This is a genomic window from Cellulosimicrobium cellulans (genome assembly GCF_016921195.1).
Taxonomy (GTDB): domain Bacteria; phylum Actinomycetota; class Actinomycetes; order Actinomycetales; family Cellulomonadaceae; genus Cellulosimicrobium; species Cellulosimicrobium cellulans_F.
The window spans coordinates 113,857-228,623 of record NZ_JAFGYF010000006.1; the positions used below are offsets into that span (position 1 = coordinate 113,857).

Here is a 114,767-nt window from a genome sequence, read left to right on the forward strand (position 1 = left end):
GCTCCACCAGCTCCGCGGGCGCGTCGGGCGCGGGTCCGCGGCGGGGCTGTGCCTGCTCGTCTCGACGGCGCAGCCGGGCACGCCCGCCGCGACGCGTGTCGAGACGCTGGCCCGCACGACCGACGGGTTCGAGCTCGCGACCGTCGACCTCGAGCTGCGCAGCGAGGGGGACGTCCTCGGTGCCGCACAGTCCGGGCGCGCGAGCTCCCTGCGGCTCCTGCGCGTCGTCAAGGACACCGACGTCATCGCGACCGCCCGGAGCGACGCGGCCGCCGTCGTTGCGGAGGACCCCGAGCTGACCGACCACCCCGCGCTCGCCGACGCGATCCGCGACCAGCTCGACCCCCGGCGCGAGGAGTTCCTCGAGCGCGCGTGACGGGGGACGTCGACCGGCTGCGTAGGGTGGGCGCGTGACGAGGATCGTGGCGGGAACAGTCGGCGGGCGCACTCTGCAGGTTCCGCCCCGCGGCACGCGACCGACGAGCGAGCGCGTGCGCGAGGCGATCTTCTCCCGGCTCGAGCACCTCGGCGTCGTCGACGGCGCGCGCGTCCTCGACCTCTACGCGGGCTCGGGCGCGCTCGGCCTGGAGGCGGCGAGCCGTGGCGCCGCCGACGTGACGCTGGTCGACTCCGCCCGGGTCGCCGCCGACGTCGCCCGACGCAACGTCGCCGCCCTGGGCCTCAGCGGCGTGCGCGTCGTCGCCCAGCCCGCCGAGACGTTCGTCGCCGGCGTGGCCGCCGCCGTCGCGACGCAGCGGACGGCGGTCGGTGGGGCGTCCGGGGCGTCGTCCACCGGGGACGCAGGCCACGGCCCGTACCACCTCGTGCTCGTCGACCCGCCGTACGACGTCACCGCCGAGGCGCTCGAGCGCGTCCTCGCCCACCTCGCGGTGCCCGGGGTCCTCGACCCGGCCGCCGTCGTCGTCGTCGAGCGCTCGACCCGGACCCCGGAACCGACCTGGCCGGCCGGCTGGGAGGTCCTCGCGCGCAAGGACTACGGCGAGACGACCGTGTACTTCGTCGGCCCCGAGCTCCCCGACGAGACGTAGCCCCACGCGCCACCTGCTCGGCCGGTCGGGACGGCATGGTCGACGACGCCGACCCGCCCCGAGGGCTCAGGCCGCCGGGGCGTGGGACTCGGATGGGGCGAGCGTGCCGACCGGGACGGTCGCGAGGGCGGCCGGGTCGCCCGGGTCGACGAGCGCCACCCGGTCGCCGTTCGCGGCGTCGAGCAGGCGGCGGGTCGCGGGGTCGTCCGCCAGCGTGCCCTCGCTCGCGCGGAGGTTCTCCGTGAGGAAGGCGCGCAGCGGCGCTGCCGGGACGGCGTCGGCGGTGCCCGGTCCGAGGGGGAACGACACGAGCAGGAGCGCGGGCACGCGCTCGCCCCCGGGACCGTCGCCGGGCTGGAAGTAGGGGAGCGCGAGGACGCGGGCGCCGAGCCGGGCGTAGAACCGCAGCCGCGCGACGGGGTCGCCGTGCGCCGCGCTGCCGGGATGGTGCGCGGGGTGCTCGACCTCTCCGACGACGAGGAGCGGGTCCACGGCGCGCCAGGCGGCGAGGGCCGCGGCCACGAGCCGCCCGCCCACTCCGCCGCCGCGCCGGCCGGGCGCGATGGCGAGGTAGAGCACGAGGAGGACGCGCGCGTCGGGGAACCACTCGCCGACGACACCGGCGACCACGCGGCCGTCCTCCACCACCCCGAGGCTGCGCAGACGTCCGGTCGCGTGGTCGCCGAGGAACGCGTCCTCGTCCATGAGCTCCGCGGGCGGGAACGACGGCGCGAGCACGTCACGGTGGAGCGAGCGCAGGAGCTCGGGCGTCGTGAGCGGGACGACGGCAGGTTCCTCCGGGGTGGTCACGCGGACCATCGTCGCGCGCGACGTCGATCCGCGCCCGCCCGGCCGTGCCGCCCGGGTCCGCGCGGCCTGGTGTACTACCGTGACGAGGTGACCACAGCCGTCTGTCCCGGGTCGTTCGACCCGATCACCCTGGGCCACCTCGACATCGTCCGACGCGCCCGCGCGCTCTTCGACGAGGTCGTCGTCGGCGTCGCGCGGAACGCGTCGAAGTCGGCGCTCCTGAGCGTCGACGAGCGCGTCGCGCTGGCCCGCGCGGCGGTCGCCGACGCCGGGCTCGACGGGGTCCGCGTGGAGGTCGTGCCGGGGCTGCTGGTGGACTTCTGCCGGGAGATCGGCGCGGGCGCCGTGGTCAAGGGGCTGCGCGGTGGCGCGGACTTCGACGCCGAGCTGCCGATGGCGCTCATGAACCGGCACCTGGCCGGCGTCGAGACCGTGTTCGTCGCGGGCGACGCCGCGCTCCTGCACGTCGCGTCGTCGCTCGTGAAGGACATCGCGCGTCACGGGGGGCCGGTGGACGACCTCGTCCCGCCGGGGGTCGGGGACGCCGTCCGTACGGCGCTGGCAGGGCAGGGGAGCAGCAGGTGAGCACGACGGGAAGGACCGGGCACGTGAGCGAGCAGCAGGACCGACGGGTGACGCACGAGGACCGCGCGACACAGGAGGCGCAGGTCGGGCTCAACGCGATCCTCGACGACCTCGCGCATCTCGTGGAGTCGGCGCGCGCGATGCCCATGTCGGCGTCGGTGCTGGTGCACAAGGGTGACGCGCTCGCGCTCGTGGACGAGCTGCGCAGCGCGCTGCCGGAGCAGCTCGCGCACGCCGACGAGGTGCTCGCCCAGGCGGACGCCGTGCTCGAGGACGCGCACCGGCAGGCGGAGGAGATCCTCACGACGGCCCGGGCGCGTGCCATCGAGCTCGTGCAGGCGGAACAGGTCGTCGTCCAGGCGGAGTCGCGGGCCCGGGAGATCGTGGACGAGGCCGACGAGAAGGCCGCGGCGCTCCGGCGGGACGCCGACGACTACTGCGACTGCCGGCTCGCGGACTTCGAGGTCGACCTCGGCAAGCTCCTCGCCCAGGTCCAGGGCGGGCGAGCGAAGCTCGCGGACCGGCTCGGGGACCGGGTCGGCGAACCCGAGGAGTCGCCCTTCCCGGCGACGATGCGGGAGCGCGCGGCGCGCTGAGGTCGTGCCGTGACCGAGCGCCGGGCCGAGATCGCCTCCGCGCCAGGTCCAGCACGACGGCGGGCCGGGGCAGGTGGCGGTCGAGCCGTCGCGTGACGTAAGATCGATGTTTGGCTCGGCGCGTCACGCGTCGGCCTGTGCCTGGCAGTCGCCGTCGAGCGGCCGTCGGCCCCCGACCACCGTTGACCATCCGTCCGTGGGCACCCACGCCCGCGGCCTGGCGATCCTGGAGCCCGCGATCACCGCCGAGAAGACGTCGCCGCTCGTGCTCGACACGCACGAGCTCGGTCGGCGACCCGGGAGCATGCTGACGGTCCGCCGGACCGTCCCTGCGCCGGCCGACCTCGGGACCGCCGTGATCGGCATCCCCGAGGGCAGCGAGCTCGAGCTCGACCTGCGCCTCGAGGCGGTCATGGAGGGCGTGCTGGTCTCGGGGACGGTGACGGGCCGCGCGGTCGGGGAGTGCGTGCGCTGCCTCGACACGGTCCACGAGGACGTCACGGTCGAGCTCGGCGAGCTCTACGCCTACCCGGAGCGCGCGAAGGCGGCCGAGGAGTCGGGCGACGACCTCGAGGACGCGGAGGACGTCTACGAGCTCGACGGCGACCTCGCCGACGTCGAGCCCGCGCTACGGGATTCGGTCGTCACTGCACTACCATTCAGTCCGGTGTGCCGAGCGGACTGCCCGGGGCTGTGCTCCGAGTGCGGGGCGCGTCTGGCGGACGACCCGGGGCACGCACACGAACTTGTCGACCCTCGCTGGTCGGCGCTGGAGAGCATGTTCGACACCTCGAACGTGTCCGACGAGACGAAAGAGAGCTAGCCGTGGCTGTTCCGAAGCGCAAGATGTCGCGCAGCAACACCCGTGCGCGTCGTTCGCAGTGGAAGACGACCGCCGCGAACCTCACCACCTGCCCGCAGTGCAAGGGCGACAAGCTGTCGCACGCGGCGTGCCCGACGTGCGGTACCTACAAGGGCCGCCAGTACGCCGAGGCGCTGCGCACCGAGCACGCAGGCTGAGGCGCGTGGCACCGGCTGCACCGGCATCCGGTCTTCTCGAGAAGCTCGGGGTCCATCTGGATCCCGAGCTTCTCGTGCTTGCGCTCACGCACCGGTCGTTCGCGCACGAGAACGGCGGCATCCCCACGAACGAGCGTCTCGAGTTCCTCGGTGACACCGTCCTGGGCCTCGTCGTCACGGAGACCCTCTACCGCCGCCACCCCGACCTGTCGGAGGGCGAGCTCGCCAAGATGCGCGCCGCGACCGTGTCGCAGAAGTCGCTCGCCGCGATCGCGCGCCGGCTCGGCCTCGGGCAGTACGTGCTCCTCGGCAAGGGCGAGATCCGCACGCGCGGCAACGACAAGGACTCGATCCTGTCCGACACCGTCGAGGCGATCATCGGCGCGGTCTACCTGAGCCACGGGCTCGAGCCCGCGCGCGGCCTCGTGCTCGAGCTCGTCGAGCCGACGCTGTCCGCGGCGGCCGGCCTGGGCGCCGGGCTCGACTGGAAGACGTCGCTCCAGGAGGCCGCCGCCGCTGCAGGACTGAGTGCGCCCTCCTACTCGAGCGACGCCGTCGGGCCGGACCACGCGCGCGTCTTCACGTCGTACGTGCACCTCGACGGCCGGCTCTACGGAACCGGCAGCGGCACCGCGAAGAAGTACGCCGAGCAGGAGGCCGCCGAACGCGCCTACCGCGCCCTCGCGGCCGAGCGCGCGCAGACGCCGTCGTCCGACGAGCGCCCGAGGGCCACGGCGGAGGCCGTCGAGGACGCGGGTGCCTGAGCTGCCCGAGGTCGAGACCGTCCGCGACGGCCTCGCCCGCCACGTGCTGGGTGCCCGGGTCGTCGACGTCGAGGTGCTGCGCGACTACAGCGTGCGGCGCCACGACGGCGGCCCGGGCGACTTCCGCGACCAGCTCCTCGGCCAACGGCTCGACGCCGCGGTGCGCCGCGGCAAGTTCCTCTGGCTCCCGCTGACGCCGGCCGGGCCGACGGACGGGTCCGACGTCGGCCCCGCGGCCGCGCTGCTCGCGCACCTCGGGATGTCCGGCCAGCTCCTCGTGCGCTCGGGGCCGGGGCTGGGCGAGAGGTCGCCCCACCTGCGCGTGCGGCTCGTGCTCGAGCCCGACGGCGTGGGCCCCGCGGGTGCGCTCGCGCTCGACTTCGTCGACCAGCGCACCTTCGGGCACCTGTCCGTCCAGGACCTGTTGCCCACGCCCGACGGCGCGCCCGGCGGTCTCGGGTCCGACCTCGCCGCCGTCCCCGGCCCGGTCGCGCACATCGGCCGTGATCTGCTCGACCCGTCGCTGCGGCGCGACGACGTGGTCGACGCGATCCGCCGTCGTCGGACGGGGGTGAAGCGCGCGCTGCTCGACCAGACCGTCGTGTCCGGGGTCGGCAACATCTACGCCGACGAGGCGCTCTGGCGCGCCCGGCTGCACTTCGCCCGCGCCACCGACACGCTGCGCCGGCCGGAGGCGCACCGCCTGCTCGACGCCGCCGCCGAGGTCATGACGGAGGCGCTCGCCCAGGGCGGCACGAGCTTCGACGCGCTCTACGTCAACGTCAACGGGCAGTCCGGGTACTTCTCGCGCTCGCTCGCCGTGTACGGACAGGAGGGCGAGCCGTGCCCGCGGTGCGGCACGCCGGTGCGCCGCGACGAGTTCATGAACCGCTCGTCCTACACGTGCCCCCGCTGCCAGCCGCGCCCGCGCAACGGCCGCTGGTGACCCTCCTGCACTCAGCGGGTCAGCGGGGGACGACGTTGCGGAGCTCGCGGCCCGCGCGGAGGGCGTCGAGGTTGGCGTTCACGAGGTCCGACGCGCGCTGCGGGCGGTTGCCCGCGACGTGCGGCGTGAGGATCAGCCGAGGGGCGTCCCACAGGGGTGACGACGCGGGCAGGGGCTCGGTCTCGGTGACGTCCAGCGCGGCGCCGCCCAGGCGGCCCTCGCGCAGTGCCGCGACGAGCGCGTCCTCGTCGACCGTGGCGCCGCGCCCGACGTTGACGAACACCGCGTGGTCGGGGAGCTGGTCGATCCGGGCGGCGTCGAACGCGTGGCGGGTCGCGTCGAGCGCCGGGAGCAGGGAGACGAGCACGTCGGTCGTCGCGAGGACGTCCGGGAGGTCGTCGTCGGTCACGACGCGGAAGCCGTGGCGCTCGCCGCGGCTGCTCGCGACGCCCGTCACCTCGGCGCCCAGGGCCGCGAGCAGCGGCGCGAGGCGCGCCGCGATCGAGCCGAACCCCCAGATCGTGACCCGCGCGCCGTCGATCGTGTACCGCGGCGCGGTGGCCGGGTCGGCCTGCGCGCGGTTCACGACGGTGTCCCACCGGTGCTCGCGCTGCGCCGCCCCGAGCACGTCGAGCCGCCGCACCGCCGCGAGGACGAGCGCGAGCGCGTGCTCGGCGACCGGTCCGTCGTGCAGGGACCGACCCGACGTGATCGTCACCTCGGGACCGAACCCGGCGGCCAGCACCGCGTCCGGGCCCGCCGCGAGCGTCTGGACCCAGCGCAGGCGCGTGAGCCGCGCGGCGGCGTCCGCGAGGTTCGCGGGGTTGTTCGCCCACGCCACGAGCACCTCCGCGTCGGCGTCCTCGGGGCGGAGCGGCGTCGCGGCGTCGTAGCCGACGACCTCGTCGCCCGGGCCTCCGCGCACGTCGAGGGCGATGGTGCTGGGCACGAGGATCTTCAACGCTGCTCCCGGGGGTCGTCCGTCGCGGTCGCGACCTGCCCGGCGCGGGACGGGCCGCCTCGCGAACGTACCACCGTGCGGCTCAGGTGCCGCTCGGGCCCCGTCACCTGCGGTTCCGCAGACGCGAGAGGCCCGGGGGACAGGGGCGATGTTCCGGCGAGCCGCCTCCGCGCGCCGTCGGTCGGCCCGCGGGGTCACGTCGTCGATCTGCCTCTACCGCGGCGCGGGCGTCTCCTGGTCGAGCGCCCACCGGTAGGCCGGGAGCGCGAGCAGCTCGGCGTGCGTCCCGCGCGCGACGACCCGCGCCGGAGCATCGTCGGTGCTCTCGGGGACACCGAGGAGCAGCACCTCGTCGACGCACTCGAGCGCGCTGAGCCGGTGCGTCGCGAGGACGACGCCACGCCGGCCCGCCCCGGCCGGCCCGCGCGTCGTCGCGACGAGGTGCCGCACGAGCGCGTCGGCGCCGGCCGCGTCGAGGTGCTCGGACGGCTCGTCGAGCAGGAGCAGCGGCGCGGAGGACAGGAGCGCCCGCGCGACGAGCAGACGACGGCGCTCGCCGCCGGAGACCGTGGTGGCGTCCGGGCCGAGCAACGTCTCGACACCGTCCGGCAGCGCGGCGAGCCAGGCGTCCAGGCCGACGTCGTGCAGCGTCGCCACGGCCTCCTCCGCCGTGACGTCGCCCCGCGCGACGCGCAGGTTCTCCAGCACCGTCGTGTCGAAGACGTGCCCGTCCTCGGCGACGAGGACGACGCCGCGCGCCGCGCCCTCCCGCGACAGGTCGCCGATCCGCGACCCGTCGAGCGACACCCGGCCCGCGAGCGCCGGGACGAGGCCCGCGGCGGTCGCGAGCAGCGTCGTCTTGCCGACGCCCGACGGTCCGACGACGGCGACCGCGCGCCCGGGCCGGAGGTCGAGGTCCGCGCCCGCCACGACGGCGCGCCGAGCCCCCGGCCAGCCGGCCGTGACGTCGTCGAGCACGAGCGTCGCCCCGGCGCCCGCCGGGGTGCGCCCCGACGAGGCCGTGGCGTCGTCGTCGGCCGAGCCGGCGAGCAGACCGACCACCCGTGCCGCGGCCTGGCGCGAGCGGTGGAGCTGCACGGCGGCGGCGGGCAGCGTGCTCGCGGCCTCGAACACCGCGAGCGGCGTGAGCACGATCACCAACAGCTCCACCGGCGCGAGCGTCCCGGCCGTGACCGCCGGGATGCCGAGCAGGAGCGACGCGAGCACCGCGAGGCCGACGGCGAGCGCGGCGATCCCGGCGGCCGCCCCGGCGGGGCGGGCGCCGTCGTCGGTGACGCGGGCGAGGGCCCGGTCGGTCGCGCGCAGGTCGTCGAGGCGCGCGCCGAGCCGACCCGAGACGGCGAGCGGGCCGGACTGCTCGAGGATCTCGAGCGTCGTCGCGGTCATCGCCGCGCGTGTTGTCGCGCCGCGCGCCTCGACCTCGCGGGCCGACCGTGCGGAGAGCCACGGCGCGACGACCGCGGCGAGGAGCAGGCACAGCGCGAGGGCGACGCCCGCGGCGGGCAGGAACGCCCCGACGAGGACCACGGACCCCACGGAGATCACGAGCGCGACGCCTGCCGGGACGAGCGCGCGCACGACGACGTCGCCCACCGCGTCGACGTCCGCGCCGACCCGGGCGAGCAGGTCGCCGCGCCGCAGCCCGACGAGCGCGCCCGGCGACCCCTCCGCCAGGGCGGTGTAGAGGTTGGCGCGCAGGGACGCCATGCCGCGCAGCGCGACGTCGTGCGAGGCGAGGCGCTCGAGGTAGCGGAACACCCCGCGCGAGATGCCGAACGCGCGGACGCCGACGACCGCGACGGAGAGCGTGAGGACGGGCGGCATCTGCGAGGCCCGGGCGATGAGCCACGCGGCGACGGCCGCGAGACCGACGGCGCTCCCGAGCGAGAGCGTGCCCAGCACGACGGCCCACACCACGCGGCCCCAGCGCACGTCGAGCAGCCCGACCGCGCGCCACAGCGGGTCGGCCGCGAGGCGCGCACGAGGTCCGGTCACGGGTGCCTCCCTTCGGCGGGCCCGCTCGCCGCTGCGAGCCGGACCGATGCCTCCGCGTCCCCGGCGGCGCGTGGGGGCGTGACCGTCAGGGGCGCGGAGCGGACCTCGACGACGTCGTCGGCCGCGCGCACGAGCGAGGCGCGGTGGGCCACGACGACGACGGTGCGGCCCTGGTCGCGGAACGTCCGCACGGCGTCGAGCACCACCTGCTCGCCGCGGGCGTCGAGGTGGGCGGTCGGCTCGTCGAGCACGACGAGCGGGACGCGCGCGGGGTCGCCGAGCAGGGCCGCGGCGAGCGCGACGCGCTGGCGCTGACCGACGCTCAGCCCGACGCCGCCGCGCCCGACCTCGGTGTCCCAGCCCGAGGGCAGCGTGGCGAGCACGGCGTCGAGGCCGGCGGTGCGGGCCGCACGGTCGAGGTCGGCGTCCGTGACGTCCAGGCCGTCGGCGACGACGTCGCGCAGCCGGCCGGGTGCGAGCACGGGCCGCTGGGGGAGCCAGGCGACCTGGGCCCAGAACGACGCCGGGTCGACGTCGGCGAGGTCGAGCGGCCCGGCGCCCGGAGCGGTCAGGGAGACCGTGCCCCGGTCGGGGCGGACGAGGCCGAGGAGGACGAGCGCCGTCGTCGTCTTGCCCGCTCCGCTGGGACCGGTGAGGGCCACGACGCGCCCGGACGTGCCGAGCCGGAGCTCGAGATCGAGGTCGGCGGGCGCGAGCACGTCACGATCCCCGGCGCGGACGCTCACGCCGCGCAGGGCGAGCGTGCTGCCGGCGAGCGCGGGCGCCGGGGTGGTACCGGGCTCGGGAGCCTCCTCGTCGAGCACCGCGAACGCCTGCTCCGCCGCGGCCATGCCGTCGGTCGAGGCGTGGAAGTGGAGGCCGACCTGGCGCAGCGGCAGGTAGACCTCGGGCGCGAGCACGAGCACCGCGAGCGCGGGCTCGAGCTCCATGCCGCCGTGCACGAGGCGCAGCCCGACGCCGACGGCGACGACCGCCACGGACAGGGTCGTGAGGAGCTCGAGCACCATGCCGGAGAGGAACGCGACGCGCAGCGTGCCCATCGTGGCGCGGCGGTTGGCCTCGCCGAGCGCGCGCACGCGCCGCTCGGGGCCGCGCGCGCGACCGAACGCGAGGAGCGTCGGCAGACCGGCGAGCAGGTCGAGCACCTGCGCGCCGAGCCGCTGCATGACGACGAGGCGCCGCTCCGACGTCCCGGCGGTGAGCCGTCCGACGAGCACCATGAAGAGCGGCACGAGCGGAATCGTCACGGCGATGACCACGGCGGAGACCCAGTCGAGGCCGAGCACGACGGCGAGCGTGGCCGGCGTGACCGTCGCGGCGAGCAGGAGCTGCGGCAGGTACCGCACCATGTACGGCTCGAGGGCGTCGAGCCCGCGCGTCGCGAGGGTCGCGACCTCGGGGCCGCGGCCCGACGCCAGCCACCGAGGGCCGAGGGCCACGGCGTGCGTGACGACCTGCTCGCGGAGCTCGGCGACGGTGCGCGTCGCGGCGCGCAGCGCGAACCGCTCCTGCGCCCAGGAGGTCGCGGCGCGGGCCGCGACGACGGCGCCGAGCAGCCCGACCCGCGGCCCGAGGTCGGCCAGGTCGGCCGTCCCCTGGATCGCCGGCGCGAGGACCGACGCGAGCACGACCGCCTGGGCGACGACGAGGGCCGCGGTGGCGAACCCCAGCACCGCCGTCAGGACGACGTATCCTCGCGCGGCCCGCGCGTGGCGCAGGAGCCGCGGGTCGAGCGGCTTCACGAGCCGGTTCCCCCGCCGTCGGTCAGGCCGCGGCCGGTCGAGCCGCCCGAGGACGCCCCGCCGAACGCAGCCTCGCGGACCTTCTTGAGCGACAGGCCGGCGGGCGCGGGGATGTCCTTGGTCGACAGGCGGCGGCGGAACACCCAGTACGTCCACGACTGGTAGGCGATGACGAGCGGCGTGAGGATCACCGCGACCCACGTCATCACGGTGAGCGTGTAGTCGGTCGACGACGCGTTGTGCACGGTCAGCGAGTTGGCCGGGTCGACGGCGGGCATGACGTCGGGGTACATCGAGCCGAAGATGAGCACGACCGCCGCGACGATCGTCGCGGCCGACGCGGTGAAGGCCCAGCCCTCGGCGCCGCGCCGGTTGGCGACGAGCGCCGCGACGAGACCGCCGGCGGCGAGCACGACGGCGGCCCACGTCCAGGGCACCGAGTACGCGACCTGGGCCCAGACGGCCCAGCCACCGGCGAGCACGAGCGCGGCGACGCCGAAGACCGAGGCGTGCCGGCGCGCGCGGGCGCGGATCTCGCCGTCGGTCTTGAGCGCGACGAACACCGAGCCGTGCAGCAGGAACAGGCTCAGCGTGACGAGGCCGCCCAGGAGCGCGAAGGGTGACAGGAGCGAGAAGAAGCCGCCGACGAACTGGTGGTCGGCGTCGAGCTGCACGCCGCGCACGAGGTTGGCGAACGCGACGCCCCACAGCACGGCGGGGACCCACGACCCGACCTGGATCGCGACGTCGCAGCGCCGTGCCCAGCCCTCGTCGCGGATCTTGCCGCGGTACTCGAACGCCACACCGCGCACGATGAGCGCGACGAGGATGAGCAGGAGCGGCAGGTAGAAGCCGGAGAAGAGGGTCGCGTACCACTCGGGGAAGGCGGCGAACGTCGCGCCGCCCGCGGTGAGCAGCCACACCTCGTTCCCGTCCCAGACGGGCCCGATGGAGTTGATGAGGACGCGGCGCTCCTTCTCCCGGTGCTCCTTGTCCCCGCGCGGCAGGATCGACAGCAGCATGCCGACCCCGAAGTCGAAGCCCTCGAGCACGAGGTAGCCGGTCCACAGGACCGCGATGAGCACGAACCAGACGACGGCGAGATCCACGGCGGTGTCCTCCTGAGATTCTGGACGGGTCCGGGCGCGTCAGTACGCGAAGGACAGCGGACGGTCGGCGGCCTCGGAGCCCTCGTCCGGCGGCTCCTGGGCCTCCGGGGACTCGTCGCGGACCGTGAGCGGGACGCCCTCGATCGCGTAGCGCCGCATGAGCGTGAACCAGACCGCGGCCAGCGCCCCGTAGACGAGCGTGAAGACGATCATCGACGTGAGCACGACGCCGGGGCTCACCACGGTGGACACGCCCCGCTCGGTGAGCAGCCGGATCTGGTCGATGCCCGTCGGGTTCGGGGCGACGACCCACGGCTGGCGGCCCATCTCGGTGAAGATCCAGCCGAAGGAGTTCGCGAGGAACGGCATGGGGATGGCGACGAGGCCGACGCGCGCGAACCACACGTTGTCGGTGACGCGGCCCTTGCGCGTGAGCCACAGCGCCATGAGGGCGAGGAGCACCGAGCCCGCGGCCATGCCGATCATGAGCCGGAAGGACCAGTAGGTCATGGCGAGGTTCGGCGTGTACGTGACCGGGTCACCGGCCGCGGTGACGTCGCCGTAGCGCTCGGTCATCTGCTCCTGGACGTCCTCGACGCCGGGCAGGTAGCTCTCCGGCCCGGAGAAGTGGCCCGTGCCGAGGTACGACGCGAGGCCGGGGATCTCGATGAGGTGCGTGACGTTCTCGCACGAGTTCGACAGGTCGCCGATCGTGAGGATGGAGAACGCGGCGCCCTCCTGCCCCTGGCACAGCGCCTCGGCGGAGGACATCTTGCCGGGCTGCTGCTCGTACATGATCTTGCCCTGGATGTCGCCGGAGACGGCGACCCCGAGCCCGCCGACGAGCATGGCGACGACGCCGAGCGTGACGGCCGGGCGGTAGACGTCGCGCGCGAGCTCGACGGGCTCCGCCTTGCGGGTGCGCACGAGCCGGACCATCCACCAGGCGGCGATGCCCGTGACGAACGTCCCCGCCGTGAGGAAGGTCGCCGTGATCTGGTGCGGGAACGCGGCCCAGAGGGTGTTGTTCGTGAGGACGGCGCCGATGTCGTTCATCTCGGCGCGCCCGGTCTCGGGGTTGTAGACCGCGCCGACCGGGTGCTGCATCCACGAGTTCGCGGCGAGGATGAAGAACGCGGAGAGGTTGGTCGCGATGGCCACGGCCCAGATGCACGCGAGGTGCACCTTCTTGTTGAGGCGGTCCCACCCGAAGATCCACAGGCCGAGGAACGTCGACTCGATGAAGAACGCGGCGAGCGCCTCCATGGCGAGCGGGGCGCCGAACACGTCGCCGACGAAGCGCGAGTACTCGCTCCAGTTCATGCCGAACTGGAACTCCTGCACGATGCCGGTCACGACGCCGAGCGCGAAGTTGATGAGCAGGAGCTTGCCGAAGAACTTGGTCAGGCGCAGCCACCGCTCGTTGCCGGTGCGCACCCAGGCCGTCTGCATGATCGCGACCAGGGGTGACAGCCCGATCGTCAGCGGGACGAAGATGAAGTGGTAGACGGTCGTGATGGCGAACTGCCACCGGGCGAGATCCAGGGCTTCCACGTGCGCTCCTCGGGGGGCCGACGGGGTCGGCGGGCTTCTGGGGGAGGTGCTGGGCTGACGTCGGTCGCGGTGGTCCGGGGAGGGCCGTCGCACTTCGGCGCCAGAGCCCAATCTGCCCCATCGGAGGGGCCGGAGATGACGCGAAGTGCTGAAAACAGGCCGCTTGTGACTATGTTCACAAGCCGTCGGGACCATGGTCCCGGCCGGCCGGGACCCGCGGCCCGGTCGGGGATGCGTGTCGCCGAGGTTCGTTCGCGCCCCTGTGCGATACTGGGCGGAGCCGGGTGGGCTCCGCATCGCCCTCCCGACGAGCACGAGATCGCGGCACCAGCGGACCGCGGCAGTCGGAGCGCCGACCGGGGCGAAGGGCCCGGTGGCAGGCGCCCGTGCCGCGCACGCGGACCGCGGCCGTGGCCGACGACTTCCGTCGCCGGACGACGCGCTCCGGTGCGCTCGTCCCGAGCGACGACCGACCGCCCCGAGGGGCCGCACGGTGCGGGGCGGTCCCTGTGGCAGCAGGAGCACGACGCGTGACGCTCGACAGCACCTCCGACAGCACCCCCTCAGAGTCGACGGCGGACACCGCCTCAGCTCAGGACCGGGCCGAGAGCCCGACCGCCTCCGGGCGCAAGCCCGCCCGTCGCCGCGCGACGCGCAGCGCGGCACCGCCCCAGGCGCCGTCCGCCCCGGCCGGGGGCGGGGCAGTCCCCGCCGACGAGCCTGCGGGGCCCGCCGACCCGGCTCCGGCCGCCGACGCGATCACCGGCCCCGACACGGCCGAGAAGAAGCCCGCGCGCCGCTCGCGCCGCGCGACCCGGACCGCGTCCGGACCTGTCGAGCCTGCCGGTGCCGAGGTCCCCGCCGCGACGGTCGCCGATGCCGCGGCGCCGCCGGCCGACGCTCCCGTAGTCGCCGATGCCGCCGATGCCGCGACGGGTCCCGGCGTCGGGACGGCGCCGGAGGCGACCGCGCCCAAGAGTCGCGCGCGTACCGCGCGCCGCGTCCAGGGCGGCGCCAAGAAGGCCGCCGCCGCTCCTGCCGACGCCCCGCTCGACGTGCTCTCCGAGTTCGGGCTGAGCGCGCCGCCCGTCGCGGAGCAGGCGGCACCCGCCGCGGCGCCGGACGCCGACGCCCTGCTGGGGACCGCCGACGCGCCGCGGAAGACCAAGCGCACCCGGTCGACCCGCAAGGAGACGCCGGCCGTCGAGGTCCCCGCTGCCGAGGCTCCGGCGGCGGAGGTCCCCGTCGAGCCCGCGACCGAGGCCCCGGCGGAGAAGAAGCCTGCGCGCCGCTCGCGCCGCGCGACGGCCGCTTCGGGCGCCCCCGCTGCTGAGGCTCCGGCCGCGACGCCCGACGTCGCGGCGCCCGACGAGGCGACCGCGACCGCCGAGGCGGAGCCGTCGGCACCGGCCGAGGCCGCCACGAAGCCCGCGCGCCGCTCGCGCCGCGCGACCTCGAAGGCCGCGCCCGCCGAGGTCGCACCCGCAGGGGCCGCTCCCGAGGCGCAGCAGCCGGCCGAGGCGCCGTCGAACGAGGCGGCCGCGACGTCCGTCGCGCCGGAGGCTCCGGTCTCGCCCGCCGCGACCGGCGCGGGTACGAGCACGCCGCGCCTCGCGACGACCGCACTGCTCTTCCAGGCGCCCGACCCCGCAGCCGCGCCGCGCCGGCCGCGCCGGGCGCAGAGCCCGGCCGGACCGCCGCGCCACGTCGAGCCCGCGCCCGTCGCTGCCGAGCAGGCTGCGCCCGAGCCGCGCGAGCGCACCGCGAGGAAGAAGGCGCCGAGCGCCCCGACCGAGCCCGAGCGCACGCAGGACGCGACGGTCGAGGTCGCGCTGACGGGCGAGGACGCCGCCGCCGTCGAGGAGATCGAGGCCATCGAGTCGGAGCTCGTCGCCGAGGGGATCGAGCTGCCCGACGACGCGTTCGGTCCGGAGGACTTCGCCGACCCGGACGAGGACGAGGCCGAGTCCGGCGAGGAGCACGCCGCGCCCGAGGACGCCGAGTCGGGTCCCCGCCGTCGCCGTCGCCGTGGTGGCCGTGGCCGCCGCGGACGTCCGGACCCCGTCCGTGACCAGGACGAGAACGACGAGACGAAGCCCGAGATCGACGAGTCGTCCGACGCGGACGTGACCGCCGAGGGCGACGAGGCGGAGCACGAGCCCGCGGACACCGAGCCCGGCGAGGACGAGGCGGGCGGCAGTCGCCGCCGTCGTCGCCGCCGTCGCGGTGGGCGGGGCGAGAGCGGCGAGACCTCGTCGACGCGCTCGCGTCCGCGCGAGCGCAGCCTGGCCGACGAGGTCACGGCGCTCAAGGGGTCGACGCGCCTCGAGGCGAAGCGTCAGCGTCGCCGCGAGGGCCGTGACGCGGGTCGTCGTCGCCAGATCATCACCGAGGCGGAGTTCCTCGCGCGCCGCGAGTCGGTCGAGCGGTCGATGGTCGTGCGCGAGCGCGCGGGCCGCACGCAGATCGCCGTGCTCGAGGACGGCGTGCTCGTCGAGCACTACGTCTCCCAGCAGTCGCAGGCGTCCATGGCGGGCAACGTCTACCTGGGCCGGGTCCAGAACGTGCTGCCGAGCATGGAGGCCGCCTTCATCGATGTCGGCAAGGGCCGCAACGCCGTGCTGTACGCGGGCGAGGTCAACTGGGACGCGGCCGGGCTCGAGGGCCAGCCGCGTCGCATCGAGCAGGCGCTCAAGTCGGGCGACTCCGTGCTCGTGCAGGTGACCAAGGACCCGATCGGGCACAAGGGCGCGCGCCTCACGTCGCAGATCACGCTCGCGGGCCGTTACCTCGTGTTCGTGCCGGGCGGCGGCATGACGGGCATCAGCCGCAAGCTGCCGGACACGGAGCGCAACCGCCTGAAGAAGATCCTCAAGGAGGTCGTGCCCGACGGCGCGGGCGTCATCGTGCGCACCGCCGCCGAGGGCGCGAGCGAGGAGGAGCTGCGCGCCGACGTCGAGCGGCTGCGTGGCCAGTGGGAGGCCATCGAGAAGAAGTCGAAGAGCGCGTCGGCGCCGGCGCTGCTCCAGGGTGAGCCCGACCTCGCGATCCGCGTGGTCCGCGACATCTTCAACGACGACTTCAGCTCGCTCGTCGTCGAGGGCGACGGGGCGTGGAGCGAGATCTCCTCGTACGTCGAGGAGCTCGCCCCCGACCTGCGCGAGCGCGTCTCGAAGTGGACGGGCGCGCAGGACGTCTTCACCGTGCACCGCGTCGACGAGCAGCTCGCGAAGGGCATGGACCGCAAGGTCTGGCTGCCCTCGGGCGGGTCGCTCGTCATCGACCGCACCGAGGCGATGACCGTCGTCGACGTCAACACGGGCAAGTTCACCGGCTCGGGCGGCACGCTCGAGGAGACGGTGACGCGCAACAACCTCGAGGCGGCCGAGGAGATCGTCCGTCAGCTCCGGCTGCGCGACATCGGCGGCATCATCGTCATCGACTTCATCGACATGGTGCTCGAGTCCAACCGCGACCTCGTGCTGCGTCGCCTCGTCGAGTGCCTGGGCCGCGACCGGACCAAGCACCAGGTCGCCGAGGTCACGTCGCTCGGGCTCGTGCAGATGACGCGCAAGCGCGTCGGCCAGGGCCTGGTCGAGGCGTTCAGCGAGACGTGCGAGCACTGCCACGGGCGCGGCTTCATCGTGCACACCGACCCGATCGAGAAGTCGGGCGGCAACGGGCGCGGGGGCCACGACCACGGCGGCAACGGTGGCAGCGGCACGCCCGCCGCCGAGGAGCCGGCCGAGACCGGCCGCGCGCGGTCGCGCCGCAAGCGCGGCTCGGGCGCCGCCGCGACCAAGGAGACCGCGATCACGCTCCCGCAGCCGGCCGTCCCGGTCCTGCCGGAGGTCACGTCCGAGGCGCGCGCGGCCGTGAAGGCCACGCTCGCGACGATCGCCGCGGCCGCGGCGCACGCCCACGAGCACGAGCACGAGCACGAGCACGAGCACGGGCACGGGCACGAGCACGACGGCGCGGGCTCCGCGCCGGTCTCCGGCGACGACGCTCCCGCGGAGCCCGGCGAGGAATGACCGAGACCGCATCCGGCGGCGTGCCCGTGTACGCCGCCGGGCTGCGTGCGCACCTGCGCGGGTGGCGCGCGGACGACCTCGCGGCGTACCGGGAATGGCTGCGCCCGGAGCACGAGTGGCACCGGTGGGACGGCCCGTACTACCCCGTGCCCGACGACGCCGCGTCCGACGCGGCGGTGGCGCGCCTCGCGCGGGCGGCGGCCGCGCAGGCCGCCCGCCCGGACGGCCTGGACGACGACGGCCTCCCGCCGCGCCGCGTCGTCGTCGCGGACGAGGAGGACCGGCTCGTCGGGACGTGCTCCTGGTACTGGGAGTCCGCCGAGACGCAGTGGGCGCGGGTCGGGATCGGGCTGTACGACCCCGCGGTGCGTGGACGCGGGCTGGGCCGCGACGCGCTCGGCGCGTGGATCGGCTACCTGTTCTCGGTGACCGACTGGGTCCGTCTCGACCTCGCGACCTGGTCCGGGAACGCCGCGATGCTCGGTGCCGGGCGAGCCCTCGGGCTCGTCGAGGAGGGGCGGTTCCGCGACGCCCGCGTGGTGGACGGCGTGCGGTACGACGCCGTCGTCCTGGGTGTGCTGCGCCGCGAGTGGGCGGCTCGGGCCTGACCGGTCCTCCGGCGTCTTCGTCCACGTCATCCGCACCTGGCATCATGCCGCCATGGGTTACGACCTCTCGGGCCGCCTCGTCGTCGGCGTCGCCTCGTCCGCACTGTTCGACCTCACCGAGTCCGACCGCGTGTTCCGCACGCAGGGGGAGGCGGCGTACCGCGACTTCCAGGAGCGCCATCGTGACGACGCGCTGGCCCCGGGGGTCGCGTTCGGGTTCGTGCGCCGGCTGCTCGCGCTGAACGACCTCGCGCCGTCGGCGGACGACCCGCTCGTCGAGGTCATCGTCATGTCGCGCAACTCGCCCGAGACGGGCCTGCGGGTCATGCGCTCGATCCGGCACCACGACCTCGACATCACGCGTGCCGTCTTCCGCCAGGGCCGCAGCCCGCACGAGTTCATCCGCCCGCTGCACGTGGACCTGTTCCTCTCCGCCGACGAGCGGTCCGTGCGCGACGCGGTGGAGCTGGGCCTCCCCGCCGGGTACGTGCTCGACCCGACGTTCGCGGACGAGGCCGGCGACGAGCTGCGCATCGCGTTCGACTTCGACGGCGTGCTCGCGGACGACTCGTCCGAGCGCCGCTTCCAGGACGGCGGGCTCGCGTCGTTCCGGGAGCACGAGGCGCTCAACGCCGACGTGCCGCTCGGGCGCGGCCCGCTGCGCGAGCTGCTCGTCGGCATCCACCGGGTGCAGGTCGTCGAGCGGGAGCGGCACGCGGCCGACCCGTCGTACCGGCCGCGCGTGCACGTCTCGCTGGTCACCGCGCGCTCGGCCCCGGCGCACGAGCGCGCCGTCGCGACGCTGTCGTCGTGGGGCGTCACCGTCGACGACGCGTTCTTCCTCGGCGGCGTGGACAAGGACGGCGTCCTCGAGGTGCTGCGACCGCACATCTTCTTCGACGACCAGCGCGCCGTCGTGGAGGCGACCCGCCGCGTCGCCCCGTCGGTCCACGTGCCCTACGGCGAGCTCAACCGGGGCGTCCTGCCTGCGGACCCCGCGCTCGACGCCCGGCGCCCGCGTCCGGCCGACGCCGTGCCGCCCGCACCCGCACGACGCGAGGCGGCCACCCCGCCGGCACCGGCCGCGCCGGCCGCCGGGCGCGACGTCGAGGAGGAACCGGCGCCGGCGCGCGTCGACGAGGCCAGCCCTCGGGGGACCGGAACGCGCGAGCTCCCGCTCGTGCGCTCCGTGCCGGGCATCGGCGGTGCGGGCCTCGCCGGCCTCGCCGGGGCGTCGACGGTCGCGCCGACCGCGGAGCCGGCGGGTGAGGTCGAGCGCCCGGAGCAGACCGCCCCGGCCCCCGACGCTCCGCGGGACGGCTCGGCGGAGCCGGAGCCGGCGACGAGCGTGGAGCCGCCGGCACGTGCGGCGGACGAGGCGTCCGCGCCCGCCGGGACCACGCTCCTCAGCCGCAGGGACGCCGCACGTCCGGGCGCACCCGACCGCGTCTCGGTGCTCGGCCCGGCGGGGGAGCCGAAGCCGCTGCCCGTCCGCCCCTCGAACGGCTCGGCCCGGCACCACTGACGGGCGCACCGGTCCCGCGTCGCGCACCGCAGGGGTCCGGTGGTTCACTGCTCGCATGACCGGCGCCGCACGCCACCCGGACCCGTCGCTCCGTGCGCGCGGGCGCGTCGAGGTGGTGTGCGGCCCGATGTTCGCGGGCAAGACCGAGGAGCTGCTGCGTCGTGTGCGGCGGGCCGAGGTCGCGAGGCGGCGCGTCGAGGTGGTCGGGCACGTCCTCGACACGCGGCGCGGCGCGGGCACGGTGAGCTCGCACTCCGGTCTGGCGATCCCGTCGCGGACGGCACGCGACGCGGCGGACCTCGCGCGGCTGGTCCACGACGGCAGCCCGCTCGACCTGGTCGCGGTCGACGAGGCGCACTTCTTCGGGCCGGACCTCGTCGACGTCGTGCAGCGCCTCGCGGACGACGGGCTGGTGGTGGTGGTCGCTGGTCTCGACGTGACGTTCGACGCGCGGCCGTTCGAGCCCCTGCCGACGCTCGCGGCGCTCGCGGAGCGGGTCGACAAGCTCACCGCCGTGTGCGCGGTGTGCGGGCAGGATGCGGCGTTCCACGTGCGGGTGGTCGCGGAGGCGACGGCCGACGACGGGCGGCGGGACCCGCTGCTCCCGGTCGCCGCGCACGTCGGCGGCGCCGAGAGCTACGAGGCGCGGTGTCGCACCCACCTGCCCGTGGCGCCGTGGCGGGCTCAGCCGGGCGGCGTCCCCGGGGGGGCCGGCGGGTCCTCGACAAGCGGGACGAACGAGTAGGAGCCGTGCTCGCTCACCCGGGTGCCGCCCGGCGCGCCCGGGTCGGCCTCGACGAGCAGCATCGTGTGCCGGACGGGGACCACCATCCGGCCGCCCGGCGCGAGCTGGTCCACGAGGGCCTGGGGGAGCGCGTCGGCCGCCGCGGAGACGAGGACCCGGTCGTAGCGCTCGCCCGGGGTGCCCAGGACGCCGCGCCGCGCGGGCTCCAGGCGCGCCCAGGGCGCGCGCGCCGTCGCCAGGTTCGCGGCGCCCCACGCGGCGAGCTCGGGGTCGCGCTCGAGCCCGAGCACGCTGCCCGACGGCCCGACGAGCACGGCGAGCAGCGCCGTCGTCCACCCGGAACCGGCGCCGACGTCGAGGACCCGGTGGCCGGGGGCGACGTCGAGCAGCCGCAGCATCGCGGCGACGGTCGACGGCTGCGAGTTCGTCTGGCCGTGCCCGATGGCGAGCGGGCGGTCCTGACCGGCCCACCGGCGCTGCGCCCGGGGGAGGAACGCGCGACGGTCGACGGCGAGCATCGCGGCGGCGACGGCGTCGTCGTGCCCGCGACGGCGGCTGCCGTCGGGACGGCGTGCCGGGCGCATGCGACCACCTCCACCGCCAGCGTAGGCACGGCCGCGCGCCACCCGCCCTCCGTCGTCGCCGGTCGTCGGCGGTGCGACGCCCGGGCGACGGCGGGCACGACCGGACCCGTCCCGGTGGCGAGGGCGTGCGGGCGGCGGGATGCTCGACGGGTGCGCGGGCGCGTCGGTGCGCCCGCCCCGGACGGGGGAGCCCGGCATGAGCGGCACGGTGGCACGGATCACGCACATCAGCGCGCGGTCGGACACGAGCTTCGAGGACGCGGTGAGGATCGGCGTCGAGCGCGCGGCGAGCACGCTGCGCAACGTCTCGGGCGCGTGGGTCAAGGAGCAGAAGGTCGACATCGTCGACGGGCGCATCACGACCTGGCAGGTCGTGCTCGAGGTGACGTTCGTGCTCGAGTAGGTCCGTCCGACGGCGGGTCGCGGGGGTGGCTCGCTGCGCGCGGAGCACCCGCGCGCGGCGGCCCCCGCGCCATTTGACCTGCCCGCCCGAGTTCCGTAGTCTTGAACGTCGGCGCGCCCAGGCGCGCCGGTCCCGTGTGCCCACGGACGACTCGCACTCGCACGCCGCGGCGTGGTCGGAGTCTCCAAGACGAATTCGCCGTGACGAGCACGCCAAGACTAGGAGAGATGAGCAGCAACGTGGTGTACGCGATCGTCAAGGCCGGTGGCCGTCAGGAGAAGGTTTCCGTCGGCGACATCGTCGTGGTGGACCGGGTGTCCGCCAAGGTCGGTGAGTCCCTCGAGCTGCCCGCTCTCCTGCTGGTGGACGGGGAGAAGGTGACCACCGACGCGGCGAAGCTCGCGAAGGTCAAGGTCACCGCCGAGGTCGTGCGGGACGAGAAGGGTCCGAAGATCACGATCCTGCGGTACAAGAACAAGACCGGTTACCGCCGTCGTCAGGGTCACCGCCAGCAGCTGACCCGCCTCAAGGTCACCGGCATCAAGTGACCTCGCCCGGCGTGAGGTAGCGGCCACGGGCCGCCCCGCGCCGACCGGCACCTTCCCTCAGCAACCAGCACGAAAGCAGGTTCGTCATGGCACACAAGAAGGGCGCGAGCTCCTCGCGCAACGGTCGCGACTCGAACGCCCAGCGCCTCGGCGTCAAGCGCTTCGGCGGTCAGGTCGTCAAGTCGGGCGAGATCATCGTCCGCCAGCGCGGCACGCACTTCCACCCCGGTGAGAACGTCGGCCGCGGCAAGGACGACACGCTGTTCGCCCTGGCCGCCGGTGCGGTCCAGTTCGGCACGCGTCGTGGCCGCAAGGTCATCGACATCGTCGCCGTCGAGGGCTGAGCGACAGCCACAGGCTTCGAGCAGGAGGGGCGCACCGACGCGGTGCGCCCCTCCTGCTGTTTCTCGCACACCCACCTCTGAGAGGATCGTCCCATGGCCAGCTTCGTCGACCGTGTCGTCCTGCACGTCTCCGGCGGCAACGGCGGGAACGGGTGCGCCTCGGTCCGTCGCGAGAAGTTCAAGCCCCTCGCCGGCCCCGACGGCGGCAACGGCGGTGACGGCGGCACCGTGAGGCTCGTGGTCGACGCGCAGACCACGACGCTGCTGGAGTACCACCACTCGCCGCACCGGCACGCGACGTCGGGCACCCAGGGCATGGGCGACGACCGCGACGGCGCGAACGGCGAGGACCTGGTCCTGCGCGTGCCCGACGGCACGGTCGTCAAGACGACGGACGGCACGGTCCTCGCGGACCTCGTGGGTGAGGGCGCGGAGTACGTCGTCGCCGAGGGCGGCCGCGGCGGCCTCGGCAACGCCGCGCTCTCGTCGCCGCGGCGCAAGGCCCCGGGCTTCGCGCTGCTGGGCGAGCCGGGCGAGGAGCGGGACGTCGTCCTCGAGCTGAAGACCATCGCCGACGTCGCGCTCGTCGGGTACCCGAGCGCGGGCAAGTCCTCGCTCGTCGCGGCGATCTCGGCCGCGCGGCCCAAGATCGCCGACTACCCGTTCACGACGCTCGTGCCGAACCTCGGCGTCGTGCAGGCGGGCTCGGCGCGGTACACCGTCGCGGACGTGCCCGGCCTCATCCCGGGTGCGAGCGAGGGCAAGGGCCTCGGGCTCGAGTTCCTCCGCCACATCGAGCGCACCGCCGTCATCGTGCACGTCCTCGACTGCGCGACGCTCGAGCCCGGCCGGGACCCGATCAGCGACCTCGACGTCATCGAGGCGGAGCTCGCCGCCTACGCCCAGGACCTCGACATCGAGGGCGGACGCGTGCCGCTCACCGAGCGCCCGCGCCTCGTCGTCCTCAACAAGATCGACGTGCCGGAGGCGCGCGAGCTCGCCGACCTCGTCAAGCCCGACCTCGAGGCGCGCGGTCTGCGCGTGTTCGAGATCTCGACGGCCAGCCACGAGGGCCTGCGCCCGCTGACCTACGCGCTCGCGGAGCTCGTCGAGAAGGCGCGCGCCGAGGCTCCCGCGCCCGAGCCGACGCGCGTCGTGCTGCGGCCCCGTGCCGTCGACGAGGCGGGGTTCACCGTCACGCGCAAGGGCGGGGCCACGGACCACTGGTTCGAGGTGCGCGGGGCCAAGCCCGAGCGCTGGGTGCGCCAGACCGACTTCGCGAACGACGAGGCCGTCGGGTACCTCGCGGACCGTCTCGCCCGCCTGGGCGTCGAGGAGAAGCTGTTCGAGGCGGGGGCCGTCGCCGGCGACGAGGTGCGCATCGGCAGCGACGTGAACGCCGTCGTCTTCGACTGGGAGCCGACGCTCATGACCGGCTCCGAGCTGCTCGGCGGCCCGCGCGGCTCCGACAACCGCCTCGAGGAGCGCCTGCGCCCCACGCGCTCGGAGAAGCGGCGGGAGCACCACGAGCGCATGGACGCCAAGGCCGAGGCGCGCCGCGAGCTGTGGACCGAGCGCGAGGCCGGCACGTGGACGGACCCCGACGCGGACTGACTGCGCGGATCGTCGGTGGGGCCCGGTTCCTGTCAGGGACCAGGCCCCGCCGTGCCCGCCGACGGGCAGGGGCGTCCTGGTCCGTGAAATCCTGCGCGCCCGGGACGGGCGGGCGGCGATGATGGACGCGTGAACGCGCTGTCCTCCCGCTCCGAGATCGCCTCTGCCCGCCGCGTGGTGGTGAAGATCGGCTCGTCCTCGCTCACGGGCCCGGACGGGCACCTCGACCTCGCCGCCCTGCGCGCGCTCGTGGACGTCCTCGCGGCGCGACGCGCGGCGGGCGGACAGGTCGTGCTCGTCACGTCCGGTGCGATCGCCGCGGGGATCGGGCCCCTGGGGCTCGCGAGCCGGCCGCGCGACCTCGCGACGGCGCAGGCGACCGCCTCGGTCGGGCAGGGCATGCTCGTCGCCCGCTACACGGAGGCGTTCGCGGGGCACGGGCTGCGCGTCGGGCAGGTGCTGCTCACCGCGGAGGACACCGTGCGCCGCGGGCACTACCGCAACGCCCAGCGCTCGCTCGAGCGCCTGCTCGACCTCGGCGTCGTGCCGATCGTCAACGAGAACGACGCCGTCGCGACCGACGAGATCCGGTTCGGCGACAACGACCGCCTCGCCGCGCTCGTCTCCCACCTCGTGCGCGCCGACGCGATGGTGCTGCTCACCGACGTCGACGGCCTGTACGACGGCCCGCCGTCGCGCCCGGGCACGCGCCGGATCGCCGAGGTGCGCTCGGCGGCCGACATCGAGGGGGTCGAGGTCACGGGCCGGGGGAGCGCGGTCGGGACGGGCGGCATGCTCACCAAGCTCGAGTCCGTCTCCATCGCGACCGGGACGGGCATCCCGGTCGTGCTGACCCAGGCGCAGAACGCCGCGGCCGCGCTCGCGGGCGAGGCCGTCGGGACCTGGTTCGCGGCGACCGGCAAGCGGACGACGCGCCGGCGGCTCTGGCTCGCGCACGCCGCGCGCACGCGCGGCCGGCTCGTCCTCGACGAGGGCGCGGTGAAGGCCGTGCAGGGCGGGCGCGCCTCGCTGCTGCCCGCCGGGGTCACGGCGGTCGAGGGGGAGTTCGACGCCGGGGACCCGGTCGAGCTCGTGACGTCGGACGGGCGCGTGGTCGCCCGCGGGCTGGTCGCGTTCGAGTCCCGCGACATCCCCGACCTCCTCGGCCGGTCCACCACCGAGCTGCGGGCGGAGCTGGGCGAGGGCTACGACCGCGAGGTCGTGCACCGCGACGACCTCGTCCTGGTCCGCAAGCGGGTCCGCTGACCGGCCGCCGGACGGCGCCCCCGGCGCGGGGTCGTCCGACGTAGGCTCGCTCCATGACCACCACCGAGGACGCGCCCGTCGTCGCGGGCGCCACCGAGCCCCAGCCCGCCGGTCCGGCCGCAGCCGGCACGGGTACCGACGTCGCGACCGCCGTCGAGGACGTCGCGCGCCGTGCCAAGGTCGCCTCGCGCACGCTGGCGACCGCCACGCGTGCGACCAAGGACGCCGCCCTCCGCGCGCTCGCCGACGCGCTCGTCGCGGCGACGGACGAGATCGTGGCCGCGAACGCCGTCGACCTCGAGCGCGAGCGCGCGAACGGCATGAGCGAGGGGCTGCTCGACCGGCTCGCGCTCGACGGCCCGCGCATCTCCGCGATCGCCGCCGCGCTGCGCGACCTCGCGGGGCTGCCGGACCCGGTGGGGGAGGTCGTGCGCGGCTCGACGCTGCCGAACGGGCTGCGCCTGCGCCAGCTGCGCGTGCCCATGGGCGTCGTCGGCATGATCTACGAGGCGCGGCCCAACGTCACGGTCGACGCCGCGGGGCTCGCGCTGAAGAGCGGCAACGCCGTGATCCTGCGCGGCGGGTCCGCGGCGGCGAGCTCGAACGAGGTGATCGTGGGCGTGCTCGCGCGCGCGCTCGAGGCGCAGGGCCTGCCCGGCGACCTCGTGCAGTCGATCGACCGGTACGGGCGGCCGGGCGCCGTCGCGCTCATGCACGCGCGCGGGCTCGTGGACGTGCTGGTGCCGCGCGGAGGGGCCGACCTCATCCGCACCGTGGTCCGCGAGTCGACCGTCCCCGTCATCGAGACGGGGGTCGGCAACGTCCACGTGTACGTCGACGCGAGCGCGGACCGGGCCATGGCGCTCGAGATCCTGCTCAACGCCAAGACGCAGCGCGTGGGCGTGTGCAACGCCGCGGAGACGCTCCTGGTCCACGCGGACGCCGCACCGGACTTCCTGCCCGCCGCCCTCGCCGCGCTCACCGCGGCCGGCGTCGTGGTGCACGGCGACGACCGCACGGCCGACCTCGCGCCCGAGGGCACGGAGGTGCTCGCGGCCACCGACGAGGACTGGGCGACCGAGTACCTCGCGCCCGAGATCGCGGTGCGCGTCGTCGACGACCTCGACGCCGCGATCGAGCACGTGCGCACATGGACGTCCGGGCACACCGAGGCGATCGTCACGCGCGACCTCGCCTCCTCGGAGCGGTTCGTCGCGGAGCTCGACTCGGCCGCGATCATGGTCAACGCCTCGACGCGGTTCACGGACGGCGGCCAGTTCGGCCTCGGCGCGGAGATCGGCATCTCGACGCAGAAGCTCCACGCGCGCGGCCCCATGGGTCTCGCGGAGCTCACGACGACGAAGTGGGTCGTGCACGGCGACGGTCACGTCCGTCCGTGACCCGCGGTTCGTCGGCACGTACCTGGTACGTGCCGGACCAGGCCGCCGGGTGGTCGTGAGAGACTGGTCGGCGACCGGAGCCCGTCCGGTCCGCCGTCGGGCCGGTCCCGGCGGGCGTTCCGATCCACCGCACCACCCCGGACCGCGGCACGACGCCGACGATCCCGGGGACGACCTTCGAGGAGGACGTCGTGATCTCAGCCGTCGTGCTGGCCGCCGAGGAAGGCGCCGAGGCCGCGTCGCACCTGCCCATCCCGCCGCTCGCCTACGGGCTGCTGGGGTTCGGCGGGCTCGTGGCCCTGCTGCTCGTGACCTACGCGTTCCGCAGCGTCGGCACGCGGCACTGACCGGTAGCGAACGACGGAAGCGCCCGCGACCGATGACGCGCCGATGAGCCCGCGCCGTCCCCGCCTGGGGGTGATGGGTGGCACGTTCGACCCCATCCACCACGGCCACCTCGTCGCGGCGAGCGAGGCCGCGGCGCGGTTCGACCTCGACGAGGTCGTGTTCGTCCCCACGGGCAAGCCGTCGTTCAAGCAGCACCAGAACGTCAGCCCGGCCGAGCACCGGTACCTCATGACGGTCATCGCGACCGCCTCGAACCCGCGGTTCACGGTGAGCCGGGTCGACGTCGACCGGCCGGGACTGACCTTCACCGTCGACACGCTGCGCGACCTGCGGGCCGCACGTCCGGACGCGGAGCTGTTCTTCATCACGGGTGCGGACGCGATCGAGCAGATCCTGACCTGGAAGGATGCCGACGAGCTGTGGAAGATGGCACACTTCGTGGCTGTCTCCCGCCCGGGTCACCGCCTGAGCGTCGAGGGTCTGCCTCCGGGCGTGGTCACCACGCTCGAGGTCCCGGCCCTCGCCATCTCGTCGACGGACTGCCGTCGGCGTGCGGAGGCGGGCCAGCCGGTGTGGTACCTGGTTCCGGACGGCGTGGTCCAGTACATCGCCAAGCACGGTTTGTATCGAGGTCAGCACGATGAGTGACAACGGCAACATGCAGCCCGTCCGCCCTCTCACGCGGCGCGAGATACGCGAGCGCGAGCAGGCGGCCGCGGCCGAGCGGTCCGCGCAGCCCGGCACGCCTCCGGCCGCCCCGGCGCCGGGCGCCGGCGGGTGGCAGCAACCCGCCCCGTCGCGCCCGGCCGCGCCGGCGACCCCGCCCCCGTCGCGTCGCGCCCTGCGAGAGACGACGGGCCCGACCGACTACCCGTCGCAGCCCTCCGTCGTCCGCCCGCCGGCCGCCTCCGGCGGCATGCGCGGCCTCGACGAGACCGGCCGCCTCACCCCGGTGCAGGAGACCGCGGAGCGCGTCGCGATCCGCCCGCCGACCCCGACCCCCGTCGTGCCGACGCGCACGAGCGCTCGCCCCCCGGCGGGCGCTCCGCGGCCTGTCGCGCCGGGCGCCACCGGTCCCGTCCGGCCCCCGACGCCGTCCGCCCCCGTGGGCGGGTTCGGCTCCGCGCCGGTGGGCCGGGTCGGAGCGCCCGAGGCACCGCCCGCCCAGCCGCAACGGCTGTCGGCCTTCTCGGCTCCGGCGGCAGCACCTGCCGCGCCTCCCGCCACGCCGGCTCCCGCACCGGCCTCCTCGCCGTGGGGCGCGACCTCGGCGTCGGCGCCCGAGCGTACGCCGGCTGCCCCACGACCCGCGGCTCCGGCCGCGCCCGCCGAGGCTCCGGGGGCCGCGCTCCCGTGGTCGGCGATCACGTCCGGGTCGGCGCCCGAGCCGGCCAGCGCGGGCCGCGAGCCCGCCTCTCCCTTCGGCGGGGTGCGCGAGGCGTCGGCCGCGGCCCCCGCCGCCGCGAGCGGCCCGTCCGACGACCTCTTCCCGCGCGTGCGCGCCCGCGCCGACGAGCTCGACGACGAGGCGGACGACGACCTCGACGACGAGCCGCGCGGCCCGTCGTACATGTGGCTGCACTACCTCATCCTCGTCGCCGTCGCGTTCGTCCTCGGCCTGCTCGTGTGGACGCTCGTGTCCCGCGACGACCCCGGTGTCGCCACCGAGGACACGAGCGCGTCGGCGACCGCCGTGTCGACGTGGGACGACCCCGGCACCCTCGACACCGGCCGCTGAGCGGCCGCACCACGAACGGAGACACGTGACTGCCACCGAACGAGCCGTAGAGCTCGCCGTCATCGCGGCGCGGGCGGCGTCCGACCGCAAGGCCGAGGAGATCATCGCGCTCGACGTGAGCGAGCAGCTCGTCCTCACGGACGTGTTCCTCATCGCGTCCGGGTCGAGCGAACGCCAGGTCTCGGCGATCGTCGACGCGGTCGAGGAGGCGATGTACAAGGCGGGGTCCAAGCCGATCCGCCGCGAGGGCAAGCAGGAGGCGCGCTGGGTCCTGCTCGACTTCGGCGATGTCGTCGTGCACGTGCAGCACGCCGAGGATCGCGTCTACTACGCGCTCGAGCGGCTCTGGAAGGACTGCCCCGTCGTCGAGCTCCCCGAGGACGCCCGGGGCGGCGACGGCACCGCCGACGACACGGCCCGCGGCGACGGTGCCATCCGGCTCTCGGGGGAGCCCCTGGCGTGAGCGCCGGAACGCTCGTCCTCCTGCGCCACGGCCGGACGGCGTACAACGCCGCGATGCGCCTGCAGGGCCAGGTCGACATCCCGCTCGACGGCGTCGGGCAGTGGCAGGCCGAGCACGGCGCCAAGGCGCTCGCGAGCGCGCACCGCGCGACGCGCGTCGTCGCGTCCGACCTCGTGCGCGCCGCGGACACCGCGCGCGCGTACGCGGGCGCGATCGGCGCGGACGTCCTGCTCGACCCGCGGCTGCGCGAGCGCGGGTTCGGGGAGTGGGAGGGCCTGACGGGCACGGAGATCGCCGAGCGCTGGCCCGAGGAGTACGCGGCGTGGCGTCGGGGCGAGGAGCCCACGCGCGCAGGCGCCGAGACCAAGGCCGCCGTGGCCGCACGCCTCGTCGAGGCCGTCACCGAGCACGTCGAGTCCCTCGAGAAGGACGACACCCTCGTCGTCGTCTCTCACGGCGCCGCGATCACGCTCGCCGTCACCGCGCTGCTCGGGCTGGACCCGGAGGGCTGGCGCGGGATCTCCGGGCTGCACAACGTCCACTGGTCCCACCTGCACCGCTCCGCGCCCGCCGCGACGCCCGCGTGGCGCCTCGTGGCGCACAACGTGGGTGCCGGGTTCCCGCTCGACGAGTGGAACGCGGGACCGGATTGGAATCTGGAGCCGGTTTCTGCGTAGACTAGCGACGCTCCGCAGGACGGGAAACCGGCCGGGGGAGTGTTCATCCACTGTTTGACCAGGGTCTTCGCAGATCCACGGGGCTGTGGCGCAGCTGGTAGCGCACCTGCATGGCATGCAGGGGGTCAGGGGTTCGAGTCCCCTCAGCTCCACCGGATTGAAGCGGGGCGTCGTTCATCGGCGCCCCGCTTTCGTCGTCTTCACGCTCGCCTCGGAGGCGAGGGGCCCGGCTCGGTAGGGTCAGCCGTCCGGCTCGCGGCCGACACCGCGGAGCGGGGCGCTCCGAGCACCACGACGATCCGACGAGGACGGCCTTGTCCGGCTCTGCCGCACCCCGGGCTCGTCGACGTCGTGCTGCGGCTGGTCGCGGACGGCGTCCAGGTGGTCGTGCTCCGCCACGAACGCTCCTGGGTGTCGCGACCGACGGCCGCGGTACCGTCCGACGTCTTCGTCGTCGAGCGCAGCGGCTACGTGGGCCTGACCCGGGACGGGTCGGACGTGGAAAGGCTGGGCAGGAGGCTGTTCTCCGACCTCGTGCCGTGACGGGCGATGGCGACCTACGACGTGCTGACGTGCACGTGGTCGAAGTGGTTGGCGGTCGCACCGCCGCGGTCCTCCATGCCGGACCACGCGCTCGCGGGGTCTCCGGCCATCCAGATCTTCTGCTGGTAGATGAGGTAGGTGATCCCCAGCGCCCCGGCGTTGGCCTGGAGGTAGCGGGCGATCTCCCAGCCCGTCTCGCCCGTGATCATGATGTCCACGGCGCGGCCGGTGCCGTGGTCGCCGCTGTCGCCCGGCCGGATCCCGCCGTAGGACGTCACCTGCGGGAAGATCGCGCACACCGCGCGGTACACCGCGCGGGCGTTGGGCTGGAGCGACGACTCGATCCCGGAGCTCACCGCGCACGCGGCGTCGGAGATCCCGCTCGCGCTCGACCCGCCGCCGCTCGCGGCCGTCGCCGTCGGTGCCTCGGGCTGGGAGTCCGCGAGAAAGCTCGACTTGATCCAGGCCGCCGCGCCGTCCCAGACGACCTGGCTCCACTCGCCCTCGGTGGCGCCCGTGACGTCGACGGCCGTGGCGAACCCGGCGGTCGCGACGCGGGCGGCGTCGGCCGACGGCCCGGTGCGGACGTTGACGGCGTCGGTGGTCCAGAGCTGGCCGGTGACGACAGGGAGGACGGGGGCCGGCGGGGCGACCTCGGCGGCGGGGACCACGGTGATCTTCGCCGCGGTCTCCACGAGCGGGGACTCCTGGGTCGCCGCCGGGGGAGCGGCGCGCTCGGCGGAGCGGCTGGCGGCGCCCGTGCCGCGCTCCAGGGCCGACCCGGACTCGGGCTCGACGCTCAGCGGTGCGAGGTCGGGGTTCCCCTCGGCGGGCTGGGGACCCGCGCCGACCACGCCTGCGCCGAGCAGCCCGACGAGTGCGAGCGCCGGGAGCTTGAGGGCGCGCGCCGGGAGCGTCGGGAACGACGGCAGGGCGGGGAGCCGGAGGGAGCGCACGGGCGCTGCGGGGGCTGCGCTGTGGCGGCCTCGGGACATGGTGCGCTCCGGTTCGTCGAGGGCAGGACCGCGCCAGTGTAACCAAACTGTTATCTGGGAAGTCCAGTCGGACATTCCAGGCGGCGGTCGGGACTACTCATGAGCGCGAGCGCTGAGTCGCATGCCCCGCAGTCGTTGGACGCATGGACGGCCGCTTCCTAGGCTGGAGGACATGACCGTTCCCTCTGTCCCGACCGTGACGCTCAACTCCGGTCACACCATCCCGCAGCTCGGCTTCGGCGTCTTCCTCGTCCCACCGGACGAGGCGGAGAAGGCCGTGAGCGAGGCCCTCGAGGTCGGCTACCGCCACATCGACACGGCCGCGATCTACCGCAACGAGGAGGGCGTCGGCGCCGCGATCGCGAAGAGCGGCGTCCCGCGCGACGAGCTCTTCGTCACCACCAAGCTCTGGAACGACCGTCAGTCCGGCGAGCAGCCGCACGACGCGATCCGCGAGAGCCTGGACAAGCTCGGCCTCGAGTTCGTCGACCTGTACCTCACGCACTGGCCGGCGCCCGCCCAGGACCAGTACACGAACGCGTGGGCCAAGCTCATCGAGATCCGCGACGCCGGCCTGGCACGCTCGATCGGCGTCTCCAACCACCTGCCCGAGCACCTCGACCGGATCGTCGCGGACACGGGCGTCGTCCCCGCCGTCGACCAGATCGAGCTGCACCCGGCCTACCAGCAGCGCGACGTGCTCGCCTGGGCGGACGCGAACGGCATGAAGATCGAGGCGTGGGGCCCGCTCGGCCAGGGCAAGTACCCGCTGTTCGAGCGGCAGGCCGTCGTCGACGCCGCGACCGCGCACGGCGTGACGCCGGCCCAGGCGGTCCTGCGCTGGCACCTGCAGCGTGGGTTCATCGTCTTCCCCAAGTCGTCGCGCAAGGAGCGCATGGCGGAGAACTTCGACCTCTTCGGGTTCGAGCTCACGGCCGACGAGGTCGCGGCGATCGACGCGCTCGACACCGGCGACGGCTCGGGCCGCGTGAGCGCGCACCCGTCCGAGGTCAACTGACCCGGTCGCCCACGGCCTCCCGCGAGGCACGCACGACGAGGGGCGCCGTCCGTCCGGACGGCGCCCCTCGTCGTGCGCGCGGAGCCCCGATCAGCCGCAGTCGTCGCAGACGCCCGTCGCGGGCAGCACCGTGAAGCACGTGGGGCACACAGCCGGCGGCTTCTCGGGCTCCGAGGCGCGCGGCGTCGTCGTGCGCCGGGGGGTGCGGGGCGCGGTCGCGGCCTTCGCCGCGGTCCGGCGCGCGGGTGCCGGCGCTGCGGGCGCCGCGCCCGGCACGTCGAAGCCGCGCTTGCGCAGCAGGTCCGCGACGCCCACGGGGCTGTTGCGGAACTCCTCGGCCGTCGCGACGCGGCCGGTCGCGTACCGGTGTGCGACGCCGAGGATCGCCTGGGCGTCGTACGCGCGGTCCTCGTGGAGCAAGGGAGCTCCGGGGCTCGCGGTGAACCCGTAGACCCCGAGGAAGGCGTCCCGGCCGCGGTCGTCCCAGTCCGCGATCGCCTGGAGGATGTGCTGCCGGGTCACTGCCGAGAAGGTCGCCACGGGACGAGCCTAGACCGCCCCGTGGGGCGGCCCGGACGACCGGTGCGTGACCTCCGACACCAGCGTCCGGGCGCGGCCGTCACGGGACGGTGTGGCCCGCGGCGCGGAACAGCTCGTACCACTCGGCGCGCGTGAGCGGCACGTCCGAGCCGAGGGCCGCGCCCGACACGCGCTCCGGGCTCGTCGTGCCGAGCACGACCTGCATCCGCGCCGGGTGGCGCGTGATCCACGCGGTCGCGATCGCGATCGGGGGCACGCCGTAGCGCGCGGCGAGCCGGTCGATCACGGCGTTGAGTTCGGGGTACTTCTCCGAGCCCAGGAAGACGCCGGTGAAGAACCCCGCCTGGAACGGCGACCACGCCTGGACCGTGATGTCGTGCAGGCGGCAGTAGTCGACGATCCCGCTGTCGCGGCTGATCGACTGGTCCAGGCCCTGCATGTTCGCCGCGACCCCCTGCGCGACGATCGGCGCGTGCGTGATGGAGAGCTGGAGCTGGTTCGCCACGATCGGCTGGTCGACGTACCGGCGCAACAGCTCGATCTGCCCCGGCGTGTGGTTCGAGACCCCGAACGCGCGCACCTTGCCCGCGGCGTGCAGGTCGGCGAACGCGCGCGCGACCTCCTCGGGCTCGACGAGGGCGTCGGGCCGGTGCAGCAGGAGGATGTCGAGGTAGTCCGTGCGCAGCGCGTCGAGCGAGCCCTCGACCGACGCGACGAGGTGGTCGTAGGAGAAGTCGAAGTACGGCCCCTCGGGCACGATCCCGGCCTTGGACTGGATGACCCACTCCCCACGCTCGGCGGGGGAGAGGTCGAGGGCCTCGGCGAACCGGCGCTCGCAGCCGTGCAGGTCGGTGCCGTAGACGTCGGCGTGGTCGAGGAACGTGATGCCGGCGTCGCGCGCCGTGCGTACGAGCGCGCGGACCTCGTCGTCGGTCTTGTCCTGGATGCGCATGAGGCCGAGCACGACGTTCGGGACGACGAGGTCGGTGCCGGGCAGGGTGAAGGTCTTCACGGGTGGAGCTCCTTCGCGGGGTGGGTCGTCGACGGGGGCGTCACGCGGCGGAGAGCCGCGCGACCTCCTCCGGGGACAGGGTCAGGTCGGCCGCGGCCGCCGAGTCGAGGATCGACGCGGGTCGCGAGGCGCCGGGGATGGGGATCACGACGGGCGCGAGCGCGAGCTCCCACGCGAGCGTGACCTGGTAGGCGCTCACGCCGTGGGCGTCGGCGACGTCCTGGAAGACGGCGTGGCGTGCGCCGAGCTCCGCGGCGTTGGCGATCCCGCCGAGCGGGCTCCACGGCAGGAACGCGACGCCCAGCGCCGCGCAGTGCTCGAGCTCGCCCTGGCTCGAGCGGAAGCGCGGCGAGAACTGGTTCTGGACGGACGCGAGGCGGCCGCCGAGGAGCTCGTGCGCGAGGTCGATCTGGTCGACGTCCGCGTTCGAGATCCCGGCCTGCTGGATCACGCCCTCGTCGAGCAGCTCGACGAGCGCGCCGACCGAGTCGGCGTAGGGGACCTCGGGGTCGGGGCGGTGGAACTGGTACAGCCCGATGGCGTCGACGCCGAGCCGACGTGCGGACTCCTTCGCGGCCTGCTTGAGGTAGGCCGGGTCGCCGTTGCGGGTCCAGGTACCGTCGCCCGGGCGCAGGTGGCCGCCCTTGGTCGCGACGAGGACGTCGGACGCGTCGCCGCCGTAGGAGCGCAGCGCGCGGGCGATGAGCTCCTCGTTGTGGCCGACCTCGTCGGCGTGCAGGTGGTAGGCGTCGGCCGTGTCGATCAGCGTGACGCCGGCGTCGAGCGCGGCGTGGATCGTCGCGACGGACCGGGCCTCGTCCGGACGGCCCTCGATCGACATCGGCATGCCGCCGAGGCCGATCGCGGAGACCGTCCGGGATCCGAGAGTGCGCTGCTGCATGAGGTCTCCCTCGCGGGTCGGAGGACAGAAAGGGTCGTCGCCGGCCAGGACTACGGCGTGCGGGCCGTCACGGCCGGACGTCCCGAGCGTAGGAACCGTTAACCTAGAAGTCCAACGACTAGCAGTTGTCACATACAGAAGAGTGAGTCATCAATGGATCTGCGGCAGATGGAGTACCTCGTCGCGCTCGCGGACGAGCGCCAGTTCACCCGCGCGGCACAGCTCGTCGGCGTCTCCCAGTCGGGCCTGTCCGCCGCGGTCCGCAGCCTCGAGGAGGAGCTCGGCGCGAGCCTGTTCACGCGCACGACGCGCCGCGTCGAGCCCACCGAGGCGGGCCTGGCGCTGCTGCCGCACGCACGCTCCATGCTCGCGCAGGCGGCCGCCGGTCGCGACGCGGTGGTCCGCGCGACCCGCGCGCTGTCCGGCTCTTTGCGCGTCGGCTCGGAGCAGTGCCTCGGCGTCCTCGACGTCACCACGCTGCTCGAGCGCTTCCACCGCCGCTACCCGCAGGTCGAGATCCAGTTCGCGCAGGCCGGCTCGCACGATCTCCTCGCGCGTGTGCGCGAGGGCGAGCTGGACGTCGCGTTCGTCGCGACCACCGAGCACCTGGGGTCGCTGTCGCAGACGGTGCTGGGCAGCGAGCCGCTCGTGCTCGTGTGCGCCCCGGAGCACCCGCTCGCCGCGCGCGGGCGGGTGGACTGGTCGGACCTGTCCGGCCAGGAGTTCGTCGACTTCGACCCGTCGTGGGGCGCGCGTCCCGTCAACGACGCGACGTGCGCGGCGCACGGCGTCCACCGGCGCGTGCGGTGCTCGGTCAACGACGTGCACACGCTCCTCGAGCTCGTCGACCGGGGCCTCGGGATCGCGCTCGTCCCGCGTCACGTCGCGGCGAAGCCTCAGGCGGAGCGCCTCGTCACGCTCGCGCTGCCCGAGGCCGGCGCGCCCAGCTGGGTCGTCTCCGTCGTGACCGGACGCTGGGACAGCGGGGCCTCCGCGGCGCCCCAGCTCCTCGAGCTTCTCGCCGACGCGCCCGCGTGCCGGGGCGTCGAGGTCGCGCGACCCGACGGCGAGCGGTCGGGCGTCGAGGTCGTGGCGGAGGTGCGGTGACCGCCCCCGCGGGCACCGACGCGCCGCTCTTCCCGCTCCGCAGCGTCGTCCTCGGCGCGTTCGTCCCGACGCTCTTCCTGGAGATCGGCGTCGGGGCGATGCTCCCGGTCGTCGCCGTGACCGCGACCGGGCGCGGCGCGAGCCTCACCGTCGCGGGGCTCGTCGCCGCGCTCGTCCCGATCGGCAAGATCCTGTTCGACCTCCCGGCCGGGGCGCTCGCGCAACGGATCGGCGACCGGGCGGCCATGCTGCTCGCGGGTGGCGTCGCCGTCGCCGCGTTCGCGACGATCGCGCTGAGCCCGAGCCTCGGCGGACTGGCGGCGGGCGTCCTCGCCCTGGGGGCGTCGACCGCCGTCTTCAACCTCGCCCGGCAGGCCTACCTCACCGAGATCACCCCGCCGCTGCGGCGGGCCCGAGTCCTCTCCACGCTCGCGGGCGTGCACCGCATCGGGCTGTTCCTCGGCCCGTTCGCGGGGGCCGCCGTCATCGCCGCGACGGACGTCCGGGGCGCCTACTGGCTCGGCGCCGCGGCCGCGCTGGTCGCGGTGGCGGTGCTCGCCGTCGTGCGCCCGGAGCCGACGGCGCTGGACGAGCCCGGCCGCGTGCGGTCGCGTCGCGGCGGTCCCGCGGGGGGACCGCGGGCGACCATCGCCGGGGTGGCCCGCGACCACCGGCGCCTCTTCGCGACGCTCGGCGTCGCGATCCTGCTCGTGAGCGCCGTGCGCGGCGCGCGCCAGACCGTCATCCCGCTCTGGGGCGAGCACCTCGGGCTGGACGCGGAGGTGACGTCGCTCGTGTTCGGCGTCTCCGGCGCGCTCGACATGCTGCTGTTCTACCCGGCGGGCAAGGTCATGGACCGGTTCGGGCGGCTGTGGGTCGCGGTACCGTCGATGCTCACCATGGCCGCCGGGCTCGCGCTCCTGCCCTTCGCCCACACGGTGGGAGCGGTGACCGTCGTCGCGGCGCTGCTCGGGGTCGGCAACGGGATGGGGTCGGGCATCGTCATGACGCTGGGAGCCGACGTCGCACCCCCGGCCGTGCGCCCGACCTTCCTCAGCGTGTGGCGGCTGTTCCAGGACACAGGCGACGCGCTGGGCCCCCTCGTGCTCTCGGCGGGCGCCGCGCTGGGGTCGCTCGCGGCGGGCGTCTGGGCGACGTCGCTCCTCGGTGCGGGGTCCGCCGCAGCGCTCGCACGGTGGGTGCCGCGCTACTCGCCGCTCGCGAACCTCGTGCGGCCGCGTGCCGGGCACAAGGCCGTGCGCGTTCCGCCCGACGCGTCCGAGCGTGGCGACGGGAAGCGGCCCCGTCGTTCGTGACGCACGTCACGCGCGCCGATGTCACGCGCGCGTGCCGGCCCGCGTCTGGATGGTCGACCGATCGCTCGACCGGCGCGTGCCGCGCCGGCTGACGGAAGGGGGCCCTCGTGGCCCGCATCTCGCTCGACCCGCCCCGGACCCTGCTCAACCGCACGCTCGCCACGCTCTCGCGGCGGCGCTACGGCGCCGTGCTCCAGCCGCTCGCGGCGGCCGGGCACAACCCGCGCGTCGCGACCGCCTACTGCCTCCTCGAGGCGGGCGTCGCGCGCTGGCGGACTCTCGACCCGACGCTCGCGGCGCTCGCCGTCATGGCGACGGCGGTACGGATCGGCTGCTCCTGGTGCGTCGACTTCGGCTACTGGGAGTCCGAGCACGGCGCCGTCGACCCCCGCAAGCTGCACGACGTGCCCGGGTGGCGCGACAGCGACGCCTACACCGCAGGTGAGCGGCGCGTGCTCGAGTACGCCGAGGCTGCCACGGCCACACCGCCCACCGTGAGCGACGAGCTCGCCGCGGCGCTGGTCGACGACCTGGGAGAGGCCGCGTTCGTGGAGCTCACCGCCCTCGTCGCGCTCGAGAACCTGCGCAGCCGGGTCAACGCGGCCCTCGGCCTGTCCAGCCAGGGCTTCAGCGACCGGTGCGAGGTCCCGCTCGCCGGCGGGCTGCGCGCGGCGGGGACGGCGGGCAGGCTGGCGGAGTGAGCGACGACACCACCCCGCCGTCCGAGGCGACCCTCGAGCCGTTCGCGACGCACCGTCGCCTGCTCTTCACGGTCGCGTACGAGATGACGGGCTCCGCCGCGGACGCCGAGGACGTGGTCCAGGAGGCCTGGCTGCGCTGGTCGTCGGCGGACCGGTCCGGCGTCCTGGACCCGCGCGCCTACCTCGTGCGCGTCACGACCCGGCTCGCGCTCGACCGGTTGCGCGCGCTGCGCGGGCGCCGCGAGACGTACGTGGGGCAGTGGCTCCCGGACCCGCTCCTCACGACGCCGGACGCCGCGCTGCAGGTCGAGCGCGCGGAGGACGTGTCGATGGCGCTGCTCGTCGTGCTGGAGACGCTGAGCCCGCTCGAGCGCGCCGTGTTCGTGCTGCGCGAGGTGTTCGACGCCCCCTACGAGGAGATCGCCGAAGCGCTCGACCGCGCTCCCGACGCGGTGCGCCAGACGGCGCACCGCGCGCGCGAGCACGTGCGCGCGCGGCGACCGCGGTTCACCCCGCCCGACGACGCGCAGCGCGCCGCGGTCGAGCGATTCATGGCCGCTTGCGCCACGGGCGACACCGCCGCGCTCGTCGAGATCCTCGCGCCGGACGTCGTCGTGGTGAGCGACGGCGGCGGCAAGGCGCGTGCGGCCCTGCGGCCCGTCGCGGGCGCGGACAAGGTGGCGCGCATGCTCGTGGGGCTCTCGGCGAAGCCCGAGACGACGGCGATGGCCTTCGAGCCCGCGCTCGTGAACGGCGCGCTGGGCGGCGTGTGGACCGTCGGCGGGGCGCCCGCCATGGCCGCGACCGTCGAGTACGACGGCGAGCGCGTCGCGCGCGTCCTGCTCTTCCGGAACCCGGAGCGGCTGGCCGGGCTCAGACGAGCGTGAGGATGCCGAGCACCCCGACCGCCACGGCCAGGAGCAGGGAGACGGCGATGAGCGCGACGTGCACCGTGAGGAAGCGCGTGGCGCGCCCGTCGGCGTCGCGCGCGCGAGGGTCCTTGGCGACGCGCTGGAGGAAGCGCGGCCAGATGAGCAGGTTCCACGTGGCCGTGACGAGCAGGACGACGGACCAGGCGACGGGGAGTTCCACGCCCCGAGCATGACACCGGCTCGCGACGCCCTCGGACGGGGGAGGGGCGCACCGGATGTGGGATCGACCACATCGACGTCGGTAGGAAGGTGAGGCTAGCCTTGCCTGGGTTCCGCGCTCGCGGGGCCGTCGTCCGCCCGGCTCGCCGGGCCGCACCCCGAGGAGCACCGGTGGCCACCTTCAAGACGGTCAAGCCCGCCGACGCCCACGTCGTCACGCTGAGCGTCGTCGGGAGCAAGCGGGTGAGCCCCAACGTCGTGCGGGTGACGCTCGGCGGGGACGACATGGAGCTCTTCACGCCGATGGGCTTCGACCAGTGGTTCCGGCTCTTCCTGGCCCGCGACGACCAGGACTCCCTCCGCCTGCCGACGCGCACGTCGGGCATGTGGTACGTCCAGTACCTCGCCACGCCCAAGGCGCGCCGGCCCTGGGTGCGCAACTACACGGTGCGTGCGGCCCGGCCCGACCTGCGCGAGCTCGACGTCGACTTCGTCGTCCACGGCGACGCCGGGCCCGCGTCGTCGTTCGCACTGTCCGCGCAGCCGGGTGACCGGGTCGGCGTGCTCGACCAGGGCGTCGGCTACAACCCGCGGGTCCCGCACGACTGGACGCTCGTCGTCGCCGACGAGACCGGGCTACCGGCCGTCGCGGGCATCTGCGAGTCCCTGCCCGACGACGCGCGCGGCCTCGCGATCGTCGAGATCCCCGAGGCGGCGGACGCGCAGGAGTTCCGCGTGCCGGCGGGTGTCGAGCTCCGCTGGGTCGTGCGCGAGGGCGCAGCGCCCGCGGGCACCGACCCGCACGAGCTCCTGCCCGGCACGCTGGCGCTCGAGGCCGTGCGGTCGGCCGACCTGCCGTCCGCGCCGGTCTACGCGTACGCGGTGGGGGAGTCGGCGCTCGCGACGGGCGTGCGTCGCCACCTCGTCAACGACCGCGGCGTGCCCAAGGCGCACGTCGACTTCGTCGGGTACTGGCGGCACGGGCACGCGGCGTCCGCCTGATCCGTCAGACCTTGCGGAGCTGGCGGAACATCGGGCAGTCGAACGGGTCGCGTGCGGAGAGCCCGACGCGGTTGAGGTACCGCACGACGATGCCGTAGGACTGCACGAGGCTCGTCTCCGTGTAGGGCAGGCCGAGGTTCGCGCAGTGCTCGCGCACGATCTCGCGCGCCCGCGCGAGATGAGGGCGCGGCATGCTCGGGAACAGGTGGTGCTCGATCTGGAAGTTGAGCCCGCCCATGAGGGTGTTCATCCACCAGCCGCCGCGGATGTTGCGCGACGTCAGGACCTGCTTCGAGAGGAAGTCGATCCTCGTGTTCTCGGGGATGATCGCCATGCCCTTGTGGTTCGGCGCGAACGACGCCCCCATGTAGACGCCGAAGACGGCGAGCTGGACGCCGAGGAAGGCGGCCGCCATGCCGAGCGGCAGGAACCAGAAGACGGCGCCGACGTAGAGCGACAGGCGCAGGGTGAGGATCACGAGCTCGACGACCCGGGTGCGGAGGTTGCCGCGCGCCCGGCCGCCCGCGAGGAGCGAGCGGTACGCCTGGACGTGCAGGTTCAGGCCCTCCAGCGTGAGCAGCGGGAAGAACAGCCATCCCTGGTAGCGGTTGATCACGGAGCGGAGGCCCTTCGCGGCGGCCGCGTCGTCGTCGAGGAAGACGACGACGTCGGGGGCGATGTCCGGGTCCTTGCCGCGCTGGTTCGGGTTGGCGTGGTGGCGGGTGTGCTTGTTCATCCACCACGAGTGGCTGATCCCCACCACGCCGTTGGCGAGGATGCGCCCCAGGCGGTCGTTCGCCGGGCCGGAGGCGAAGACCTGCCGGTGGGACGCCTCGTGCGCGACGAACGCGAACTGGGTGAAGATCAGGCCGAGCGCGCCGGCGACGAGGAGCTGGAACCACGAGTCGCCGAGCAGCACGAACCCGGCGACGGCACCGCCGAGCGCGAGGGCGAGCACCGCGAGGGTCCACAGGTAGTAGCCGTGGGTACGGTGGAGCAGGCCGGCGTCGCGCACGGTGCGCGACAGCGCGCTGTACGTGCTCGTGACGGCGCCCGGCTCGTCGGTGCGGGGGCGGGTGGCCCGGAAGCCCGGGCGCACTGCGGCAGAGGTCATGTGTCCTCGCAGGCTGTCGGTGTCGACTTCCCAGCCGCGGAGGTGAGCGGACGCTCGTGGTGCAGATGGCCCCACCCTACGGGACCGTAGGTTGCTCGCACGCGCACGGCAGGTGAAGGACTCGCGAAGGAGCGTCGCGGGCGTCGCCGCCCCGGGTCGTCAGGCGGCGAAGCGGAACGTCTGGCGGTACTCCGTCGGCGTGATGCCGACCGCGCGCCGGAAGTGGTGGCGCAGGAGCGCCGCGGACCCGAACCCGCAGCGCCGCGCGACCTCCTCCAGGTCCAGCGTCGACTCCTCGAGCAAGGACTGCGCGTGCGTGACGCGCTGCGACGTGAGCCACGCGAGCGGCGTCGTGCCCGTCTGGGCGACGAACGAGCGCGCGAACGTGCGCTCCGACGTGTGCGCGCGGCGCGCCAGGTCCCGCACCGTGAGCGGCTCGTCGAGGTGCTCGGTCATCCACTCCAGCAGCTCGGCGAACGAGTCCTCCTCGCACTCCGGGACCGGGCGCTCGATGAACTGGCGCTGCCCGCCCTCGCGCTGGGGCGGCACGACCATGCGCCGCGCGATCGTGTTCGCGACCTTGGCCCCGAGCTCGCGCCGCACGAGGTGCAGGCACGCGTCGATGCCCGCCGCCGTCCCGGCGCTCGTGACGAGGTTCCCGTCGTCGACGAACAGCACGTCCGGGTCGATGTCAAGGCTCGGGTACCGGCGGCGCAGCTCGTCGGCGTGCATCCAGTGGGTCGTGACCCGACGCCCCTCGATCACGCCGGCCGCGGCGAGGAGGAAGACCCCCGAGCACACGCTGAGCAGCAGCGCGCCGCGAGCGGACGCGCGCCGGACGGCGTCCAGCACCTCGGGCGGGTAGTGGGAGCCGATGCGGATCGCCGGGACGACGAGGAGGTCGACGTCGTCCGTGGCGTCGAGCCCGTGCTCGGGGACCACCTGGGCGCCGACCGACGTGCGCACGGGCCGCCCGGCGACCGGCCCGCACACGCGGAAGTCGAACGCCGGGACGCCGTCGTCGCTGCGGTCGAGGCCGAAGACCTCGCACACGACGCCGAACTCGAACGGGGCCAGGCCGTCGCACACGACGGCCGCGACGGAGCGCACCATGCACGGCACGCTACGCGCGTGGCGGGATCTTGTCGAGAGGTGTCAGTCCTGCCACTCGTCGGCCCGTCCGTGCGACGACAGGGTGGAGGCATGGACATCTTCTGGGGTGTGGTGGTTCTTCTCCTCGTCGTCGGCCCGACCGTCGCGGCGCTCGCGGTGCGGCGCGAGGACCCTGCGCGGCCGTGGTTCCCCGCGGGGTCCGACGGCGCATGGCCGGGCGGTGGCGCATGGGACGACCGGTCGGTGCACGGCGACCGCTGGGACCGCGACGCGCAGCGCCTCGATGCCGACCTGCGGGCCGCGGCCGACCGCGCGGACGCGCAGCCCGAGCCGGTCCACCCGCACGAGGTCGCGGCCGAGCTCGTGGTGCGGCGTGTCGTCCCGAACCCCGCTGTGCGGGACGGCGTCCGCCGGTTCCCGCCGGCTCCCGCGACGCCCGTCGAGCCGGCACCGTCGCGCGCGGGGCGGCGCGTGCGGCTCCCGCGCTGACCGCAGCGGGAGTCCGGGATGCGCGACGGCCCGGACCTCGTGGAGGTCCGGGCCGTCGTCGGGGGGGAGGGGCGTCAGATCGTGGTCAGGCGCGCGAGCCGACGGCGTCGACGTCCGCGCCGCCCGTGAGCTGGTCGAGGCCCTCGAGCTCCTCCGCCTCCCACGGTGCCTGGCCGAGGCTCGGGATCATCGTCGCGAGCTCGGGGCGCCACTTGGTGAAGCGGGCGGGGAAGCAGCGCTCGAGCAGGTCGATCATCGCGGGGACCGCGGTCGACGCGCCCGGGGAGGCGCCGAGCAGGCCCGCGATGGAGCCGTCGCCCGCGGCGATGACCTCGGTGCCGAACTCGAGGACGCCCTTGCCGTCCTTGTCCTTCTTGATCACCTGGACGCGCTGGCCCGCGGTGATGGTCTCCCAGTCCTTGGGGTGCGCGGTGGGCATGAAGCCCTGGAGCGCCGTGAACTTGGTCTCCGGGCTCGCGAGGAGCTGGCCGACCAGGTACTGGGTGAGGTCCAGGTTCTTCAGGCCCGCGCCCACCATCGAGCCCAGGTTGTGCAGGCGCAGCGACGTGAAAAGCCCGAGGTACTTGCCCTTCTTGAGGTACTTGGGGCTGAACCCGGCGTACGGGCCGAACATCAGGTACGTCTTGCCCTCGACGACGCGCGTGTCCAGGTGCGGCACCGACATCGGCGGGGAGCCGACGTCGGCCTTGCCGTAGACCTTGGCCTGGTGCTGGGCGACGAGCTCCGGGTTGTCCGTGCGGAGGAACTCACCGCTGATGGGGAAGCCGCCGTAGCCCTTGGCCTCGGGGATGCCCGCGGCCTGGAGCAGCGGCAGCGCGCCGCCGCCGGCACCCACGAACACGAACCGGGCCTCGACCGTCGAGCGGCGCTTCGGGGCGTTCCACGAGCGGTCCTTGACCGTCAGACGCCAGCGGCCGTCCTTCGTCTTCTTGAGGTTCTTCACCTCGTGCTCGAGGTAGAGCTGCGTGCCGTTCGCGACGAGGTAGTCGACGAGCTGCTGCGTGAGGGCGCCGAAGTCGACGTCCGTGCCGCTCGTCGCGCGCGTCGCCGCGACCGGCTCGTCACCGTCGCGCTCCGCGACGAGGAGCGGCGCCCACTCGGCGATCACGGCGGGGTCGTCGCTGAACTCGAGCTCGCTGAACAGCGGGTGCCGGCGCAGCGTCTCGAACCGGCGGCGCAGGTAGTCGACGTTCTCCGCGCCCCGCACGAACGTCATGTGCGGCGTCCGGGAGATGAAGCTCGCGGGCTGCGGGAGGGCGCCCGTCGTGAGCAGGTGGTGCCAGAACTCGCGCGACACCTCGAACTGCTCGTTGATCTTCACCGCCTTGGTGATGTCGATCGAGCCGTCCGGCTTCTCCGGCGTGTAGTTCAGCTCGCACAGGGCGGCATGACCCGTCCCGGCGTTGTTCCACGGGTTCGACGACTCCTGCGCCACGGCGTCCAGACGCTCGTAGATGCGCACGGTCCAGGAGGGCTCCAGGACCTTGAGGAGAGCTCCCAGCGTGGCACTCATGATGCCACCGCCGATGAGGGCTACGTCGATCTGGTCTGCGCTGCTTGCGGGGTTGCTCGCTCGACTCGACACGCCTCGATTCTACGCTTGTGAAAGAGTGCACTAACTGTGCGGTGCGTCACGGGCGTGCGTCACACTTTCCCGGGACGAACGTCCCGAGCGGCTCAGGGGGCCTCCCCTTCGGGGCGGCCCTCTCCTCGCCGAGGTAGAGCCGTGGTCGCGCGAGCTAGAGCCGTGGTCACGCGAGGTAGAACCGTGGTTCTTGGGTTCGACGGCGTGTGGTCGGGTTGGGTGGGCCTCCTACCTCGGCGGCGCGTAAGGGGAGGGCCACGGGCCGATCTCGGGGAGGGGGACGGTCTCGCCGGCGGCGTGGGCCACGGGGTCGACGTCCGGGGTGCGGCCCGCGAGCCAGGCGGCGACGTCGGTGAGGCGGCCCCGGACGACGACGGTCTCCCGCGCGTCGAGCCTGGGGTGGTCTCCCGCTGGGCCACCGGCACGTGGAGCAGCCCCGCGCTCGGCCGCGGCACGTAGGCCGGTCGGTCCGACGACGAACGCCGTGGGCTCGCCGGCGAGCTCGACCACGACGTCGTCGCCGAGGCGCACCCCGAGGAAGTCGAGCAGGTGGAGCCCGACCGTGCGCGGCCAGGTGTCGAGGCCGAGCCCGGCGTCGAGGTCGACGGCGTGGATGCGCACCTCGCGCCACCAGGCGACGAGCGCGTCGGCGACGGTCCCGTCGCGGTAGGTCACGGGAGCGTCCCACCCGGGCGACCCCGGCCCCGGCCACGCGGCGTCGAGACGCTCGGCCAGAGCATCGAGCGCCTCGACGTGCTCCGCGACGGTTCGGCGTGCGCCCGCCTGGATGCCGGCCTCGCGGCCGGCCGCTCCGCCGTCGTACACCTCGACGAGCTCGCCGTGGGCGGCGCGCTCCGCCTGGCGGGCCATCGCCTCGCCGATCGCCGTGACGTGCGCGAGCACGTGACTGCGCGACCAGCCGGGCAGGGCGGACGGGCCGGCGAGGCCGGCGTCGTCGAGCTGCCGTGTCGCGGTGGTGACGGCGTCGAGCGCGGTGCGCGCGTCGCGGCGGGTCTCCTCGACGTCGGGCAGGGCGAGCGGGCTGGTTCCGGTCAGGGCCACAGGAGCTCCTTCGTCCAGTCGGTCGGTGCGTCGGACGACGCGGTGTAGCACAGGCGGACCTGGCCGTCCGGCGTGGAGGCCCAGAACTCGACGCTCGTCGGCTCGAGCGCGTACGCGGTCCAGGCGTCGAGGACGAGGTCGGGCTCGGTGCGGACCCGGGCGAGCGCGGCGTCCCACGCCGTCCGGTAGGCGGCCCGCGACGCGAGCGGAGCGCTCTGCGGTCCGGCGAGCGCGGTGGCGCGGGAGAAGTCGGAGCGGGCGAGGAAGTCCGCGGCGGACGCCTCGGGTCCCAGCGGGACGACCGGCCCGCGCACCCGGACCTGGCGGCCGTGCTCGCGCCAGAAGAACGTCAGCGCGGCGTTCGGGTTCTGCGCGAGCGCCACGCCCTTCGGCGAGTCGGCACGCGTCGCGAAGAGCCAGCCGTCGCCGTCGACGTCCTTGAGGATCAGCGTCCGGGCGTCGACCCGGCCGCCCGCGTCGGCGGTCGAGAGGGTCGCGGCGTGCGGCGCGGGCAGACCCGCGTCGATCGCGTCCTCGAGCCAGCGGACGAAGAGTGCGCTCGGCTCGTCCGGCGCCGCGTCGACGTCGAGGCCGGGCAGGTCGGCGCCGAACACCGGCAGCGCGCGCAGGCGCTCGCGCAGGGACGGGCGGTCGGGGGTGTCGGTCATGCGTCCTCCGGCGGGTCGGCGGGGTGCGGATCGAGGAGCGCGACGAATCCCCGCGCCGCAGCGGTCATCGCGTCCGGGTCGTCGAGGGCGCGCGCGAGGACGTACCCGCCCTGCACGATCGCGACGGCGGCGAGCGCGCGGTCGCGGGCGGCGTCGTCGGGCAGCCCGTCCTCGGTGAGGACGGCGGTGACCAGGTCGACGAGCCCGCGGAAGTAGGAGCGGACCTCGGCCGCGAGGGCGACGTCGTCCATGACGGCCTGGTCGCTCACGAGCCGGCCGATCTTGCAGCCGGCGAGCGCGGGCCGCGGCCGCTCGAGATAGCGGACGAGTCGCTCGACGGCGGACCCGTCGGCGACGAGGTCGCGGTGCGCCGCGTCGAGGCCCGCGGTCGTCGTGGCGTGCACGGCCGCCGCGGCGAGGTCGTGCTTGGTGGGGAAGTGGTGGTACAGGCTGCCCTGACCGACGCCGCTCGCGGCCAGGACCTGACGCGGGCTCGTCGCGCCCACGCCCTGGGCCCAGAACAGGTCCTGCGCGGCCGCGACGAGCCGCTCGCGGGCGTGGGTCGTCGTCACGCGAGGACCATACCTACCTCTAGGTATGGTGTCGAGCCGTCGCTCTGCGGACCACCACGCGTCACGGCTCGCCGTCCCGTCCGGTCGGGACGGCATGAGGGTGGAGTCGTACGGTGGGTCGGTGACGGTGCAGCAGCGGGTGCTGGTGGTCGCGGTCCTCGCGTCGTTCGTGTCGTTCCTGGACGGCTCGGTGGTCAACGTCGCGCTGCCCGCGATCTCCGCCGAGCTGACGACCGGACCGGTCACGGGCCTCGCCCTGCAGCAGTGGGTCGTCGACGCCTACATGATCACGCTCGGCGCGCTCATCCTCCTGGCGGGCTCGTTGTCCGACGTGCACGGCCGGCGCCGCGTCATGGCGATCGGCCTCGTGGGCTTCGCGGTGACGTCGGTCGCGTGCGCGCTCGCGCCGGACGGGTTGTTCCTCGTCGTCGCGCGCGGGCTCCAGGGCGTCGCGGGCGCCCTGCTCGTGCCGAGCTCGCTCGCCATGATCATCTCGACGTTCGACGGCGAACGGCAGTCGCGGGCGATCGGCTCCTGGACGGCGTGGACCAGCACCGCGTCGCTCGTCGGGCCGCTGCTCGGCGGCGTCCTCATCGACACCATCTCGTGGCGCTGGGTGTTCTGGATCAACGTGCTGCCTGTCGCGGTGACGCTGTGGCTGCTGCGCGGCGTGCCCCGGTCCGCCGCGGAGGAGCCGGGCGCCGTGGGCGGCCCGGGCGGGCGACGGCGCATCGACGCCGCCGGGGCGACGCTCGCCGCCGTCGGGCTCGCCGGGACGGTGTTCGCGCTCATTGAGCAGGGCCGGTTCGGGTGGGCGAGCCCGGTCGTGTGGGGACCGTGCGTCGTCGGCGTCGCGTGCCTGATCGTGTTCGTGTGGTGGGAGCGGCGCGCGCCCGACCCCATGCTCCCGCCGCGGCTCTTCCGCGTGCGCAACTTCGCGTGGGGCAACCTCGCGACGGCCGCCATCTACGGCGCGCTCTACTTCGGCGGGTTCGTCGTCACGCTGTTCCTCCAGCAGGTGGGTGGGTACAGCGCGACCGCCGCCGGGCTCGCGCAGCTCCCCGTCACGCTCGTGCTCCTCGCGCTGTCCACGCGGTTCGGGGCGCTCGCGGGCCGCTACGGCCCGCGCCTGTTCATGACCCTCGGGCCGATCGTCGGCGGCGCGGGCTACCTGCTCCTGCTCACGACGACCGACGACGCCGTCTACGTCACCCAGGTCCTCCCGGGCCTCGTGCTCTTCGGCCTCGGCCTCGCGATGACGGTCGCGCCGCTGACGTCGGCGATCCTCGGCTCGATCCCCGCGGCCGACGCCGGCATCGGGTCCGCGGTGAACAACGCCGTGTCGCGCGTCGCGGGTCTCGTCGTCATCGCGTTCGCCGGCGTGATCGTCGGCGGCGTGCTCGACCTCGACGGCTTCCACCGCTCGCTCGTCGTCACCGCCGCGCTGCTCGTCCTCGGCGGCGTGCTGAGCTGGGTGGGCATCCGCAACGAGAACGTGCGCGCGACCGCGGACGCCGTCTCCGGGGACCGCTGAACGGCCTGCGCCGCCTATCGCACCGTCTGGAGGTCGTGCGTGGACCTGTTGAGGCGGCGCGCGCCGTCGGGCGCGCCGGGCGGGAACGCGACGACGATGTCCTCGATCCGCACGCCGAAGCGGCCCGGCAGGTAGACGCCCGGCTCGACGGAGAAGCACATGCCGGGCTCGATCGGGCGGTCCTCGCCCTCGACCATGTACGGGGGCTCGTGGGTCGTGGTGCCGATCCCGTGCCCGGTGCGGTGCACGAAGTACTCGCCGTAGCCCGCGTCGGCGATGACGGCGCGCGCGGCGCGGTCGACGTCCTGGCACGTCGAACCCGGGCGGACGGCGTCGACCCCGGCCTGCTGGGCGCGACGCACGACGTCGTAGACCTCGCGCTGCTGCGCCGCGAGGGTGTCGTCCGTGCCGCCCTCGACGAGCACCGTCCGGGAGGTGTCCGACCCGTACCCGTCGCGCAGCCCGCCGAAGTCGAGCACGACGAGGTCGCCCGGCTCGATGACCCGGTCGCCCGCGTCGTGGTGCGGGTCGGCGCCGTTCGGGCCCGCGCACACGAGCGTGAAGTCGACCTGCTCGTGCCCGTGCTCGCGCAGGAACCGGTCGAGGTCGGCGGCGACGTCCCGCTCGCGCCGGCCCGCGAACGCGACCTCGAGGATCTGGGCGAACGCGGCGTCGGCGGCGGTGCCCGCCGCGGCGAGGCGCTCGACCTCCTGCGCGTCCTTGACGGCGCGCAGGGTCGGGACGGCGTCGGTGAACGCGGTGAACCGTGCGTCCGGGAGCGCCCGCTGGAGCCCGAGCACGTGCAGCGCCCACGTGGAGTCCGAGACGGCGTAGGTGCCCGTCCCGTCGAGGAGCCGTGCGGCGGCGTCGTGCTCGTCCTCGCCGTCGCGCCAGGTCACGACGTCGAGCCCGTCCGCCCCCGGGACGGAGACCAGGTCGCCGCGCTCGAGCAGCGGCACGACGACGGACGCGCGGCCTGCCGCGCCCGGCCCGCCCGCGGGGATCGCGAGCAGCGTGAGGCGCTCGGTGTCCGGCGGTGCGTAGCCGGTGAAGTACGCGAGGTCAGGGCCGGGCGAGACGAGGAGCCCCGCGAGGCCGGCCTCTCGGGCGTGCGCCGCGGCGCGCTCGCGACGGGCGGCGTAGACCTCGGGGCCGAACGCGGCCCCCGGGCGTGCGGCGTCGGTGCTGGACATGGTGCCAGCGTGGCACCGCTCACCCGCCAGATCGACCCGAACGTTCCGACGTCGGCCCTCCGACGGTCGATCGCGGACGGGCGGGTCGACCTCGCGACGGGGAGTGGCAGGCTGGGCCGCATGAGCGACGCACGCAATCTCCTCGCCGCGCTCGACGCGTTCGACGGGCACTGGCAACCGCACCGCGTGACGAGCCTCAACGACGAGGACGTCAAGGTGGTCAAGGTGCTCGGCGAGTTCGTCTGGCACACCCACCCCGAGACCGACGAGCTGTTCCTCGTGCTCGCGGGCGAGCTGACGATCGACCTGCGCGAGGACGGCGCCGAGCGCGCGGTCGTGCTGGGGCCGCACGACCTGTACGTGGTGCCGCGCGGCGTCGAGCACCGCCCGCGGGCCGCGGTCGAGACGTCCGCGGTGCTCGTCGAGCGCCGGGGGACGGTGAACACGGGCGACGCGGGCGGCGACCTCACGTCGCCGCTGCGCGAGCTGCCGAGCGACTGACCGCTGCTGCCAGGACGACCCGAGCGCCCGAGACCGGCCCTCGGTGCGGCGATCAGGGGACGCTCGGGTCGATCTGGCGGGACTCAGACCCGGACGACGACCTTCCCCCGCACGTGCCCCGACTGGCTCGCGCGATGCGCGTCGGCGGCGTCGGCGAGGTCGAACACCTCCGCGACCTCCGGACGCAGCAGGCCCTCGTCACCGAGGCGCGCGAGCTCAGCCAGGTCCGCGGTGTCGGGGCGCACCCACACGTAGTGCCCGCCGAGCTCGTCGCGCGCCCGGGCGTCCGTGATCGAGGCGACCGTGCCGCCGTCGCGCAGCACCTGCGGCACCGAGTCGAGCGCGTCGCCGCCCACGTAGTCGAGGACGACGTCGACGCCCTCGGGCGCGAGCGCCCGGACCCGGTCCGCGAGCCCGTCGCCGTAGGTCACCGGCTCCGCGCCGAGCGAGCGCAGGAAGTCGTGGTTGCGCTCGGACGCCGTGCCGATCACGCGCGCGCCGAGCGCCCGCGCGATCTGGACGGCGAAGGAGCCGACGCCGCCGGCCGCGGCGTGCACGAGGACCGTCTGTCCCTCGGCGACCCCCGCGCGCCGGATCGTCTGGTAGGCGGTGAGGCCGGCGAGCGGCACGGCGGCCGCCTCCTCGAACGACCACGCCGCGGGCTTGCGCGCGAGCGTGCGGACCGGCGCCGCGACGAGCTCCGCGAACGTGCCGCCCGACAGCTCGCCGCCGACGACGTCCTTGCGCACGTACCCGTACACCTCGTCGCCCACCTGGAGCTCGGGGGTGTCCAGGCCGACGCGCTCGACGACGCCCGCGACGTCCCAGCCGGGGACGACGGGGAAGACGACGTCCATGATCTGGTCGAGGTACCCCTCGCGGACCTTCCAGTCCACCGGGTTGACGCTCGCGGCACGCACGCGCACGAGCACGGAGTCGGGCCCGACCTTGGGGGTCGGGAGGTCGGTCGTCTCGAGGACGTCGGGGCCGCCGTAGCGGGAGTAGGTGATGGCTCGCATACCGGCGGCAACCCCGGCGACGCCCGACCGATTCCCGCGGTGCGTCAGCCCTCGAACGCCGTCGGGTCCATGAAGAGGACCTCCCACTGGTGGCCGTCGAGGTCGGCGAAGCTCCGCGAGTACATGAAGCCGCCCTCCTCCTGCGGGTCCTTGACCGCGGTGGCGCCCGCGGCGAACGCCGCGTCGGCGAGGCGGTCGACCTCCTGGCGCGTCTCGACGCTCAGCGCGTTGATGACCTCGGTCGTCGCGGTCGCGTCCGCGACCGCCTTGTTGGTGAACTGCTTCGCGAACTCCTCCGTGAGGAGCATGACGTAGATCGTGTCGCTGATGACGATCGAGGACGCGTTCTCGTCCGTGAACTGCTCGTTCACCGTGTACCCGAGCGCGGTGTAGAACGCCTTGGCGGCGTCGAGGTCCTTGACGGGCAGGTTGACGAAGATCTGCGTGCTCATGCTGGTCCTCCGGTGTCGCGGGCGCCGGGCCCGAGGTGGGGTGTCGCGGGGGTAGACGTGCCGGCGCCGGAGAACTCATCGGCGAGGCGTGCCCGAAGGTCTGTCGCTCTGCCCCGGGGAGCGGTAGCGTCCGACGCAGGGCTCCGCGCACAGTTCTTCGAAGGACAGGTCGGCGGGGTGCCGGCCGGGGGACGCGACGTGGCGTCCTCGCTCTCCGTGAGCGCCACCGAGCCCGAGAGGAACCGGCCATGACCGACACCGACCGCACCAAGACCCCCGGCGAGGCGCCCGTCGGGGAGCCTCCCGGCCCCCGCCCCGACACCGTCGTGCTCGTGCACGGGCTCTGGATGACCCCCCGGAGCTGGGAGGGCTGGGTCGCGCACTTCGAGCAGAAAGGACTCACCGTCCTGACCCCCGGCTACCCCGGCTTCGAGATCGAGGTGGAGGGACTCCGGGAGAACCCGGAGCTCATCGCGAACCTCACCGTCCCCGAGACGGTCGACCACCTCGCGTCCATGATCGGGGCGCTCGACGCACCGCCCATCATCATGGGCCACTCGTTCGGGGGCACCCTCACCCAGCTCCTGCTCGCACGGGGACTCGGTGCCGCGGGCGTCGTCGTGGACTCGGCGCCCACCGAGGGCGTCCGCGTCAACCCGGTCTCCCAGGCGCGCTCGCTGTTCCCGGCGCTGCGCAACCCCGCGAACCGTCGGCGCGCCGTCGGCTTCACGCCCGAGGAGTTCCACTACGCGTTCACGAACACGCTCACCGAGGAGGAGTCGCGCGCGGTGTGGGAGCGGTACGCGATCCCCGCGCCCGGCCACTGGGTGTGGGAGTACGGGCTCATCGCCAACTTCAAGCCCGGCCACCAGGACACGTGGGTCGACTACTCCGCGGACCGGGCGCCCCTGCTCTTCATCGCGGGGGAGAAGGACCACATCATGCCGCCGTCGGTGAACCGCTCGAACGCCAAGCACTGGGAGAGCTCGCCCGCGCTCACCGAGTACTACGAGTTCGCCGGCCGCGACCACTGGACGTGCGCGGCCCCGGGGTGGGAGGCCGTCGCGGACCACGCGCTCGACTGGGCGCTCACGCACGCGAGGTCGCCGCGTCCCTGACGGCTCGGGGCCCGCGGCGTCAGACGAGCACGTCGCCGTCGCGGGCCACGACCCGGCCGCCGGCCACGACGAGCGCGCGCCGCGGGGCGCGCACGACGGCGTCGGGCACGTTCTCGGCGTCGACGAGCACGACGTCCGCGGGCGCGCCCACGACGAGGTCGTGCACGTCGCGGCCGACGAAGCGCGCGGCGTCGGACGACGCGATGCGCGCCGCGGTGACGAGCTCCTCGTCGTGGCGGAACCGGGAGAGGCGGGCGAGCTGGGTCGTGAGCGCGAGAAGGTCGCCGGTCCCGTAGGGCGACCACAGGTCGCGGATCCCGTCCGTGCCGAGCCCGACGGCGACGCCCGCCGCGCGCAGCGCGTGCACGGGGAGGGGTGCGGCGCCGATCGGTGCGACGGTCGTCATGGTGATGCCCGCCTCGCCCATGGCGGCGACGAGGTCCGCCTGGCGCGAAGACGGGACGTCGCCGACCGCGAAGCCGTGCGCCACGTTGACCTTCCCCTGGAGGCCCGCGCGCAGGGTGCGGTCGATCATGAGCTCGACCTGGAACGCGCCGAGGTCCCCGCCGTCGTGGAGGTGCACGTCGATCCCGACGCCGCGCCGCTCGGCGATCGCGAACAGCCCGTCGAGCTGGCCGACGGGGTCACGGTCGATCGACGCCGGGTCGAGCCCGCCGACGTGCTCCGCACCCGCGGCGGCGGCCGCGTCGAGCAGGTCGAGCACGCCGGGCCGGCGCAGCACGCCGTCCTGCGGGAACGCGACGATCTCGGCGTGCACGGCGCCGCCGAGCGCGGCGAGCGCCTCGCGCACGACCTCGATGCCGCGCAGTCCCAGGCCGAGGTCGACGTCCACGTGGGTGCGGATCGCCGTCGTGCCGTGGCGGACGAACTCGCGCAGCACGGCGAGCGTGACGTCGACGCCGGGGATGCCGAGCTCGTCGCGGTGCGCGCGCTCGTGCGCGATGCGTCCCTGCGTCGTCGCCTCGCCGCCGTAGCTCACCCAGGGCCGGCCCCACCAGCTCTTGTCGACGTGCGCGTGGGCGTTGACGAGGCCCGGGAGCGCGAGCAGGCCGCGGCCGTCCACGACCCCCGGACCCGACGGCGCGGGCGCGGCAGCGTCGTGCGGCGTCACCGCGACGATGCGCCCGTCGGCGACGTGCAGGTCGACGCGCTCGCCGCCCCACGGGCGCACTTCGCGCAGGACCGTGACGGTCTCGGGGGCGTTCGGGCTGGTCATGCGGCGGGTCCTTCCGGGAGCGGGACGACGACCTGGGGCCGTCCGGGGATCTGGATCTCGTACGTGGCGAGGGTGCTGAGGTCGACGACGGTCGCGCCGTCCCACGCCTCGGCCTGCGTGTACCCGCCGGCGAGCACGGCGTTCAGGCTTCCGGTCGCGGGGTCGGTCCACGTGGTCGCGGTCTCGTGCCGGCGCGTGAGCGGCGCGACCTGCTCGGCCCTGGTCGCGGGGTCGAGCACCGCCACGTTCGGTCCGCCCGCGGCGTTGCCGAACGGGCCGTTGCCCACGACCACGATGCGGCCGTCGGGAGCGCGCGCGACGCCGTGCTGGTGGCTGTCCGCCGTGGAGGGCACGCTCGTCGTCGTGCCGGTGGCCGGGTCGAGGCGGACCAGCACCCGGCCCTGGTAAGGGAGCAGGAGCGTGCCGTCGTCGTCGAGGACGGCGTAGTGCGGCTTCTCGAACGACGCGAGCCCGCCCTCGGTGCCGAACGGCGCGACCTCGATGCGCCGCGCCTCGAACGTCGTGGTGTCGACGACGTGCACGGAGAACTCGTCGTGGTCGACGGTGTAGACCTCGCTGCCGTCGGCCGCGACGAGCACGTCGAAAGGGCGTAGGCCGACAGGGGTGCTCGCGAGCACCTCGCGCGACGCGACGTCGAGGGTCTCGAGCGTCGACGAGTCGCCGCGGTGCACCGCCACGTAGACGCGCGTCCCGTCGGGCGACACGGCGATGCCCATTCCGCCGCGGCGGTGCTCGCCGTACCCGACCCGGGACGGCGCGTCCCGGTAGGGGACGAGGTCGACGCGCTCGCGCGTCGCGAGGTCGACGACCGCGACCCCCTGCGCCGTCGAGACGTACGCGCGAATCGTCGGGGCGTGCACGGCGACGCCCCACGGCGCTTCCCCGACCTCGATGCGGTCGACGACGGCGCTGCCCTCGCGGATCGTCGGGTCGACGACGGCGAGCCCGTCGGACTCGGCCTCGGTGGCCAGCAGGTAGCGCGCAGGCACCTCGGCCGGTTCCTCGGGGGTCGTCGGCTCGGTGGTCGGGGCCGACGCGGGCTCCGTGGGCGAGGGCCGCACGACGTCCGGGGTCGCCGGGGGAGCCGACGAGGTGGCGTCGCTCGCGATGCCGTGCGAGCAGGCGGCGAGACCCGCGACGACGACCGTGGTCGCCCACGCCGCGACGGCGCCCCGGGGGAGGCGCATGCGACGGCTCGTCGGTGCGGCGCCACCGGGACGGGGGACGGGAGCCATGGCGAAATGGTATACCAATGCTCCCGGGCGTCGGCCTGCGGGGTGGGCGCCTCTGCGGGCCGGGGCTCCAGCACGACGACCGCCGTGTCGGGGTGCGCCTCGGGGTCGAGCCACCACGCCGACTCGGGCGCGGCCAGCCGTTCATCGCGAGCGTGACGAGGTTCGGACCGTCCTCGAAGTCATGGTCACCGTCCAGCGTCGGAGGGGAGCCGAGGAACCTCGACGCAGCAAACGGTCCCGCGGGCCGGGCCGACGTCAACGGCCCGTCAGTGGTCGAGGGTCGCGGGCTCCTCGCGCACGACGTCGGCCGGCGACTTGTCCCGCCGCCACCCCTTCCACACGGGGTGCCGCAGCTTGCCGAACGGGATGTCGTCGCCCTCGCCCTCGCCGGGCCCCGTCCACTCGGCGTAGACGACCTCGGCGACCCGCCGCGGCGACACCCACCGCGCGTCGCGCGCGTCCTCGCGGGGCACGCCCGTCGCGGGCGCCGTGGTGCGCTCGATCCGGCCGAGCTCGGCGACGAGGTCGCGCCGCTCCGCGTCGGTGAAGCCCGACCCGACGCGGCCCACGTAGACCAGCCGGTCGCCGTCGGGCACCGCGAGCAGGAGCGACCCGACGAGGTGCGTCCGCTCGCCGTGCCCCGGCCGCCACCCCACGACGACGACCTCCTGGGACTGCGCGTGCTTGAGCTTGAGCCACAGCGCCGAGCGGCGGCCCGACGAGTAGGTGCCGTCGCGCCGCTTGGCGACGACGCCCTCCAGCCCGAGCCGCCTGGACGTCTCCATCGCCGCGTCGAGGTCGCCGTCGAACGCGGGCGGCACGTGGACCGGCGCGCGGGCGTCGCCGAGCACGTCCTCGAGCACCGCGCGGCGCTCGTCGTACGGGCGCTTGGCGAGCGACCGGCCGGCGGTCTCCAGGAGGTCGAACACCATGAGGTCGACCGTGACGCGACGGCGCGCCGCGGCGACGTCGCCCGGCTTGGCGATGTTCGCGCGCTGCTGCAGGCGCCGGAAGCTCGGCCGCCCCCGCGCGTCGAGCGCGACGATCTCGCCGTCCAGCACGACCGGCAGCGCCTCGGCCGGGACCTGCTCGGCCAGCGCCTGGAGCTCCGGGTACGTCACCGTCATGTCCTTGCCCGAGCGGCTCACGAGCCGCACCTGGCCCTGCGACACGTGCGCGAGCGCGCGGAACCCGTCCCACTTCATCTCGAACGCCCACGCGTCGTCGTCGTGCAGGTCGCCCGCCGATGCAGGCGAGGCGAGCATCGGCCGCCAGTCCGTCCGCGCGGGGGGCGGCTCGTCGTGCTCGTAGCGCTGCTCGTGGTCGGGTGGGGTGGCGGCCGGGGCGCTCGCGAGCGACCCACCCGCCTTCTTCGTCTCACCACGCGGCGCCATGAGGTGGATGAGCCAGTTGTCCTCGTCGCGGCCGTCGCGGCCGCCCGTGTGGATGAGCGCGAGGCGGCGCGTGCCGTGCCGCTCGCCGTGGAGCGTGACGATGACCTCCTCGCCGTCGCGCCACTTCTCGAGCTCGTACGTGCCGGCGTCCCAGATGGTCACCTCGCCCGCGCCGTACTCGCCCTTCGGGATCGTGCCCTCGAACGACCCGTACGCGAGCGGGTGGTCCTCGGTCTGGACGGCGAGGTGGTTCTTCTTGGGGTCGGTCGGCTCGCCGCGGGGCAGCGCCCAGCTCACGAGGACGCCGTCGTGCTCGAGCCGGAAGTCCCAGTGCAGGCGCCGGGCGTGGTGCTCCTGGATGACGAAGCTGTTGCCCGCGCTCGGCGGCGGGGCCTCGTCCGGGACGGGCTCGGGCGTGCGCTGCGCGTCGCGCATGGAGCGGTAGCGGTGCAGGCGGTCGGGCCGGTCGTCGCCCGCGCCGCCGTCCGTGGTGTCGCTGCCCGACGTCGCGCCGCCCTTGCGGTCGAACGTCGCCATGCGCTCGGGCGTGGGCTCGAGCGCGGAGAGGTGGCCCAGCGTGAGCGCGGCGAGCGGGTCGCCGATCGTCCGCACACGCTCGACGACCTCGTCGGCGTCGAGGTGGCGCAGGTCCGGGTCGTCGAGCTCCTCCCACGTGCGCGGCGCGGCGACGGTCGGGTGCTCGCGCCCACGCAGGGAGTACGGCGCGATCGTCGTCTTGTTGCCGTTGTTCTGGCTCCAGTCGACGAGCACCTTGCCGCCGCGCAGTGACTTCTTCATGTCGCTCACGACGAGGTCGGGATGCTCGGCCTCGAGGTAGCGCGCGAGCTCGTGCGCGACGGCGGAGACGGCCGTGGCGTCCTGCTTGCCGTCGAGCGCGGCGTACAGGTGGATGCCCTTGGACCCGCTCGTCACGGGCAGCGGGTCGAGACCCATGCCCTGGAGGATCTGCCGCGCCTGCCGCGCGACCTCCGCGCACTCGGCGAGCCCGGCCCCGGGCCCGGGGTCGAGGTCGAGGACGAGCCGGTCCGGGTTGAGGTGGACGCCGGTGCGGCCGAACTGCCACTGCGGCACGTGCAGCTCGAGCGACGCCGTCTGGCCGAGCCACGTGAGGGTCGCCAGGTCGTTGACGAGCACGTAGTCGTTCGCGCTGCTCTTGTGCTGGATGCGGCGCGTGCGCACCCACGACGGCACGCCCTGGCCGGCGTTCTTCTGGAAGAACACCTGCCCGTCGACGCCGTCCGGCCAGCGTTTGCGCGTCGCGGCCCGGTTGGCGCAGTGGGGGAGCATGACGTCGGCGACCGCCGCGAGGTACGCGAGCACGTCCGCCTTCGTCGTGCCGGTGGCGGGGTAGAGGACCTTGTCGAGGTTCGTGAGCCGCAGGCGGTGGCCACCGACGTTCACCGTCTCGCCCGCGCCGCGGCTCGATGTCGTGGCCATGGGCCCATCGTGGCGTGCACGGGGCGCCGCCGCCCGCGGGACGGGAGCGGACGAGGGACCGAGGGCCCTGTCCGCGGGCCGTCGCGGGAACTTCCCGGCGTCCCCGACCGTGCACACTGGGGGAGGCGGTCCGACCATCCAGGGAGACCGCCGGGACGAGGCCGCACCGAGAGGACCACCGTGACGCACCTGACGACCGACGACGTGCCGCTCCCTGCGGAGCTCGGTCCCCGCGTCCGCGAGTTCCGTCGCCTGATGATGAACTACAAGTTCGGCATCGACGAGGTGATGACCAAGATCACGGTCCTGCGCGACGAGTTCCGGCACATGCACGAGGACAACCCCATCGAGCATCTGGGCTCGCGCCTGAAGTCGTTCGACTCGATCGTCGCCAAGGCGCGGCGCAAGGGGATCCCCCTCACCCCGGAGGGCGTGCGGGACAACATGTTCGACGTCGCGGGCGTGCGCGTGACGTGCGCGTTCGTCTCCGACATCTACCGCGTGCGGGACCTGCTCGTCGGGCAGCGCGACCTCACGGTGCTCGAGGAGCGCGACTACATCGCCCGCCCCAAGGGCAACGGGTACAAGAGCCTGCACCTCATCGTCCAGGTGCCGGTGTTCCTGTCGGACCGCGTCGAGGACGTCGTGGTCGAGATCCAGCTCCGCACGATCGCCATGGACTTCTGGGCGAGCCTCGAGCACAAGATCTACTACAAGTACCAGCGGGACGTGCCGCAGCACCTCACCGACGCTCTCAAGCTCGCGGCCGACGTCGCCGCGACCCTCGACACGACGATGGAGCGGATCCACGACGAGGTCCGCGGCCTCGACGGCGTGCCCGAGCCGGTCGAGAACACCGACGAGCTCGCCACGCCGCGCGAGGTGATGGAGAGCTTCATGCGGACGGCGCAGGTCGCCGACGAGGCGTTCCACGAACGCCGCCACGACGGCTGACGCCGACCACCCGTGGGCGTGCGGCGTCCGCCGTCGCCGGAGGGCTCAGGTCCAGCGGAACCAGCGCGCCGCGCCGACGGCTCCGACGACGACCGCGCCGCCGAGCGCGAGGAGGTGGACCGCCTCCACGGGCTGCCCCGCCCACGCGTCGCCGAGCGCCTGCACGGCGGCGCCGAACGGCAGCAGCTCCCCGACGCGTGCGATCGGCTCGGGAAGGTTGGACACCGTGCCGAACATGCCGCCGGTCGCTCCGAACGCGAAGAACGCGACGAGGCCGAGCGCGAGCGCGGCGTTCGGGGTCGGCGCGACGGCGGCCACGAGCATCCCCACCGCGTACATCGCCGCCGACGCCAGGGCGAGCACACCGAGCGCGACCCCCGGGGACGCGGGGAGCCGCGCGTCGAACGCTTGGATCGCGACGACGAGCGCGAGCGCGACGCCCCCCGCGGTCTGGAGGACGCTCACCACGACCTGCGCGACGAGCACCATCGCGGGCGACGCGGGCGTGACGGACAGGCGCTTGAGGACCCCGGACCGCCGGTAGTAGGCGAGGAAGCTCGGCATGTTGATGACGCCGATGATGCCGACGACGATCGCGAGCACGACCGGGATCACGAAGACGTCGAACGCCGTCCGGCCCGCCGAGCCCGGGACGACCACCGTCGTGGCGTCGCTGACGCCGTACATGACGAGGATCAGCACCGGCATGCCGAAGGGCATGACGAGCCCGGCGGTGTCGCGCGCGACCATGCGTGCCTCGGCCCCGACCAGGGCGGCCCACGCGCGCGGCCCGGGCCGGGCCGAGGCGCTCCGCCCGGACGGCGTCGTGACGGCGGGGACGGTGGTGGTCATGCGGCCTCCTCGGTCGGGGCGGTCGTCGCCCGGGGATCGCCCGGCGGGTCGTCGGTCAGCGAGCGTCCCGTCAGCGCGAGGAACGCGTCGTCGAGCGTCGCGCGCTCGAGCCGGGTCTCCGTCGCGACGACGCCGGCCCGCACGAGCGCGGTGCTCACCTCCTGGAGCAGGTCGCCCCGACCGGTCACCACGACCTGCTCGCCGCGGACGGTCACGTCGTCCACGCCGGGGACGCGGTCCAGGAGCGCGGGCGGCAGCGGCTGCGCGACGCGGAAGCGCACGCGCTGGTCGAGCCCGGCCCCCGCGACCAGCCCGGCCGGGGTGTCGTGCGCGACGACGCGACCGCTCTCGAGGAGCGTCACGCGGTCGCACAGCCGCTCGACCTCCTCCATGAGGTGCGAGACGAGGAGCACGGTCGTGCCTCCGTCGCGCAGAGCGTCGACGACGCCCCACACCTGGCGGCGCGCCTGCGGGTCGAGCCCGGTGGTGAGCTCGTCGAGGATCACGACGCGCGGGTCCCCGACGAGCGCGAGGACGATCGCGACCCGCTGCTGCTGACCCCCCGAGAGCCGCTCGTAGCGCACGGCGCGCTGCTCCTCGAGCCCCAGCGTCGCGATCAGCTCGTCGGGGTCGCGGCCCGCGCCGTAGAACGTGCGGTAGAGGTGCGCGAGCTCGCGCACCGTCAGCGCGCCGTGCAGGAACCCGGACTGGAGCTGCACCGCCAGCACCTGGCGCACCGCGGCACGGTCGGTGAACGGGTCGAGGCCGAGCACGCGCACGGATCCGTGGTCGGGGCGGCGCACCCCGGCGATCATCTCGACGGTGGTCGTCTTCCCCGCACCGTTCGGACCGAGGATGCCCAGGACCTCGCCCTCGACGGCGGAGAGGCTGACGTCGTCCACCGCCGTCGTCGTCCCGCCCTTGCGGCGGTAGCGCTTCGTGAGGTTCCGTGCGTCGACGGCGTCCATGTCGTCCTCCTGCTCGTCCGGAGTGTGGCCGCAGCCCGTCGGGAACGTCCCGGCCGGGTGCTCCTTCGACGCTAGGAACCCGGGGGACCGGCCGCGCGTGCCGGTCGTCACCGACTCCGCGCATGACTTCCGGCACGTCCCGCCCGGCGGGCGGGTCCGTAGGGTGGAGGGATGCGACGGACCGACCCGGAGGTGTGGGCGGGCATCGCGATGCTCGTCGTCATCCTCGGCATCGGGGTGCTCGTCCCGATCGCCGCACCCGATGCCCTGACGCTCCCCGTCGTGGCCTGGCTCGCGGTGTTCGCGGCGTTCGTCCTGGTCACCGTCGGGATCGTCCTCGGCTCGGGGTTCGCGACGCCCCGCGCGCACACGCTGCTCGGCGCACAGGTGGTGCTCGTCGCGACGCTCGTGCTCACGGCCCCCGGCGCGGGCTGGCTCCCGATCCTCCTCGTCGTCGTCGCGGCGCTGAGCGTGTACGTCGTCCCCGTGCCTGTCGTGGCCGTCGTCGTCGCCGTGAACGTCGTCGTCGTGGGGGTCGCCTCCGGCCTGCGCGGCTCCGTCACCGACGCCCTGCTCACCGCGACGATCTACCTGCTGCTGCAGGTCGCGAGCGTCGGCTCGACCCTCGCGCTCCAGCGCGAGCGGCGCATGCGCGAGCAGCTCGCCGTCGCGCACGTGGAGCTGCGCGCCGCGGCCGTGCTGCGGGACGAGTCGACGCGCTCCGAGGAACGCCTGCGGATCGCGCGCGAGCTGCACGACGTGCTCGGCCACCAGCTCACCGTGCTCGCGCTCGAGCTCGAGACGGCGCGCCACCAGGACGGGGAGCGGGCCCGCGAGCACGTCGTGCGGGCCAAGGACGTCGCCCGCGAGCTGCTCGGCGACGTGCGTGCCACCGTCGGCGAGCTCCGGCGGCACGCGCCGAGCCTGGAGGAGTCGCTCGGCTCGCTCGTCGAGCGCGTGAGCGTGCCGCGTGTGCGGCTGACCGTCGAGGACGACGTCACGGTCGACGAGGAGCAGACGGTCGTGCTCGTGCGCGTGGTCCAGGAGGCGCTGACCAACGCGATCCGGCACGCCGAGGCGACCGTGCTCGACGTCACCGTCACCGCCGAGGAGGGCCGGGTGCGGCTCGTCGCCCAGGACGACGGGCGGGGCGCCGCCCGCGTGGAGCCGGGCAACGGGCTGCGCGGGATCGAGGAGCGGGTCCGGGCCGCCGGCGGGACCGTCCGCCTCGACGGCCGGAGCGGGTTCCGGGTCGAGGTCGAGCTCGCCCCCGAGCGCCGTGCCACCCTCGCCGAGCACCGCCGTGTCGGGGGAGACGCCCGAGCGCTCCCGCGCGGCACCACCCCGGTAGGGCGGACGGTGGCGGACGCATGAGCGACGCCGCCGTGCGCGTCCTGCTCGTCGACGACCAGACCCTCGTGCGGCAGGGGATCCGCAGCCTCCTCGAGCTCGCGCCCGACGTCGAGGTCGTCGCCGAGGCCGAGGACGGCATGGCGGCGCTCGCCGCCGTGCGTGAGCACGAGCCCGACGTCGTCCTCCTCGACCTGCGCATGCCGCGCCACGACGGGATCTGGGCGCTCGAGGCGCTGCGCGAGGCCGGCGACGAGGTCCCCGTGCTCGTGCTCACGACGTTCGACGACGACGCGCTCGTCCTTCGGGCGCTGCGTGCCGGGGCCCGCGGCTACCTCCTCAAGGACGTGACGCTCGAGCAGCTCACGGGCGCCGTCCGCACGCTCGCCTCCGGTGGAACGCTCGTGCAGCCCTCGATCACCGACCGCCTCCTCCGCGCGGTGCGGGCCGGGACCGTCCCCGCCGACGACCTGGACGACGGCGCCGGCCCGGTGCAGGAGCTGACCGACCGCGAGCTCGAGGTGCTCCGCCTCGTCGCGGCCGGATTCTCCAACCGCGAGATCGCGCACGCGCTCTTCCTGGCCGAGGGGACCGTGAAGAACCACGTGTCGACCGTGCTGCTCAAGCTGGGGACGCGCGACCGCACGCGCGCCGTCCTGCGCGCGCTGCACGTCGGCCTGCTCGGCTGACGCCCGTCAGAGCAGGGTCTCGACGCCGATCGTCACCCGGTCGCCGACGTCGACTCCCTCGGCGCGGCGGACCGCGGCCTTGATGGGCACGACGAACGTCTTGCGCTGCGCGTCGGGGAACACCGACGTCGACCAGCGCTGCGCCCCGAGCGTCACCTCGACCTTGACGGAGCCGAACCCTGCGGGCGGGAGCGGCAGCTCCGCGATCTCGTCGCTCACGTCCTCCGGCAGCGCGGCGAACACCCAGCTGTCGGTGCGCGCCTCCCACCGCCACAGCTCTGCCTCGAACTCGAACCTCGTCCCCGCCACCCGACCATGGTGCCGCGGGCCACCCACACGCGCGGCGTCGTCGGGCCGCCCGCGAGCGTCGCCCGCACGCGACCAGCGCCGCCACCCCTCGCGGACGGGCGCGCGGGGCGCCACCATGGACGGATGAGGGCCATCTGGAAGGGCGCCATCACGTTCGGTCTCGTCAACGTGCCCGTCAAGGTGTACTCCGCGACGGAGGACCACGACGTGCCGCTGCACCAGGTCCACGACAAGGACGGCGGACGCATCCGCTACCGGCGCGTGTGCGAGATCGACGGCGAGGTCGTGCCCTACGAGCACATCGACAAGGCGTACGACGACGGCGAGCGCACCGTCGTGCTCACGAGCGAGGACTTCGCGGCGCTCCCCGCCGAGCGCAGCCGGGAGATCGAGGTCGTCGAGTTCGTGCCGAGCGAGCAGATCGACCCGCTGCTGCTCGACCGCAGCTACTACCTGGAGCCCGACTCCAAGTCCAACAAGGCGTACGTGCTCATGCGGCGCACGCTCGAGGAGACCGACCGCACCGCGATCGTGAAGTTCGCGCTCCGCCAGCGCACGCGGCTCGCCGCGATGCGCGTGCGCGACGACGTGCTCGTCCTCCAGACGCTGCTCTGGGCCGACGAGGTGCGCGAGGCCGCGTTCCCCTCGCTCGACGACGAGGCGAAGGTGACCGACAAGGAGCTCGCCATGTCGGCGCAGCTCGTCGCGAGCTTCGAGGCCGACTTCACGCCCGAGGAGTACGAGGACGACTACCAGGCGCAGCTCCGCCAGCTCATCGAGGCCAAGCTCGAGCAGGGCGACGCGCTCGACACCGCCGAGACGTTCGGCGAGCAGCCCGAGGAGGGCGAGGGCGCCGAGGTCATCGACCTCATGGAGGCCCTGCGCAAGTCCGTCGCGTCGTCGAAGAGCAGCCGCGCGAGCGGGTCGGGGTCGTCCGGCGGGTCGACGGCGAAGGGCGGCTCGGGCCGTAAGGCCGCGTCGTCGTCGGGCAAGAGCTCCTCGGGCTCTCGGGCGAAGAGCACGGGGAGCAAGGACGAGGGCTCCAAGCCTGCCGCGAAGAAGGGCTCGAGCCGCTCGTCGTCCTCGAAGGAGAAGTCGACGGCCAAGACGACGCGCAAGAAGGCGTCCGCGTAGGGATCCCCGACACGGCCGGGGCTGCGGAGTGCGATGAGTTCGGGGCTCGGCACGCGTCGGAACGGGGAGGACGGTCGCCCGGCCGCCTGCGTGACCTGTGACGAACGGAGACGACGATGCGCGCGATCGTGCCGAGCCTGTGGTTCGACGGCAACCTCGAGGAGGCCATCACCTTCTACGCGAGCGTCTTCCCCGACGCGAAGGTCGGCGACGTGTTCCGCCAGCCCGACGGCACGGCCGTGTCGGCCGACTTCGAGCTCGCCGGGCACCGGTTCGCGGCCATCAACGGCGGCCCGCAGTTCCCGTTCACCGAGGCGGTGTCGTTCGTCGTCGAGTGCGAGTCGCAGGACGAGGTCGACGAGTACTGGGCCGCGCTCACCGACGGCGGCCAGGAGTCGCGGTGCGGCTGGCTCAAGGACCGGTTCGGGCTGTCGTGGCAGGTGGTCCCCGTCGAGTTCCTGGCGATGCTGCAGGACCCGGACGCCGCCCGCGTCCAGCGCGTCGTCGACGTGATGATGACGCAGACCAGGCTCGACCTCGGTCCGCTGCGGGCGGCGTACGCGGGCTGACTTCCCCGACCTTCCTTCCCGCGGCCCACAGGTGGTTCGTCGGGGATGTCCAGACGGCCCCCAGGTCTGGTTGAATGCGTCGACATCTCCGCCGACGGCCCGCGCCGTCCTCTCGTGAAGGACCACGACACCGAGTGAAGAAGCTCCTTGCCGGCACCGTGGGGACGGTGCTGGCCCTCGGCGGGCTGGGCGTCGCCACCGCGACCCCCGCAGCCGCCGCCACCCCCTCCGTGCAGCCGTCCTGCAACTCCCTCTACGTCAGCCTCGAGGAGTACCCCGAGGGAACCTCCGTCACCGTCACCCTCGACGGGGAGACCGCCGAGAGCACGACGTTCGACACCTCCTACTCCTTCTGGCGCGACCTCGACTTCTCGGTGCCGCACGACTGGAGCGTCGACGTCGACGCCCCGGAAGGTACGGACGGCGACTACTCCGACAGCGGAACCACGACCCCGTGCGACACCGACCCGAACACGTGGGCCGATGCCTGGGCCTCGTGCGGCGAGCTCTCGGCCAACGTGAGCGCCTACCCGGAGGGCTCGCGGATCGTCGCGACCGTCGACGGCGCCGTGGTCGGTGACGAGACCTTCACCGGCTCCTTCTGGACCAGCTGGCCCCTGGACTGGCGGACCGCGCACGACTGGTCGATCACGCTCGACGCGCCGGATGACGCGCTCGATCGGAGCTGGTCCGGGACGACGGAGCCGTGCCGGTTCGACCCGAGCCTGCGCGTCGACGTCGGTGCCTACTGCGAGTCCCTGTGGGTGAACGTCGCGGGATACCCGGCGGGGACGGCCGTCGCCGTCCGGCTCGACGGGGAGACGCTCGCAGACGGTTCGATCGACGAGACCGGGTACTTCTCGGGTGACTGGACCATCGACGGGACCCACGCCCAGGAGTGGGTCGTCGAGCTCGACGCCGAGGACGACGCGCTGGACCGCGCCGAGTCGGGGCTGACCGAGCCCTGCTGGGTCGAGCCGACGCTCGTGGAGCCGGTCATGCCCGTGGTGCCGACGGACTGCGGCGCGACGCCGGACGACGTCGTGCTGCCGGACGACACGGCCGAGGTCACGTACGAACGGACCGCCGAGGGCATCGTCGCCACGGCCGCGCCGGGCTACCGGTTCGACAGCCTCGCGCTCGACCAGTGGAGCTTCTACAGCGAGAACCAGGTGCTGCTCCACTGGATGTCGGCCCTCCGCCCGCAGTGCGCGCTCGGGGTCGTCTCGGTCGTGCCGACGTGCGACGCCGGGGTGCCGTACGTCGACATCTCGGTGACGCCGCCGGCGGGCGCGACCGACGACAACTCGACCTTCTACATCGAGTGGGAGGGGCCCGGCGGAGGCTATGAGGTGGTGTACGGCGACGCCGGGTTCGGGCACCCGTGGACGACACGACACCCGTGGCCGGGCTTCATCATCCACGACGACGGGACCGTCTCGCCGACGTACGACCCCTCGTGGCGGTTGGACGACGTCGACCTCCGGCTCTCGGCGACCGTCGCGGCGGACGGCGGTGCCTACACGGTGTTCCACACGTCGACGGTCGAGGACGCGCCGACGGCCGACCCCTGCGCCGACGACCCCGGGCCGCGCTTCTCCGTCGACGTGAGCCAGCGCTGGCTCACGGGCAAGCTCTACCTCGCGGTGCGCGTGCTCAACGAGGGCGACAGCACCGCCGACGTGAGCGTCGTGACGCCGTTCGGCCGCAAGCACTTCCCGCGCGTCGAGGCGGGCTCGAGCGCGTACCAGGCGTTCGCCGTGCGGACGACGCAGCCGGTCGAGGGCCAGGTGGACGTCTCCTTCACCGCCGACGTCGGTGGCGTGCCGGTGACGCGCGAGCGTGCCGTCCCGTTCTGGCTCGGCGGGTAGCCACGAGCCGCACCCCAGGACCCGGGGCCCGGTGGTGCGTCGACAGACGTGCCACCGGGCCCCCGGCGTTCCAGGACGGTGCCGGGTCAGGCTGTCGACGCGCGGCGCAGCGCGACGAGCTCGTCGACGAGCCGGAGGAGGTCGTCGACGTCGTCGCCGGGTCGGGGCCCGCGGAAGGTGAGCGCCTCCTCCGGGGCGCCGTCGCCGTCGTCGGTCCCGGTCGTTCCGCCGCTGACGCGGCCGAGCACGTCGCTGCTGAGCGCGGCGTGCGCGTAGAGACCGTCGCTGAGCAGGACGATCGCGCGCGCGACGACGGGGTCGCCGACCTCGTCGAGGACGGCACGGGTCCAGGCGTCGTGCGCGCCGTCGAGCGCGGCGCGGGCGCGCGGGTACGAGCCCTGGGCGAGCCGGGACACGGCGAGGTAGACGAGCTCGAACTCCGTGTCGACGAGCGTCGAGGTGCGGATCAGGTAGTCGACGGCGCCGGCGGGTGCGGCGCGCATCGCCGCGACGTCGGCGGCGGTGAGCTCGCGCAGGTGCTCGGTGAGGCCGTCGGCGAGCGCGTCCTTGGAGCCGAAGTGGTAGAGCAGCCCGCCCTTGGACACCCCGGCGCGCTCGGCGACGGCCTCGAGCGTGGCGGCGCGCTCGCCCTGCTCGACGAGCAGGGACGCGAACGCGCGCAGGACCTTGGCGCGGGCGGCGGGGGGCGGCGGCATGGTTCCGAGGGTAGTGGGAGGGCGTGCTGTGGCTGGCCGTCCGACCGGGGGTGGTGCCGCAGGCGACGGCCGACAGGGGAGAGGCGGCGGTGCGCAGCGTCACATCGTGCTCGGGATGACGGCGAGGCTCGAGATCGTTACTGTACCGTCTGGACGGTTGGAAGTTCGACGCCACCGCGTCGCCCCGACCGCCCGCAGAACGTGGAAGGACCTCTCGCCGTGACGACCCCCGTGACGACGACCCCGACGGCCACCCCGGCCGCCCAGCACGCGCCCGCGACGCGCGGGCCCGCGCGCGGCGCCGCCGGCCGCTGGTTCGCGCTCGCCGTGCTGATGCTCCCGGTGCTGCTCGTGTCGATCGACAACACCGTGCTGAGCTTCGCGCTGCCCCAGATCTCCGAGTCGCTGCGCCCCAGCGGGACGCAGCTCCTGTGGATCATCGACATCTACCCGCTCGTGCTCGCCGGCCTGCTCGTGCCGATGGGGTCGTTCGCCGACCGCGTCGGACGCCGTCGGCTGCTCCTCGTCGGTGCCGTCGGGTTCGCCGCCGTGTCGGTCGTCGCCGCCTACGCGCCCACCGCCGGCGCGCTCGTCGCGTCCCGCGCCGCGCTCGGCTTCTTCGGCGCGATGCTCATGCCGTCGACGCTCTCGCTCCTGCGCAACGTCTTCGTCGACCGCGAGGAGCGTCGGCTCGCCATCGCCATCTGGGCGGCCGGGTTCGCCGCCGGGTCGGCCCTCGGGCCCATCGTCGGAGGGTTCCTGCTCGAGCACTTCTGGTGGGGCTCGGTGTTCCTCCTCGCCGTCCCCGTGCTCGTGCTGCTGCTCGCGCTCGCGCCGTTCTTCGTGCCCGAGTCGCGCGACCCCGCACCGGGGCGCGTCGACGTGCTGTCGATCGTGCTCGTCATGGCGACCATGACGCCCGTCGTCTACGGCATCAAGATGCTCGCCAAGTCCGGGGTGAGCACCCTCGCGGTGGGGAGCGTCGTCGTCGGGCTGGTCGCCGGGGCGCTGTTCGTGCGCCGCCAGCTCCGCCGGCCCGACCCGATGATCGACGTGCGGCTCTTCACCCACGGCGCGTTCAGCGGCGCCGTGCTCGTCAACCTGCTGTCCGTGTTCTCGCTCGTCGGGTTCCTGTTCTTCGTGTCGCAGGACGTGCAGCTCGTGCTCGGGCTCACGCCGATGCAGGCGGGCGTCGCGCTCCTGCCCGGCCTGCTCGTCATGATCGTGGCGGGACTCGGCGTCGTGCGGGTCGTGCGCCGCGTGCGCCCGGCGCACGTCGTCGCCGTCGCGCTGCTCTTCTCCGCGACGGGGTACGCGGTCGTCGCCGCGGGCGCGGGGCAGAGCACGCTCGCCCTGCTCATGGTGGCGTTCGTCGTGCTGTCGCTCGGCGTCGGCGCGGCCGAGACCGTGTCGAACGACCTCATCGTGTCGTCCGTCCCCGCCGCCAAGGCGGGCGCGGCGTCCGCGATCTCCGAGACCGCCTACGAGGTGGGGGCCGTGCTCGGCACGGCCGTCCTCGGGAGCATCCTCACGGCGTCGTACCACGCGAACGTCGTCGTGCCGGCGGGCGTCCCCGCGGCCGACGCCGTCGCAGCGGCCGAGACGCTCGGGGGCGCGACCCAGGTCGCGTCCACCCTGCCCGCGGCGCAGGCGCAGGCGCTGCTCGACTCCGCGCACGCCGCGTTCGGCAGCGGCGTGGGCACCACGTCGCTCATCGGCGTGGTGCTCATGCTCGTCGCCGCGGGTGTGGCGCTCGTCACGCTCCGGAACGCGAAGGCCTGACGGAGAGGCGTCCCGCGCACCCCGCCGCACCGGGCGGCGGGGCGCGCGGCCCTCGCGGTTGGCGGCGCGAGCCGTGATCCGGGAGGCTGGGCGGTGATGAGCCGTCCGCACCGCACCCCGCCCCGCTGGGTCCGCTGGACCCTCGCCGTCCTGCTCGCGCTCGTGCCGTGCGTCGTGTGGGGGGTGACGACCGCGACCGCCGAGCGCAGCCTCGGCCCCCACGAGGCGCTCTACGAGGTCACGACGAACGGCCTCGTCACCGTCGACCTCGGCCCGCTCGGGACGATCCAGATCGACTCCCCGCTGCCGCTCGGCCTCGGCGCCGACGTCACCGTGGAGGAGATCCCCGCCGACCTCACCGCTGTCGGGCAGGCGGACACGCTCGAGGGCCTCGCGCAGGACCTCGAGGACTACCTGCGCTTCTTCGGCGGCCCGCAGGAGACGATCGGCTCCGTGGCGCGGGCCCTCGTCGTCGACGCGCTGCGCCGGACGGGGTTCGCGATCCTCGTCGTCGCGGCGGTCGGCGCCGGGCTCTACCTCCTGCTCGGTCCGCCGCGGCGCCGCGAGCTCACCGAGCGCGTCGCGCCGCGGACGTACGAGATCACCGCGGGCGTCGTCCTCGTGTCCCTCGTCGGTGCGTCGCTCGTCGCGAGCGACCCCGGGACGACGACCGGCTCGTCCCAGCGCGCGTCCGCCGTCTTCGACGGGACCCCGCTCGAGGGTGCGCGCATCACGGGGCGGCTCGCGGGCGTCGTCGACACCTACGGCGCGATGCTCATCGACCTCTACCGCGAGAACGAGGACTTCTACGCGCGGGCGAACGCCAACCTCGTCGCGGCGTGGGACCGGCGCGACCGCATCCAGCGCCTGACCGCGCCGCTGCCCGCGGCCACCGCGACGTCCGACGACGAGTCCTCGCCCGACGACGCGACGTCGCCTGACGGACCCGGCTCCTCCGAGGGCGGGGACGGTGCGGCCGACGCCCCGCCGTCGGGCACCGGTGACGAGGACGCGGGCGCGGACGTCTCCGGCGCCGAGCGGTCGGCCGACGCCGAGGCGGCGGAGGAGCCCGCCCCCGAGCCCGCGGCCGAGGAGGACCTCGTCACGCTCCTGGTCGTGAGCGACCTGCACTGCAACACGGGGATGACGCCGCTCGTCCGGACCGCGGCCGAGCGCTCCGGGGCGTCGATCGTGCTCAACGCCGGGGACACGACGATGAACGGCACGGCGGTCGAGTCGTTCTGCGTCGACTCGTTCGCGTCCGCGGTCCCGAAGGGCGCGACGATGGTCGTCGCCGACGGCAACCACGACAGCGTCGAGACCTCGGCGCAGGAGCGTGCCAACGGCCAGACCGTGCTGGACGGGAAGGTCGTCGAGGTCGAGGGGATCCGCATCCTCGGCGACCGTGACCCGCTCGAGACGCGCCTCGGGCTGGGCAGCCAGCCGCCGCGGGAGGAGACCCCCGAGGAGTACGCGGCCCGGCTCACCGAGGTCGCGTGCGCCGAGCAGGAGGACGGCGACGGGATCGACCTCCTCCTCATCCACACGCCCCGCATGGGGAACGAGGCGCTCGACTCCGGCTGCGTCCCGAACCAGATCTCGGGGCACATGCACACCCGGTCCGGGCCGGAGCGGACGGGCGGCGGCGTCCGGTACGTGAGCGGCAGCACCGCGGGGGCGGTCAAGGACCAGCTCCGCATCGGTCCGCTCAAGGGCACGGCCGAGATGACGGTGCTGCGCTTCGACCCCGAGCGGCGCCGCATCGTCGACTGGCAGCTCGTGCAGATCGGGACCGACGAGTCGGCGAAGGTCTGGCCGCGCATCGCCTGGCCCACGCCGTCGGGCGTGCCGGTGGTCGAGGAGCCGGCGGGTGACGACGGCGGCGACGAGGGCGTCGAGGGCGGCGACGTCCCCGCGGGCGAGCCGACCGACGACGCGCCCGCCACCGAGGGCTGAGCGCGTGCGCGTCGGTCCTCGCCGCGCGCTGTCGGACACGGCAGGATGTGCCGTATGAGCAGGTCCACGCGCTGGATCGTCGTGTCGGTGGTCCTCGCGCTCGTCGTGGTGCTCCTCGCGCCGTTCGTGTACTCGGAGGTGCGGGAGGGCCGGACGCCGCCGCCGCTGGGCCTGCAGTCGCCGGGGGAGGAGACGGCGTCCGCAGCGCCCGCCGCGCCGGGGCCGTTCGACGTCGACGGCGAGTGGGTCGTCGGTCCGGGGTCCGAGGCGGGCTTCCGCGCCGACGTCCTGGACGTCCCGGCCGACGAGGCCGTGCTCCTGGGCGTGACCTCGGACGTCACCGGGACGTTCCGCGTGCGGGCGGGGTCGCTGCAGACCGCGACCGTGACGGCCGAGGCGACGACGCTCCGGACGGGATCCTCCGTGGCGGACCGCCAGCTCCAGCAGGCCCTGGAGACGGACCTCTACCCGACCACGCTCTTCTCGCTCACCTCGCCGCTCGACGTGAGCGAGCTGGCGACCACGACGGCACCGGTGAGCCTCGAGGCGTCGGGCGCGCTGACGATCCGCGACGAGACCCAGGCCGTGACGGTCGCGCTGGAGGCGCAGCGGTCCGGCGACGGGGTGCTCGCGACCGGCGCGATCGGCGTCCGCTTCTCCGACTTCGGCATCGCCGTGCCGCCCGGTGCGCCGGTCCAGGTGCGCGACGAGGGCACGGTCGAGGTGCGGCTCCAGCTCGTCCGACCCGCGAGCCCCTGAGGGTAGCGCCAGGCCCCGTGACCTAGGGTGGTCGGGTGGACCACCCGACCGACCTGACGCCCGTCGCCCAGGACTACCTCAAGGTCGTCTGGGCTGCCCAGGAGTGGGCGGACGAGAAGGTGACGACCAAGCTCCTCGCCGAGCGCATCGGCGTCGGTGCCTCCACGGTCTCGGAGACCGTGCGCCGCCTCAGCGCCCAGGGTCTCCTCGAGCACGCGCCCTACGGGGCGATCACGCTCACCGAGCGCGGGCGCAGCCTCGCGCTCGCCATGGTGCGACGCCACCGGCTCCTCGAGACCTACCTCGTGTCCGAGCTCGGGTACGGATGGGACGAGGTGCACGACGAGGCCGAGGTGCTCGAGCACGCCGTCTCCGACCTGCTCATGGAGCGGATCGACGCGCGGCTCGGACACCCGACGCGCGACCCGCACGGGGACCCGATCCCGGGCGCCGACGGGACCGTCGTCCGCCCGCCCGCGGTGCCGCTCGCGGACCTGGTCGTGGGGGACCGGGGGACCGTGGCGCGGATCTCCGACGCCGACCCGGACGTCCTGCGCTACCTCGCCGAGATCGGGGTCGGCCTGGACACCGGGGTGGAGGTGCGCGAGCGGCGCGAGTACGCCGGCATCCTCTCGGTCGTGTGGTCGCCGCCGCGCGGTGCCGCGGCCGGCGGGGGTGAGCCGGCGCGCCCGACGCCCCCTGCACAGCTCGGGCTACGTGCCGCGGACCACGTGTGGGTCGTGCGCGCGGAGCCCGTCTCCGCCTAGACTGGCCGCCTGCCCCTGTTCTCGTCGCCGACGTCGCCGACAGCCCTCGAATCGATTCGACCCCTTCCGGTCCGAGGGCTCCACCACCGCACTGCCCACGACGCCCGACGCCTGAGGACACGATGACCGACAGCACCGCCACGCCCGCGCCCCCGGCGGACGCAGCCCCTGCGAGCGACGGACGCCCCCGCGGGGCCGGTCCCGCGCTCCTCGCGCTCGCGATGGGCGGCTTCACGATCGGCACGACCGAGTTCGCGACCATGGGGCTGCTGTCCGACATCGCGACGGACCTCGACGTCTCCATCCCCACGGCGGGCCACGCCATCACGGCCTACGCCGTGGGCGTCGTCGTCGGGGCACCGCTGCTCACCGTCGTGGCCGCACGCCTGCCGCGCAAGACCCTCCTCCTCGCCCTCATGGCGTTCTACACGCTCGGGAACCTGTTCTCCGCGACCGCCGGGAGCATCGAGACGCTCGTCGCCGGGCGATTCCTCGCGGGGCTGCCGCACGGCGCGTTCTTCGGCGTCGGGGCCGCGGTCGGCGCGGCGGTCGCCGGCCCTGGGCGCCGGGGCCGCGCCGTCGCGACGATGATGGCGGGGCTCACCATCGCGAACGTCGTCGGCGTCCCGCTCTCGACCTTCGCCGGGCAGCAGCTCGGCTGGCGCGCCGCGTTCGTCGTGGTGGGCGCGCTCGGGCTCGTCACGCTCGCCGCCCTGTGGCGGCTCGTCCCGGCCGGGGCCGGCAACGAGGACTCGAGCGTCCGCCGCGAGCTCGGCGCGCTGCGCAACGGGCCGCTGTGGCTCGGGTTCGTCGGAGCGGCCGTCGGGTTCGGCGGGATGTTCGCCGTCTACTCCTACGTCGAGCCGACGATCACGCGGGTCACCGGCCTCGCGTCCGCCGCGGTGCCGCTCGTGCTCGCGATCTTCGGCGTCGGCATGACCGTCGGGACGATCCTCGGCGGGCGACTCGCCGACCGCTCCGTCATGCGCACCGTCTACCTCGGGTTCGTCTCCACGGGCGCGACGCTCGCGCTGTTCGCCCTGACGGGCCACCACCCCGTGCCCGCCGTGCTGTCGCTCTTCCTGCTCGGGGTGACCTCCCAGGTCCTCGGGCTCGCGCTCCAGACGCGCCTCATGGACCTGTCGCCCGCCGCGCCCTCGCTCGGCGCGGCGCTGTGCCATTCCGCGCTCAACGTCGGCAACGCGAACGGAGCGTTCCTCGGCGGCCTCGTCATCGCCGCCGGCTGGGGCTACCTCGCCCCGGCCTGGACCGGCGTCGTCCTCACCGCCGCCGGCCTCGCGATCATCCTCCTCGTCGGCCGCCGCCCCGTCGGCGTCGTCGCCACGGTGCCCGACGACGCCCGCTCACCTGCCGACGCCCCCGCCCTGCCGAGGTAGAACCCTGGTCGGCCGGGGTAGAACCCTGGTCACGAGAGAGAGGACCCTGGTCACGCGAGAGAGAACCCGGGTCGGCGGAGGTCGAACCGTGGTCATGCCCGCCGGCGGTCCGGGCGCCTGCAGTGGCCGGTCGCCCGAAGGCCCGCCTGCTACCAAGGAGCGTGCCACGACCGCCCGCGACACGACCATGCGGCCCGCACGAGGCGTGGAGGAGCCGACACCGCCGGCAGTCGCCCGGGTGAGTGGAGACCGCGGTGAGACGACGCCGGGCGGGGTGGGTGGTGGTGCCGCGTCGTGGCGGGCCTGGCGGGAGCCGCGAGGAACGAGCGGCGGATGGTAGACGCGGCACCACCACCCACCCCGACCACCCAGGGCAACCACACGCCGTCGAGCACAAGAACCACGGCTCTACCTCGCGCAACCACGGCTCTACCTCGCGGGACCACGGTTCTCCCTCGACTGACGAGTGGCGTGGCTTCGGGGTGCTCCCAGCCGGGACCCAGCGACGCGCGGTAGGTTGTGCCGTGCGCGCACCGCCGTGCGCGCCGTCACGTCCGGCGCGAGCCGGTGACCCACGAGGAGCGTCCCCGTGAGCAAGAGCGCCACCGCCGGTGCGAGCGTGTCCGCCGACCACGACGACGAGCCGCTGCCGTCGGGTCCTCGTCCGATCAGCACGCGCACGATGGGCTGGCTGCTCGTCGTGCTCGGCGCGATCGGTCTCTTCGGCTCGGCGGCGCTGGCGATCGAGAAGTTCCTCAAGCTCGCGGACCCGAACCATGTGCCGTCGTGCAGCCTCAACGCGTTGCTCGACTGCGGGGACGCGATGGACTCCTGGCAGGGCGCGCTCCTCGGGTTCCCGAACCCGCTGCTGGGCATCGCGGCGTTCCCGGTGGTCATCACGACGGGCGTCGTGCTGCTCGCGGGCGCGCGGCTCCCGCGCTGGTACTGGCTGGCGCTCCTCGGTGGCACGACGCTCGGCATGGGCCTGATCGTCTTCCTCATCTGGACGACGATGTACGAGATCTCGGCGATGTGCCCCTACTGCATGGTCGTGTGGTTCGCCATGCTCCCGCTGTTCTGGTACCAGGTGGTCCACGCCGTCCAGGAGCGGTACCTGCCCGCGGGCGACGGCGTCCGCCGCACCCTCGTGGGCAACCGGCACCTGTTCCTGGCGATCGGCTACGTCGCGCTCGTCGCCTGGATCCTGCTGGTCAAGGGCCCGATCATCATGTCGCTGTTCTGACAAGCACCGGTGCCCTGCGGTCCCGCGAGGGTCCGGCGCGCCGCAGAGGGCGTCAGCGCCAGGCGGGCTGGTCCGGCGCGGCGTCCTGCGGGTAGCCGTGCCCGCCGGGCTGCTGGGGCGCGGGAGCGCCCTGCGCCTGGTGGGCCGACTGCGCGGTCGCGCCGGGGTGGCCCGCCGGGATCGGGCTGACCACGACGGCCGTGCCGTACGCGCACACCTCCGAGAACGACGCCGCGATCTCGCCCGTGTCGAAGCGCATCCCGACGACCGCGTTCGCCCCGCGGCGCTGTGCCTCCTGCACCATGCGGTGCATGACCTCCTGGCGCGACTCGTAGACGAGCTGGGTGTACTCCTTGACTTCCCCGCCCCCGATCGAGCGGAAGGACGCGACGAAGTTCGCCCCGAGGTTGGCGCTGCGCACGGTCATGCCCATGACCTCGCCGAGCACCGCGTCGATGCGGTAGCCGGGCACGTCGTTGGTCGTCACGATGATCACGGCGCACATCCTCGCACGGGGTGGACGGGCCGCCGTCGGGTCGCTCGCCGGCCGGTAAACTCGGCCGGGTGACCACGCCTGACACCGCCTCGATCCCGCACGCCCCGGACGCCCCCGCCGCGGGCGGGCCCGCCCACCGCTACACGCCGGCGCTCGCGGAGCAGATCGAGCTCAAGTGGCAGGAGCTCTGGGAGCAGCGCGGCACGTTCTGGGCGGCGAACCCCACGGGCGACCTCACGGACGGCGAGGGCAAGGGCCCCGAGGGCGCGAGCCCGTACTTCATCATGGACATGTTCCCGTACCCGTCGGGCGCGGGCCTGCACGTGGGGCACCCCCTCGGGTACATCGCGACGGACGTCGTGGGCCGGTTCCGGCGCATGCGCGGCGAGAACGTGCTGCACGCCCTCGGCTACGACGCGTTCGGCCTGCCCGCCGAGCAGTACGCGGTGCAGACGGGGCAGCACCCGCGCGTGACCACCGAGGCGAACATCGCCAACATGCGTCGGCAGCTGCGCCGCCTCGGGCTGGCGCACGACTCGCGCCGCACGTTCGCGACGATCGACCCCGAGTACGTGCGCTGGACGCAGTGGATCTTCCTGCAGATCTTCGACGCCTGGTACGACCCCGAGGCGCTGCGCCCCGACGGCGGTCGTGGCCGCGCACGCCGCATCGCCGAGCTCGAGGCCGAGCTCGCGTCGGGTGCGCGCCCGGTGCCGGGCGGTGTCGACGGCGTCGAGGAGGGCGCGGACTGGGCGACGCTCACGCCCCAGCAGCGCCGCGCCGTCGTCGACTCCCAGCGCCTCGCGTACGTGGACGAGTCGCCCGTGAACTGGGCACCCGGTCTGGGCACGGTCCTCGCGAACGAGGAGGTCACGGCGGACGGCCGCTCCGAGCGCGGGAACTTCCCCGTGTTCCAGCGCAGCCTGCGGCAGTGGAAGATGCGCATCACCGCGTACGCGGACCGCCTCGCGGACGACCTGGACCTCATCGACTGGCCCGAGAAGGTCACGGCGATGCAGCGCAACTGGATCGGCCGCAGCGAGGGCGCGCTCGTGCGGTTCGCCGTGCTGGGCACGCCCGACGGCGCGAACGATGCCGCTGCCGAGTCCGGCGGCGAGATCGAGGTCTTCACGACGCGCCCCGACACGCTGTTCGGCGCGACGTTCATGGTCGTCTCGCCCGAGCACCCGCTGCTCGACGAGGTGCCGGCGCACTGGCCGGACGGCACGTCGAGCGCGTGGACGGGCGGCCACCGGTCGCCGGTCGAGGCGGTCGCCGCCTACCGTCGCGAGGCCGCCGCGAAGACGGCGGTGGAGCGCCAGGCCGACGCGGGCAAGAAGACGGGCGTCTTCACCGGGCACCTCGCGGTGAACCCGGTGAACGGCCAGGCGATCCCCGTCTTCACCGCGGACTACGTGCTCATGGGCTACGGCACGGGCGCGATCATGGCCGTCCCCGGCGGCGACGAGCGCGACTTCGCGTTCGCCGAGGCGTTCGGGCTGCCGGTCCTGCGCACGGTCGAGCCCGCGGGCGGCCTGCCGGAGGACTTCACGGGCCCGTACACGGGCGACGGCGTCGTCGTCGGCTCGGCCAACGACGAGATCTCGCTCGACGGGCTCGACGTGCCCGAGGCGAAGCGCCGCATCACCGAGTGGCTCGTGCGCAAGGGCATCGGCGAGGGCACCACGACGTACCGCCTGCGCGACTGGCTGTTCAGCCGCCAGCGCTACTGGGGCGAGCCGTTCCCCATCGTGTGGGACGAGAACGACCAGCCCGTCGCGATCCCCGACGCGCTGCTGCCCGTCGACCTGCCCGACGTGCCCGACTACGCGCCGCGCACGTTCGACCCGGACGACGCCGACTCGTCGCCCGAGGCGCCGCTGGGCCGTAACGACGAGTGGGTCAACGTCACCCTCGACCTCGGCGACGGGCCCAAGCAGTACCGCCGCGACACGAACACGATGCCCAACTGGGCCGGGTCGTGCTGGTACTACCTGCGCTACCTCGACCCGCGCTGGGACGGCCGCGACCAGGACGCGGTGGTCGACGCGGAGCTCGAGCGCTACTGGATGGGCCCGGAGCACAACCCGAGCGCGGGCCGCGCCGGGGGCGTGGACCTGTACGTGGGCGGCGTCGAGCATGCCGTCCTGCACCTGCTGTACGCGCGCTTCTGGCACAAGGTCCTCTACGACCTGGGCCACGTGTCGAGCGTCGAGCCGTTCCACAAGCTCTTCAACCAGGGCTACGTCCAGGCGTACGCGTTCACCGACGCGCGCGGCCAGTACGTGCCGGCCGCCGAGGTCACGGAGGAGCCCGCGTCCGACGGGTCGGGCGAGGTCGTGTACCGCTGGAACGGCGAGGTCGTGCAGCGCGAGTACGGCAAGATGGGCAAGTCGCTCAAGAACGTCGTCACGCCCGACGAGATGTACGCCGAGTACGGCGCCGACACCTTCCGCGTCTACGAGATGTCGATGGGCCCGCTGGACCTGTCGCGCCCGTGGGAGACGCGCGCCGTCGTCGGCTCGCAGCGGTTCCTGCAGCGTCTGTGGCGCAACGTCGTCTCCGAGGAGACGGGCGAGGTGACGGTCGTCGACGAGCCGGCGTCGCCCGAGACGCTGCGCGCCGTCCACCGCGCGATCGCCGACGTCCGCGTCGAGATGGAGCACATGCGCCCCAACACGGCCATCGCGAAGCTCATCACGCTGAACAACCACCTCACGTCGCTCGACCGCGTGCCGCGCGAGGCCGTCGAGCCGCTCGTGCTCATGACGGCGCCCGTCGCGCCGCACATCGCCGAGGAGCTGTGGGAGCGCCTCGGCCACGAGCGCTCGCTCGCGCACGAGCCGTTCCCGACGGCCGACGAACGCTACCTCGTCGAGGACACCGTGACGTGCATCGTGCAGGTCAAGGGCAAGGTGCGCGGCCGGCTCGAGGTGCCGCCGTCGATCTCGGAGGAGGACCTCACGGCCGCCGCGCTCGCCGAGCCGAACGTCGTGCGCGCGATCGACGGCGCCGAGGTCCGCAAGGTCATCGTCCGCGCCCCGAAGCTGGTCAACGTCGTCGTCTGACGCCCGGTCCCCGCCGAGTGCACGTGAAGGAGGACCGGCTCGGGCGTGACTCTCCCATGCTCGGCGGGTCGGGGTCAGCGGCGGCGGGTGCCGAAGATGGTGCGGGTGAGCTCGCGGCCGAGCTGGGTGCCGGCGGAGCGGAGGAACGAGTCGAGCGGGTTCGACGACCGCGACCTGGACGACCCGGACGCCGACCCCGAGCGGCTCTTCGCCGCGTCGCGCTCGAGCTTGGCGCGCATCTTCTCGAGCTCGGCCTGCTCCTTCTTCGCCGCGCGCTCGGCCTCCTTGGCCGCCTCCTTGGCGGCCTTCTCCTGCGCCGCGGCCTCTGCGGCCGCCGCCTCAGCCGCGGCGCGCGCCGCAGCCTGCTCCTGCACGCGCACCTGGAGCAGCTCGAACGCCGACTCGTTGTCGACCGCCGTCCCGTAGCGCGCGAACCCGGGCGACGCCGCGACGATCCCCTCGAGCACGGACGCGGGCGCCGGCTCCATCGACGACTGCGGGGCCCGGACACGGGTCCACGCGACCGGGGTCGGAGCGCCCTTCTCCGTCAGCACCGTGACGACGGCCTCGCCGGTCCCGAGCGACTGGAGGAGCCGTTCGAGGTCGTACGGTGACGTCGGGTAGGTGCGCACGGCGGCACGCAGGGCCGCGGCGTCGTCGGGCGTGAACGCGCGCAGCGCGTGCTGGACGCGGTTGCCGAGCTGGGCGAGCACGTCCGCGGGCACGTCCTTGGGGCTCTGCGTCACGAAGAACACGCCGACACCCTTGGACCGCACGAGGCGCACCGTCTGCACGACCTGCTGCAGGAACTCCTTCGACGCGCCGGTGAAGAGCAGGTGCGCCTCGTCGAAGAAGAACACGAGCCGCGGCTTCTCGGGGTCCCCGACCTCGGGCAGCTCCTGGAACAGGTCGGCGAGCAGCCACATGAGGAACGTCGAGAAGAGCGCGGGGCGATCCTGCACCGCGGGCAGCTCGAGCGCGGAGATCACGCCGCGGCCGTCGGAGGCGGTGCGCAGCAGGTCCGATGTCGCGAACGCGGGCTCTCCGAAGAACACGTCCGCGCCCTGCGCCTGGAGCGCGACGATCTCGCGCAGGATGACGCCGGCGGTCGCGCTCGAGACCCCGCCGATGCCCTTGAGCTCCACCTTGCCCTCGTCCGACGTGAGGTAGGCGATCGTCGACTGGAGGTCCTTGAGGTCGAGCAGCGCGAGCCCCTGGGAGTCGGCCCAGTGGAAGATCAGCCCGAGGCTCGACTCCTGCGTCTCGTTGAGCCCGAGCACCTTGGACAGCAGCAGCGGGCCGAAGTCGGTGACGGTGGTGCGGACGGGCACGCCGGTCCCGAGCCCGCCCAGGGTGTACAGCTCGACCGGGAAGGTCGTCGCGGCCCAGTCCTGCCCGATCGACGCGGTGCGCTCGAGGATCTTCTCGTTCGTCTCGCCGGGGACGGCGAGCCCCGACAGGTCGCCCTTGACGTCCGCCAGGAACACGGGCACGCCGGCGGCCGACAGCCCTTCCGCCATGCCCTGCAGCGTCTTCGTCTTCCCGGTCCCGGTCGCGCCCGCGACGAGCCCGTGCCGGTTGAGCATGCTCAGGGCGAAGCCCACCTGCACGTCGGCGCGCGGCGTCGGGTCGGAGCCCGCCTCGCCCTCGAGCAGCGCGCCGAGCGCGAGCGTGCCGCCGCGGTACGCGTAGCCGGCCGCCACCTCGGCGGCGTAGCCCTCGAGCGGCCCGGTGCCCGACGGCGCAGCCTCCTCCGGTGCGCCGCTCACCTCCGTCGGCCCGCTGCTGGCATCCCCCTCGGCTCTGCCCCGAGCCGCGCTCTCCCTCACGGCGGCCTCCGCCGCCTCCAGGGCGGCCTGCGCCGCGGCTGCCTTGGCCTCGGCCGCCTCCGCGGCCGCCTGCGCGGCAGCCGCACGCAGGGCGGCGAGCTCGGACGGGGACTGTGCGGCGTCGTCGGCCATGCTCGGATCGTAGGGGCGGCACCGCAGGGGCGCAGCCGGGCCGGGATGCGCGACCGCCCGCGCGCGCCGTAAGGTGGCGCGGCCATGACCGACCACCGCGTGCACGTCGTCACCGACTCGACGGCGTCCCTCCCGCCCGTCCCCGACGCGCGGCTCCGCTCCGTCCCGCTGCACGTGATCGTCGACGACGTGTCCTCCCTCGAAGGAGTGGGCCTCACCACCGAGGACGTGGCCGCGCACCTCCAGGCCGGTCGCCGGGTCACGACCTCGCAGCCGACGCCGCGTGCCTTCGCCGAGGCGTACGCCGAGGCCGCCGCCGCGGGGGCGCGGGAGATCGTCTCCGTCCACCTCTCGGGCGAGCTGTCGGGCACGGTGCACGCGGCCGCGCTCGCGGCGGCGGACGCACCGGTCCCGGTCCGGGTCGTGGACTCCCGGACCGTCGCGATGGGCCTGGGCTTCGCGGCGCAGGCCGCCGCCCGCGCCGCGGCCGCCGGGGCGGACGCGGACGCCGTCGCCCGTCGCGCCATCGAGGTCGCCGACGCGAGCCGTGCCGTCTTCCTGGTCGACTCGTTGGACCACCTCCGTCGTGGCGGACGCCTCAGCGCCGCCTCGGCCGCGCTGGGAACCGTGCTCGGGGTGCGGCCGCTGCTCGCCGTGCGCGACGGCAGGATCGAGGTCGTCCAGAAGGTCCGGACCAAGGCGGCGGCGGTCGAGCGACTGACGACCGTCGCGGTCGAGTCCGCGGGACGCCGCGCATTCCCGGCGCTCGCAGTCCACCATGTCGGGGACGACGACGGCGCGCACCGGCTCGCGTCCGAGCTCACCGAGCGCACGTCGCTGGACGTCGTGGTGACGCCCGTGAGCGCGGTGCTCGGAGCGCACGTCGGGCCCGGCGTGCTGGCCGTCGTCGTCGCGGAGCTCGCCGACCGGGGGTCGGGCGTCGGGAGTCTGACGACGCCCTGAGTGGCGGTCGACGCGCCCTCCGCTGCGTGTCGTGGCCGTGCACAGGCCCGTTCGACGACGGCCCCGCCCACAGGGAGGCCGACACCCGCTCCCGGCCCCGTGCGTCCCTCCGTACGGTGCGCGACGTGAGCACACCTCGTCCAGAGCCGCGTCAGCACGCCCGTCCCGGTCGCGACCCCGCCCGGGAGGGGGCGGTCGTCCGGCAGCGCCTGCGCGCCGTGACCTCGACCGGGCGGCCCGCGCTCGCCTGGCAACCGGCGACCGCGGCGCTGCCCCGGGTCGGGCCGCTGGACGTCGCCCGACCGGGCGACGACGGCTTCCCGTGGCCGGACGGTCCGGGTGGGCAGAGACCCGATCCCGCGGACGGCAGCGAGACGCCCGACCTCGTGGAGGCCGTCCGTACGTCCCGGCGCGACCGCGTCGAGGTGCGCGGCCGCGCGGCAGACCTCGAGCCGGTCGACGAGCGGGACGGCTGGCTCCCGCCCCGTCCCGCAGAGCACGACGACCCGGTCGCGGCCCGTCTCGACGGCCCGGATGCGGAGGGCACGATACCCGCTGCCGGTCCCGACGACGAGGCGGCGCGCCCGCGGCACCGGGCGGCACGGACCGCCTCGACCGCCTACACCGCGGCGTACGGACACCCGACGTCCCACTCGGGCTTCGACCCGCTCGGCGAGGAGGGCCGTCGCCGGTGGGCGATGCGTCCCCGGGTCGCGGTCGCGGCGCTGGCCGTCGTGCTCCTTCTCGCTGCCGGGGTCGTGCTGCTCCGCTCCCCGGCCGACGGTGTCGAACCGGTCGCCCGGGTCGGTGGGGCGCAGGCCGACGGCGCCACGACGGCCACGGGCGACGGCGCGACCGCTCCGGCGGACGGGAGCGCCGTCGACACCGGTGCCACCGGGGACGCGACGGGGCCCGGGGGCGGGGGAGCGGACCCCGGCACGGGTGCGGCGCCGTCGGGCGGGGTGGTCGTGCACGTCGTGGGACAGGTCGCCGCCCCGGGGCTCGTGACGGTCGCCGCCGACGCGCGCGTCGCGGACGCGCTCGAGGCCGCCGGTGGGGCGACCGCCGAGGCCGACCTCGCGGCCCTCAACCTCGCGCGGACGGTGACCGACGGTGAGCAGATCCTCGTCCCGCGCCCGGGCGAGGCGGTCCCCGCAGCGGGGACCGCACCCGCGGGTGCGGGGAGCGCGACCGACGCCACGGTAGACCTCAACGCCGCCGACGCCGCGACCCTGGACGCGCTGCCCGGCATCGGGCCCGTGCTGGCCGAGCGCATCGTCGCGTGGCGCGAGGAGAACGGTCCGTTCACGGCGGTCGAGGAGCTCGGCGAGGTGAGCGGCATCGGGCCGGCCGTGCTCGCCGACGTGCGCGACCTCGTCCGTGTATGACGGACCTGCGGCTCGTCCCGGCGGCGCTCGCGGCCTGGGGGACGGCGTTCCTCGCGGTCGGCACGGTACCGACCGCGGCCCTGCGCGGTGCATCGCTCGCCGTGGTGCTGCTGGGGGTCGTGCTCGGCGGAGTGCTGCTCGGCGTGCGACGAGCCCGCCACGGGACGCCGTCGGACGCGGTCGGGCCCGTCGAGCTGGGCATGACCGCACGCGCGCTGGGACAGGTCTCCCTGGTGGTCGCGTGCGTCGCGGCGGTGCTCCTGTCCGCCGGCGCGCAGCTCGCCGATCGGCAGGCGCTCGCCGACCTGGCCCGCCAGGGCGCCACGGCGACGGTGACCGCGACCGTGCGCTCGGCCGTCGTGCCGAGGTCGAACCCGTGGTCGGGCGCCACCGATCGCCACGAGGTACGCGTCTCCCTGCACGACCTCACCGCGCGTGGCGTGACGACCGCCGCGGCGGGCACCGTCGTCGTCACGGGGGCCGGCGACGGCTGGAAAGATCTCCCGTACGGGGCGTCCGTCGCGGTGGCGGGCCGGCTCGCCGTCCAGGGCGACCGGACGATGCTCCGGACCGAGGGCCCGCCGCGTGTCGTCGAGCCACCGGGTGCGTTCCTGCGCGGCGTGCACGCCATGCGGCGTGGCCTGCTCGACGCCACGGACGCGCTGAGCCCGCAGGCCCGCGGTCTCGTCCCGGGCGTCGCGATCGGTGACACCTCGCGGCTCGACCCCGCCCTGGACGAGGCGATGCGGACGACGTCGCTCACCCACGTCACGGCGGTGTCCGGCGGTCACTTCGCGATCGTCGTGGCGTGCGTCGCGGCCCTGTGCGTCCTGGTCCGTGCCCCGCGGGCGCTGCGCGTGGTCGTGACGGGCGCGGCGATGGTCGGGTTCGTCGTGCTCGTGCACCCGGAGCCGAGCGTGCTGCGAGCGGCGGCGATGGGCGTCGTCGGGGTGGTCGGGATCGCGCTCGGGAGACCGTCGCGCGCGGTCGCCGCCCTGGGGGCGGGAGTCGTCGTGCTGCTCGTCGTCGATCCCTGGCTCGCCCGCTCGTACGGCTTCGTGCTCTCCGTCGCGGCGACGGCAGGCCTCGCGCTCCTCACCGCGCCCCTGGCCGGCCGGCTCGCGCCGTGGACCGGGCGGACCGCGGCGCACGTGGTCGCGGTGCCCGTCGCCGCGCAGGCCGCGTGCGCCCCGGTCCTCGTCCTGCTCGACCCGAGCGTGAGCACCTGGTCCGTCCCCGCCAACCTGCTCGCGGCCCCGGCGCTCGGCCCTGCGACGGTCCTGGGAGTCCTCGCCACCCTCGTCGCGCCGTGGTGGCCGGGCGCAGCGACGGCGCTCGCGTGGGCCGCCGGGTTCTTCACGGGGTGGATCGCGGGCGTCGCCGAGGCGTTCGCCGGCCTGCCGGGCGCGCGGCTGCCCTGGCCCGGGGGCGTCGGCGGACTGGTCCTGCTCGCGCTCGGGACGGCGGCCGTGCTCGGCGTCGTGCTCCGCTCGCGCGCGCTGCGCGACGCGGGGGAGCGGCGCGCCCTGCGCGCCACGTCGTCGCCCCCGCCGCGCGACCGGGTCGCGCGGGCGGTCCGCACCGCCCGGCGCCGGTGGTCCGGTGCGTGTGGGGGCGCTCGCGGTGGCCCGGTGCAGCACCGCGGCGCGCCGGCCCGTCCCGAGGGCAGGTCGCCACAGCCGTGCTCCTGGTGATCGTGACCGTGCTCGTCGTCGCCCTCGTGCGGCCGCTCCTGGTGACCGGCGGCGCGGTGCCGCACGACTGGGCGGTGGTCGCGTGCGACGTCGGCCAGGGCGACGCCCTCGCGGTGCGGTCCGGGCCCCGCTCGGCGGTGGTGGTCGACGTCGGTCCACCCGGCGCCGCCGCCGGCGGATGCCTCGACCGCCTCGGCGTCGACCGGGTCGACCTCCTCGTGCTCAGCCACTTCCACGCCGACCACGTGGGCGGTCTCGACGCCGTGCTGCGCGGCCGGACGGTCGCGCGCGCCCTCGTGACCGCGACGGCCGACCCTCCGGAGCAGGCCGAGCGCACGCTCGCCGCGCTCACGGACGCGGGCGTCCCGGTCCAGGTGGCGCAGCCGGGCGCCACCGGCGGCCTGGGTGGTCCCGACGGCATGGGCGGCGGCGAGGACCGCGGCGCGTCCGCAGACCTCGGCGCCGGAGGCGTGCGGTGGGAGGTCCTCCAGGCCGGGGTGGGCGGCGGGCCGCCGAGCGCACCCCGCCCGAGCGCGGGACGTGCCGCCGCGGAGTCCGACGGCGGCGCGAACGACGCGAGCGTGGCGCTCCTCCTGCACGTGGCGGGGATGGACGTCGTCGCGCTGGGCGACCTGGAGGACGCGGGCCAGGCTGCGCTCGCCCGGACCCTCGCGCAGCGCGGGTCCGGTCCCGTGGACGTCGTCAAGGTCGCGCACCACGGCTCGGCGACGCAGTCCGACCGCCTGGCCCGGCTGCTCTCGCCGACGGTCGCGCTCGTCAGCTCGGGCGAGAACACCTACGGGCACCCCACGGACCGCGCTCTCGATCTCTACCGGGGCGTGGGCGCCACGGTGCTGCGGACCGACACCTGCGGCACGTTCGCCCTCGTCGTGCGCGACGGCGTGCTCGCCGCAGCGGGGTGCGGCTGACGCGGGACGGCACGTTCCAGACCGGAGCGCGCCCGGCGGGCCGCGGGCGGGCGTCGTGGCGGAGGGCGCGGCGGAGCACGTGGTCCAGGGCGCGGCGAGGTTCCGTCGCGGTGGGCGGCTCGTGGCAGGCTGGTGCCATGCCCGCGCCGACCCGCACCTCCCGTCCCTCCGCCGGCCCGTCGCTCGCGTGGGACGACGTGCGGCTCGCGCCGGTCGTGCTCGTGCAGGGCCCCGAGTCGCTCCTGGCCGAGCGCGCCGTGGACGCGATCGTCGGGCTCGCGCGCGAGCGCGACCCGCAGGTCGAGAAGGTCACGATGGAGGGGTCGACCTACCAGGCGGGCATGCTCACGGTCGCCGCGAGCCCGTCGCTGTTCGGCGAGGCCAAGGTCGTGGTCATCGAGGGGGCGGAGGCGGCGACCGACGCGCTCGTCGCCGACGTCGTCGACTACGTCCCCCTCGCCGACCCGGAGACGACCGTCGTCGTCGTGCATGGCGGCGGCGTGCGCGGCAAGCGCATGCTCGACGCGATCAAGGCGAGCGGGGCGCCCGTGGTCGCGGTCGAGGCGATCAAGAAGGACTCCGACAAGACCGCGTTCGTCACCGCCGAGTTCCGGCGCGCGCGCCGACGCATCGACGCGTCGGGCGTGCGCGCGCTCGTGGAGGCTGTCGGCAACGACCTGCGCGAGCTCGCCGCCGCGTGCAGCCAGCTCCTCACCGACACGGACGGCACCGTGAGCGAGGCGGTCGTGGACCGGTACTACGGGGGCAGGATCGAGGCGACGGGGTTCCGCGTCGCGGACGCCGCCGTCGCCGGGAACGCCGGGGAGGCCGTCGCGCTCCTGCGCCACGCGCTCGCGACCGGGGCCGATCCTGTGCCGCTCGTCGCCGCGCTCGCGATGAAGCTCCGTGCGCTCGCCAAGGTCGGCGCGATGCGTGGCCGCGGCGGCGTGGCGGCCAAGGACCTCGGTCTGGCGCCCTGGCAGGTCGACCGCGCGCGCCGCGAGCTCGCGGGCTGGACGCCGGAGGGCCTGGCGACGGCGATCAGCGCGGTCGCGCAGGCCGACGCCGAGGTCAAGGGCGCCGGCCGGGACCCGGTGTTCGCCGTCGAGCGCGCGGTCCTGACGATCGCGCGGGCCCACGGTCGCTGAGGCGCGTCCGACGTCGGACCTCGGTTCTCCCCTCGACGCGCCACGGTTCTCCCTCGGCGGGTCGGGGCCGGACGCACGAAGGGCGTCGACCCGGGTGGGTCGGCGCCCTTCGTGGGAAGCCTGTGCGGCCGTCGTGACGTCCAGCGTGTCACGCCGACGCGGGCGAACCGTGCGCTCAGAGAGCGTTGACGGCCTTCGCGATGGCCGACTTGCGGTTCGCGGCCTGGTTCGCGTGGATGACGCCCTTCGAGACGGCCTTGTCGAGCTTGCGCGACGCGGCCTGGAGCGCGGTGGTCGCCGCGTCCTTGTCGCCCGCGGCGACGGCCTCGCGCACGCGGCGCACGTACGTCTTGAGCTCGGACTTGACCGCCTTGTTGCGCAGGCGAGCCTTCTCGTTCGTGCGGATGCGCTTGATCTGGGACTTGATGTTTGCCACGTGTGGACTCTCTGGTTCTGTTCGCCGGAGCGAGCGGATAGGTCGTAGAGGGCGGCTCCAGCTCCGGGACTGGGGTGGGGAACCCGTGGAGAGGTGCTGAAGCTGTGCCCGCCGACCTGGGCGGACACGCGACCAACAAGACTACCAGCGGACGGGGTCGGAACTCCAATCCGCGCGCTGGGGGTTCGCCGGCGCCCCCCGACCGCGCCCGCAGGCCCGGTCGCGCACGGTCCAGGACCCTCAGCGGTGCTGCGCGATCCCCGCGACGACGCGGTCGAAGACGTCCCGCCCCACGACGGCGCCCTCGCGCCGCACCGCGCCGGGGTCGACGCGGATCACGCGGTCGAGGCGGACCTCGCTGTCGCGGCCCTTGCCGTCCCACGGGCCGGACCCGATGTCGAGCCAGTGGCGACCCCACCGAGCCTCGTCGCGCGCGTCGCGCGAGTGGTCCTTGCTCGTGAGCATGACGCCCAGCAGCCAGGCGCCGTCCGACCCGACGAGCAGGACCGGCCGGTCCTTGCCCTGCGTGTGGTCCTCCTCGTAGGGCACCCAGGTCCAGACGATCTCCCCGGGGTCCGGGTCGCCGTCGAGCCGGGGCGCGTACCGGGCACGCACCGCGCCCTCGTAGTCGCCGGGATATGAGCCGCGACCCGTGCCGTGTGCCGTGGCGCGGCCGGTCGCACCCGGCCGGGCGGGCGCCGTCGGGCGCGGGCCGGGGCGTGGGGAGGGTGTGCGCTCGCGCCCCGGGGCACGGGTCGCCGCGGTGCCTGCTCGCGAGCCGTCCTGCGAGTCCTGCGACGAGCGCGTGAGCCCGGAGACGACGGCGCGTGCCGCGTCGGTGAGAAGTCCCAGCCATCGGTTGCGTGCCACGCGCGCACCCTACCGGGCGCGCGGCGAGGCGGTCAGGGCGTGATGCGCTCGGCGAGCGCGGCGGCGAGGGCCCCGGCGTCGCCGTCGACGACGACGCCCGCCGCGTCGGGCGTGAGCCGCCCCCACAGGGCGAGCGCGAGCTCGCGCGCGGGCGCGGACGCCGTCGCGACCGGGTCACCGCCGCCGAGGACCCACGACCGACCGGCGTCGGTCGCCCGGAGCGCGAGCGGTCGGGCGAGCGGCGCCATGCGTTCCAGCCGGACCTGGCGCGGCTGCAGGACCGTGACGACCTCGTCCACCGTGTCCGCCCAGACGGCGGGCTCGACGTCGTCCACCGTGGAGCCCCCGGCGGCGCGCAGGTCGTGCAGGTGCACGAGCGTCTCGTGGGCCTGCCGACGGTGCCAGAAGCGCACGGTCGAGCCCGGGTCGTCCGTCTCGAGCAGGGTCCACGCCCGCGCGTCCGGGTCGAGCCCGGCGAGCGTCGTGCGCAGCTCCGCGGCCTGCTCCGCGTAGAACGGGGCGAGGTCGAACGGCCCCCGGCCGAGCGGGGTCTCCTGACGGCGCCGGGCCTGCCCGGCCGCCCAGTGGTGGATCCGACCCAGGTGCTCGACGAGGTTGCGCACCCGCCACCGCCCGCACGCCGGGACGGGAGCGCGCGGGTCGGCCTCGGGGACGCCCGCGAGGAAGGCGTCCTGGAGGTGGGACAGGAGCGTGAGGTGGTCGAGGGCGTCGTCCATGGCGGGAGTATGCCCGCGCACGACCGCCGCGTCAGCCCTCGAGGACGGCGTCCACCTCGCGCAGGAAGTCGTCGAGGTCGCCGGGGTTGCGCGACGTGACGAGCGTGTAGCCCTCGTCGTCCCGCACGACCGACCGGTCGACCCAGGCCCCGCCCGCGTTGAGCACGTCGGTCTCGAGCGACGGGTAGCTCGTCAGCGTCTTGCCCTCGACCGCCGCCGCCTCGACGAGCGCCCAGGGGCCGTGGCAGATCGCCGCGACCGGCTTGCCCGCCGCCGTGAACGCGCGCACGAGGCTCACGGCGTCGTCCTGCAGGCGCAGCGCGTCGGCGTTGATCGTGCCGCCGGGGACGAGCAGCAGGTCGTACTCGGCGGGGTCGGCGTCGGCGTGCGTGAGCGTCGGGGTCACGGTGCGGCCAGGATCCTTGTCGTCCACCAGGGTCTGCACGTCGTCGGCGGACACGGCGGCGACGTCCACCTCCACCCCCTCGCCGCGCAGGTGGTCGAGCGGGACCACGAGCTCGTCCTGCTCGACGCCGTAGTTCGTCACGATCGCCAGCACGCGACGGCCACCGGGGCGGCCGGAGGTCCGGTGCGCGGTGTCCTGGGCCATGAGCGCTCCTCTCGTCACCGGGCGGCCCGGTGCCGCCGGGACCTCCAACGTAGGTCGGCGCGGGGTGCCTCGCAGGGCGGGGCGGGTGCGCTGCGCGGGACGTGGGACAATGGACGTTCCCGCCCGCCCGAGAGCGACCGTCGGCGCGCCCGCCTCGAGCGCGCGGCCCGACCCGCACGCCACTCCCAGGAGCGCACCCGCGTTGTCCCCGATCCCCAGCGCCCAGCTGAGCACCCGCATCCAGCCCGCGGCCACGCCGCCCGAGCTGATCCGGAACTTCTGCATCATCGCGCACATCGACCACGGCAAGTCGACGCTGGCCGACCGCATGCTGCAGCTCACCGGTGTCGTCGAGCCGCGCGCCATGCGCGCCCAGTACCTCGACCGCATGGACATCGAGCGCGAGCGCGGCATCACGATCAAGTCGCAGGCCGTCCGCATGCCGTGGGCGGTCGAGCAGGACGGGGTCGAGACCCCGCACGCGCTGAACATGATCGACACGCCGGGGCACGTCGACTTCACGTACGAGGTCTCGCGCTCGCTCGCGGCGTGCGAGGGCGCCGTGCTGCTCGTCGACGCCGCGCAGGGCATCGAGGCGCAGACGCTCGCGAACCTCTACCTCGCGATGGAGAACGAGCTCGAGATCATCCCGGTGCTCAACAAGATCGACCTGCCGGCCGCGCAGCCCGAGAAGTACGCCGAAGAGCTCGCGAACCTGGTCGGTGGCGACCCGGACGACGTGCTCAAGGTCTCCGGCAAGACGGGCGCGGGCGTCGAGGCACTGCTCGACCGCATCGTCGAGCGCGTGCCGGCCCCCGTGGGCGACGCCGACGCGCCGGCGCGCGCGATGATCTTCGACTCCGTCTACGACACCTACCGCGGCGTCGTGACGTACGTGCGCGTCGTCGACGGCAACCTCAACCCGCGCGAGCGCATCCTCATGATGTCGACGCGCGCGACGCACGAGCTGCTCGAGATCGGCGTCATCTCGCCCGAGCCGATCGTCACCAAGGGCCTCGGCGTCGGCGAGGTCGGCTACCTCATCACGGGCGTGAAGGACGTGCGCCAGTCCAAGGTCGGCGACACGGTGACCAACGCGGCCAAGCCCGCGGAGGAGGCGCTCGGCGGCTACTCCGACCCCAAGCCCATGGTCTTCTCGGGCCTGTACCCGATCGACGGCACCGACTACCCGGTGCTGCGCGACGCGCTGGACAAGCTCAAGCTCAACGACGCCGCGCTCAACTACGAGCCCGAGACGTCGGTCGCGCTGGGCTTCGGGTTCCGCGTCGGGTTCCTCGGCCTCCTGCACCTGGAGATCGTGCGCGAGCGGCTCGAGCGCGAGTTCGACCTCGACCTCATCTCGACCGCGCCGAACGTCGTCTACGACGTGACGCTCGAGGACGGGACGACCGTCAAGGTGACCAACCCGTCGGAGTTCCCCGGGGGCAAGATCAAGCAGGTCAGCGAGCCCGTCGTGCGTGCGACCATCCTCGCGCCGAGCGAGTTCGTCGGCACCGTCATGGGCCTGTGCAACGATCGCCGCGGGCAGATGCTCGGCATGGACTACCTGTCCGAGGACCGCGTGGAGCTGCGCTTCACGCTCCCGCTCGCCGAGATCGTGTTCGACTTCTTCGACCAGCTGAAGTCCCGCACGCGCGGCTACGCCTCGCTCGACTACGAGCCCTCGGGCGACCAGGTCGCGGACCTCGTCAAGGTCGACATCCTGCTCCAGGGCGAGCAGGTGGACGCGTTCAGCGCGATCGTGCACAAGGACAAGGCGTACGACTACGGCGTGATGATGACCGCCAAGCTCAAGGAGATCATCCCGCGCCAGCAGTTCGAGGTGCCGATCCAGGCGGCCGTCGGCGCGCGCGTCATCGCGCGCGAGACCGTGCGCGCGATGCGCAAGGACGTCCTCGCCAAGTGCTACGGCGGCGACATCAGCCGCAAGCGCAAGCTGCTCGAGAAGCAGAAGGAGGGCAAGAAGCGCATGAAGAACATCGGGTCCGTCGAGGTCCCGAAGGACGCCTTCATCGCCGCGCTCTCCTCCGACGCCGCGGGCGGCAAGGACGCCAAGGACAAGTCCAAGAAGTGAGCCCGGCCCTGCCCGACGGCGAGCCGGTCCCGCCCGACGGCTCGCTCCCCGCGTGGGTCGCGGCGGGCGGGGCGGCCGTGGACGGCGAGGGCGCGTCGGGCCCGACGGCGTCGCGCGGGTTCGGCGTCTACCTGCACGTCCCGTTCTGCTCGGTCCGGTGCGGCTACTGCGACTTCAACACCTACACGGCGTCCGAGCTCGGCGGGGGCGCGAGCCAGGCGTCCTACGCGAGCACGGCGCTGCGCGAGATCGACCTCGCGGCGCGCGTCCTGCGCGACGCCGGGCTGCCCGAGCGGCCGGTGTCGACCGTCTTCGTCGGCGGCGGCACGCCCACGCTGCTGCCCGCCGACGACCTCGCCCGTCTGCTCCACGGCGTGCGCGACGCGTGGGGTCTCGCGCCCGACGCCGAGGTGACGACCGAGGCCAACCCCGACTCGGTGACGCCGGAGTCCCTCGCGAAGCTCGCGGAGGCCGGGTTCACGCGCGTCTCGTTCGGCATGCAGTCGGCCGTCCCGCACGTCCTCGCGACGCTCGAGCGCACGCACGACCCGCGCCGCATCCCCGACGTCGTGCGCTGGGCGCGAGACGCGGGCCTCCAGGTCTCGCTCGACCTCATCTACGGCACGCCGGGGGAGAGCCTGGACGACTGGCGCGCGAGCCTGGACGCCGCGCTCGCGACCGGCGTCGACCACGTGTCGGCCTACGCGCTGGTGGTCGAGGCGGGCACCAAGATGGCCGCCCAGGTGCGCCGCGGCGAGGTGGCGCTGCCGAGCGAGGACGACCAGGCGACGAAGTACGAGCTCGCCGACGAGCTGCTCACCGCCGCCGGGCTCACCTGGTACGAGGTGAGCAACTGGGCCCGCACCGACGACGACCGGTGCCGTCACAACCTCGCGTACTGGCGGGGGGACGACTGGTGGGGGATCGGTCCCGGCGCGCACTCGTACGTCGCTGCGCCCGGAGCCCTGCGCGCGGACCCGTCCGTGAGCGACGACACGGGCGCGTCGGTCCAGGACGCGAGGGTCGGCGTGCGATGGTGGAACGTGAAGCACCCGCGCCGGTACGCGGCGCTGCTCGAGGCGGGCACGAGCCCCGCCGCAGGACGCGAGCTCCTCACGCGGGACGAGGGCCGGCTCGAGCAGGCGATGCTCGGCGTGCGGCTGCACGAGGGTCTCGAGCTCGCGGTCCTGTCCCCGGCCGGACGGCGCGCCGTCGCCGGGCTCGTCGCGAACGGGCTCCTCGACGGCCGCGCGGCGATCGCGGGACGTGCGGTGCTCACCCTGCGGGGACGGTTGCTGGCAGACACGGTGGTACGGGAGATCACGGACGAGTGACGACGACCCACGAGGCATCTCGACCCGGGACGACCCCTGCGGGGGCCGGCCGCCCGACGCTCGAGGCACCTCGCGTGGTCGGGCACGTGCGCGCCCCGTCGTCGGGTCGCCGACCGGGCCGCCCGAGCGTGCGCTACCGGCGCATGCCGGGCCTGGACGGCTTGCGCGCGCTCGCCGTGGCGGTCGTGGTGGCGTTCCACCTCGCTCCCGCCACCTTCCCGGGCGGGTACGTCGGGGTCGACGTCTTCTTCGTGCTCTCGGGCTTCCTCATCACGACCCTCCTCGTGCGCGAGCACCGCGACCGGCACCGCGTGGGGCTGCGGTCCTTCTGGGTACGCCGTGCGCGCCGCCTGCTGCCCGCGCTCGGGCTGGTCGTGGCGGTGTGCACGGCGGCCGCGGCGGTCGTCGGGGGCGACGTCCTCGTCGGCATCGGGTCCCAGCTCCTCGGCGCCGCGACGTTCACGAGCAACTGGGTCGACGTCGCGAGCGGTGCGACGTACTCGGGGGCGCTCCTTCCGCACCTCTTCGGCAACCTGTGGTCGCTCGCCGTGGAGGAGCAGTTCTACCTGCTGTGGCCGCTCGTCGTCGTGCTGCTGTGCGTCGCGCGGCCCCTGCGCCGTAGGGCGCCGTGGGTCGTCGCCGGCCTGGGGCTGGCGTCCGCGGCCCTCATGGTGCTGCTCTACGCGCCCGGCGCCGATCCGACGCGCGTCTACGTCGGTACCGACACCCACCTCTTCGCGCTCATGGCCGGGGCCGCGCTCGCGTTCTGGCACGTGCGCCCCGTCCAGCGGCCGGACGGCGACGCCGGGTCCGGCGCCGACGCGCACGCCCTCCTGCCGGGCGGGCCGCGCGTGCGCACGCCGGGCGGCCGGCTCGCCGTCCTCGTCGCCGGCGTGGTGGGCGCGGTCGTGCTCGGGGTCGCTGTCGCGACGATGCGCTGGGACGATGCCCTCGCCTACCGCGGCGGTCTGCTCGTGTGCGCCGTCGCCGCGACCGCGGTGCTCAACGCCGTCGTGTGCCTGCCGGGGGTCGGCACGCAGCTCGACCGCGGCCCGCTCGGCTGGGTCGGACGACGGTCGTACGGGCTCTACCTGTGGCACTGGCCCGTGCTCGTGCTGGCCGCAGCCTCGCTCGGGACCGTGGTCGGTCCCGTCCCGCCGGGCACGGTGCACCCGGTGGTCGTCGTCGTGACGCTCGCCGTGACGGTCGTCGCGGCCACCCTGTCGTTCCGGTACGTCGAGCGGCCCGTCCTGCGGCGCGGGCTGCGCGGCTCGGCGCACGACCTCGCGCGTCGGCTCCAGCCGACGCCCGACGGCGCCGGTCCGCGCGTCCTCACCCGCCGCGGCTGGGCGCTCGCGGCGTCGTGCGCGCTCGTCGTCGGCCTGTCCGCCGCCGGGGTCGTCAACGCGCCCGCCACGACGAGCGTGGCGCAGCAGATCGCGGCGGGGGAGCAGGCCGCGCGGGCGACGCAGGCCGCGTCCGACGCTCCGGCGGAGGCCGCGCCGGAGGCGGGCGCCCCTGAGCAGGCGGCACCGCAGGACGGAGCAGGGTCGGACCCGGCCGCCTCATCTGCACCGAGCCCCGAGCCCGACGAGGCGCCGGACCCGCCGGCCGCCGTCCCGACGGGCGACCAGGTCACCGTCGTCGGCGACTCGGTGACGCTCGCGAGCGCGCCCGCGCTCCTGTCCGCGCTCCCGGGCGCCTACGTCGACGGCGCGGTCTCGCGCCAGGTCAAGGACGGACCGGCGGCGCTCGCCGCCGCGCGCGACGCGGGCGCGCTGCGGCCCTACGTCGTCGTCTCCCTCGGGACGAACAGCACCGCGAGCGCGGCGGCGATGGACGAGCTGCTCGCCGCGATCGGACCGGACCACCGGGTCGTGCTCGTCACCGGGTACGCCGACAGGCCCTGGGTCCCGGGCACCAACGCCGAGATCGTCGCCGCCGCGGGCCGGCATCCCGGCGTGGTCGTCGCGGACTGGTCGGCCGCGGTCGCCGCGGACCCGTCCGTGCTCGGACCGGACGGCGTGCATCCCACGGACGCCGGCACGAGGACGTACACGGCGGTCGTCGTCGACGGCCTGACCCGCGCGGCGGCGTCGGGCTCCGCGACCCGCTGACTCGTCCGCGGCCGTCGTGCCGCGCCCCGCCCCGCCCGGGCCGAGGCACCGGGTGACTTCTGCCGTGCGGACCGGCGCGCCCGGCGTTTCCTCTCGCGCCGTCGTCGGAATCCCGACAAGGTGGTGCACGACCGCGAAATGTGCGATCGACACACGACGTCCACATCCGGCGCGGGGCGGCTCGGCCGTGGCCCGTCGACCGACCGAGGAGACCCATGAGCGAGAGCACCGCCGGCGGAGCGCCGCGCGACGAGAACGAGCCGCAGCTCCCGTCGGACACCGCCCCGGCGTCCGAGAACCCGTACGCGGCGGCCGAGCCGTCGGTCCCGCCGGCGGGCGCCTACCCGCCGCCCGCGGGGCCGCCACCCGGGCAGGCCTACAGCCAGCAGCCGCCCGGGCAGCCGCCATCCGGGCAGCCCGGTTACCCGCCGCCGGCCGCGCCGTACGGGCAGCCGGGGTACCCGGGACAGACGGTCCAGGTCCAGGACGCGTTCTCCTACGGCTGGAACAGGTTCACGCAGAACGTCGGGGTCATCCTCGGTGGCGTCCTCACGTACGTCGCCGTGCTCGCCGGCCTGTCGGTCGCGTTCTGGGCGATCCTCGTCGGGACGGCGCAGACGACCGTCGACCCGGTCACGGGTGAGGTCAGCACCGCCGGCGGGGTCGCGTTCGGGTTCGGGACGTTCGTGTTCGTCGCGGTCCTCGTCGTGCTCGGGTTCCTCGTCCAGGCCGCGGTGGTCAACGTGTCGCTCCTGGTCACCCGGGGCAAGAAGCTCGAGTACGCGGACTTCTTCCGGTACCCGAACCTCGGCACGGTGATCCTCGCCGCCCTGCTCATCGGGCTCGCGACGGGCGTGCTGGCCATCACGATCGTCGGACCGATCGTCTTCGTCTTCTTCGCCCAGTTCACGCTGTTCTACGTCATCGACAAGAAGCTCGGCGTCTTCGACGCGCTCAAGGCGAGCTTCACCGTCGTGAGCAGGAATCTCGGCACCGTCGTGCTGCTGTTCCTCGGCGTGTACCTCGCGCAGCTCGTCGGGACGCTCCTGTGCTACGTCGGCCTGCTCGTCGCGCTGCCCGTCGCCCAGATCGCGACGGCCTACGTGTACCGCCGCCTCAACGCCGGGCAGCCCGTCTGAGGAGGGTGGGCGCCGCGGTGCTCGCCGCGCGCCCAGTCCTCTGAGCAGCCAGGATAGGACCGAGCACGTCGAGGACGCGTGCTGCCCGCAGCACGTGACGACGAGGAACGAGGTGCACGATGACGGACCCCACGAACCCGGGCGGCCAGCCGCCCCGCGACGACGAGCCGACGCCGACGGACGGCCCCGGCGCCCCGGGGCAGCCCGCGGGACCGCCGACCGGTCCTGGCCCCGCGACGCCCGCGGGCGACGTCCCGTCCGCCTCGCCGTACGGCCCGGGCGACGCGACACCGCAGGACCCGGCCGCCCCGCCGTCGGGGCCACCCGCCTGGGGTGCGCCGCAGGGCCCGGCCGCCCCGCCGCCGGGCGCCTACCCGCCCCCGTCCGGCGCCTACCCTCCGCCTCCGGGATCCTTCCCGCAGTCCGCGGGCGGCTACGGCGGCCAGCCCGGGTACAGCGGACCCGCGTTCGCCGTGGGTGAGGCGATCTCCTACGGCTGGCGCAAGGTCACGTCGAACCTCGGGCCGTGGATCCTCGTCGCGCTCATCTTCATCGCGGTGAACGTCGCGTGGAGCTGGATCACGGGCGGGTTCGACCGGTTCCAGGACCAGTACGACTTCACGGACACGAACTTCGCCGCCGTGAGCGGCATCACGTTCGCGAGCATCCTGCTCGGGCTCGTCGGCACCGTCATCGGCTACCTCATCACCGCGTTCTTCACGCGCGGCGCGCTCGAGGAGGTGGACGGGCGCCGCCCCGACGTCGCGGCGTTCTTCCGCATCGGCAACGTCGTCAACGTGCTGCTCGCGGCCCTGATCGTCGGCATCCTGTCCTACATCGGGCTCTTCCTGTGCATCCTGCCCGGCCTCGCGGTGCTGCTCTTCTCCGTGTTCGTCTACTACGTCGCGCTCGACCAGGGCGTCGACGCGATCACGGCGGTCCGGACGAGCTTCTCGCTCGTGGCCAAGAACTTCGGCCAGGTGTTCCTGCTGATGCTCGCGCTCTTCGGCATCAACATCCTCGGCGCGATCCCGTGCGGCCTCGGCCTGTTCGTCACGATCCCGCTGAGCTACGTCGCCGTGGGCTTCGCCTACCGCCGCCTCACCGGGGGCGTGCCGGCCGCCTGACGGCCGGTCGTCGTCGCCCGTCCACCACGCCCCGGTGCCGCCCGTCGGTGCCGGGGCGCGGTGCGTCCTGGCCCGGGGGAGGTCAGGGCGCCGTGACGAAGTCGATGAGCTCCTCGACGCGACCGAGCAGGGACGGCTCGAGGTCGGCGTACGTGCGCACGGTGCCGAGGATGCGCTGCCACGCGCGGCCGACGTCCTCGGCGGACTCCGCGGGCCAGCCCAGCTCGCGCAGGACGCCGCGCTTCCACTCGGTGCCCCGCTCGATCACGGGCCAGCGCTCCAGGCCGATGCGCGCGGGCTTCACGGCCTGCCACACGTCGACGTACGGGTGCCCGAGCACGAGCACGGTGCCCGCCGGGGAGCGGCGCAGCGCCTCGTCGGCGATCCGCCGCTCCTTGCTCCCGGGGACGAGGTGGTCCACGAGCACACCTACCCGGCGCTGCGGCGTCGGGCCGAAGTCCGCGAGCGCCGCCGCGAGGTCGTCGACGCCGTGCAGGGGCTCGACGACGACCCCCTCGACACGCAGGTCGTGGCCCCACACCTTCTCGACGAGCTCCGCGTCGTGCTTGCCCTCGACCCAGATGCGGCTGCCGCGGGCCACGCGCGCCCGCTGCCCGACGACGGCCCGCGAGCCGGACGCGGTGCGCGCGGGCGCGACCGGGGCACGGGACGTGACGGGCGCGGTGAGCTCGACCGGCTCGCCGTCGACCCAGAACCCGGGCCCGAGCGGGAACGCCCGGGTGCGGCCGGCGCGGTCCTCGAGCACGACCACGTGCATGCCGCCCGACTTCTCGACCCGGACGACGGCGCCGACCCAGCCCGTCTGCACCTCCTCGACCACGAGCCCGCGCTCCGCGGGCTGCGGTCGGGACACGGGTCGTGCGCGGTGGTGGGAGGGGGCGGCGGTGCCGCCGAGGACGTCGGAGCCGTAGCGGTCGAAGGACACGGCGTCACCCTAGGTCAGCGCCGGACGCACCCCGGCGAGATCGGCCCGTGCGTCGCGACATCGACCTCCCGGGGGCCGATCTCGCACGTCCGGGCCGATCGCGGACCACGCCTCCCGTTGCGGCTCCCGACGCGCGCGGGTCCGGGCCGGGGTGGTACCACGGAGCGGTGAGCCCGCAGCGCGCCGAACCGGACCCCAACCGCTGGCGCGTGCTGCCCGTCTGCCTCGCGGTGGGCTTCGTCACGACGCTCGACGTCTCGATCGTCAACGTCGCCCTGCCGTCGATCGAGTCGTCGCTCGAGGCCGGCCCCACCGAGCTCCAGCTCGTCGTCGCGGGCTACACGCTCGCGTTCGGGCTCGCCCTGGTGCCCGCCGGTCGTCTCGGGGACGCGGGTGCCCGGCGCTCCCTGTTCATCGCGGGCCTGGTGGGCTTCGCGCTCATGAGCCTCGCGTGCGGGCTCGCGCCGACCGACACGTGGCTGGGCGTCGCCCGGCTGCTCCAGGGCGTGAGCGCGGGCGTCCTCAACCCGCAGGTCGTCGGGCTCATCCAGCAGCAGTTCTCCGGGTTCGAGCGCGGCCGGGCGTTCGGCATGTTCGGTGCGACGATCGGCGTCTCGACGGCGCTCGGCCCGCTGCTCGGCGGCCTCATCATCGCGGCGGCCGGCTCCGCGCACGGGTGGCGCTGGGTGTTCCTCGTGAACCTCCCGGTCGTCGCCGTCCTGCTGCCGTTCGCGTGGCGGCTCGTGCCCGGGCCGCCGCCCGCCGACGCGCGCGCGGCGCGGGGCCCGCGTCGGCTCGACCTCGTCGGGCTGGCGCTGCTGGGCGCCGCGACGCTCGGCGTCATGATGCCGTTCGTCACGACCACGGGCCGGGGCGACGACGCGTCGCGCTGGTGGTGGCTGGCCGCCGCCGCGGCGGCCGGGCTCGCCGCCGTCGCCTGGGAGCGGCGGTACCAGCGGCGTACGGGCGAGGCCGTGCTCGACCCGCAGGTCGTCGGGCTCGGGTCGTTCCGCAACGGGGCCCTGCTCGGTCTCGCGTACTTCGCGGGCTTCACGGGCATCTTCCTCGTCGTCACGCTCTACCTCCAGGACGAGCTCGGGTACACCCCGCTCCAGGCGGGGCTCGTCGGGACGCCGTTCGCGGTGGCGTCGGGGGTCTCCGCCTGGTTCTCGGGCCGGTGGGTCGCGCGGTGGGGTCGTCAGCTCGTCGTGGGCGGGGTGCTGCTCGTCCTCGTCGGGGTGGTCGCGGCCGACGCCCTCGTGCGGCTGCTCGGGGACGACCCCGGCGCCGTCGGGCCGGCGCTCGCGGGCGCGCTGCTGGTCGCCGGGGCGGGCAGCGGTACGGTCATCGCGCCGAACCAGACGCTCACGCTCTCCGAGGTCCCCGTGAGCCGCGCCGGCGTCGCGGGGAGCATGCTCCAGCTCGGCCAGCGCATCGGGTCGGCGGTCGGGATCTCGGTCGTGCTGTCCGTGTACTACGGCGGGCTGGCGAGCGGCGACACGGCGGCGCACGCGACGGGGCGCGCGCTGCTCGTGACGATCGTGCTCGTCGGGCTCGCGCTCGTCGTCGGGGTCGTGGACCTGCGTTCGCGACGAGCGGAGGACCGCGGAACGGGCCGCGCGGACGCGTAGGATTGGCACTCGGAGGTCGAGAGTGCCGACGCCCGCGCGCCCGCCCGGGGCGGCGACGGTGCGGCACACGGAGGTGGACGTGAGCGAGGAGCGCCGGCTCGAGGTGCTGCGGGCGATCGTCGAGGACTACGTCCTCACGCGCGAGCCCGTGGGTTCGCGCGTGCTCACCGAGCGGCACAGCCTCGGCGTGTCGCCCGCGACGATCCGCAACGACATGGCCGCGCTCGAGGACGCCGGGTACATCGCGCAGCCGCACACCTCCGCGGGCCGCATCCCGACGGACAAGGGCTACCGTCTCTTCGTCGACCGCCTCTCGGGCGTGAAGCCGCTGTCGGCGCCGGAGAAGCGCGCGATCGAGACCTTCCTCTCCGAGGGGGTCGACCTCGACGACGTCATCGCGCGCGCCGGCCGCCTGCTCGCGCAGCTCACGGGCCAGGTCGCGGTCGTGCAGTACCCGTCCCTGAGCCGGTCCGGGCTGCGCCACCTCGAGCTCGTGCCGGTCGGGGAGTCGCGCCTGCTCGTCGTCATCATCACCGACACCGGGCGCGTCGAGCAGCGCACGCTCGAGGTCGCGAGCCTGCCCGACGAGGGCACGCTCGTCGAGGTCCGCGCGCGGCTCAACGCGGCCGCGGCCGGCAAGCGCCTCACCGACCTCGCGCCCGGCCTCGCCGCCGTGACCGAGAGCTTCCACCCCGACGACGCCCCGCTCGTGCGCGCCGTCGGCGAGCTCGTCGCCCAGACGCTCGCGGAGGAGAGCGAGGAGCGCCTCGTGCTCGCGGGCACGGCGAACCTCGCCCGTGCGGGCATGCGGTTCGAGCACGCGCTGCGCCCGGTCCTCGAGGCGCTCGAGGAGCAGGTGGTCCTTCTCGGCCTCCTCACGGAGATGGCCGCGGAGTCCGGCGTGAGCGTGCGGATCGGGCACGAGACCCAGCTCGAGGGCCTCGCGGAGACCTCCGTCGTGACGACCGGTTACGGTAACGACGGCGACACGGTCGCCCTCGTCGGCTCGATCGGGCCGACCCGCATGGACTACCCCGGGACCATCGCGGCGGTGCGCGCGGTCGCGCGCTACCTGTCACGGGCGCTCGGCACGTGAGCCTCGCCGCGGCCTCCCCGCGCGCGGCAGGCACCCTCGACGACCGGCCCCCGTGCCGGTCTCACGACCCGCACCAGCCCTTCACGACCGGCCCCGTGCCGGCCTCACGACCCGCACCAGCAGAGAGTGACGTGTGAGCGACTACTACGAGATCCTGGGCGTGGCGCGCGACGCCAGCCAGGACCAGATCAAGAAGGCGTACCGCAAGCTCGCGCGCGAGCTGCACCCGGACGTCGCGGGCGAGGAGGCGGGCGACCGCTTCAAGGACGTCGCGCGCGCCTACGAGGTGCTCTCCAACCCCGAGAAGCGCCAGCAGTACGACCTCGGCGTCGACCCGAGCTCGCCCGGCGGCGGCAGCGGCCCGATGGGCGGTGGCTTCGGCTTCCAGGACATCTTCGAGACGTTCTTCGGCGGCGGCCAGGCGCAGCAGGGTCCGATCCCGCGCGCCCGGCGCGGCCAGGACGCGCTCGTGCGGCTCGACATCGACCTGTCCGAGGCGACGTTCGGCGCGCAGCGCGAGCTCCAGGTCGACACGGCGGTCGTGTGCGGGACGTGCGGCGGCTCGTGCTGTCGCCCGGGCACCTCGCCCCGCACGTGCGACGTCTGCCACGGCCGCGGCACGGTCCAGCGCGTGGCGCGCTCGTTCCTCGGCCAGGTTATGACGAGCGCCCCCTGCGCCGCGTGCCAGGGCTTCGGCACGGTCATCCCGGAGCCGTGCGCCGAGTGCTCCGGCGAGGGCCGCGTGCGCAGCCGCCGCAGCATCACGGTCAACGTCCCCGCGGGCGTCGACACCGGCACGCGCATCAAGCTCACCGCGCAGGGCGAGGTCGGCCCGGCCGGCGGCCCCGCGGGCGACCTCTACGTCGAGATCCGCGAGCGCAACCACGACACGTTCGTGCGCCGCGGTGACGACCTGCACTGCACGCTCCAGGTGCCCATGACCGCGGCCGCGCTCGGGACCGTGCTCGAGCTGGAGACGCTCGACGGCCCGCAGGAGATCGACCTGCGCCCGGGCACGCAGCCCGGCCAGATCGTCACGCTCAAGAACCTGGGCGTCGGCCACCTGCACGGCAGCGGCCGCGGCGACCTCAACGTGCACATCGAGGTCCAGGTGCCGCGCGAGCTGACCGAGGAGCAGGAGCAGCTCCTGCGCACGCTCGCGACGCTGCGCGGCGAGGAGCGGCCCGAGCCGCGGCTGTCCGCCGCGCACCCCGGCGTGTTCTCGCGCCTGCGCGACAAGCTCTCCGGCCGCTGAGCGGGGCGCGCGCATGAGTGCTCCGGTGTTCCTCGCCGAGACCGGGCTCGACGCCGTCGCGCCCGGCGACCGCTACGTCCTCGACGGTGCGGAGGGCCGCCACGCGGGCGTCGTCCAACGCCGCGGGGCGGGCGAGCGGGTCGACGTCGTGGACGGGGACGGGCTGCGGCTGCGCTGCGTCGTCGAGCACGCCGACGCGGGCCGCGTCACCCTGCTCGTCCAGGAGGTCGACCGCGAGCCCGCGCCCGCCGTCGTCGTGACGCTCGTGCAGGCGCTCGCCAAGGGCGACCGCGACGAGATGGCGATCGAGGCGGCGACCGAGATCGGGGTCGACGTCGTGGTCCCGTGGCAGGCGGAGCGCTCCGTCGTCGTGTGGCGGGGCGAGCGCGCCGCGAAGTCCCGCGCCCGCTGGCTCGCGACCGTCCGCACCGCGACGAAGCAGGCGCGGCGCGCGCGCCTGCCGCACGTGGAGGTGGCCCTCGACTCGCGCGGCCTCGCGGCGCGGGTGGCCGACGTCGTCGCGACCGGCGGGTGCGCGATCGTGCTGCACGAGGAGGCGGCGACGCCGCTCGCCGACGTCGCGCTGCCCCACGGTGCGACGGCGGACGGCGGGCCGGCGCCCGAGGTCCTGGTCGTCGTCGGCCCGGAGGGCGGGATCTCCGACCGCGAGGTCGCCGACCTCACCGCCGCCGGCGCGGTCGCGGCGCGGCTGGGGCCGCACGTGCTGCGCACCTCGACCGCCGGGCCTGTCGCCGTCGCGCTGCTCGCCGAGCGACTCGGCCGCTGGGGCGTGGCGGCCGCGCCTGGACTAGCCTCGGGGGCATGACGAGCACCGACGCACGCACGGACCCGGACTGCCTCTTCTGCCGCATCGTCGCGGGCGAGCTCCCCGCCGACGTCGTGGCGACGAGCGAGCGCTCGATCGCCTTCCGGGACATCGACCCCCAGGCCCCCGTGCACGTGCTCGTCGTGCCGCGCGACCACCACGGGGACATCGCCCAGCTCGCGGCCGCCGACCCGGAGCTGCTGAGCGACGTCGTCGCGCTCGCCGACGAGGTCGCGGGCGACCAGGCCGACGGCCAGTTCCGCCTCATCTTCAACTCCGGCCCGCGCGCCGGGCAGAGCGTGTTCCACGTGCACGGGCACGTCATCGCGGGCGCCGAGCTCGGGTGGACGCCCGCCTGAGCCCTGCGCGAAAGGACGTGTGGGGCCCGAGCGCGCTCGGTACGATGGTGGCGATCTGCGGGGCACTGGCGGCCCCGGCACTACCGTCCGACCGAAGGAGCGCAGCGGCGCAAGCCGGCTCATGACCTCTCCGTCCCGAGAACCCGACCCCCAGCCGCACCGGGTCGAGCACCGCATCGTCATCCCGAACCACGTGCCGATGGTGGCGCTCCTCGGCAGCCGCGACTCCGTGCTCCGGGCCGTCGAGGAGGGGTTCGGCTCGGTCGACGTCCACGTGCGCGGCAACGAGATCGCGGTCTCCGGCCCTCCGGGGGACGTCGCGCTCGCCTCGCGCCTGCTCGACGAGCTCGTCGAGGTCGTCGAGGCCGGCACGCAGCTCACCGCCGACGTCGTGTCGCGCTCCATCGCGATGCTCACGGCCGCGACGGCGTCGCGCCCGGCCGAGGTGCTGACGCTCAACATCCTGTCGAGCCGCGGGCGCACGATCCGGCCCAAGACCGTCGGGCAGAAGCGCTACGTCGAGGCGATCGACGCCAACACGATCACGTTCGGCATCGGACCCGCGGGCACCGGCAAGACGTACCTCGCGATGGCCAAGGCCGTCCAGGCGCTGCAGTCCAAGCAGGTCAACCGGATCATCCTCACGCGCCCCGCCGTCGAGGCGGGGGAGCGGCTCGGGTTCCTGCCCGGGTCGCTCACGGAGAAGATCGACCCGTACCTGCGCCCGCTGTACGACGCGCTGCACGACATGATCGACCCCGACTCGATCCCCAAGCTCATCGAGGCGGGCACGATCGAGGTCGCCCCGCTGGCCTTCATGCGCGGCCGGAGCCTGAACGACTCGTTCATCATCCTCGACGAGGCGCAGAACACGACGACCGAGCAGATGAAGATGTTCCTCACGCGCCTCGGCTTCGGGTCGCGCATGGTCATCACGGGCGACGCGACGCAGGTCGACCTGCCCGGCGGCACCCAGTCCGGGCTGCGCGTGATCGAGGACGTCCTGACGGGCGTGGACGACGTCGAGTTCTGCCGCCTCACGTCGTCGGACGTGGTGCGTCACCGGCTCGTGAGCGAGATCATCGACGCGTACGCGCGGTGGGACGTCGCGACCGGGTCCGGGACAGGCGCCGGCACCCGACGAGGGAGCGACGGCGGGCCGCGCCGCCGCGACGACGAGCGCCGCGGACGCCCCGCGGGCAGGGACCGACGGACGAGGGACGACGCGTGAGCATCGAGGTCAACAACGAGACCGAGACCGAGGTCGACGAGGCCGAGTTCGCGGCGCTCGCGCGCTACGTGCTCGACGCGATGCGCGTGCACCCGCAGAGCGAGCTGTCGATCCTCTTCGTCGACACCGACGTCATGACCGAGCTGCACGTGCGCTGGATGGACGAGCCCGGCCCGACCGACGTGCTCTCCTTCCCCATGGACGAGCTGCGGCCCGGCCGCGACGGCGAGGTGTCCGGCCCGGGTCAGCTGGGCGACGTCGTGCTGTGTCCCGAGGTCGCCGCGCAGCAGGCGGTCACCGCCGGGCACTCGACGGCGGAGGAGATGCTGCTGCTCACGACGCACGGCATCCTGCACCTGCTCGGCTACGACCACGCCGAGCCGGAGGAGGAGAAGGAGATGTTCGCGCTGCAGCGCAAGCTGCTCCTGACCTTCCTCGCCGGCCGGTGAGCGGCGAACCCGTCGCGCTCCTGGCGGTCCTGACCGTCCTCACGGTCGTGCTCGCCGCAGCGCTGAGCGCCGGCGAGGCGGCGGTGCTGCGCGTGACGCGCGCGGCGGTGAGCGAGGCCGGCGGCGACGACCTGACCACGACGCCGCGACCCTCGGGGCGTCGCGCGCTCGTCCTGCTCGCAGACCCGGCCGCGACCGCACGTTCCGTCGGCTTCGTGCGTGTCGTCGCCGAGGTCGCCGCGATCACGTGCCTCACGCTGCTCGTCGCCGCGTGGCTCGAGCCGTGGTGGCAGGTCCTGCTCGTCGCGCTCGCCGTGAGCGTCGTCGTCGGGCTCCTCGTCGTGCGCGTCAGCCCGCGGTCGCTGGGTCGCCGGCACGCCGTCCGCGTCCTGCTCGCCCTCTCGGCCCTCCTCACCGGGGTCGTCGCCGCGACCCGGTGGCTCACGCGCCTCGCGCCCGCGCCGGACTCCGGCGCGCACGAGCGCGAGCTGCAGGACATGGTGGACCGCGTCAACGAGTCCGAGGTCATCGAGGACGAGGAGCGCGAGCTCATCCGTTCCGTGTTCGAGCTCGGGAGCACGCTCACGCGCGAGGTCATGGTCCCGCGCACGGACATGATCACCACGGGCCGCGACACGCCGCTGCGCAAGACGCTCTCGCTGTTCCTGCGCTCCGGCTTCTCCCGCATCCCCGTGACGGGCACGTCCGCGGACGACCTCGTCGGCGTCGCCTACTTCAAGGACGTCGTGCGCGTCCTCCAGGGCGGCCCGGGCACGGACGCGCGACCCGTGGGCGAGGTCGCGCGCGCCGCGATCTTCGTGCCCGAGTCCAAGCCCGTGGACGACCTCCTGCGCGAGATGCAGGCGTCGTCCTCGCACATCGCGATGGTCGTCGACGAGTACGGCGGCATCGCCGGGCTCGTGACCATCGAGGACGCGCTCGAGGAGATCGTCGGCGAGCTGACCGACGAGCACGACCGCCCCGAGCCCGAGGTCGAGGACCTCGGCGAGGGCGTGCTGCGCGTCCCCGCGCGGCTCGGCGTCGACGAGCTCGGCGAGCTCTTCGGCCTCGACCTGGACGACGACGACGTGGACACCGTCGGCGGGCTGCTCGCCAAGGCGCTCGGCAAGGTCCCGCTGCCCGGCTCCGTGGCCGACGTCCACGGCCTGCGGGTCGAGGCGGACCGCGTCCAGGGGCGGCGCAAGCAGCTCGCGACCGTCCTCGTCTCCCACGCTGCCCAGCCCGCAGCGCCCCCAGCGACCGCGACGACCGCGACGCCCGACGAGCCGGAGACCCCGGCCGACACCCGACCCTCCCTCCCGACCGCGAAGGACACCCCGTGAGCACGACCACCCCCGAGCACCGCTCCGGATTCGCCTGCCTGGTCGGGCGGCCCAACGCCGGCAAGTCGACCTTGACCAACGCGCTCGTCGGGCAGAAGGTCGCCATCACGTCCGGGCGCCCGCAGACGACGCGCCACACGATCCGCGGGATCGTGCACCGGCCCGACGCGCAGCTCGTGCTCGTCGACACCCCGGGCCTGCACCGGCCTCGCACCCTGCTCGGCGAGCGCCTCAACGACCTCGTGCGCGAGACGCTCACCGAGGTCGACGTCATCGCGTTCTGCCTGCCCGCCGACCAGAAGATCGGCCCGGGCGACCGGTTCATCGCGAACGAGCTCGCCGAGCTCATGCGCGGGCGCCGCGGCACGCCCGTGGTCGCGGTCGTGACGAAGGCGGACCTCGTGGACCGCGGCACGCTCGCCGCGCACCTGCTCGCCGTGGACCGGCTGGGGGAGACGGCGGGCGGCTGGGCGGACATCGTGCCCGTCTCGGCGCAGGACGGGTACCAGGTCGACGTGCTCACCGACGTCCTCGTGTCCCACCTGCCCGAGGGCCCGGAGCTCTACCCGGGCGGTGAGCTCACGGACGAGCCCGAGGCCGTGATGGTCGCCGAGCTCGTGCGCGAGGCCGCGCTCGAGGGCGTGCGCGACGAGCTCCCGCACTCCCTCGCCGTCCAGGTCGAGGAGATCGTTCCCCGCGAGGGCAGCGGGGACGAGGCGACGGGCCGCCCGCCGCTGCTCGACGTGCGGGTCAACCTCTTCGTCGAGCGCGACTCGCAGAAGGCGATCGTCATCGGCCGGGGCGGCTCGCGCCTGCGCGAGGTCGGGACGCGCGCCCGGCACGGCATCGAGGCGCTCCTGGGGGCCCGGGTCTACCTCGACCTGCACGTCAAGGTCGCCAAGGACTGGCAGCGCGACCCCAAGCAGCTCCACCGCCTCGGGTTCTGAGGCGCCCGACGACGCGGGGGAGAGCCCCCCTCCGGTCGTCGGGGCGGCACCAGGGACCCGCGTCCGGGGCGCGACGTACGATTCCCCGGTGATCTTCCGGACCGCCGCGACCACCGCCGCCCTCGCGATCGTCCTCGCGATCGTCGGGGCGGTCACGGGACCGCAGTGGGACCCGGTGCCCGTGACCGAGCACCTGGAGCCCGCGACGCCCGACACGACGATCGGCGGTCAGCCACCCGGCGGCGCTGCTCCGGTCGGCACGTACGACGTGCGCGAGACGGACGTGACGATCCGGCTCGACGGCGCGACGGTCGGCGGCATCCTGCGCGAGCCCGTCGACGCCGGGGACGGCCTCCCGGGCGTGGTGTTCGTGCACGGGGCGGGCACGGGCCTCGCGACGGAGGCCTTCGTCGACGTCGCGGCCGACCTCGCGAGCGCGGGCGTCGTCACGCTCGTCCCGGACAAGCGCCTGGACACGTACACGACGCGCCACCGCGACTACGAGGCCATGGCACGCGACTACGAGCACTCCGTGAACCTCCTGCGGGCACGACCGGGTGTCGACCCGGACCGGGTCGGCCTGTACGGGGAGTCGGAGGGCACGTGGATCGTGCCCGTCATGGCGGTCGAGGACCCGACGATCGCGTTCTCCGTCCTCGTGTCCGCCCCGGTCGTGCCGCCCCGCCAGCAGGCGGCGTTCGCGGTCGACAGCTACCTGCGCAACACCGACGTCCCGCACGGCGTGTTCCGGGCGATCCCGCGCGCGGTGGGCATGGCGATCCCGGGTGGAGGGTTCGAGTACGCCGACTTCGACGTCGAGCCGTTCCTCGAGCGGCTCACCCAGCCGGTCCTCGTCGTCTACGGCACCGCGGACCCGTCGATGCCGGTCGAGCAGGGCGCGCAGCAGGTCCTCGCCGCGACCGGCCCGTCGTCGGTGTCCGGCGGTGCCGACGTCACGGTCCGGTTCTACGAGGACGCGAACCACGGGATCAAGATCGACGACGTGCTCGTCCCCGACTTCCCGCGCGACGTCGGCGCGTGGATCACGTCCCTGCCGGCCAGCGCGACCGCGCTGCCGCAGATCGCCGGCGCCGAGCCGAACCAGCAGTACCTCGCCGGGCCCGTGCCCACCCCGCGCTGGCTCGGCAACGGGGACCTCTTCGTCGGGCTCGTCCTCGGGGCGGTCGGCCTGCTCGTGCTCGGACCGCTCGTCGGGCTCGTCGGCGGGCTCGTCCGACGGCTGCGTCGCGTCGCCGGGCGGCCGGGCGAGCCCGCCGGGCTGGCGCCCGGCTTCCGCGTCCCGCTCGCGGGCCTCGGGCTGGGGGCGGTCGGGACGACGGCGGCCCTCGTCGTCTACCTCGTCGCCGTCGCCCGGCTCGCGCTCGACTACGAGAAGGACGCGTGGGTCGTGCAGGGCGGCTGGGTGGGGGTCCGGCTCGTCGGCCTCGCCACGCTCGTCGCGGCGGCGCTGCTCATCAACCGCTCGGCCGAGGTCCGGGCCGCCCGTCGCACGGCGGCGGACGGCGCCGACGCGGCCGGCACGGGAGCGCTCGAGGGCGACCGGGCCGGGGCGCTGCGGGTCGCACGCGGCGTGACGACTCGCGTCATGCTGTGGTGCGTCGTCGCGGGCTCCGCCGTCCTGCTCGTGATCCTCGCGTACTGGGGCGTCTACCAGCTCGGCATCTAGGGCGCGCCGCGCGCGGCCTGCCCCCGACCCCGGTGTCGCCCCGTGCATGATGGGTGACAGGACTCGAGCGAGGGACTCTCATGGAGGAGCAGCACGTCGGGGAGCAGCCCGGCTCGGCTCGGCGTCCGCGCCTGCGCCTGCCGGTCTGGGTCGGGACGACCGCCGTCGTGGTCGGGGCTCTCGTCGTCGTCGCTCTCCTGGTGTCACGGCTCTCCGGGGGTAGCCGAGAGTGCCCGGCGATCGCCTACTCCAGCCTTCTCGAGGTCGTGCTGTCGGGGGACACCGCCGCAGTGGCCCACCTCCAGCTGCGTGACGGCGACGACGAGGAATGGCCGCCGCTGCCGACGGGTCCGGACACGGCAGAACGCGCTGACCCGACGTCGCGGGACGGCGACACCTGGACCCTCACGCTCTTCGGCCCGACGAACCCGATCGGGCTCCGCGCGCTCGACGACGACGGCAACGTCCTCGCCCAGACCGAGAGAACCGTGGAGATGGTCCGCGTCGGAGGTTCCGCAGCGTGCGGCGGTCCGCTGGAGGGGCGTATCGGCTGGACGCTCTGACGCACGAGCTGCGCCGGACGGAGCCTGTCCCGGTCTCCCGTCTCCCGGACCCCGGTGACGACACGCCGTCGCGTCGGTGGTGCCGGGGACGCGACATGGCGGGTGAACCCGCGCGCTCGCGCGGCGTGCCGGTCGGCCCGTGCCTATCGTGGAGGCGTGAGGCGCCGTCGGCTCGCGCAGGACCGGGCGGCTCGTGCCGGGCAGACGACCCACGAGCCGACGACGGACGGTGCCGGGGCACCGGCGAGCTTCGTCAGCTTCGAGCTCCTTCCGCCCGAGCTGCGTACCGACGACCGCTTCGACGCCGTGTTCGACGTCGAACCGGAGCCCGACCCCGGTACGCGACCGCGCACCCGGACGGCTCGGCGCGCTCCCGGCATCGCCTCTCGCGGGACGGGCGGCGAGGACGCCCGTCCCGCGTCCCCACCCGTCGACCACGGAGCACCGACCACGCGGACGGGCGCACCGAACGAGCCGCCCCGCGGTGACGACCGGGACGCGGCCCCGCGCCGCGCCTGGTACGCGCACCCGGTGCCGTGGGTCGCCGTCGGGGTGGCGGCGGCGCTCGCGGGATCCGTGGCGTTCACGGCCTCGATGGAGGATGCCCGCCCCGTCGACGTCACGGCGCTCGCGGGCGGGCTGCGACCGCTCGACGAGCCTCCCGCGCCGCGCTGGACGGTCCCCGTGGAGCCGGGGACGGGGCTCGTCCCGGCGGTCGGCGCCGTCGTCACGGTCGACGGCGCTCTCACCGGGTACGCCGTCGAGGACGGCTCGGTGCTCTGGCGGTCCGAGTTCCTCGGCGACCGCGCGACGTGCCTGCCCGCACCGGGCGAGCCCGCCCGGGAGGTGGTGGTGTGCGCCGTCCCGACGGGGTGGCGCGAGCAGGTTGCCCGGATCGTCACCGTCCGCTCGGCGACGGGAGAGGTCCTCGGGGACCGCACGGTCGAGACCGCCGGCCGCCTGTCCGTCGTGCCGATCGGCGCCGCCGACGTCGTGCGCGCCTGGTGGCGCGGCGACGAGGTCGCGCTCGTGCGCGAGGACGCCGCGACGGGCGAGGTGCGCTGGGAGCGCGCGCTCGAGCACGACGGGCTGGGCCGCGGGGGCGACGTCGTGCTCGACGTCCGGCGCGGCGTCGTCGACGTCCTGGCTCCCGGGGTCGCGGCCGCACTCACCGAGGACGGACGCGCCCTGGTCGAGGACGACGTGTGGACCATCGTGCGGCTCCAGGACGGGCGCTACGTGGGCAACGAGTACGGTCGCGGCACGGCGACCGTGTTCACGGCGGCGGGCGAGCCGGCCTTCCGTGTCGAGGGTCGGGTCCTCGAGGCGCCGCTCTCCGACGGCTCCGCGCCGGGCGTGCTCGTCACGAACACGTTCGGGAGCATCGTCGGGGTGGACGCCGCGACCGGCTCGGCGCTGTGGTCCCTGCCGGGGACCGGCCTGCGGGCCGTCGCCCGCGTGGACGGGCGGGTCGTCGTCCAGACGGACTCGACCTATCGCAGCGTCGACGCGCGCACGGGCGAGGAGGCCTGGGCGGTCGAGCTCGACGACGACGGTCCGGGACCGGTGCTCACGGACGGGAGGTCGATCTACGTCACCGAACGAGGTGCCGAGGGGCCGGGGCTCGTGGCGATCGCGCTCGACGACGGGGCCGTCGAGTGGCGCTGGGCCCTGCCCGAGGACACGTACCACGTCGTCGCGGTCGAGGGACGCCTCTTCCTCCTCGGCGCCGACCGGCTGACCGCCGTCTCCTGAGCCGGTCCGGATCGGGGACCGTGCCGCGTGGGCGCTTGAAGACGCACGTGATGAACCGGTAGAAACGGTCGGGGCCCTGGGCCCGGCGTGCGTGCGTCCGGCACGGCGCGACAGCGTAGGGAGTGCACGATGACCAACCAGACAGAGCCGGCCGAGGACCCGCAGCCCGGCGCTGCGGGCGCCGGGCCGACCACGGCGCCCGAGGGCGCCGCGGTGGGTGACGGGGACTCCACGGCCGAGCACGCGGCCACCGGCGAGGAAGGCGGCGAGGCGACGGCGACGGGCGGGGCACCGGACGGACCCGGCGCCCTGTCTCCCTTCGCCGGGATCCCCGTGAGCGACTACGTGCGCGACGGCGTCGCCGCGCTCCTGCTGCTCGTGTCCCTCGCGCTGCCGTGGGACGCCGCGAGCCGCGCGTCCGACAAGATCGAGGTCGTCCTGCTGACGATCCTCTCCCTGCTCACCCTCGCGCTGCCGTACCTCGCGCGCACCGGGGTGCTGCCCGCGACGTGGACCGTGCACACCACGCGGAAGGTCCGCCTGCTCGCGAACGCCCCGTACGTCCTGCTCGTCGGGGTGTACCTCGTCGTCGACGTCGTCGGGGGCGGCGACTTCAGCGACGGGTGGGGCGGCGTGGGCTCCGCGGCCGCGCTCGGGCTCGCGGGCGCGCTCCTCGCGGCGCAGCCGCGCCAGAGCGAGCTCGGCCCGCAGGACCAGGACCGCGCCGTCACGAGCCGGTGGCTCCAGGCGCTCCTCGTCGGTGCCGCCGTCCTCGCGGTGACCGTCCTGCTCACGGTCGTCCTCACCGTCACGGGGACCCGCTTCGGCGGCGCCCTCTTCGTCCTGCTCGTGCTCGTCTCCGCGCTGTTCGTCCTCGCGCTCGCCGGGCTGCCGACGTACGGCACGTGGCGCCGGTCCGAGGCGGCGCGCCTCACGCTCGTCGGGCTGGGCGTCATCCTCGCGGTGGCGTTCGTGCTCGGCTCGGGCAACAACGGGCTCGTCACGATCGAGAGCACGCACGGCGGCCGGTTCGGGCTCGTGCTCGTCCCGGCGCTCGCGGCGATCGCCGCCGCGCCCGCCGTGCACCGGGCGATGACTGCCGCCGACCCGGTGACGACCTGGGTGCGCGTCGCCGTGAACGCCCTCGACCTCGCGCTCGTCGTCGCCGGGTACGTCGCCGTGACCGCCGTGCTCACGCTGGCCGAGGGCGCTCGCGGCGTGCCGGTCGTGCTCGCCGTCGTGGTGGGCGTGCTCGCCGCGGCCGTCGCGTTCGTCGCGCGCCGCTCGCTCGCGCGCGACGCGACGTCGGGTCGCCCGCTCGCCCTCGGCGGTGCCGGTGTCGTCGCCCTGCTGGGCATCGTCCTGCTCGTCGTGACGTCCAACCGGGTCGTGTTCGGCGGCGGCGTGGAGCACGTGCTCCTCGCGTTCGGTCTCCCGCTGCTCGTCGTCGGCGCCCTGACCGTCCCGCGCGAGGTGCGCGCGTACTTCGCCGAGCACCGTCCGGTGCCGGCCGCCGCCGGCGCGACGGCGCAGGCGTACGTGTGGCAGCCGCCCGCCCCGAAGCCGGCCCGGCCGGCGCCCGTCGCCCACCCGGGCCCCGTGGCGGGGCAGCAGCCTGCGGGGGCCTACCCGGCGACCCCGCACGGCGGAACGGGGTACCCGGGTGCCGCGCAGACCGGTCCGGTCGCCGCGCAGCAGCCCGACCAGGGCCGCTGGGCACCCGCGGGTGGCGACGCCACCGAGGTCCTCCCGGTCCAGGCGGTCGAGCCCGAGCGCAGCGGGTACGCGGCGCGCCCGGGGCTGGACCCGGACCAGGGTCCGTCGACCGCGGTCATGCCGGCGTACCAGGAGGGGCAGCCCGGTACCGGTCCGCAGCCGACCGCACAGCCCGGCGCCGGCTACCCCGCACAGGGGTACGGCCAGCAGCACGCTCAGCAGGGACACCCGCAGCAGGCGCAGCAGGGCTACGGCACGGGCTACGGGCAGCAGCCGGCCGCGCAGCCGCCGCAGTCGTACTCCCCGCCCGCCCAGGTGCCCGGCTTCACCGCCGCCCAGGCGCTCGATCCGAGCACGCCGCTCGAGGTCCTCGCGCAGATCGTCCAGGACGCGCCGCACCTGCGTCCGCAGGTGGCGGCGAACCCGTCCACCTACCCGGCGCTGCTCGAGTGGCTCGGCAACCTCGGCGACCCCGCCGTCGACGCGGCGCTGCGCTCGCGCCGCTGAACACCCGACGACGCCCGGTCACCTCCCCACGAGGTGACCGGGCGTCGTCGTGGCCGCCGCGGGGAGGAGCGGTCCCGTCGCGGGCGTACCCGCGACGACGTGCCCGAGGAGCGGACGTCCCCGGGGCACGCGCGGCGGAGGAGTACAGTGGCGTCGTGCACCTGATGCGGCCGCTCCTCCTTCGTTGCCGCGGCGAGGCTCTCTAGCCGGTCCCTCGTCGCGGTGGTCGGTGTGCCGGCTGACACCCGTCAGGACGACCCGAAGGACCCACGATGAACGCCTCAGCCCCCAGCTCGACGCCCACCGTCGCGGACGTGAACCCGCAGCAGCCGTCGGGCATGCCGATCCACAAGTACCTGCCGTTCCACCGGCAGATCGACGTGTCGCTGCCCGACCGCACGTGGCCCGACAAGCGCATCGAGACCGCTCCCCGCTGGTGCGCGGTCGACCTTCGCGACGGCAACCAGGCCCTCATCGAGCCCATGAACGCGGAGCGCAAGCTGCGCATGTTCGAGCTGCTCGTCGAGATGGGCTACAAGGAGATCGAGGTCGGCTTCCCGTCGGCCTCGCAGACCGACTTCGACTTCGTGCGGATGCTCATCGAGGAGGACCGCATCCCCGACGACGTCGTCATCCAGGTCCTGACGCAGTCGCGCGAGCACCTCATCGCCCGCACCTACGAGGCGATCAAGGGTGCGAAGCAGGCGATCGTCCACCTGTACAACTCGACGTCGGTGCTCCAGCGCGAGGTCGTGTTCCGCTCGGACGAGGACGGCATCATCGCCATCGCCGTCGACGGCGCCCGGCTGTGCAAGAAGTTCGAGGAGACGGTCCCCGAGACGACCGTCTACTACGAGTACTCGCCCGAGTCGTACACCGGGACCGAGCTCGAGTTCGCCGCGCGCATCTGCAACGAGGTGCTCGAGGTCTTCGAGCCCCGCCCGGACCGCAAGGTCATCATCAACCTGCCCGCGACGGTCGAGATGGCGACGCCCAACGTCTACGCCGACTCGATCGAGTGGATGAACCGGCACCTGAACCACCGCGAGAACGTCGTCCTGTCGCTGCACCCGCACAACGACCGCGGCACGGCCGTGGCCGCGGCCGAGCTGGGCTACCAGGCGGGCGCCGACCGCATCGAGGGCTGCCTGTTCGGCAACGGCGAGCGCACCGGCAACGTGTGCCTCGTCACGCTGGGCATGAACCTGTTCAGCCAGGGCGTCGACCCGCAGATCGACTTCTCCGACATCGACCACGTGCGTCGCACCGTCGAGTACTGCAACCAGCTCGCTGTGCCCGAGCGCCACCCGTACGCGGGCGACCTCGTCTTCACGGCGTTCTCCGGCTCGCACCAGGACGCCATCAAGAAGGGCTTCGACGCGATGGCCGTCCACGCCGAGGCCGAGGGCAGGACGGTCGACGACCTCGTCTGGGCCGTCCCGTACCTGCCGATCGACCCCAAGGACGTCGGGCGCTCCTACGAGGCCGTCATCCGGGTCAACTCGCAGTCCGGCAAGGGCGGCATCTCGTACCTGCTGAAGTCGGA

At 74.6% G+C, this 114,767-nt stretch carries 106 protein-coding genes and 1 tRNA gene (2 of these 107 only partly in view); 72 read left to right on the forward strand and 35 right to left on the reverse strand.

All coding sequences use genetic code 11. The features are described 5' to 3' along the window. Positions 1-376 carry the end of an ATP-dependent DNA helicase RecG gene (locus JN535_RS13735; RefSeq protein WP_205206110.1) on the forward strand. It extends 1,883 nt beyond the left edge of the window, so only the last 376 of its 2,259 coding nucleotides appear in the window; its start codon lies off the left edge, out of view; the stop codon is at positions 374-376. Between the two features lie 34 nt (positions 377-410). Beyond that, positions 411-1,049 (forward strand): 16S rRNA (guanine(966)-N(2))-methyltransferase RsmD, encoded by a 639-nt coding sequence (rsmD, locus tag JN535_RS13740; RefSeq protein WP_205206111.1) that lies wholly within the window; start codon positions 411-413, stop codon positions 1,047-1,049. A 66-nt stretch (positions 1,050-1,115) separates the two neighbouring features. Here the strand turns inward: rsmD and JN535_RS13745 are convergent, their stop codons facing one another. Then, positions 1,116-1,859, reverse strand: a complete 744-nt coding sequence (locus JN535_RS13745) for a GNAT family N-acetyltransferase (RefSeq protein ID WP_205206112.1) — start codon at positions 1,857-1,859, stop codon at positions 1,116-1,118. A gap of 87 nt (positions 1,860-1,946) precedes the next feature. On the opposite strand from JN535_RS13745, the gene coaD reads away from it, so the two are divergent. The 6 genes from coaD (at position 1,947) to mutM (ending at position 5,770) form a co-directional block, all read left to right on the forward strand. Further along, entirely contained in the window at positions 1,947-2,444 is a 498-nt protein-coding gene (gene coaD / locus JN535_RS13750) for a pantetheine-phosphate adenylyltransferase (protein ID WP_205206113.1), read from the forward strand. A 23-nt stretch (positions 2,445-2,467) separates the two neighbouring features. Beyond that, entirely contained in the window at positions 2,468-3,040 is a 573-nt protein-coding gene (locus tag JN535_RS13755) for a hypothetical protein (protein ID WP_307868718.1), read from the forward strand. 304 nt (positions 3,041-3,344) lie between these two features. Beyond that, positions 3,345-3,863 (forward strand): YceD family protein, encoded by a 519-nt coding sequence (locus JN535_RS13760; RefSeq protein WP_240201172.1) that lies wholly within the window; start codon positions 3,345-3,347, stop codon positions 3,861-3,863. A gap of 2 nt (positions 3,864-3,865) precedes the next feature. Beyond that, positions 3,866-4,060 (forward strand): 50S ribosomal protein L32, encoded by a 195-nt coding sequence (gene rpmF, locus JN535_RS13765; RefSeq protein WP_021482203.1) that lies wholly within the window; start codon positions 3,866-3,868, stop codon positions 4,058-4,060. 5 nt (positions 4,061-4,065) lie between these two features. Continuing rightward, a complete protein-coding gene (gene rnc, locus JN535_RS13770; protein ID WP_205206115.1) occupies positions 4,066-4,824 on the forward strand; it encodes a ribonuclease III in 759 nt (252 codons plus the stop codon). After that, on the forward strand, positions 4,817-5,770 hold the full coding sequence (gene mutM / locus JN535_RS13775; protein ID WP_205206116.1) for a bifunctional DNA-formamidopyrimidine glycosylase/DNA-(apurinic or apyrimidinic site) lyase: 954 nt from the start codon (positions 4,817-4,819) through the stop codon (positions 5,768-5,770). Before rnc ends, mutM begins: the two co-directional genes overlap by 8 nt. A 19-nt stretch (positions 5,771-5,789) precedes the next feature. Here mutM and JN535_RS13780 read toward each other — a convergent pair whose 3' ends face one another. The 5 genes from JN535_RS13780 to JN535_RS13800 all read right to left on the reverse strand — a co-directional run bounded on the left by JN535_RS13780 (position 5,790) and on the right by JN535_RS13800 (position 13,173). Beyond that, positions 5,790-6,731, reverse strand: coding sequence for an NAD(P)-dependent oxidoreductase (locus JN535_RS13780; RefSeq protein WP_205206117.1), 942 nt, complete (start codon positions 6,729-6,731; stop codon positions 5,790-5,792). A 213-nt stretch (positions 6,732-6,944) separates the two neighbouring features. Beyond that, positions 6,945-8,747: a thiol reductant ABC exporter subunit CydC gene (gene cydC, locus JN535_RS13785; protein WP_205206118.1), complete on the reverse strand. Its 1,803-nt coding sequence runs from the start codon at positions 8,745-8,747 to the stop codon at positions 6,945-6,947. Beyond that, positions 8,744-10,510, reverse strand: a complete 1,767-nt coding sequence (gene cydD, locus JN535_RS13790) for a thiol reductant ABC exporter subunit CydD (RefSeq protein ID WP_205206119.1) — start codon at positions 10,508-10,510, stop codon at positions 8,744-8,746. The genes cydC and cydD overlap by 4 nt, the downstream gene beginning before the upstream one ends. Continuing rightward, on the reverse strand, positions 10,507-11,619 hold the full coding sequence (gene cydB / locus JN535_RS13795; protein WP_205206120.1) for a cytochrome d ubiquinol oxidase subunit II: 1,113 nt from the start codon (positions 11,617-11,619) through the stop codon (positions 10,507-10,509). The genes cydD and cydB overlap by 4 nt, the downstream gene beginning before the upstream one ends. A 39-nt stretch (positions 11,620-11,658) precedes the next feature. Continuing rightward, complete coding sequence (locus JN535_RS13800; RefSeq protein WP_205206121.1) at positions 11,659-13,173, reverse strand: cytochrome ubiquinol oxidase subunit I; 1,515 nt, start codon at positions 13,171-13,173, stop codon at positions 11,659-11,661. 530 nt (positions 13,174-13,703) lie between these two features. On the opposite strand from JN535_RS13800, the gene JN535_RS13805 reads away from it, so the two are divergent. The 4 genes from JN535_RS13805 to JN535_RS13820 are packed head-to-tail and all read left to right on the forward strand — an operon-like array spanning position 13,704 to position 20,085. Continuing rightward, a complete protein-coding gene (locus JN535_RS13805) occupies positions 13,704-17,207 on the forward strand; it encodes an Rne/Rng family ribonuclease (protein WP_205206122.1) in 3,504 nt (1,167 codons plus the stop codon). After that, complete coding sequence (locus tag JN535_RS13810) at positions 17,204-17,815, forward strand: GNAT family N-acetyltransferase (RefSeq protein ID WP_205206123.1); 612 nt, start codon at positions 17,204-17,206, stop codon at positions 17,813-17,815. The genes JN535_RS13805 and JN535_RS13810 overlap by 4 nt, the downstream gene beginning before the upstream one ends. Positions 17,816-17,867: 52 nt before the next feature. Continuing rightward, positions 17,868-19,340: a 5'-nucleotidase gene (locus tag JN535_RS20875; protein WP_240201148.1), complete on the forward strand. Its 1,473-nt coding sequence runs from the start codon at positions 17,868-17,870 to the stop codon at positions 19,338-19,340. A 55-nt stretch (positions 19,341-19,395) separates the two neighbouring features. Then, positions 19,396-20,085 carry a thymidine kinase gene (locus JN535_RS13820; RefSeq protein ID WP_205206124.1) on the forward strand — a complete coding sequence of 230 codons (690 nt, stop codon included), beginning with the start codon at positions 19,396-19,398 and terminating at the stop codon, positions 20,083-20,085. Here JN535_RS13820 and JN535_RS13825 read toward each other — a convergent pair. After that, positions 20,025-20,669, reverse strand: a complete 645-nt coding sequence (locus JN535_RS13825) for a protein-L-isoaspartate O-methyltransferase family protein (RefSeq protein ID WP_205206125.1) — start codon at positions 20,667-20,669, stop codon at positions 20,025-20,027. The genes JN535_RS13820 and JN535_RS13825 overlap by 61 nt on opposite strands. A gap of 196 nt (positions 20,670-20,865) precedes the next feature. On the opposite strand from JN535_RS13825, the gene JN535_RS13830 reads away from it, so the two are divergent. From JN535_RS13830 to JN535_RS13890, 13 genes are all read left to right on the forward strand, one after another. Further along, entirely contained in the window at positions 20,866-21,072 is a 207-nt protein-coding gene (locus tag JN535_RS13830; RefSeq protein ID WP_205206126.1) for a dodecin family protein, read from the forward strand. Positions 21,073-21,299: 227 nt separating this feature from the next. Then, positions 21,300-21,620 (forward strand): 50S ribosomal protein L21, encoded by a 321-nt coding sequence (gene rplU / locus JN535_RS13835; protein ID WP_047234734.1) that lies wholly within the window; start codon positions 21,300-21,302, stop codon positions 21,618-21,620. Between the two features lie 86 nt (positions 21,621-21,706). Beyond that, positions 21,707-21,964 carry a 50S ribosomal protein L27 gene (gene rpmA / locus JN535_RS13840; RefSeq protein ID WP_047234735.1) on the forward strand — a complete coding sequence of 86 codons (258 nt, stop codon included), beginning with the start codon at positions 21,707-21,709 and terminating at the stop codon, positions 21,962-21,964. 93 nt (positions 21,965-22,057) lie between these two features. Then, complete coding sequence (obgE, locus tag JN535_RS13845; RefSeq protein WP_205206127.1) at positions 22,058-23,578, forward strand: GTPase ObgE; 1,521 nt, start codon at positions 22,058-22,060, stop codon at positions 23,576-23,578. Between the two features lie 138 nt (positions 23,579-23,716). Beyond that, on the forward strand, positions 23,717-24,844 hold the full coding sequence (gene proB / locus JN535_RS13850) for a glutamate 5-kinase (RefSeq protein WP_205206242.1): 1,128 nt from the start codon (positions 23,717-23,719) through the stop codon (positions 24,842-24,844). Positions 24,845-24,897: 53 nt separating this feature from the next. Next, positions 24,898-26,244 (forward strand): glutamate-5-semialdehyde dehydrogenase, encoded by a 1,347-nt coding sequence (locus JN535_RS13855; RefSeq protein ID WP_205206128.1) that lies wholly within the window; start codon positions 24,898-24,900, stop codon positions 26,242-26,244. Positions 26,245-26,435: 191 nt separating this feature from the next. Beyond that, on the forward strand, positions 26,436-26,591 hold the full coding sequence (locus JN535_RS13860; protein ID WP_021483496.1) for a hypothetical protein: 156 nt from the start codon (positions 26,436-26,438) through the stop codon (positions 26,589-26,591). Positions 26,592-26,634: 43 nt separating this feature from the next. Continuing rightward, positions 26,635-27,240, forward strand: coding sequence for a nicotinate-nucleotide adenylyltransferase (gene nadD, locus JN535_RS13865; RefSeq protein WP_205206129.1), 606 nt, complete (start codon positions 26,635-26,637; stop codon positions 27,238-27,240). After that, the gene (locus JN535_RS13870; protein ID WP_205206258.1) at positions 27,233-28,330 is read left to right on the forward strand and encodes a hypothetical protein; all 1,098 of its coding nucleotides are present in this window, start codon (positions 27,233-27,235) and stop codon (positions 28,328-28,330) included. The genes nadD and JN535_RS13870 overlap by 8 nt, the downstream gene beginning before the upstream one ends. A 25-nt stretch (positions 28,331-28,355) precedes the next feature. Further along, positions 28,356-28,793, forward strand: coding sequence for a ribosome silencing factor (rsfS, locus tag JN535_RS13875; RefSeq protein ID WP_205206130.1), 438 nt, complete (start codon positions 28,356-28,358; stop codon positions 28,791-28,793). Next, complete coding sequence (locus JN535_RS13880) at positions 28,790-29,470, forward strand: histidine phosphatase family protein (RefSeq protein WP_205206131.1); 681 nt, start codon at positions 28,790-28,792, stop codon at positions 29,468-29,470. Before rsfS ends, JN535_RS13880 begins: the two co-directional genes overlap by 4 nt. A gap of 79 nt (positions 29,471-29,549) precedes the next feature. Next, positions 29,550-29,622 (forward strand) — tRNA-Ala (locus tag JN535_RS13885). A 199-nt stretch (positions 29,623-29,821) separates the two neighbouring features. Then, positions 29,822-30,013 carry a hypothetical protein gene (locus tag JN535_RS13890; RefSeq protein WP_205206132.1) on the forward strand — a complete coding sequence of 64 codons (192 nt, stop codon included), beginning with the start codon at positions 29,822-29,824 and terminating at the stop codon, positions 30,011-30,013. A 14-nt stretch (positions 30,014-30,027) separates the two neighbouring features. Here JN535_RS13890 and JN535_RS13895 read toward each other — a convergent pair whose 3' ends face one another. After that, on the reverse strand, positions 30,028-31,008 hold the full coding sequence (locus JN535_RS13895) for an SH3 domain-containing protein (RefSeq protein WP_205206133.1): 981 nt from the start codon (positions 31,006-31,008) through the stop codon (positions 30,028-30,030). Between the two features lie 172 nt (positions 31,009-31,180). Here JN535_RS13895 and JN535_RS13900 point away from each other — a divergent pair, with 172 nt between their 5' ends. Beyond that, positions 31,181-32,026 (forward strand): aldo/keto reductase, encoded by an 846-nt coding sequence (locus JN535_RS13900; RefSeq protein WP_205206134.1) that lies wholly within the window; start codon positions 31,181-31,183, stop codon positions 32,024-32,026. A 90-nt stretch (positions 32,027-32,116) separates the two neighbouring features. Here JN535_RS13900 and JN535_RS13905 read toward each other — a convergent pair whose 3' ends face one another. From JN535_RS13905 to JN535_RS13915, 3 genes are all read right to left on the reverse strand, one after another. Beyond that, positions 32,117-32,566 carry a hypothetical protein gene (locus tag JN535_RS13905; protein ID WP_205206135.1) on the reverse strand — a complete coding sequence of 150 codons (450 nt, stop codon included), beginning with the start codon at positions 32,564-32,566 and terminating at the stop codon, positions 32,117-32,119. Positions 32,567-32,645: 79 nt separating this feature from the next. Then, a complete protein-coding gene (locus JN535_RS13910; RefSeq protein WP_205206136.1) occupies positions 32,646-33,578 on the reverse strand; it encodes an aldo/keto reductase in 933 nt (310 codons plus the stop codon). A gap of 40 nt (positions 33,579-33,618) precedes the next feature. Further along, a complete protein-coding gene (locus JN535_RS13915; RefSeq protein ID WP_205206137.1) occupies positions 33,619-34,479 on the reverse strand; it encodes an aldo/keto reductase in 861 nt (286 codons plus the stop codon). Positions 34,480-34,632: 153 nt separating this feature from the next. Here JN535_RS13915 and JN535_RS13920 point away from each other — a divergent pair, with 153 nt between their 5' ends. From JN535_RS13920 to JN535_RS13935, 4 genes are all read left to right on the forward strand, one after another. Continuing rightward, positions 34,633-35,586: a LysR family transcriptional regulator gene (locus tag JN535_RS13920; protein WP_240201149.1), complete on the forward strand. Its 954-nt coding sequence runs from the start codon at positions 34,633-34,635 to the stop codon at positions 35,584-35,586. Next, positions 35,583-36,902 carry an MFS transporter gene (locus JN535_RS13925; protein WP_307868721.1) on the forward strand — a complete coding sequence of 440 codons (1,320 nt, stop codon included), beginning with the start codon at positions 35,583-35,585 and terminating at the stop codon, positions 36,900-36,902. The genes JN535_RS13920 and JN535_RS13925 overlap by 4 nt, the downstream gene beginning before the upstream one ends. A 107-nt stretch (positions 36,903-37,009) precedes the next feature. Then, on the forward strand, positions 37,010-37,603 hold the full coding sequence (locus JN535_RS13930) for a carboxymuconolactone decarboxylase family protein (RefSeq protein ID WP_205206138.1): 594 nt from the start codon (positions 37,010-37,012) through the stop codon (positions 37,601-37,603). Beyond that, entirely contained in the window at positions 37,600-38,490 is an 891-nt protein-coding gene (locus tag JN535_RS13935; protein ID WP_205206139.1) for an RNA polymerase sigma-70 factor, read from the forward strand. The genes JN535_RS13930 and JN535_RS13935 overlap by 4 nt, the downstream gene beginning before the upstream one ends. Here JN535_RS13935 and JN535_RS13940 read toward each other — a convergent pair. Then, positions 38,477-38,695 carry an SCO4848 family membrane protein gene (locus JN535_RS13940; RefSeq protein WP_205206140.1) on the reverse strand — a complete coding sequence of 73 codons (219 nt, stop codon included), beginning with the start codon at positions 38,693-38,695 and terminating at the stop codon, positions 38,477-38,479. The two genes, JN535_RS13935 and JN535_RS13940, sit on opposite strands and share 14 nt — an antisense overlap. Positions 38,696-38,865: 170 nt before the next feature. On the opposite strand from JN535_RS13940, the gene JN535_RS13945 reads away from it, so the two are divergent. Then, positions 38,866-39,696 carry a siderophore-interacting protein gene (locus JN535_RS13945; protein WP_205206141.1) on the forward strand — a complete coding sequence of 277 codons (831 nt, stop codon included), beginning with the start codon at positions 38,866-38,868 and terminating at the stop codon, positions 39,694-39,696. Between the two features lie 4 nt (positions 39,697-39,700). Here JN535_RS13945 and JN535_RS13950 read toward each other — a convergent pair whose 3' ends face one another. Both JN535_RS13950 and JN535_RS13955 read right to left on the reverse strand, forming a co-directional pair. Further along, positions 39,701-40,810: a fatty acid desaturase family protein gene (locus JN535_RS13950; RefSeq protein WP_205206142.1), complete on the reverse strand. Its 1,110-nt coding sequence runs from the start codon at positions 40,808-40,810 to the stop codon at positions 39,701-39,703. A gap of 159 nt (positions 40,811-40,969) precedes the next feature. Then, positions 40,970-41,923 (reverse strand): helix-turn-helix domain-containing protein, encoded by a 954-nt coding sequence (locus tag JN535_RS13955; RefSeq protein WP_205206143.1) that lies wholly within the window; start codon positions 41,921-41,923, stop codon positions 40,970-40,972. A 90-nt stretch (positions 41,924-42,013) separates the two neighbouring features. On the opposite strand from JN535_RS13955, the gene JN535_RS13960 reads away from it, so the two are divergent. Continuing rightward, positions 42,014-42,412, forward strand: a complete 399-nt coding sequence (locus JN535_RS13960; protein WP_205206144.1) for a hypothetical protein — start codon at positions 42,014-42,016, stop codon at positions 42,410-42,412. 85 nt (positions 42,413-42,497) lie between these two features. Here the strand turns inward: JN535_RS13960 and mqo are convergent, their stop codons facing one another. The 4 genes from mqo to JN535_RS13980 all read right to left on the reverse strand — a co-directional run bounded on the left by mqo (position 42,498) and on the right by JN535_RS13980 (position 46,320). Further along, positions 42,498-44,018, reverse strand: a complete 1,521-nt coding sequence (gene mqo, locus JN535_RS13965) for a malate dehydrogenase (quinone) (RefSeq protein ID WP_205206145.1) — start codon at positions 44,016-44,018, stop codon at positions 42,498-42,500. Between the two features lie 228 nt (positions 44,019-44,246). Beyond that, entirely contained in the window at positions 44,247-45,080 is an 834-nt protein-coding gene (locus JN535_RS13970) for a maleylpyruvate isomerase family mycothiol-dependent enzyme (RefSeq protein WP_205206146.1), read from the reverse strand. Continuing rightward, positions 45,071-45,748 carry a pyridoxine/pyridoxamine 5'-phosphate oxidase gene (locus JN535_RS13975; RefSeq protein WP_205206147.1) on the reverse strand — a complete coding sequence of 226 codons (678 nt, stop codon included), beginning with the start codon at positions 45,746-45,748 and terminating at the stop codon, positions 45,071-45,073. Before JN535_RS13975 ends, JN535_RS13970 begins: the two co-directional genes overlap by 10 nt. After that, positions 45,745-46,320: a TetR/AcrR family transcriptional regulator gene (locus JN535_RS13980; protein WP_205206148.1), complete on the reverse strand. Its 576-nt coding sequence runs from the start codon at positions 46,318-46,320 to the stop codon at positions 45,745-45,747. Before JN535_RS13980 ends, JN535_RS13975 begins: the two co-directional genes overlap by 4 nt. Positions 46,321-46,441: 121 nt before the next feature. Between JN535_RS13980 and JN535_RS13985 the strand changes: the two genes are divergently transcribed. Continuing rightward, positions 46,442-47,854, forward strand: a complete 1,413-nt coding sequence (locus JN535_RS13985) for an MFS transporter (RefSeq protein WP_307868722.1) — start codon at positions 46,442-46,444, stop codon at positions 47,852-47,854. Between the two features lie 14 nt (positions 47,855-47,868). Here the strand turns inward: JN535_RS13985 and JN535_RS13990 are convergent, their stop codons facing one another. Next, positions 47,869-49,047: an aminopeptidase P family protein gene (locus tag JN535_RS13990; RefSeq protein ID WP_205206150.1), complete on the reverse strand. Its 1,179-nt coding sequence runs from the start codon at positions 49,045-49,047 to the stop codon at positions 47,869-47,871. 120 nt (positions 49,048-49,167) lie between these two features. Between JN535_RS13990 and JN535_RS13995 the strand changes: the two genes are divergently transcribed. Continuing rightward, positions 49,168-49,548, forward strand: coding sequence for a cupin domain-containing protein (locus tag JN535_RS13995; protein WP_205206151.1), 381 nt, complete (start codon positions 49,168-49,170; stop codon positions 49,546-49,548). Between the two features lie 83 nt (positions 49,549-49,631). Here JN535_RS13995 and JN535_RS14000 read toward each other — a convergent pair whose 3' ends face one another. Together JN535_RS14000 and JN535_RS14005 are read right to left on the reverse strand one after the other, a co-directional pair. Beyond that, positions 49,632-50,567, reverse strand: a complete 936-nt coding sequence (locus tag JN535_RS14000; protein ID WP_205206152.1) for an NADP-dependent oxidoreductase — start codon at positions 50,565-50,567, stop codon at positions 49,632-49,634. A gap of 44 nt (positions 50,568-50,611) precedes the next feature. Continuing rightward, positions 50,612-51,019, reverse strand: a complete 408-nt coding sequence (locus JN535_RS14005) for a VOC family protein (RefSeq protein WP_205206153.1) — start codon at positions 51,017-51,019, stop codon at positions 50,612-50,614. A 248-nt stretch (positions 51,020-51,267) separates the two neighbouring features. Here JN535_RS14005 and JN535_RS14010 point away from each other — a divergent pair, with 248 nt between their 5' ends. Further along, the gene (locus JN535_RS14010) at positions 51,268-52,137 is read left to right on the forward strand and encodes an alpha/beta hydrolase (protein ID WP_205206154.1); all 870 of its coding nucleotides are present in this window, start codon (positions 51,268-51,270) and stop codon (positions 52,135-52,137) included. A gap of 19 nt (positions 52,138-52,156) precedes the next feature. Here JN535_RS14010 and JN535_RS14015 read toward each other — a convergent pair whose 3' ends face one another. From JN535_RS14015 to JN535_RS14025, 3 genes are all read right to left on the reverse strand, one after another. Beyond that, on the reverse strand, positions 52,157-53,374 hold the full coding sequence (locus JN535_RS14015; RefSeq protein ID WP_205206155.1) for an amidohydrolase: 1,218 nt from the start codon (positions 53,372-53,374) through the stop codon (positions 52,157-52,159). Beyond that, positions 53,371-54,630 carry a YncE family protein gene (locus JN535_RS14020; protein ID WP_205206156.1) on the reverse strand — a complete coding sequence of 420 codons (1,260 nt, stop codon included), beginning with the start codon at positions 54,628-54,630 and terminating at the stop codon, positions 53,371-53,373. The genes JN535_RS14015 and JN535_RS14020 overlap by 4 nt, the downstream gene beginning before the upstream one ends. Positions 54,631-54,896: 266 nt before the next feature. Beyond that, complete coding sequence (locus tag JN535_RS14025) at positions 54,897-57,482, reverse strand: ATP-dependent DNA ligase (protein WP_205206157.1); 2,586 nt, start codon at positions 57,480-57,482, stop codon at positions 54,897-54,899. 255 nt (positions 57,483-57,737) lie between these two features. Here JN535_RS14025 and JN535_RS14030 point away from each other — a divergent pair, with 255 nt between their 5' ends. Beyond that, complete coding sequence (locus JN535_RS14030) at positions 57,738-58,436, forward strand: GTP pyrophosphokinase (RefSeq protein WP_205206245.1); 699 nt, start codon at positions 57,738-57,740, stop codon at positions 58,434-58,436. A gap of 45 nt (positions 58,437-58,481) precedes the next feature. Here the strand turns inward: JN535_RS14030 and JN535_RS14035 are convergent, their stop codons facing one another. Both JN535_RS14035 and JN535_RS14040 read right to left on the reverse strand, forming a co-directional pair. Then, positions 58,482-59,288: an ABC transporter permease gene (locus tag JN535_RS14035; RefSeq protein WP_205206158.1), complete on the reverse strand. Its 807-nt coding sequence runs from the start codon at positions 59,286-59,288 to the stop codon at positions 58,482-58,484. Further along, on the reverse strand, positions 59,285-60,256 hold the full coding sequence (locus JN535_RS14040) for an ABC transporter ATP-binding protein (RefSeq protein WP_205206159.1): 972 nt from the start codon (positions 60,254-60,256) through the stop codon (positions 59,285-59,287). Before JN535_RS14040 ends, JN535_RS14035 begins: the two co-directional genes overlap by 4 nt. Positions 60,257-60,427: 171 nt before the next feature. Between JN535_RS14040 and JN535_RS14045 the strand changes: the two genes are divergently transcribed. Together JN535_RS14045 and JN535_RS14050 are read left to right on the forward strand one after the other, a co-directional pair. Then, positions 60,428-61,630: a sensor histidine kinase gene (locus tag JN535_RS14045; RefSeq protein ID WP_205206160.1), complete on the forward strand. Its 1,203-nt coding sequence runs from the start codon at positions 60,428-60,430 to the stop codon at positions 61,628-61,630. Next, a complete protein-coding gene (locus JN535_RS14050; protein ID WP_205206161.1) occupies positions 61,627-62,295 on the forward strand; it encodes a response regulator in 669 nt (222 codons plus the stop codon). Before JN535_RS14045 ends, JN535_RS14050 begins: the two co-directional genes overlap by 4 nt. A gap of 6 nt (positions 62,296-62,301) precedes the next feature. Here JN535_RS14050 and JN535_RS20880 read toward each other — a convergent pair whose 3' ends face one another. Then, positions 62,302-62,604 carry a DUF1905 domain-containing protein gene (locus JN535_RS20880; protein WP_047233722.1) on the reverse strand — a complete coding sequence of 101 codons (303 nt, stop codon included), beginning with the start codon at positions 62,602-62,604 and terminating at the stop codon, positions 62,302-62,304. 123 nt (positions 62,605-62,727) lie between these two features. On the opposite strand from JN535_RS20880, the gene ku reads away from it, so the two are divergent. The 3 genes from ku to JN535_RS14070 all read left to right on the forward strand — a co-directional run bounded on the left by ku (position 62,728) and on the right by JN535_RS14070 (position 66,178). After that, the gene (gene ku / locus JN535_RS14060) at positions 62,728-63,738 is read left to right on the forward strand and encodes a non-homologous end joining protein Ku (protein ID WP_205206163.1); all 1,011 of its coding nucleotides are present in this window, start codon (positions 62,728-62,730) and stop codon (positions 63,736-63,738) included. A gap of 116 nt (positions 63,739-63,854) precedes the next feature. Beyond that, positions 63,855-64,307: a VOC family protein gene (locus tag JN535_RS14065; RefSeq protein ID WP_205206164.1), complete on the forward strand. Its 453-nt coding sequence runs from the start codon at positions 63,855-63,857 to the stop codon at positions 64,305-64,307. A gap of 134 nt (positions 64,308-64,441) precedes the next feature. After that, complete coding sequence (locus JN535_RS14070) at positions 64,442-66,178, forward strand: hypothetical protein (protein WP_205206165.1); 1,737 nt, start codon at positions 64,442-64,444, stop codon at positions 66,176-66,178. Positions 66,179-66,264: 86 nt separating this feature from the next. On the opposite strand, the gene JN535_RS14075 is transcribed toward JN535_RS14070, so the two are convergent. Next, the gene (locus JN535_RS14075) at positions 66,265-66,894 is read right to left on the reverse strand and encodes a TetR/AcrR family transcriptional regulator (protein ID WP_240201151.1); all 630 of its coding nucleotides are present in this window, start codon (positions 66,892-66,894) and stop codon (positions 66,265-66,267) included. 219 nt (positions 66,895-67,113) lie between these two features. On the opposite strand from JN535_RS14075, the gene JN535_RS14080 reads away from it, so the two are divergent. From JN535_RS14080 to JN535_RS14105, 6 genes are all read left to right on the forward strand, one after another. Continuing rightward, positions 67,114-68,676, forward strand: a complete 1,563-nt coding sequence (locus JN535_RS14080; RefSeq protein WP_307868724.1) for an MFS transporter — start codon at positions 67,114-67,116, stop codon at positions 68,674-68,676. A 96-nt stretch (positions 68,677-68,772) separates the two neighbouring features. Beyond that, positions 68,773-70,632: a metallophosphoesterase family protein gene (locus tag JN535_RS14085; protein ID WP_205206166.1), complete on the forward strand. Its 1,860-nt coding sequence runs from the start codon at positions 68,773-68,775 to the stop codon at positions 70,630-70,632. 54 nt (positions 70,633-70,686) lie between these two features. After that, positions 70,687-71,391, forward strand: a complete 705-nt coding sequence (locus tag JN535_RS14090) for a YceI family protein (RefSeq protein WP_205206167.1) — start codon at positions 70,687-70,689, stop codon at positions 71,389-71,391. 35 nt (positions 71,392-71,426) lie between these two features. Beyond that, positions 71,427-72,158, forward strand: a complete 732-nt coding sequence (locus tag JN535_RS14095) for a metal-dependent transcriptional regulator (RefSeq protein ID WP_307868727.1) — start codon at positions 71,427-71,429, stop codon at positions 72,156-72,158. Positions 72,159-72,280: 122 nt separating this feature from the next. Then, a complete protein-coding gene (locus JN535_RS14100; protein WP_205206168.1) occupies positions 72,281-73,555 on the forward strand; it encodes an MFS transporter in 1,275 nt (424 codons plus the stop codon). A gap of 589 nt (positions 73,556-74,144) precedes the next feature. Next, positions 74,145-74,798, forward strand: coding sequence for a vitamin K epoxide reductase family protein (locus JN535_RS14105; protein WP_307868731.1), 654 nt, complete (start codon positions 74,145-74,147; stop codon positions 74,796-74,798). A gap of 52 nt (positions 74,799-74,850) precedes the next feature. Here JN535_RS14105 and JN535_RS14110 read toward each other — a convergent pair whose 3' ends face one another. Next, entirely contained in the window at positions 74,851-75,294 is a 444-nt protein-coding gene (locus JN535_RS14110; RefSeq protein ID WP_205206169.1) for a YbjQ family protein, read from the reverse strand. A gap of 68 nt (positions 75,295-75,362) precedes the next feature. Here JN535_RS14110 and leuS point away from each other — a divergent pair, with 68 nt between their 5' ends. Continuing rightward, positions 75,363-78,362, forward strand: coding sequence for a leucine--tRNA ligase (gene leuS / locus JN535_RS14115; protein ID WP_205206170.1), 3,000 nt, complete (start codon positions 75,363-75,365; stop codon positions 78,360-78,362). A gap of 74 nt (positions 78,363-78,436) precedes the next feature. Here the strand turns inward: leuS and JN535_RS14120 are convergent, their stop codons facing one another. Then, positions 78,437-80,323: a helicase HerA-like domain-containing protein gene (locus tag JN535_RS14120; protein WP_205206171.1), complete on the reverse strand. Its 1,887-nt coding sequence runs from the start codon at positions 80,321-80,323 to the stop codon at positions 78,437-78,439. Positions 80,324-80,407: 84 nt separating this feature from the next. Here JN535_RS14120 and JN535_RS14125 point away from each other — a divergent pair, with 84 nt between their 5' ends. The 5 genes from JN535_RS14125 (at position 80,408) to holA (ending at position 86,445) form a co-directional block, all read left to right on the forward strand. Further along, positions 80,408-81,286 carry a DegV family protein gene (locus tag JN535_RS14125; RefSeq protein WP_205206172.1) on the forward strand — a complete coding sequence of 293 codons (879 nt, stop codon included), beginning with the start codon at positions 80,408-80,410 and terminating at the stop codon, positions 81,284-81,286. Between the two features lie 125 nt (positions 81,287-81,411). Continuing rightward, positions 81,412-82,674, forward strand: a complete 1,263-nt coding sequence (locus JN535_RS21600) for a ComEA family DNA-binding protein (RefSeq protein WP_307868732.1) — start codon at positions 81,412-81,414, stop codon at positions 82,672-82,674. Next, positions 82,671-84,368: a ComEC/Rec2 family competence protein gene (locus tag JN535_RS14135; RefSeq protein ID WP_205206173.1), complete on the forward strand. Its 1,698-nt coding sequence runs from the start codon at positions 82,671-82,673 to the stop codon at positions 84,366-84,368. Before JN535_RS21600 ends, JN535_RS14135 begins: the two co-directional genes overlap by 4 nt. Continuing rightward, positions 84,356-85,297, forward strand: coding sequence for a ComEC/Rec2 family competence protein (locus tag JN535_RS14140; RefSeq protein WP_307868734.1), 942 nt, complete (start codon positions 84,356-84,358; stop codon positions 85,295-85,297). The genes JN535_RS14135 and JN535_RS14140 overlap by 13 nt, the downstream gene beginning before the upstream one ends. A 137-nt stretch (positions 85,298-85,434) precedes the next feature. Further along, a complete protein-coding gene (gene holA / locus JN535_RS14145; protein ID WP_205206175.1) occupies positions 85,435-86,445 on the forward strand; it encodes a DNA polymerase III subunit delta in 1,011 nt (336 codons plus the stop codon). Between the two features lie 175 nt (positions 86,446-86,620). On the opposite strand, the gene rpsT is transcribed toward holA, so the two are convergent. The 4 genes from rpsT to JN535_RS14165 form a co-directional block, all read right to left on the reverse strand. After that, positions 86,621-86,881, reverse strand: coding sequence for a 30S ribosomal protein S20 (gene rpsT / locus JN535_RS14150; protein ID WP_205206176.1), 261 nt, complete (start codon positions 86,879-86,881; stop codon positions 86,621-86,623). Positions 86,882-87,121: 240 nt separating this feature from the next. Further along, on the reverse strand, positions 87,122-87,751 hold the full coding sequence (locus JN535_RS14155) for a type II toxin-antitoxin system PemK/MazF family toxin (protein ID WP_205206177.1): 630 nt from the start codon (positions 87,749-87,751) through the stop codon (positions 87,122-87,124). A 32-nt stretch (positions 87,752-87,783) separates the two neighbouring features. Further along, a complete protein-coding gene (locus JN535_RS14160; RefSeq protein ID WP_205206178.1) occupies positions 87,784-88,488 on the reverse strand; it encodes a maleylpyruvate isomerase family mycothiol-dependent enzyme in 705 nt (234 codons plus the stop codon). 31 nt (positions 88,489-88,519) lie between these two features. Further along, positions 88,520-89,098: a type 1 glutamine amidotransferase domain-containing protein gene (locus tag JN535_RS14165; RefSeq protein ID WP_205206179.1), complete on the reverse strand. Its 579-nt coding sequence runs from the start codon at positions 89,096-89,098 to the stop codon at positions 88,520-88,522. Between the two features lie 202 nt (positions 89,099-89,300). On the opposite strand from JN535_RS14165, the gene lepA reads away from it, so the two are divergent. The 5 genes from lepA (at position 89,301) to JN535_RS14190 (ending at position 96,910) form a co-directional block, all read left to right on the forward strand. After that, positions 89,301-91,193 (forward strand): translation elongation factor 4, encoded by a 1,893-nt coding sequence (lepA, locus tag JN535_RS14170; protein ID WP_275892236.1) that lies wholly within the window; start codon positions 89,301-89,303, stop codon positions 91,191-91,193. Beyond that, the gene (gene hemW, locus JN535_RS14175; protein ID WP_205206180.1) at positions 91,190-92,527 is read left to right on the forward strand and encodes a radical SAM family heme chaperone HemW; all 1,338 of its coding nucleotides are present in this window, start codon (positions 91,190-91,192) and stop codon (positions 92,525-92,527) included. The genes lepA and hemW overlap by 4 nt, the downstream gene beginning before the upstream one ends. After that, positions 92,524-94,644 carry an acyltransferase family protein gene (locus JN535_RS14180; protein ID WP_205206181.1) on the forward strand — a complete coding sequence of 707 codons (2,121 nt, stop codon included), beginning with the start codon at positions 92,524-92,526 and terminating at the stop codon, positions 94,642-94,644. The genes hemW and JN535_RS14180 overlap by 4 nt, the downstream gene beginning before the upstream one ends. 215 nt (positions 94,645-94,859) lie before the next feature. Beyond that, positions 94,860-95,783 carry a hypothetical protein gene (locus JN535_RS14185; protein ID WP_205206182.1) on the forward strand — a complete coding sequence of 308 codons (924 nt, stop codon included), beginning with the start codon at positions 94,860-94,862 and terminating at the stop codon, positions 95,781-95,783. Positions 95,784-95,902: 119 nt separating this feature from the next. Beyond that, positions 95,903-96,910, forward strand: a complete 1,008-nt coding sequence (locus tag JN535_RS14190) for a hypothetical protein (RefSeq protein WP_205206183.1) — start codon at positions 95,903-95,905, stop codon at positions 96,908-96,910. An 82-nt stretch (positions 96,911-96,992) separates the two neighbouring features. Here the strand turns inward: JN535_RS14190 and JN535_RS14195 are convergent, their stop codons facing one another. Beyond that, positions 96,993-97,856 carry a DUF3097 domain-containing protein gene (locus JN535_RS14195; RefSeq protein ID WP_205206184.1) on the reverse strand — a complete coding sequence of 288 codons (864 nt, stop codon included), beginning with the start codon at positions 97,854-97,856 and terminating at the stop codon, positions 96,993-96,995. Positions 97,857-98,023: 167 nt separating this feature from the next. On the opposite strand from JN535_RS14195, the gene JN535_RS14200 reads away from it, so the two are divergent. From JN535_RS14200 to leuA, 14 genes are all read left to right on the forward strand, one after another. Further along, positions 98,024-99,487, forward strand: coding sequence for an MFS transporter (locus JN535_RS14200; RefSeq protein ID WP_307868736.1), 1,464 nt, complete (start codon positions 98,024-98,026; stop codon positions 99,485-99,487). 79 nt (positions 99,488-99,566) lie between these two features. Next, positions 99,567-100,583, forward strand: coding sequence for a heat-inducible transcriptional repressor HrcA (gene hrcA / locus JN535_RS14205; protein WP_205206185.1), 1,017 nt, complete (start codon positions 99,567-99,569; stop codon positions 100,581-100,583). 133 nt (positions 100,584-100,716) lie between these two features. Continuing rightward, complete coding sequence (dnaJ, locus tag JN535_RS14210) at positions 100,717-101,838, forward strand: molecular chaperone DnaJ (RefSeq protein ID WP_205206186.1); 1,122 nt, start codon at positions 100,717-100,719, stop codon at positions 101,836-101,838. Between the two features lie 13 nt (positions 101,839-101,851). After that, positions 101,852-102,664 (forward strand): 16S rRNA (uracil(1498)-N(3))-methyltransferase, encoded by an 813-nt coding sequence (locus tag JN535_RS14215; protein ID WP_205206187.1) that lies wholly within the window; start codon positions 101,852-101,854, stop codon positions 102,662-102,664. Continuing rightward, a complete protein-coding gene (locus tag JN535_RS14220; RefSeq protein ID WP_047232993.1) occupies positions 102,661-103,023 on the forward strand; it encodes an HIT domain-containing protein in 363 nt (120 codons plus the stop codon). The genes JN535_RS14215 and JN535_RS14220 overlap by 4 nt, the downstream gene beginning before the upstream one ends. Before the next feature lie 121 nt (positions 103,024-103,144). Beyond that, the gene (locus JN535_RS14225) at positions 103,145-104,254 is read left to right on the forward strand and encodes a PhoH family protein (protein ID WP_205206188.1); all 1,110 of its coding nucleotides are present in this window, start codon (positions 103,145-103,147) and stop codon (positions 104,252-104,254) included. Next, a complete protein-coding gene (ybeY, locus tag JN535_RS14230) occupies positions 104,251-104,703 on the forward strand; it encodes an rRNA maturation RNase YbeY (RefSeq protein ID WP_141390808.1) in 453 nt (150 codons plus the stop codon). The genes JN535_RS14225 and ybeY overlap by 4 nt, the downstream gene beginning before the upstream one ends. Continuing rightward, a complete protein-coding gene (locus JN535_RS14235) occupies positions 104,700-106,046 on the forward strand; it encodes a hemolysin family protein (RefSeq protein ID WP_205206189.1) in 1,347 nt (448 codons plus the stop codon). The genes ybeY and JN535_RS14235 overlap by 4 nt, the downstream gene beginning before the upstream one ends. Continuing rightward, positions 106,043-106,993 (forward strand): GTPase Era, encoded by a 951-nt coding sequence (gene era / locus JN535_RS14240; protein WP_043651768.1) that lies wholly within the window; start codon positions 106,043-106,045, stop codon positions 106,991-106,993. Before JN535_RS14235 ends, era begins: the two co-directional genes overlap by 4 nt. An 88-nt stretch (positions 106,994-107,081) precedes the next feature. Next, complete coding sequence (locus JN535_RS14245) at positions 107,082-108,680, forward strand: alpha/beta hydrolase family protein (RefSeq protein ID WP_205206190.1); 1,599 nt, start codon at positions 107,082-107,084, stop codon at positions 108,678-108,680. A gap of 80 nt (positions 108,681-108,760) precedes the next feature. Beyond that, entirely contained in the window at positions 108,761-109,243 is a 483-nt protein-coding gene (locus JN535_RS14250) for a hypothetical protein (RefSeq protein ID WP_205206191.1), read from the forward strand. A gap of 156 nt (positions 109,244-109,399) precedes the next feature. Next, positions 109,400-110,998 carry an outer membrane protein assembly factor BamB family protein gene (locus tag JN535_RS14255; protein ID WP_205206192.1) on the forward strand — a complete coding sequence of 533 codons (1,599 nt, stop codon included), beginning with the start codon at positions 109,400-109,402 and terminating at the stop codon, positions 110,996-110,998. Positions 110,999-111,127: 129 nt separating this feature from the next. Then, positions 111,128-113,221, forward strand: a complete 2,094-nt coding sequence (locus JN535_RS14260) for a DUF7937 domain-containing protein (RefSeq protein ID WP_205206193.1) — start codon at positions 111,128-111,130, stop codon at positions 113,219-113,221. Between the two features lie 272 nt (positions 113,222-113,493). Further along, positions 113,494-114,767, forward strand: partial view of a 2-isopropylmalate synthase gene (gene leuA, locus JN535_RS14265; RefSeq protein WP_205206194.1) — the 5' portion only. 508 nt of this gene lie beyond the right edge of the window; the window shows 1,274 of its 1,782 coding nt (coding positions 1-1,274); it begins with the start codon at positions 113,494-113,496; its stop codon lies off the right edge, out of view.

Bases quoted from the DNA above. Each gene is read 5' to 3' on its own strand.
- JN535_RS14125 (WP_205206172.1), top strand. From the start codon at position 80,408: ATGACCGACCACCGCGTGCACGTCGTCACCGACTCGACGGCGTCCCTC.
- nadD (WP_205206129.1), top strand. From the start codon at position 26,635: ATGAGCCCGCGCCGTCCCCGCCTGGGGGTGATGGGTGGCACGTTCGAC.
- JN535_RS14030 (WP_205206245.1), top strand. From the start codon at position 57,738: ATGATGAACTACAAGTTCGGCATCGACGAGGTGATGACCAAGATCACG.
- rplU (WP_047234734.1), top strand. From the start codon at position 21,300: ATGAGCAGCAACGTGGTGTACGCGATCGTCAAGGCCGGTGGCCGTCAG.
- JN535_RS13810 (WP_205206123.1), top strand. From the start codon at position 17,204: ATGACCGAGACCGCATCCGGCGGCGTGCCCGTGTACGCCGCCGGGCTG.
- JN535_RS14185 (WP_205206182.1), top strand. From the start codon at position 94,860: ATGAGCGAGAGCACCGCCGGCGGAGCGCCGCGCGACGAGAACGAGCCG.
- JN535_RS14165 (WP_205206179.1), bottom strand. From the start codon at position 89,098: ATGGCCCAGGACACCGCGCACCGGACCTCCGGCCGCCCCGGTGGCCGT.
- JN535_RS14190 (WP_205206183.1), top strand. From the start codon at position 95,903: ATGACGGACCCCACGAACCCGGGCGGCCAGCCGCCCCGCGACGACGAG.
- JN535_RS14065 (WP_205206164.1), top strand. From the start codon at position 63,855: ATGCGCGCGATCGTGCCGAGCCTGTGGTTCGACGGCAACCTCGAGGAG.
- ku (WP_205206163.1), top strand. From the start codon at position 62,728: ATGAGGGCCATCTGGAAGGGCGCCATCACGTTCGGTCTCGTCAACGTG.
- JN535_RS14025 (WP_205206157.1), bottom strand. From the start codon at position 57,482: ATGGCCACGACATCGAGCCGCGGCGCGGGCGAGACGGTGAACGTCGGT.
- JN535_RS13830 (WP_205206126.1), top strand. From the start codon at position 20,866: ATGAGCGGCACGGTGGCACGGATCACGCACATCAGCGCGCGGTCGGAC.
- obgE (WP_205206127.1), top strand. From the start codon at position 22,058: ATGGCCAGCTTCGTCGACCGTGTCGTCCTGCACGTCTCCGGCGGCAAC.
- JN535_RS14090 (WP_205206167.1), top strand. From the start codon at position 70,687: ATGAGCAGGTCCACGCGCTGGATCGTCGTGTCGGTGGTCCTCGCGCTC.
- JN535_RS13960 (WP_205206144.1), top strand. From the start codon at position 42,014: ATGGACATCTTCTGGGGTGTGGTGGTTCTTCTCCTCGTCGTCGGCCCG.
- JN535_RS14215 (WP_205206187.1), top strand. From the start codon at position 101,852: ATGAGTGCTCCGGTGTTCCTCGCCGAGACCGGGCTCGACGCCGTCGCG.
- JN535_RS13975 (WP_205206147.1), bottom strand. From the start codon at position 45,748: ATGACCGACACCCCCGACCGCCCGTCCCTGCGCGAGCGCCTGCGCGCG.
- JN535_RS14100 (WP_205206168.1), top strand. From the start codon at position 72,281: ATGACCGACAGCACCGCCACGCCCGCGCCCCCGGCGGACGCAGCCCCT.
- JN535_RS14160 (WP_205206178.1), bottom strand. From the start codon at position 88,488: ATGGACGACGCCCTCGACCACCTCACGCTCCTGTCCCACCTCCAGGAC.
- JN535_RS14135 (WP_205206173.1), top strand. From the start codon at position 82,671: ATGACGGACCTGCGGCTCGTCCCGGCGGCGCTCGCGGCCTGGGGGACG.
- JN535_RS13820 (WP_205206124.1), top strand. From the start codon at position 19,396: ATGACCGGCGCCGCACGCCACCCGGACCCGTCGCTCCGTGCGCGCGGG.
- holA (WP_205206175.1), top strand. From the start codon at position 85,435: ATGCCCGCGCCGACCCGCACCTCCCGTCCCTCCGCCGGCCCGTCGCTC.
- JN535_RS14045 (WP_205206160.1), top strand. From the start codon at position 60,428: ATGCGACGGACCGACCCGGAGGTGTGGGCGGGCATCGCGATGCTCGTC.
- JN535_RS13990 (WP_205206150.1), bottom strand. From the start codon at position 49,047: ATGTCCAGCACCGACGCCGCACGCCCGGGGGCCGCGTTCGGCCCCGAG.
- JN535_RS13870 (WP_205206258.1), top strand. From the start codon at position 27,233: ATGAGTGACAACGGCAACATGCAGCCCGTCCGCCCTCTCACGCGGCGC.
- JN535_RS14085 (WP_205206166.1), top strand. From the start codon at position 68,773: ATGAGCCGTCCGCACCGCACCCCGCCCCGCTGGGTCCGCTGGACCCTC.
- JN535_RS14015 (WP_205206155.1), bottom strand. From the start codon at position 53,374: ATGACCAGCCCGAACGCCCCCGAGACCGTCACGGTCCTGCGCGAAGTG.
- JN535_RS14225 (WP_205206188.1), top strand. From the start codon at position 103,145: ATGACCTCTCCGTCCCGAGAACCCGACCCCCAGCCGCACCGGGTCGAG.
- JN535_RS14260 (WP_205206193.1), top strand. From the start codon at position 111,128: ATGACCAACCAGACAGAGCCGGCCGAGGACCCGCAGCCCGGCGCTGCG.
- JN535_RS13915 (WP_205206137.1), bottom strand. From the start codon at position 34,479: ATGCAGCAGCGCACTCTCGGATCCCGGACGGTCTCCGCGATCGGCCTC.
- JN535_RS13920 (WP_240201149.1), top strand. From the start codon at position 34,633: ATGGATCTGCGGCAGATGGAGTACCTCGTCGCGCTCGCGGACGAGCGC.
- JN535_RS14005 (WP_205206153.1), bottom strand. From the start codon at position 51,019: ATGAGCACGCAGATCTTCGTCAACCTGCCCGTCAAGGACCTCGACGCC.
- JN535_RS13760 (WP_240201172.1), top strand. From the start codon at position 3,345: ATGCTGACGGTCCGCCGGACCGTCCCTGCGCCGGCCGACCTCGGGACC.
- JN535_RS13895 (WP_205206133.1), bottom strand. From the start codon at position 31,008: ATGTCCCGAGGCCGCCACAGCGCAGCCCCCGCAGCGCCCGTGCGCTCC.
- JN535_RS20875 (WP_240201148.1), top strand. From the start codon at position 17,868: ATGGGTTACGACCTCTCGGGCCGCCTCGTCGTCGGCGTCGCCTCGTCC.
- JN535_RS14010 (WP_205206154.1), top strand. From the start codon at position 51,268: ATGACCGACACCGACCGCACCAAGACCCCCGGCGAGGCGCCCGTCGGG.
- JN535_RS14075 (WP_240201151.1), bottom strand. From the start codon at position 66,894: ATGCCGCCGCCCCCCGCCGCCCGCGCCAAGGTCCTGCGCGCGTTCGCG.
- rpmA (WP_047234735.1), top strand. From the start codon at position 21,707: ATGGCACACAAGAAGGGCGCGAGCTCCTCGCGCAACGGTCGCGACTCG.
- JN535_RS14220 (WP_047232993.1), top strand. From the start codon at position 102,661: ATGACGAGCACCGACGCACGCACGGACCCGGACTGCCTCTTCTGCCGC.
- JN535_RS14000 (WP_205206152.1), bottom strand. From the start codon at position 50,567: ATGCGAGCCATCACCTACTCCCGCTACGGCGGCCCCGACGTCCTCGAG.
- JN535_RS14035 (WP_205206158.1), bottom strand. From the start codon at position 59,288: ATGACCACCACCGTCCCCGCCGTCACGACGCCGTCCGGGCGGAGCGCC.
- JN535_RS14040 (WP_205206159.1), bottom strand. From the start codon at position 60,256: ATGGACGCCGTCGACGCACGGAACCTCACGAAGCGCTACCGCCGCAAG.
- JN535_RS13950 (WP_205206142.1), bottom strand. From the start codon at position 40,810: ATGACCTCTGCCGCAGTGCGCCCGGGCTTCCGGGCCACCCGCCCCCGC.
- JN535_RS14120 (WP_205206171.1), bottom strand. From the start codon at position 80,323: ATGGCCGACGACGCCGCACAGTCCCCGTCCGAGCTCGCCGCCCTGCGT.
- JN535_RS13825 (WP_205206125.1), bottom strand. From the start codon at position 20,669: ATGCGCCCGGCACGCCGTCCCGACGGCAGCCGCCGTCGCGGGCACGAC.
- JN535_RS13855 (WP_205206128.1), top strand. From the start codon at position 24,898: ATGACCACCACCGAGGACGCGCCCGTCGTCGCGGGCGCCACCGAGCCC.
- JN535_RS13900 (WP_205206134.1), top strand. From the start codon at position 31,181: ATGACCGTTCCCTCTGTCCCGACCGTGACGCTCAACTCCGGTCACACC.
- JN535_RS14020 (WP_205206156.1), bottom strand. From the start codon at position 54,630: ATGGCTCCCGTCCCCCGTCCCGGTGGCGCCGCACCGACGAGCCGTCGC.
- JN535_RS13995 (WP_205206151.1), top strand. From the start codon at position 49,168: ATGAGCGACGCACGCAATCTCCTCGCCGCGCTCGACGCGTTCGACGGG.
- JN535_RS13955 (WP_205206143.1), bottom strand. From the start codon at position 41,923: ATGGTGCGCTCCGTCGCGGCCGTCGTGTGCGACGGCCTGGCCCCGTTC.
- JN535_RS14250 (WP_205206191.1), top strand. From the start codon at position 108,761: ATGGAGGAGCAGCACGTCGGGGAGCAGCCCGGCTCGGCTCGGCGTCCG.
- JN535_RS14050 (WP_205206161.1), top strand. From the start codon at position 61,627: ATGAGCGACGCCGCCGTGCGCGTCCTGCTCGTCGACGACCAGACCCTC.